The 114,454-nt window shown below is 71.6% G+C and carries 102 protein-coding genes, 7 tRNA genes, 1 other RNA gene and 2 pseudogenes (1 of these 112 only partly in view); 60 read left to right on the top strand and 52 right to left on the bottom strand.

Annotated elements, in window-relative coordinates:
* From IO33_RS0114615 to IO33_RS0114600, 4 genes are all read left to right on the top strand, one after another.
* Positions 1-489: the 3' portion of an ABC transporter permease gene (locus IO33_RS0114615; RefSeq protein ID WP_425347963.1), read on the top strand. 342 nt of this gene lie to the left of the window's left edge; only the last 489 of its 831 coding nucleotides appear in the window; its start codon lies off the left edge, out of view; it ends in the stop codon at positions 487-489.
* A 19-nt stretch (positions 490-508) separates the two neighbouring features.
* Entirely contained in the window at positions 509-1,753 is a 1,245-nt protein-coding gene (locus IO33_RS0114610) for a sensor histidine kinase (protein ID WP_037685411.1), read from the top strand.
* Entirely contained in the window at positions 1,750-2,364 is a 615-nt protein-coding gene (locus tag IO33_RS0114605) for a response regulator transcription factor (RefSeq protein WP_031164624.1), read from the top strand. Before IO33_RS0114610 ends, IO33_RS0114605 begins: the two co-directional genes overlap by 4 nt.
* Positions 2,365-2,387: 23 nt before the next feature.
* Positions 2,388-2,463 (top strand) — tRNA-Gly (locus IO33_RS0114600).
* A 47-nt stretch (positions 2,464-2,510) separates the two neighbouring features.
* On the opposite strand, the gene IO33_RS0114595 is transcribed toward IO33_RS0114600, so the two are convergent.
* The 6 genes from IO33_RS0114595 to ffs all read right to left on the bottom strand — a co-directional run bounded on the left by IO33_RS0114595 (position 2,511) and on the right by ffs (position 11,232).
* A complete protein-coding gene (locus IO33_RS0114595; RefSeq protein WP_031164622.1) occupies positions 2,511-3,410 on the bottom strand; it encodes a phosphoribosylaminoimidazolesuccinocarboxamide synthase in 900 nt (299 codons plus the stop codon).
* A gap of 72 nt (positions 3,411-3,482) precedes the next feature.
* A complete protein-coding gene (locus IO33_RS0114590) occupies positions 3,483-4,979 on the bottom strand; it encodes a N,N-dimethylformamidase beta subunit family domain-containing protein (protein ID WP_031164620.1) in 1,497 nt (498 codons plus the stop codon).
* 216 nt (positions 4,980-5,195) lie between these two features.
* Positions 5,196-7,046 (bottom strand): membrane protein, encoded by a 1,851-nt coding sequence (locus tag IO33_RS0114585; protein WP_031164618.1) that lies wholly within the window; start codon positions 7,044-7,046, stop codon positions 5,196-5,198.
* Between the two features lie 274 nt (positions 7,047-7,320).
* A complete protein-coding gene (purD, locus tag IO33_RS0114580) occupies positions 7,321-8,577 on the bottom strand; it encodes a phosphoribosylamine--glycine ligase (RefSeq protein ID WP_031164616.1) in 1,257 nt (418 codons plus the stop codon).
* A gap of 132 nt (positions 8,578-8,709) precedes the next feature.
* Positions 8,710-11,082, bottom strand: a complete 2,373-nt coding sequence (locus IO33_RS0114575) for a DNA polymerase III subunit gamma and tau (protein WP_031164614.1) — start codon at positions 11,080-11,082, stop codon at positions 8,710-8,712.
* Between the two features lie 55 nt (positions 11,083-11,137).
* Positions 11,138-11,232, bottom strand: an RNA gene (gene ffs, locus IO33_RS46615) — signal recognition particle sRNA small type.
* 97 nt (positions 11,233-11,329) lie between these two features.
* On the opposite strand from ffs, the gene IO33_RS0114570 reads away from it, so the two are divergent.
* Positions 11,330-11,417 (top strand) — tRNA-Ser (locus IO33_RS0114570).
* Between the two features lie 61 nt (positions 11,418-11,478).
* Here IO33_RS0114570 and IO33_RS52395 read toward each other — a convergent pair.
* From IO33_RS52395 to IO33_RS0114550, 5 genes and pseudogenes are all read right to left on the bottom strand, one after another.
* Positions 11,479-11,607: pseudogene (locus IO33_RS52395) on the bottom strand (site-specific integrase); the annotation flags it as partial.
* 278 nt (positions 11,608-11,885) lie between these two features.
* Entirely contained in the window at positions 11,886-13,664 is a 1,779-nt protein-coding gene (locus tag IO33_RS0114565) for a copper resistance CopC/CopD family protein (protein ID WP_245235784.1), read from the bottom strand.
* A gap of 58 nt (positions 13,665-13,722) precedes the next feature.
* Positions 13,723-13,971 (bottom strand): annotated as a pseudogene (locus tag IO33_RS0114560) (SDR family oxidoreductase); the annotation flags it as partial.
* A 30-nt stretch (positions 13,972-14,001) separates the two neighbouring features.
* A complete protein-coding gene (locus IO33_RS0114555; RefSeq protein ID WP_051926716.1) occupies positions 14,002-14,637 on the bottom strand; it encodes a GNAT family N-acetyltransferase in 636 nt (211 codons plus the stop codon).
* Positions 14,630-16,969, bottom strand: coding sequence for a penicillin acylase family protein (locus IO33_RS0114550; protein WP_031164610.1), 2,340 nt, complete (start codon positions 16,967-16,969; stop codon positions 14,630-14,632). Before IO33_RS0114550 ends, IO33_RS0114555 begins: the two co-directional genes overlap by 8 nt.
* A 167-nt stretch (positions 16,970-17,136) precedes the next feature.
* Here IO33_RS0114550 and IO33_RS53535 point away from each other — a divergent pair, with 167 nt between their 5' ends.
* The 7 genes from IO33_RS53535 (at position 17,137) to IO33_RS0114515 (ending at position 21,968) form a co-directional block, all read left to right on the top strand.
* Positions 17,137-18,570: an FG-GAP-like repeat-containing protein gene (locus tag IO33_RS53535; protein WP_031164608.1), complete on the top strand. Its 1,434-nt coding sequence runs from the start codon at positions 17,137-17,139 to the stop codon at positions 18,568-18,570.
* Positions 18,571-18,645: 75 nt separating this feature from the next.
* Positions 18,646-19,248 (top strand): HhH-GPD-type base excision DNA repair protein, encoded by a 603-nt coding sequence (locus IO33_RS0114540; RefSeq protein ID WP_031164606.1) that lies wholly within the window; start codon positions 18,646-18,648, stop codon positions 19,246-19,248.
* An 87-nt stretch (positions 19,249-19,335) separates the two neighbouring features.
* Positions 19,336-20,013 carry an HdeD family acid-resistance protein gene (locus IO33_RS0114535; protein ID WP_031164604.1) on the top strand — a complete coding sequence of 226 codons (678 nt, stop codon included), beginning with the start codon at positions 19,336-19,338 and terminating at the stop codon, positions 20,011-20,013.
* Positions 20,014-20,110: 97 nt separating this feature from the next.
* Positions 20,111-20,431: a hypothetical protein gene (locus tag IO33_RS0114530; RefSeq protein WP_031164602.1), complete on the top strand. Its 321-nt coding sequence runs from the start codon at positions 20,111-20,113 to the stop codon at positions 20,429-20,431.
* Positions 20,432-20,485: 54 nt separating this feature from the next.
* Positions 20,486-20,608 carry a hypothetical protein gene (locus IO33_RS53530; protein ID WP_280921795.1) on the top strand — a complete coding sequence of 41 codons (123 nt, stop codon included), beginning with the start codon at positions 20,486-20,488 and terminating at the stop codon, positions 20,606-20,608.
* Positions 20,609-20,935: 327 nt separating this feature from the next.
* The gene (locus IO33_RS0114520; protein ID WP_004943146.1) at positions 20,936-21,232 is read left to right on the top strand and encodes a type II toxin-antitoxin system VapB family antitoxin; all 297 of its coding nucleotides are present in this window, start codon (positions 20,936-20,938) and stop codon (positions 21,230-21,232) included.
* A gap of 103 nt (positions 21,233-21,335) precedes the next feature.
* A complete protein-coding gene (locus tag IO33_RS0114515; protein WP_078963628.1) occupies positions 21,336-21,968 on the top strand; it encodes a LytR C-terminal domain-containing protein in 633 nt (210 codons plus the stop codon).
* A gap of 118 nt (positions 21,969-22,086) precedes the next feature.
* On the opposite strand, the gene upp is transcribed toward IO33_RS0114515, so the two are convergent.
* Positions 22,087-22,722, bottom strand: coding sequence for a uracil phosphoribosyltransferase (gene upp / locus IO33_RS0114510; protein WP_031164597.1), 636 nt, complete (start codon positions 22,720-22,722; stop codon positions 22,087-22,089).
* 94 nt (positions 22,723-22,816) lie between these two features.
* Here upp and IO33_RS0114505 point away from each other — a divergent pair, with 94 nt between their 5' ends.
* The 9 genes from IO33_RS0114505 (at position 22,817) to IO33_RS0114465 (ending at position 28,422) form a co-directional block, all read left to right on the top strand.
* Positions 22,817-23,032, top strand: a complete 216-nt coding sequence (locus IO33_RS0114505) for a hypothetical protein (RefSeq protein WP_390987542.1) — start codon at positions 22,817-22,819, stop codon at positions 23,030-23,032.
* Between the two features lie 299 nt (positions 23,033-23,331).
* Entirely contained in the window at positions 23,332-23,871 is a 540-nt protein-coding gene (locus IO33_RS0114500; protein ID WP_031164592.1) for a tRNA adenosine deaminase-associated protein, read from the top strand.
* 59 nt (positions 23,872-23,930) lie between these two features.
* On the top strand, positions 23,931-24,362 hold the full coding sequence (tadA, locus tag IO33_RS0114495) for a tRNA adenosine(34) deaminase TadA (protein WP_031164589.1): 432 nt from the start codon (positions 23,931-23,933) through the stop codon (positions 24,360-24,362).
* A 45-nt stretch (positions 24,363-24,407) separates the two neighbouring features.
* Positions 24,408-24,492: transfer RNA gene (locus IO33_RS0114490), tRNA-Ser, on the top strand.
* 314 nt (positions 24,493-24,806) lie between these two features.
* A complete protein-coding gene (locus IO33_RS0114485; protein ID WP_031164587.1) occupies positions 24,807-24,986 on the top strand; it encodes a hypothetical protein in 180 nt (59 codons plus the stop codon).
* 10 nt (positions 24,987-24,996) lie between these two features.
* Positions 24,997-25,290 carry a Dabb family protein gene (locus IO33_RS0114480; protein WP_031164585.1) on the top strand — a complete coding sequence of 98 codons (294 nt, stop codon included), beginning with the start codon at positions 24,997-24,999 and terminating at the stop codon, positions 25,288-25,290.
* A gap of 132 nt (positions 25,291-25,422) precedes the next feature.
* Positions 25,423-26,301, top strand: a complete 879-nt coding sequence (locus IO33_RS0114475; RefSeq protein WP_078963625.1) for an RNA polymerase sigma factor SigF — start codon at positions 25,423-25,425, stop codon at positions 26,299-26,301.
* 325 nt (positions 26,302-26,626) lie between these two features.
* On the top strand, positions 26,627-27,565 hold the full coding sequence (locus IO33_RS0114470) for an RNA polymerase sigma factor SigF (protein ID WP_031164581.1): 939 nt from the start codon (positions 26,627-26,629) through the stop codon (positions 27,563-27,565).
* 104 nt (positions 27,566-27,669) lie between these two features.
* The gene (locus IO33_RS0114465; protein WP_245235783.1) at positions 27,670-28,422 is read left to right on the top strand and encodes a hypothetical protein; all 753 of its coding nucleotides are present in this window, start codon (positions 27,670-27,672) and stop codon (positions 28,420-28,422) included.
* Between the two features lie 16 nt (positions 28,423-28,438).
* On the opposite strand, the gene IO33_RS0114460 is transcribed toward IO33_RS0114465, so the two are convergent.
* Complete coding sequence (locus IO33_RS0114460; protein WP_031164577.1) at positions 28,439-28,636, bottom strand: hypothetical protein; 198 nt, start codon at positions 28,634-28,636, stop codon at positions 28,439-28,441.
* Positions 28,637-28,842: 206 nt separating this feature from the next.
* On the opposite strand from IO33_RS0114460, the gene IO33_RS0114455 reads away from it, so the two are divergent.
* From IO33_RS0114455 to IO33_RS0114440, 4 genes are all read left to right on the top strand, one after another.
* The gene (locus IO33_RS0114455; protein WP_031164575.1) at positions 28,843-29,349 is read left to right on the top strand and encodes a MarR family winged helix-turn-helix transcriptional regulator; all 507 of its coding nucleotides are present in this window, start codon (positions 28,843-28,845) and stop codon (positions 29,347-29,349) included.
* Between the two features lie 85 nt (positions 29,350-29,434).
* The gene (locus IO33_RS0114450) at positions 29,435-31,918 is read left to right on the top strand and encodes an MFS transporter (protein ID WP_031164572.1); all 2,484 of its coding nucleotides are present in this window, start codon (positions 29,435-29,437) and stop codon (positions 31,916-31,918) included.
* Positions 31,919-32,019: 101 nt separating this feature from the next.
* Positions 32,020-32,841: a YceI family protein gene (locus IO33_RS0114445; protein ID WP_031164570.1), complete on the top strand. Its 822-nt coding sequence runs from the start codon at positions 32,020-32,022 to the stop codon at positions 32,839-32,841.
* 49 nt (positions 32,842-32,890) lie between these two features.
* Positions 32,891-33,361: a PPOX class F420-dependent oxidoreductase gene (locus IO33_RS0114440; RefSeq protein ID WP_031164567.1), complete on the top strand. Its 471-nt coding sequence runs from the start codon at positions 32,891-32,893 to the stop codon at positions 33,359-33,361.
* Positions 33,362-33,382: 21 nt separating this feature from the next.
* Here IO33_RS0114440 and IO33_RS0114435 read toward each other — a convergent pair whose 3' ends face one another.
* The 8 genes from IO33_RS0114435 to IO33_RS0114400 all read right to left on the bottom strand — a co-directional run bounded on the left by IO33_RS0114435 (position 33,383) and on the right by IO33_RS0114400 (position 43,338).
* Positions 33,383-34,144 carry a TetR/AcrR family transcriptional regulator gene (locus IO33_RS0114435; protein WP_031164565.1) on the bottom strand — a complete coding sequence of 254 codons (762 nt, stop codon included), beginning with the start codon at positions 34,142-34,144 and terminating at the stop codon, positions 33,383-33,385.
* 119 nt (positions 34,145-34,263) lie between these two features.
* Entirely contained in the window at positions 34,264-35,655 is a 1,392-nt protein-coding gene (locus IO33_RS0114430; RefSeq protein ID WP_209438854.1) for an MFS transporter, read from the bottom strand.
* 49 nt (positions 35,656-35,704) lie between these two features.
* On the bottom strand, positions 35,705-37,951 hold the full coding sequence (locus IO33_RS0114425) for an ArnT family glycosyltransferase (protein WP_031164561.1): 2,247 nt from the start codon (positions 37,949-37,951) through the stop codon (positions 35,705-35,707).
* Positions 37,948-39,459, bottom strand: coding sequence for a bifunctional glycosyltransferase family 2/GtrA family protein (locus tag IO33_RS0114420; RefSeq protein ID WP_031164559.1), 1,512 nt, complete (start codon positions 39,457-39,459; stop codon positions 37,948-37,950). Before IO33_RS0114420 ends, IO33_RS0114425 begins: the two co-directional genes overlap by 4 nt.
* A 14-nt stretch (positions 39,460-39,473) precedes the next feature.
* A complete protein-coding gene (locus IO33_RS0114415) occupies positions 39,474-41,072 on the bottom strand; it encodes a sensor histidine kinase (RefSeq protein ID WP_031164557.1) in 1,599 nt (532 codons plus the stop codon).
* On the bottom strand, positions 41,069-41,809 hold the full coding sequence (locus tag IO33_RS0114410; RefSeq protein ID WP_031164555.1) for a response regulator transcription factor: 741 nt from the start codon (positions 41,807-41,809) through the stop codon (positions 41,069-41,071). Before IO33_RS0114410 ends, IO33_RS0114415 begins: the two co-directional genes overlap by 4 nt.
* Before the next feature lie 154 nt (positions 41,810-41,963).
* Complete coding sequence (locus tag IO33_RS0114405; protein ID WP_031164553.1) at positions 41,964-42,839, bottom strand: DUF2797 domain-containing protein; 876 nt, start codon at positions 42,837-42,839, stop codon at positions 41,964-41,966.
* A gap of 136 nt (positions 42,840-42,975) precedes the next feature.
* Positions 42,976-43,338 (bottom strand): HGxxPAAW family protein, encoded by a 363-nt coding sequence (locus IO33_RS0114400; RefSeq protein ID WP_031164551.1) that lies wholly within the window; start codon positions 43,336-43,338, stop codon positions 42,976-42,978.
* An 81-nt stretch (positions 43,339-43,419) separates the two neighbouring features.
* Between IO33_RS0114400 and IO33_RS0114395 the strand changes: the two genes are divergently transcribed.
* Positions 43,420-43,911, top strand: coding sequence for a MarR family transcriptional regulator (locus IO33_RS0114395; RefSeq protein ID WP_031164548.1), 492 nt, complete (start codon positions 43,420-43,422; stop codon positions 43,909-43,911).
* A 135-nt stretch (positions 43,912-44,046) separates the two neighbouring features.
* Here IO33_RS0114395 and IO33_RS0114390 read toward each other — a convergent pair whose 3' ends face one another.
* Positions 44,047-45,468: a hypothetical protein gene (locus IO33_RS0114390; RefSeq protein WP_031164546.1), complete on the bottom strand. Its 1,422-nt coding sequence runs from the start codon at positions 45,466-45,468 to the stop codon at positions 44,047-44,049.
* Between the two features lie 186 nt (positions 45,469-45,654).
* Between IO33_RS0114390 and IO33_RS0114385 the strand changes: the two genes are divergently transcribed.
* On the top strand, positions 45,655-45,855 hold the full coding sequence (locus IO33_RS0114385) for a hypothetical protein (RefSeq protein WP_031164544.1): 201 nt from the start codon (positions 45,655-45,657) through the stop codon (positions 45,853-45,855).
* 315 nt (positions 45,856-46,170) lie between these two features.
* On the opposite strand, the gene IO33_RS0114380 is transcribed toward IO33_RS0114385, so the two are convergent.
* The 5 genes from IO33_RS0114380 to IO33_RS0114365 form a co-directional block, all read right to left on the bottom strand.
* Positions 46,171-48,096: a sbcc family protein gene (locus tag IO33_RS0114380; RefSeq protein ID WP_031164543.1), complete on the bottom strand. Its 1,926-nt coding sequence runs from the start codon at positions 48,094-48,096 to the stop codon at positions 46,171-46,173.
* Positions 48,093-48,665: a hypothetical protein gene (locus IO33_RS51700; protein WP_078963623.1), complete on the bottom strand. Its 573-nt coding sequence runs from the start codon at positions 48,663-48,665 to the stop codon at positions 48,093-48,095. The genes IO33_RS0114380 and IO33_RS51700 overlap by 4 nt, the downstream gene beginning before the upstream one ends.
* The gene (locus IO33_RS50390) at positions 48,662-49,879 is read right to left on the bottom strand and encodes a hypothetical protein (RefSeq protein ID WP_157857850.1); all 1,218 of its coding nucleotides are present in this window, start codon (positions 49,877-49,879) and stop codon (positions 48,662-48,664) included. The genes IO33_RS51700 and IO33_RS50390 overlap by 4 nt, the downstream gene beginning before the upstream one ends.
* Positions 49,880-50,184: 305 nt before the next feature.
* Positions 50,185-50,655 carry an NUDIX domain-containing protein gene (locus IO33_RS0114370; protein ID WP_031164539.1) on the bottom strand — a complete coding sequence of 157 codons (471 nt, stop codon included), beginning with the start codon at positions 50,653-50,655 and terminating at the stop codon, positions 50,185-50,187.
* A 2-nt stretch (positions 50,656-50,657) separates the two neighbouring features.
* Positions 50,658-51,401 carry a helix-turn-helix domain-containing protein gene (locus IO33_RS0114365; RefSeq protein ID WP_031164537.1) on the bottom strand — a complete coding sequence of 248 codons (744 nt, stop codon included), beginning with the start codon at positions 51,399-51,401 and terminating at the stop codon, positions 50,658-50,660.
* Between the two features lie 119 nt (positions 51,402-51,520).
* Between IO33_RS0114365 and IO33_RS0114360 the strand changes: the two genes are divergently transcribed.
* The 4 genes from IO33_RS0114360 to IO33_RS47275 all read left to right on the top strand — a co-directional run bounded on the left by IO33_RS0114360 (position 51,521) and on the right by IO33_RS47275 (position 53,851).
* Entirely contained in the window at positions 51,521-51,751 is a 231-nt protein-coding gene (locus IO33_RS0114360; protein ID WP_241670651.1) for a hypothetical protein, read from the top strand.
* 247 nt (positions 51,752-51,998) lie between these two features.
* Positions 51,999-52,442, top strand: a complete 444-nt coding sequence (locus tag IO33_RS0114350; protein WP_031164533.1) for a glycine-rich domain-containing protein — start codon at positions 51,999-52,001, stop codon at positions 52,440-52,442.
* A 70-nt stretch (positions 52,443-52,512) separates the two neighbouring features.
* A complete protein-coding gene (locus IO33_RS0114345; RefSeq protein ID WP_031164531.1) occupies positions 52,513-53,349 on the top strand; it encodes a protein kinase family protein in 837 nt (278 codons plus the stop codon).
* Positions 53,350-53,584: 235 nt separating this feature from the next.
* Positions 53,585-53,851, top strand: a complete 267-nt coding sequence (locus tag IO33_RS47275; RefSeq protein WP_051926714.1) for a tyrosine-type recombinase/integrase — start codon at positions 53,585-53,587, stop codon at positions 53,849-53,851.
* A 23-nt stretch (positions 53,852-53,874) separates the two neighbouring features.
* Here the strand turns inward: IO33_RS47275 and IO33_RS0114335 are convergent.
* Positions 53,875-53,947, bottom strand: a tRNA-Arg gene (locus IO33_RS0114335).
* A gap of 215 nt (positions 53,948-54,162) precedes the next feature.
* Positions 54,163-54,253 (bottom strand) — tRNA-Ser (locus tag IO33_RS0114330).
* 171 nt (positions 54,254-54,424) lie between these two features.
* Between IO33_RS0114330 and IO33_RS0114325 the strand changes: the two genes are divergently transcribed.
* Entirely contained in the window at positions 54,425-54,904 is a 480-nt protein-coding gene (locus IO33_RS0114325; RefSeq protein ID WP_051926712.1) for an SSI family serine proteinase inhibitor, read from the top strand.
* Positions 54,905-55,303: 399 nt separating this feature from the next.
* Complete coding sequence (locus tag IO33_RS0114320) at positions 55,304-60,073, top strand: PAS domain-containing protein (RefSeq protein WP_078963622.1); 4,770 nt, start codon at positions 55,304-55,306, stop codon at positions 60,071-60,073.
* 90 nt (positions 60,074-60,163) lie between these two features.
* Here IO33_RS0114320 and IO33_RS0114315 read toward each other — a convergent pair whose 3' ends face one another.
* On the bottom strand, positions 60,164-60,745 hold the full coding sequence (locus IO33_RS0114315; protein ID WP_031164525.1) for a TetR/AcrR family transcriptional regulator: 582 nt from the start codon (positions 60,743-60,745) through the stop codon (positions 60,164-60,166).
* A 135-nt stretch (positions 60,746-60,880) separates the two neighbouring features.
* Between IO33_RS0114315 and IO33_RS0114310 the strand changes: the two genes are divergently transcribed.
* Positions 60,881-62,143: an MFS transporter gene (locus IO33_RS0114310; protein WP_031164523.1), complete on the top strand. Its 1,263-nt coding sequence runs from the start codon at positions 60,881-60,883 to the stop codon at positions 62,141-62,143.
* Between the two features lie 135 nt (positions 62,144-62,278).
* Here IO33_RS0114310 and IO33_RS0114305 read toward each other — a convergent pair whose 3' ends face one another.
* The 6 genes from IO33_RS0114305 to IO33_RS0114280 form a co-directional block, all read right to left on the bottom strand.
* A complete protein-coding gene (locus IO33_RS0114305; protein ID WP_031164521.1) occupies positions 62,279-63,934 on the bottom strand; it encodes a long-chain fatty acid--CoA ligase in 1,656 nt (551 codons plus the stop codon).
* Positions 63,935-64,057: 123 nt separating this feature from the next.
* The gene (locus tag IO33_RS0114300; RefSeq protein WP_031164519.1) at positions 64,058-64,651 is read right to left on the bottom strand and encodes a SigE family RNA polymerase sigma factor; all 594 of its coding nucleotides are present in this window, start codon (positions 64,649-64,651) and stop codon (positions 64,058-64,060) included.
* 233 nt (positions 64,652-64,884) lie between these two features.
* Positions 64,885-66,051 carry a lipid-transfer protein gene (locus IO33_RS0114295; RefSeq protein ID WP_031164516.1) on the bottom strand — a complete coding sequence of 389 codons (1,167 nt, stop codon included), beginning with the start codon at positions 66,049-66,051 and terminating at the stop codon, positions 64,885-64,887.
* Entirely contained in the window at positions 66,048-66,524 is a 477-nt protein-coding gene (locus IO33_RS0114290; protein ID WP_078963620.1) for a hotdog family protein, read from the bottom strand. The genes IO33_RS0114295 and IO33_RS0114290 overlap by 4 nt, the downstream gene beginning before the upstream one ends.
* Positions 66,525-66,527: 3 nt before the next feature.
* Positions 66,528-67,478 (bottom strand): bifunctional MaoC family dehydratase N-terminal/OB-fold nucleic acid binding domain-containing protein, encoded by a 951-nt coding sequence (locus IO33_RS0114285; protein WP_245235782.1) that lies wholly within the window; start codon positions 67,476-67,478, stop codon positions 66,528-66,530.
* Positions 67,479-67,720: 242 nt separating this feature from the next.
* Positions 67,721-68,032: a hypothetical protein gene (locus IO33_RS0114280; RefSeq protein WP_031164509.1), complete on the bottom strand. Its 312-nt coding sequence runs from the start codon at positions 68,030-68,032 to the stop codon at positions 67,721-67,723.
* A gap of 369 nt (positions 68,033-68,401) precedes the next feature.
* Here IO33_RS0114280 and IO33_RS0114275 point away from each other — a divergent pair, with 369 nt between their 5' ends.
* On the top strand, positions 68,402-69,274 hold the full coding sequence (locus IO33_RS0114275) for a bifunctional DNA primase/polymerase (protein ID WP_031164507.1): 873 nt from the start codon (positions 68,402-68,404) through the stop codon (positions 69,272-69,274).
* Positions 69,275-69,405: 131 nt separating this feature from the next.
* Here IO33_RS0114275 and IO33_RS0114270 read toward each other — a convergent pair.
* Positions 69,406-69,492, bottom strand: a tRNA-Ser gene (locus tag IO33_RS0114270).
* 63 nt (positions 69,493-69,555) lie between these two features.
* Positions 69,556-71,088, bottom strand: a complete 1,533-nt coding sequence (locus IO33_RS0114265; RefSeq protein ID WP_031164505.1) for a S1C family serine protease — start codon at positions 71,086-71,088, stop codon at positions 69,556-69,558.
* A gap of 221 nt (positions 71,089-71,309) precedes the next feature.
* On the opposite strand from IO33_RS0114265, the gene IO33_RS0114260 reads away from it, so the two are divergent.
* The 3 genes from IO33_RS0114260 to IO33_RS0114250 all read left to right on the top strand — a co-directional run bounded on the left by IO33_RS0114260 (position 71,310) and on the right by IO33_RS0114250 (position 74,156).
* The gene (locus IO33_RS0114260; protein WP_031164503.1) at positions 71,310-72,140 is read left to right on the top strand and encodes a glycerophosphodiester phosphodiesterase; all 831 of its coding nucleotides are present in this window, start codon (positions 71,310-71,312) and stop codon (positions 72,138-72,140) included.
* 257 nt (positions 72,141-72,397) lie between these two features.
* Positions 72,398-72,949, top strand: a complete 552-nt coding sequence (locus IO33_RS0114255) for an ATP-binding protein (RefSeq protein WP_037685398.1) — start codon at positions 72,398-72,400, stop codon at positions 72,947-72,949.
* Between the two features lie 217 nt (positions 72,950-73,166).
* Positions 73,167-74,156: a DUF5926 family protein gene (locus IO33_RS0114250; RefSeq protein WP_031164498.1), complete on the top strand. Its 990-nt coding sequence runs from the start codon at positions 73,167-73,169 to the stop codon at positions 74,154-74,156.
* 241 nt (positions 74,157-74,397) lie between these two features.
* Here IO33_RS0114250 and IO33_RS0114245 read toward each other — a convergent pair whose 3' ends face one another.
* Positions 74,398-75,042 carry a hypothetical protein gene (locus tag IO33_RS0114245; protein WP_063765761.1) on the bottom strand — a complete coding sequence of 215 codons (645 nt, stop codon included), beginning with the start codon at positions 75,040-75,042 and terminating at the stop codon, positions 74,398-74,400.
* A 144-nt stretch (positions 75,043-75,186) separates the two neighbouring features.
* A complete protein-coding gene (locus IO33_RS0114240; RefSeq protein ID WP_031164493.1) occupies positions 75,187-75,873 on the bottom strand; it encodes a bifunctional DNA primase/polymerase in 687 nt (228 codons plus the stop codon).
* A 605-nt stretch (positions 75,874-76,478) separates the two neighbouring features.
* Here IO33_RS0114240 and IO33_RS0114235 point away from each other — a divergent pair.
* From IO33_RS0114235 to pdxR, 3 genes are all read left to right on the top strand, one after another.
* Positions 76,479-77,879 carry a PP2C family protein-serine/threonine phosphatase gene (locus tag IO33_RS0114235; RefSeq protein WP_078963617.1) on the top strand — a complete coding sequence of 467 codons (1,401 nt, stop codon included), beginning with the start codon at positions 76,479-76,481 and terminating at the stop codon, positions 77,877-77,879.
* 147 nt (positions 77,880-78,026) lie between these two features.
* Positions 78,027-79,511: an aminopeptidase P family protein gene (locus tag IO33_RS0114230; RefSeq protein WP_031164489.1), complete on the top strand. Its 1,485-nt coding sequence runs from the start codon at positions 78,027-78,029 to the stop codon at positions 79,509-79,511.
* A gap of 122 nt (positions 79,512-79,633) precedes the next feature.
* A complete protein-coding gene (gene pdxR / locus IO33_RS0114225; protein ID WP_031164487.1) occupies positions 79,634-81,001 on the top strand; it encodes a MocR-like pyridoxine biosynthesis transcription factor PdxR in 1,368 nt (455 codons plus the stop codon).
* Between the two features lie 8 nt (positions 81,002-81,009).
* Here pdxR and IO33_RS0114220 read toward each other — a convergent pair whose 3' ends face one another.
* Together IO33_RS0114220 and IO33_RS0114215 are read right to left on the bottom strand one after the other, a co-directional pair.
* Positions 81,010-81,573, bottom strand: a complete 564-nt coding sequence (locus IO33_RS0114220) for a GNAT family N-acetyltransferase (RefSeq protein WP_031164485.1) — start codon at positions 81,571-81,573, stop codon at positions 81,010-81,012.
* Between the two features lie 7 nt (positions 81,574-81,580).
* A complete protein-coding gene (locus IO33_RS0114215) occupies positions 81,581-82,027 on the bottom strand; it encodes an ATP-binding protein (protein ID WP_031164483.1) in 447 nt (148 codons plus the stop codon).
* A gap of 186 nt (positions 82,028-82,213) precedes the next feature.
* On the opposite strand from IO33_RS0114215, the gene IO33_RS0114210 reads away from it, so the two are divergent.
* The 9 genes from IO33_RS0114210 to IO33_RS0114170 all read left to right on the top strand — a co-directional run bounded on the left by IO33_RS0114210 (position 82,214) and on the right by IO33_RS0114170 (position 92,085).
* Positions 82,214-83,059, top strand: coding sequence for a membrane protein (locus IO33_RS0114210; protein ID WP_031164481.1), 846 nt, complete (start codon positions 82,214-82,216; stop codon positions 83,057-83,059).
* 145 nt (positions 83,060-83,204) lie between these two features.
* A complete protein-coding gene (locus tag IO33_RS0114205) occupies positions 83,205-83,969 on the top strand; it encodes a YcnI family copper-binding membrane protein (RefSeq protein WP_031164479.1) in 765 nt (254 codons plus the stop codon).
* 109 nt (positions 83,970-84,078) lie between these two features.
* Positions 84,079-84,732 carry an SCO family protein gene (locus tag IO33_RS0114200; RefSeq protein ID WP_031164477.1) on the top strand — a complete coding sequence of 218 codons (654 nt, stop codon included), beginning with the start codon at positions 84,079-84,081 and terminating at the stop codon, positions 84,730-84,732.
* On the top strand, positions 84,729-85,214 hold the full coding sequence (locus tag IO33_RS0114195; protein WP_031164475.1) for a copper chaperone PCu(A)C: 486 nt from the start codon (positions 84,729-84,731) through the stop codon (positions 85,212-85,214). The genes IO33_RS0114200 and IO33_RS0114195 overlap by 4 nt, the downstream gene beginning before the upstream one ends.
* A gap of 16 nt (positions 85,215-85,230) precedes the next feature.
* Complete coding sequence (locus IO33_RS0114190; RefSeq protein ID WP_031164473.1) at positions 85,231-87,159, top strand: copper resistance CopC/CopD family protein; 1,929 nt, start codon at positions 85,231-85,233, stop codon at positions 87,157-87,159.
* 8 nt (positions 87,160-87,167) lie between these two features.
* A complete protein-coding gene (efeB, locus tag IO33_RS0114185; RefSeq protein ID WP_031164471.1) occupies positions 87,168-88,451 on the top strand; it encodes an iron uptake transporter deferrochelatase/peroxidase subunit in 1,284 nt (427 codons plus the stop codon).
* A gap of 82 nt (positions 88,452-88,533) precedes the next feature.
* Entirely contained in the window at positions 88,534-89,466 is a 933-nt protein-coding gene (pheA, locus tag IO33_RS0114180; RefSeq protein WP_031164469.1) for a prephenate dehydratase, read from the top strand.
* Positions 89,467-89,995: 529 nt separating this feature from the next.
* Positions 89,996-91,273, top strand: coding sequence for a serine--tRNA ligase (serS, locus tag IO33_RS0114175; protein ID WP_037685395.1), 1,278 nt, complete (start codon positions 89,996-89,998; stop codon positions 91,271-91,273).
* On the top strand, positions 91,270-92,085 hold the full coding sequence (locus IO33_RS0114170) for an HAD family hydrolase (RefSeq protein WP_031164465.1): 816 nt from the start codon (positions 91,270-91,272) through the stop codon (positions 92,083-92,085). Before serS ends, IO33_RS0114170 begins: the two co-directional genes overlap by 4 nt.
* Before the next feature lie 128 nt (positions 92,086-92,213).
* On the opposite strand, the gene IO33_RS0114165 is transcribed toward IO33_RS0114170, so the two are convergent.
* From IO33_RS0114165 to IO33_RS0114140, 6 genes are all read right to left on the bottom strand, one after another.
* Positions 92,214-92,298 (bottom strand) — tRNA-Ser (locus IO33_RS0114165).
* Between the two features lie 238 nt (positions 92,299-92,536).
* Positions 92,537-92,722 (bottom strand): hypothetical protein, encoded by a 186-nt coding sequence (locus IO33_RS0114160; protein WP_031164462.1) that lies wholly within the window; start codon positions 92,720-92,722, stop codon positions 92,537-92,539.
* A 117-nt stretch (positions 92,723-92,839) separates the two neighbouring features.
* A complete protein-coding gene (locus IO33_RS0114155) occupies positions 92,840-93,559 on the bottom strand; it encodes an ABC transporter permease (RefSeq protein ID WP_031164460.1) in 720 nt (239 codons plus the stop codon).
* Positions 93,560-93,569: 10 nt separating this feature from the next.
* A complete protein-coding gene (locus IO33_RS0114150; protein ID WP_031164458.1) occupies positions 93,570-94,481 on the bottom strand; it encodes an ABC transporter ATP-binding protein in 912 nt (303 codons plus the stop codon).
* A complete protein-coding gene (locus IO33_RS0114145; protein WP_031164455.1) occupies positions 94,478-95,386 on the bottom strand; it encodes an ABC transporter permease subunit in 909 nt (302 codons plus the stop codon). The genes IO33_RS0114150 and IO33_RS0114145 overlap by 4 nt, the downstream gene beginning before the upstream one ends.
* Positions 95,376-96,359 carry an ABC transporter ATP-binding protein gene (locus IO33_RS0114140; protein ID WP_031164453.1) on the bottom strand — a complete coding sequence of 328 codons (984 nt, stop codon included), beginning with the start codon at positions 96,357-96,359 and terminating at the stop codon, positions 95,376-95,378. The genes IO33_RS0114145 and IO33_RS0114140 overlap by 11 nt, the downstream gene beginning before the upstream one ends.
* A gap of 271 nt (positions 96,360-96,630) precedes the next feature.
* Between IO33_RS0114140 and IO33_RS0114135 the strand changes: the two genes are divergently transcribed.
* The 7 genes from IO33_RS0114135 to IO33_RS0114105 all read left to right on the top strand — a co-directional run bounded on the left by IO33_RS0114135 (position 96,631) and on the right by IO33_RS0114105 (position 103,367).
* Entirely contained in the window at positions 96,631-97,473 is an 843-nt protein-coding gene (locus IO33_RS0114135) for a M24 family metallopeptidase (protein WP_031164450.1), read from the top strand.
* Between the two features lie 8 nt (positions 97,474-97,481).
* On the top strand, positions 97,482-99,236 hold the full coding sequence (locus IO33_RS0114130; protein WP_031164448.1) for an SDR family oxidoreductase: 1,755 nt from the start codon (positions 97,482-97,484) through the stop codon (positions 99,234-99,236).
* 1 nt (position 99,237) lies between these two features.
* Entirely contained in the window at positions 99,238-100,185 is a 948-nt protein-coding gene (locus tag IO33_RS0114125) for a MerR family transcriptional regulator (protein ID WP_031164446.1), read from the top strand.
* A 121-nt stretch (positions 100,186-100,306) separates the two neighbouring features.
* Positions 100,307-100,891 carry an RNA 2'-phosphotransferase gene (locus tag IO33_RS0114120; protein ID WP_051926709.1) on the top strand — a complete coding sequence of 195 codons (585 nt, stop codon included), beginning with the start codon at positions 100,307-100,309 and terminating at the stop codon, positions 100,889-100,891.
* A gap of 23 nt (positions 100,892-100,914) precedes the next feature.
* Entirely contained in the window at positions 100,915-101,385 is a 471-nt protein-coding gene (locus tag IO33_RS0114115) for a hypothetical protein (protein WP_031164442.1), read from the top strand.
* 42 nt (positions 101,386-101,427) lie between these two features.
* Positions 101,428-102,339, top strand: a complete 912-nt coding sequence (locus IO33_RS0114110) for an LLM class flavin-dependent oxidoreductase (protein WP_031164440.1) — start codon at positions 101,428-101,430, stop codon at positions 102,337-102,339.
* A gap of 140 nt (positions 102,340-102,479) precedes the next feature.
* On the top strand, positions 102,480-103,367 hold the full coding sequence (locus tag IO33_RS0114105) for a Cof-type HAD-IIB family hydrolase (RefSeq protein WP_031164438.1): 888 nt from the start codon (positions 102,480-102,482) through the stop codon (positions 103,365-103,367).
* A gap of 112 nt (positions 103,368-103,479) precedes the next feature.
* Here IO33_RS0114105 and cydD read toward each other — a convergent pair whose 3' ends face one another.
* Genes cydD through IO33_RS0114090 form a run of 3 tightly spaced genes read right to left on the bottom strand, consistent with a single transcriptional unit; the run spans position 103,480 to position 109,733 of the window.
* The gene (cydD, locus tag IO33_RS0114100) at positions 103,480-107,130 is read right to left on the bottom strand and encodes a thiol reductant ABC exporter subunit CydD (RefSeq protein WP_031164436.1); all 3,651 of its coding nucleotides are present in this window, start codon (positions 107,128-107,130) and stop codon (positions 103,480-103,482) included.
* 59 nt (positions 107,131-107,189) lie between these two features.
* Entirely contained in the window at positions 107,190-108,209 is a 1,020-nt protein-coding gene (gene cydB / locus IO33_RS0114095; RefSeq protein WP_031164434.1) for a cytochrome d ubiquinol oxidase subunit II, read from the bottom strand.
* Between the two features lie 15 nt (positions 108,210-108,224).
* Positions 108,225-109,733, bottom strand: a complete 1,509-nt coding sequence (locus IO33_RS0114090) for a cytochrome ubiquinol oxidase subunit I (RefSeq protein ID WP_031164432.1) — start codon at positions 109,731-109,733, stop codon at positions 108,225-108,227.
* 207 nt (positions 109,734-109,940) lie between these two features.
* Between IO33_RS0114090 and IO33_RS0114085 the strand changes: the two genes are divergently transcribed.
* Positions 109,941-110,318 (top strand): cyclophilin-like fold protein, encoded by a 378-nt coding sequence (locus tag IO33_RS0114085; protein WP_031164430.1) that lies wholly within the window; start codon positions 109,941-109,943, stop codon positions 110,316-110,318.
* A gap of 12 nt (positions 110,319-110,330) precedes the next feature.
* Here IO33_RS0114085 and hisC read toward each other — a convergent pair whose 3' ends face one another.
* The gene (gene hisC / locus IO33_RS0114080; RefSeq protein ID WP_031164428.1) at positions 110,331-111,410 is read right to left on the bottom strand and encodes a histidinol-phosphate transaminase; all 1,080 of its coding nucleotides are present in this window, start codon (positions 111,408-111,410) and stop codon (positions 110,331-110,333) included.
* Positions 111,411-111,839: 429 nt separating this feature from the next.
* On the opposite strand from hisC, the gene IO33_RS0114075 reads away from it, so the two are divergent.
* Together IO33_RS0114075 and IO33_RS0114070 are read left to right on the top strand one after the other, a co-directional pair.
* Complete coding sequence (locus IO33_RS0114075) at positions 111,840-112,952, top strand: LacI family DNA-binding transcriptional regulator (protein WP_078963612.1); 1,113 nt, start codon at positions 111,840-111,842, stop codon at positions 112,950-112,952.
* 281 nt (positions 112,953-113,233) lie between these two features.
* Complete coding sequence (locus IO33_RS0114070; RefSeq protein WP_031164424.1) at positions 113,234-114,313, top strand: metallophosphoesterase; 1,080 nt, start codon at positions 113,234-113,236, stop codon at positions 114,311-114,313.
* Positions 114,314-114,454 lie beyond the last annotated feature (141 nt).

The raw sequence follows: 114,454 nt of genomic DNA, 5'->3' as shown, positions 1-114,454 counted from the left end.
CTGCGCACCGGCGAACTCTCCGACGCCGAGATCCTCACCGGCACCGCCCTGCCCGCCCTCGGCATCGGCCTCGCCCAGGCGCTGGTGCTGTGCGCCGGGTGCGCGGCCCTGCTGCACACCGGCACGCCCAGGGCGCCGTACCTGATCCTGCCCGGGCTGCTGGCCGGATACCTGGTCAGTGCCGCGCTCGCCGCGTTCACCGCGTCCTTCACCCGCACCGTGGAGAGCAGCCAGGTCACCGCGATGCCGCTGATGATCCTGTCGATGCTCGGCTCCGGGATCACCGTCCCGACCGAGTTCCTGCCGGACAAGCTGGCCACCGCGTGCGAACTGCTGCCGCTGTCCCCGGCGGTCCGGCTCTTCCGCGGCGGCTGGACGGGCCAGTTGAGCACGGGCGAGACCCTGACCGCCCTGGCGACCGCGCTGGCCTGGTCGATCCTCGCGGTGTTTGCTGTACGACGGTGGTTCCGATGGGAGCCGCGGCGCTGAGGAACGGGGGGACGCGCGGATGCTGGGGCGGGTACGACGATGGCGGCAACGGCACTGGGGGGAGCTGAGCAAGGCCGAGCGGGTCGAACTGTTCAGCGTCCTCACCTGGTACGGCACGGTCTGGTTCATCATGGCCTGCTGGGTGCTGCTGCCCCTGCCCACCGGGCTCGCCCACCGGCCCGTGGCGATCGTCCTCGGCGCCCTCCTCGCCCTCGTGGCGATCGTGCAGTGCGTGCTCGCCAACCGGCTCACCCGGCCCGCGCTCGACCACTATCTGGGGCGCACGGAACTGCCGGCCGGCGCGCACCGCGCCCCTGCCGTCGTGCTGGGACTGGCGCTGGCGCTGATCGTGGCGCTCACCGGGCTGGACGCGGCGACCCCCATGACGGTCCCGTTCCTGATCGCCGGCTATGTGCTGCCGTTCGCGCTGCTCTACGGACTCACGGTCCCGGTCCCGGTGTTCCTGCGCCGGTCGGCGGTGTGCGCGGTCCTGCTCACGACAGCCGTCGGGCTCGCCGATCACGACGGAGCCGGCCTGGTGGCGACCGCGATGATGACCGCCTTCCAGACGGTCTTCGCGCTGCTCGCCGGCCGCTGCGGCGCCTGGACGCTGGCCGTGCTGTGGGAGGCGGAACGGGCCCGCGAGGTGGAGAGCCGGCTCGCCGTGGCCGAGGAGCGGCTGCGGTTCGGGCGGGACCTGCACGACGTGCTGGGGCGCAACCTCTCCGTGATCTCGCTCAAGAGCGAGCTGGCCGTCCAACTCGCCCGGCGCGGGCGGCCGGAGGCCGTGGAGCAGATGATCGAGGTGCAGCGCATCGCGCAGGAGTCGCAGCGGGAGGTACGGGACGTCGTACGCGGCTACCGGGAGGCCGACCTCGGTGTGGAACTCGCGGGCGCCCAGGGCGTGTTGACGGCCGCCGGGATCGACTGCGAGGTCAGCGCGGAGACGGCGGGGCTGCCCGCCGACGTGCAGTCCGCGCTCGGCTGGGTGGTGCGCGAGGCGACCACCAACGTGCTGCGGCACGGGGACGCGGGCCGCTGCACGCTGCGCCTGCGGATACAGGAGGGGCGCGTGGTGCTGGCGGTGGAGAACGACGGACTGCCCGGAACCCCCGACGGGGGTGGGGGTTCCGGGCTCGCCGGGCTGCGGGAGCGGCTCGCGGCCGTCGGCGGAACCCTGGAGGCCGGCGCGGCCACCGGGGGCCGGTTCCGGGTGGTGGCCGAGGTGCCATTGGGAGAGAAAGTGAGCGAAGTCACGTCATGAGCACTCCGGTACGCCTGTTGCTCGCCGACGACGAGCATCTGATCCGGGGCGCGCTGGCCGCGCTGCTGTCGCTGGAGGAGGACCTGCTCGTCGTCGCGGAGGCCGCCAGCGGACCCGAGGCGCTGGCCATGGCTCGGGCCCATGAACCCGATGTCGCCGTGCTCGATCTCCAGATGCCGGGCGCCGACGGTGTGAAGGTCGCCACATCCCTGCGCACCGAACTGCCCGCCTGCCAGGTGCTGATCGTCACCGGACACGGGCGGCCCGGGCATCTGAAACGGGCGCTCGCGGCCGGTGTGCGCGGGTTCGTCCCGAAGACGGTCAGCGCCCAGCGGCTCGCCGAGATCATCCGGACCGTGCACGCCGGAAGCCGTTACGTCGACCCGGAGTTGGCCGCCGACGCGATCTCCGCCGGGGACTCGCCGCTGACCACGCGGGAGGCCGAGGTGCTGGAGCTGGCGGCCGAGGGAGCGCCGGTCGCGGAGATCGCCGAGCGGGCCGCGCTGTCCCCGGGGACCGTGCGGAACTACCTCTCCTCGGCCGTCACGAAGCTCGGCGCCGAGAACCGACATGCGGCAGTGCGTCTCGCACGGGAGCGAGGTTGGGTATAGTTGCTCTCGCGCCACGGCGCACTGCGGACGTAGCTCAGTTGGTAGAGCGCAACCTTGCCAAGGTTGAGGTCGCGAGTTCGAGCCTCGTCGTCCGCTCCAGTAAGGCCCCCGGTCCCCCGGGGGCCTTTTGCGTCACCGCTCGGGGGTCATGACCAGCTCATGCCCGTGAGGCGCTCGTACGCCTCCACGTACTTCTGCCGGGTGGCGGCCACGACCTGCTGCGGCAGCGGCGGCGGGGGCTGCTCGCTCCTGCGGTCCCAGCCGGACTCCGCCGAGGTCAGCCAGTTCCGCACGAACTGCTTGTCGTACGACGGCTGCGCACGGCCCGGCCGCCACTGGTCGGCCGGCCAGAACCGGGACGAGTCCGGGGTGAGGACCTCGTCGGCGAGCACGAGGGTGTCCCCGTCGAAGCCGAACTCGAACTTGGTGTCGGCCAGGATGATCCCCCGCTCGCGGGCGATGTCCCGGGCGCGGGAGTACACGGCGAGCGTGGCCTGGCGCAGCTGGGCGGCGGTCCCGGCGCCGACCTGGCGGGCCACCTCCTCGTAGGAGACGTTCTCGTCGTGCTCGCCGACCTCGGCCTTGGTGGCCGGGGTGAAGATCGGGGCGGGCAGTTCGGAGCCGTCGACGAGGCCTTCGGGGAGGGCGAGGCCGCAGACCGTACGGGACTCGTTGTACTCCAGCAGGCCCGAGCCGGTGAGATAGCCGCGGGCCACGCACTCGACCGGGACCATCTTCAGGGACTTGCAGACCAGGGTGCGGCCCGCCCAGTCGGCCGGCGCGCCCTCGGGCAGCTCGGTGCTGATCACGTGGTGGGGTGCCAGGTCGCGCAGCTGGTCGAACCACCACAGGGAGAGCTGGGTGAGGACGCGGCCCTTGTCGGGGATCTCCGTGGGCAGCACCCAGTCATAGGCGGACATGCGGTCGCTGGCGACCATCACGAGGTCGCCCGCCTCGTTCTGGTACAGCTCGCGCACCTTTCCGGTGTGGAGATGCACCAGGCCCGGAACCTGGATCGGCTCGGGCTTTTCTACGAATCCGGACACGGTTCCTCCCCGTGGTTCTGTCCAAGTGCCTCGATTCTCCCGTATCCGCTGGTCCACTGCGCCGGGGGGTCGTCAGTCGCGTTTGCAGATGCGGTCCAACAGGTTCGCCGTGGCGCGCTGGATGCGGGGCTCGACATGGCCGGGGCGGTCCAGGGCCGGGGACCAGGCGAAGGTGCCGGAGGCGAAGACCCAGGCGCCGGAGGGGGCGCGGTAGAGGGAGGTCTCCTGGTGGCGCAGGGCGCCCTCGCTGTCGCTGTACGGGGAGTGGGCGAGCAGGATGCGCTCGTCGTGCTCGGGCAGCGGGGTGCGGGGGAAGTACCGGTCGGCCTCGCCGGCGACCAGGCCCTGGATCTCGTCGCCCTCCTGCGCGCCGGTCGCCTCCCACAGCCAGTGACCGGCGTTGCGGACGATCAGCGGATGCGGCTCGGGGACCCGGCCCGCGTACTGGATGCCGACCAGCTGCTGCTCGGGCCGGTCGATCTCGCGCCACAGCACGGGCTTTCCGGGGCCCTTGCGCTTGCGGCAGGTCAGCAGCCGGTCCGGGACGCCGGACGGGGACGGGCCCAGCTCGATCTGCCAGTACATGGTGTTGGCGGAGAGGAACACCAGCGATGTGCCCCGGTCCCGGGCGTCCTCGACGGCCCGGCGCATCGGCACCGACCAGTACTCGTCGTGGCCGGGGAAGACCAGACCCCGGTAGCGGGTGGGGTCGACGCGGCCGGCGTGCAGATCGCGGGCGTCGGCGTAGGCGAGGTCGTAGCCGTAGCGCTCGGCCCAGCGGATGAAGTCGTAGGCGTGCCCGACGTGCAGGGGCAGGCCCGCGCCCGCGTAGGGGCGGTCGAAGGAGACGGTGGTCGCCGCGTCGGCCTCGCCGAGCAGCCGGCCCTTCTCGTCCCAGGCGTGGTAGAGGCTGGCGCCGGTGCGGCCGTCCTCGGGATACAGGTTGTACGCCTGCCAGGTGATGTCCGGCAGCAGCAGGAGCAGATCGGCGGGATGGTCGTCGCGGACCGTGAACGGCACGTGGGAGCGGTAGCCGTCGGCGGTGGTCAGGACGGCCACATAGGCGCCGATCCGCCAGTGGGAGGGCACCTGGAGGCGCCAGGACAGCCACCAGTGGTGGCAGGAGACCGTGCGGTCGGCGGCCAGCGGCGGGGGCTGGACGATGCCGGACAGCCGCGGGCTGGTGGTGATCTTGGAGGCTCCGTCACCGCCGTAGTGGCCGATCCGGTAGACGTCGACGCTGAACTCCTGGGGCGGATCGACCGTGATGTGGAAGTCGATCGCCTGCCCGGGCGTGACCGCTCCGGTGGAGGTGAAGCCCTTGATCTGGCGGTGCACGTCGTCGGCCGAGCGGGGGCCGGTTCCGGCCGCGCGGGGCGCGGGCACCCGGCGCCTGCCGTCGGTGAGCTGCTGCGGGGCCGGGTCGACGTACCAGGGCACGACATGACCGGTGTCGTCGAAGTACGTCTCGCTGCCGCGCAGCCAGGGCACCGGGCCCTGGCCGAAGGGGTCCGTGACGGCGTGCGCGAGCGCTCCGGACTCCCAGCGGCGAATGTGATCCGAGGCCATGGTCGTCCCCTCCCTCATGCCCCCGTGTCGTCCTGTCTCGGTGGTGCTCGCTGTGCTCGGTGCCACGCGCCCGGCTCGGCCGTGCTGTCGTATGTCGCACGCCTTTGCCAGGTGCGTGGTCGCTCCCAGCACATCACATAACGCACGGGCTCGGTCACTAGTCGTTGCGAATTGACCTGAAGTGGAAGACGGGGCTCCCGTTGAACGCGCTTTCCTTCACACCAGCCGTACGGGCTTCTCGGGGCGTATCCCGGACGCGGCCAGCCAGTCGCGCAGCGGGCCCGGGTCTCCCTCCTCGATCAGGCTGAGCACCCTGGGCGCGAGGTCGGCGGCACGCTCGCCGCCCAGCAGCAGCGCGGGGCCGTCCAGCCAGTCCAGGGCGGGGACCGCGCCGGCGGTGTCGACGGCCGCGCAGCACACCATCGCCGTGACGTGGTCGGTGAGCAGGTCACGGGCGGTGCGCGGGGGCTGCAGCGGGAACAGGGGCAGTCCGCCGCCGTCCCACAGGGCGTTCTCGGGGCTCTGGCCGGAAGCGCTCGCTCCCCTGGGCACGGCCGACTCCTCGCGGGCCAGCTGGGCGCTCAGGCCGGCGGCGAGGGTGGCGCTGCGCTCCGTGCCGGGGTGTTCGGCCGCGTGGTCCGCCTCGGCCTCGCCTCCGGCGGGGATCCCGCTCCCGCCCGCAGCATCCGCGCGGCTCGCGTCGTCGGGTGCGGGTGGCTCCTGGGGGGCGTCCGCGCCGTCGACGGCCCGCGGGTGGTTCCGCGGCGGTTGCGGTGCCGCCTGTCCCGCGCCCGCCTCGGTCAGGTGGTCCAGGACCCGGGCCAGGGTGGGGCCGCCCGGGTCGGGGGCCGCGGGGTCGAGGCAGGCGCGGACGCCCAGGGCGTCCAGGACCCGGTGCAGGCGGGCCGCGTCGGCGCGCCAGGTGCGGTCCACGACCTCCTCCGGATACGCCTGCCAGTCCACCGGCGCCCAGTCCGGGCCGGACTCCGCGGGGCCGCCGTGGAAGAGACGCGCGGCGAGCAGCGAGGCGGCCTCGTCCATCGCGCCGGGCTCCTCCAGCAGGTCGCAGGCCGGGCGCTCGCCGAGCCGGGAGGTGAAGCCCTCGGCCAGGCGGTCGCGCCGGGACAGCTCGGTGAGCGCCGCCACCACGCCCGCGTCCAGCCCGGAGGGCCAGCGGCCCATCCGCCAGGCGGGCAGCGCGACCCGGGTCAGCAGCCGGTCCCAGCCGGCGTAGGCGAGGCCGACCTGCTCCTGGGCGACGATCCTCAGGCCGTAGTCGACGGCCTGGGCCCGCTCGGACGCCGCCGCGGCGACCCCGCGCTCCATCTGCGTCGCATGCTCCCGGCAGCCGCGCAGCAGCAGCCGGGCCACCCAGCCGAGGGCCGCGCACATACCGCGGGTGAGGGGACAGCGGCCCGGTGTCGAGGCGACCGCGACCGCCGCGTCCAGGCCGCGCACGAAGCGCCGGGCGGCCGCTATGTCCGGGTGCGCCGAAGGGCCCGTACCGGCGATCACCGGGGCGAGGACCGCGCGCAGCTCGCCGACCCGCATCCACCACAGGAACGGGGAGCCGATGACGAGCACCGGTGCGACGGGGAGCCGGCGGCGGCCCGGGCCCGCTATCTCGTCGGGTCCGGGGCGCGGGGGCGGGCCGTGGGCGGTGTGCGTGCGGTCCTCCAGCCAGCTGTCGCAGTCCGGGGTGAGCGCTATGGCCGAGGGGGCCGGCACGTCCAGGCGCTCGGCGAGGTCGCGCACCATGCGGTACAGATCCGGGGCGGACTTCTCCGGGACCGGGACCGTCGGGCTGACGGCGGGCCGGGCCCGGGCCACGACCAGGGCGATGCCGGCGGCGGCCAGCAGTACCAGCACGGCGAGCGCGCCGAAGACCCAGCGCGCGGCGTCCCAGCCCCGGCCGACGAAGTGGCCGGCGGACGCGCCGGTCAGCAGGATCACCGCGACAGCCGCGGGCAGCAGGGCCACGGCCAGCGCCCGGCCCCGGACCCGCAGTACGGCGAGGGCCCGGGAACGCGCGGCCTGTGCGCCCGCCTCCGCACCGATTCCGGTCACGTGCCGACCTCACCCCCTCGCTGCCGTTGCCGTGCCGACCTGGTGGTGCTCACTCCCCCACTGTGGCATCCGCCACTGACATCGCAATGCCGGTGGGCCAAGTGCCGGAACGCTTGCGCGGCACCCTAGTTGGGGCCCCGGCCCTCGTCAGCCGTATAGGCGATTGCTCACTCGATGGAATGGCTTTGGTCAGAGCTGGGTGACAGACAGCAAAGATCAGGCCCCGGATCGGGAGTCCGGGGCCTGGGTGCCGTCCTGGCGGCGGGAGAACAGGTCAGGCGCCCGCCCGCGCCGCCTTCTCGGCGATGTCGGTGCGGTGCTGGGAGCCGTCCAGACGGATCCGGCCCACCGCCCGGTACGCCCGCTCGCGCGCCTCGGTCAGGTCCGTGCCGGTGGCGGTGACGGACAGCACGCGCCCGCCCGCGCTGACGACCGCGTCACCGTCCCGCTTCGTCCCGGCGTGCAGGACGTACGCGTGCGGGGCGTCCTGCGCGGCCACCTCGTCCAGACCGGTGATCGGGTCGCCGGTACGGGGGGTGTCCGGGTAGTTGTGCGAGGCGACGACGACGGTCACGGCCGCGTCCTCGCTCCAGCGCAGCGGCGGCAGATCGGCGAGGTTGCCGGTGGCGGAGGCCATCAGGAGCCCGGCCAGCGGGGTCCGCAGGCGGGCCAGCACCACCTGCGTCTCGGGGTCGCCGAAGCGGGCGTTGAACTCGATCACCCGCACGCCGCGGCTGGTGATCGCCAGGCCCGCGTAGAGCAGGCCGGAGAACGGGGTGCCGCGGCGGCGCAGCTCGTCCACGGTCGGCTGCAGGACCGTCTCCAGCACCTCCTCGACCAGCTTCGGCTCGGCCCAGGGCAGCGGCGAGTACGCGCCCATGCCGCCGGTGTTCGGGCCCTCGTCGCCGTCCAGGGCGCGCTTGAAGTCCTGGGCGGGCTGGAGCGGTACGACCGTCTCGCCGTCGGTGACGGCGAAGAGGGACACCTCGGGGCCGTCGAGGAACTCCTCGACGACCACGCGCTCGCAGGCGGCGGCGTGGGCCTTGGCGGCGTCCAGGTCATCGGTGACGACCACGCCCTTGCCCGCGGCGAGGCCGTCGTCCTTGACGACGTACGGGGCGCCGAAGGCGTCGAGTGCCTCGGCGGCCTCCTCGGCCGTCGTGCACACGTAGGAGCGGGCGGTCGGCACCCCGGCCGCCGCCATGACGTCCTTGGCGAAGGCCTTGGAGCCCTCCAGCCGCGCGGCCTGCGCGGACGGGCCGAACACCGGGGTGCCCGCGGCGCGGACGGCGTCGGCCACACCGGCGACCAGCGGGGCCTCCGGGCCGACGACGACCAGGTCGGCACCGAGGCGGGCCGCCAGCTCGGCGACCGCACGGCCGTCGAGCGCGTCGACCCGGTGCAGCTCGGCCACCTCGGCGATGCCGGCGTTGCCGGGGGCGCAGTGCAGCGCGGTGACGTCGGGGTCGAGGGACAGGGAGCGGCACAGGGCGTGTTCGCGGGCGCCGCTGCCGATGACGAGGACCTTCACGGGGCCAGCCTACTGGCAAGGTCGCCGAAGACCGGGGGGCGGGTTTGTTGGGCTTTCCTACAAGCCGCCCGCCGCCGGGCCCCGGCCCGCCCGTCCGCGGCCGGCCGCAGGTGACCGCCGCGACCCGGGCGCCTATTCGTTGGAGAACTCCTCCACCACCGTCGCCCCCAGTTCCCGGACGATCAGCTCGTGGCCGGAGAGGGCCGACTCGTCCAGGTCCGGGTCGTCGTCCTCGGGGATGTCGTCCTCGATGGAGACGGCCGGCGGTTCGGGAGCGGCCATGGGCTGCGGGGCGGGGGCGGCAGACGCCGCCGCCCGGCCGGACGGCGTGGGCGCGGACGGCTGCGGGGCCGCCGGGGAAGCCGCGGGACGGGGCGCGGCGGGCGCGCCGTACCCACCGCCCGCGCCGCCACCGGTGGGAGCGCCGCCGTAACCGCCTCCGCCGCCGAAGCCCCCGGCGGGCGTGGGTACGGATCCCCCGCCGGACGGGTCGACGACCGCGTCGATCTTCCACTGCACGTTGAACTGCTCCGCCAGCGCCGCCCGCAGGACGTCCTCGCTGCCGCTGCTCGCGAAGTTGTCCCGGGCACCGGCGTTGACGAAGCCGACCTGCAGGGTCGTGCCGTCGAAGCCGGTCACCTGGGCGTTCTGGCTGAGCAGGATCCAGGTGAAGCGGCGGCGGTTCTTGACCGCCTCCAGGATGTTGTCCCACAGGGCCCGCGGATCGACACCGCCGGCGGGGGCGGCCGCGAGCGGGGCCGGCGCCGCAGCCGCGGGGGCCGTCGGCGCGGGGCCGCCCGCCTGGTGCTGCGGCGGGGCGGGGGCCCGGCCGGGTGCCTGGCCCTGCTGGCCGCCCGCCGGTGCCGCGGCCGTGGGCCAGCCACCGGGCCGCCGGCCGCTTCCGGCAGCGGCGGCGGTGGGCCAGGCGCCGGGAGCGGCGGAGGCGACGGAGGGAGTGCCGGGGGCCGTGGAAGGTGGCGGCGGGGCCGGGGCCTCGGGGGCGGGGGCCGTGGACGCGGCCGGGGTGGCCGCTGCCGGAGCCGGTGCGGGTGCCGTCGGCGGGGCGGGCGCCGGGACGGCCGGAGCCGGACCGCTGACGCCCGGGCCTCCGGCACCGGGACCCCCGACACCCGGATCGCCCGCACCGGGGCCGCCGGCTCCCGGCCCGCCCACGCCCGGACCACCGGCACCACCGGCGCCCGGAGCACCCGGGCCCGGGCCGCTGGACGCTCGCACGGCCGCGCGGGCCGCGGCCGGGCCGCCGGCCGGCACGGGGGCGCCACCTGTGTGGGCCTCGGGTCCGGGGACGTACCCCATGGCGGGCGCGCCGGCCCCGCCCGAGAAGCTGACGCCGCGCTCCAGCCGGTCGAGACGGGCCATGACCGACCGCTCGTCGCCGTAGGCGGCGGGGAGCAGCACGCGCGCGCAGATCAGTTCCAGCTGCAGGCGGGGCGAGGTGGCGCCGCGCATCTCCGTCAGGCCGTCGTTGACTAGGTCGGCGGCGCGGCTCAGCTCGGCGGCGCCGAACGTGGCGGCCTGGGCCTGCATGCGCTCCAGGACGTCGGCCGGGGCGTCGAGGAGCCCCTTGTCCACGGCGTCCGGCACGGCCGCCAGGATCACCAGGTCCCGCAGCCGCTCCAGCAGGTCGGCGACGAACCGCCGCGGGTCGTTGCCGCCCTCGATGACACGGTCTACGACCTCGAAGGCGGCGGCGCCGTCACCGGTGGCGAAGGCCTCGACGACCGAGTCGAGGAGGGAGCCGTCGGTGTAGCCGAGGAGGGAGGTGGCCATGGCATACGTCACACCCTCCGCTCGGGCGCCGGCGAGGAGCTGGTCCATGACGGACATCGAGTCACGCACCGAGCCCGCACCGGCGCGCACGACCAGGGGCAGCACGCCGTCCTCGACCGGGATGGTCTCCTTCTGGCACACCTCGGCGAGGTAGTCCCGCAGGGTGCCGGGCGGCACGAGCCGGAAGGGGTAGTGATGGGTCCGGGACCGGATGGTGCCGATGACCTTCTCGGGCTCGGTGGTGGCGAAGATGAACTTCAGATGCTCCGGCGGCTCCTCGACGACCTTCAGCAGCGCGTTGAAGCCGGCCGACGTGACCATGTGGGCCTCGTCGATGATGTAGATCTTGTACCGGCTGCCGGCGGGACCGAAGAAAGCCTTCTCGCGCAGCTCACGGGCGTCGTCCACACCACCGTGCGAGGCCGCGTCGATCTCGATGACGTCGATCGAGCCCGGGCCGTTGCGCGCCAGGTCCCGGCACGACTGGCACTCCCCGCAGGGGGTCGGCGTGGGGCCCTGCTCGCAGTTCAGGCAGCGGGCGAGGATCCGCGCGCTGGTCGTCTTGCCGCAGCCGCGCGGACCGCTGAACAGGTACGCGTGATTGACCCGGTTGTTCCGCAGCGCCTGCTGCAGCGGGTCGGTGACATGCTCCTGCCCGATGACCTCGGCAAAGGTCTCCGGGCGATAGCGGCGGTACAGCGCGAGAGACGACACGTATACGAGGTTATAGGCGCCCACTGACAACCGGCCCCGGCCGCGGAGCGGGAACGCAAGGGCCCCCCACGCACCCGCCAGAGCCGACCTACCCTTGCTGCCTTCCGGCCCTGGGGGAGTTCAGTCAGATAGCGCCGCGTGAGGGGCTGCGCCCACAGTACCCGATCGCGGCCCGCGGGCCGTAACGGATGCGGGCCTGCGAGAACGGGTTCGCGAGCACTGCCCTCGGTCATGTAATGTTTCCGGCGGAGGATTCGCCTAGAGGCCTAGGGCGCACGCTTGGAAAGCGTGTTGGGGGCAACCCCTCACGAGTTCGAATCTCGTATCCTCCGCCAGTGCCTCACCGGGCACGATGTCGAAGGGCCCCACTGTCCGCAGTGGGGCCCTTCGACGTTGGAGGACGGTCGCGGCGGTGTGGCGAGCGTCACGGAGGCGGCCGTCTCGTACGCCCGCATCCCGGAGAAGCCGCTTCCAGACGTGAAAGCCGGTGCTCGGGCTCAGCGGCCCGCCGATCGGCGAGGCGAAGTCCTCCCGGTGCAGCAGCGCCTCCCCTTGCCGGAGCCCGAGCGCCAGGGCGATGACCCAGGGCGACGCGCCCGCGCCGAACGGCCTCACCGAGGGCGACCCGGATCGTGCGACGGCATTTCCTGTTCGCGGACGCTGGACCTGTTCGCTTTCCCTTCAGCAGCACGCGCGGACTCGTCGCGTGAGCGAGGAGAAAGACCCCCTGCGCTGCCCCGGTAGAAGACGGCCGTTCAGGCGAGACCCCGAGCCGTCCTCACACGCGGGCGGGGACACGGCGCCTACCGCGTCACCCGCACCGGTGCCGACACCGTCACCTGGTCCACGTCCGACGCCCGTACGGTCACCTTCATCGTCCAGGTCCCCGGCAGGGGGAGGTCGAAGGTGTCGGCCGCCCAGTAGCCGCCCCGGTCGGTGACCCGGGTGTCCAGGGGGCCGATCCGCCGGGCGGACAGGGTGAAGGTGACCCGCAGTTCGGGCACCGTGGACAGGCCTCCGTCGGGGCCGTAGACCACTGCCTGGACGGAGCTGCGGCCCACCCGGCCCGGGTCCAGGGTGATCTGGACCTTGCCGTGGCCGCCGGGGGTGCCGAGGTCGAAGGGCACCGTGGTGACGGAGGCCGTCGGGATGCCGCTCGCCGGTGCCGCGGTCCGGGCCGCCTCGGTGGCCGTCCGGCCGGGCACCGTGCTCGTCAGGAGGGTCGTCAGGGCCAGGACCACCACGCCGACGGCCGCCTCCGCCAGCACCGAACGGCGCAGGAGGTGGAAGGACAGCTGCGGGGGCGGTGCGGGGGGTTCCGGCGGCAGCGGGGGTCCCACGGCCGGTTCGGGGACGCGGGCGCTGGGCGTCGTCCGCGTCGCCGGGGCCCGCGTCAGGCGGGTCGTCCAGGTGCGGGAGCAGGCCGCCGCCAGCAGGAGCGCGATGACAGCCGCCAGCTTGGCCAGCAGGGTGCGGCCGTACGTCGTGTCCGTGAGCGCCTGCCAGGAACCGAGGCCCCGCCAGGACTGGTGGACACCGGTCAGGACGAGCACCGTCACCGAGACGGAGGCCAGCCGGGAGAAGCGGGCCGGGACCGAGGCCGGCAGGTCGGGCGTGCGGTGCAGGACCCTCAGCAGCGCGGCCAGTCCGCCGAGCCAGGCCGCCATGGCCAGCAGATGGAGGGTGGCGGAGGTGATCGCCAGCGGGACCTGGAGGCCCGCGGAGGCGTGTTCGGCCGCCGCCCAGGTCAGGGCGAGGGGCAGGGCGACGGCCGCGGCCACGGCGAGGGTGGCCCGGCGCGGGAGCCTTCTGCGGCGGGCTCTCAGCAGCGCCACCGCGGCTGCCGCGAGGAGCAGCAGCGCCAGCCGGGCGAGCAGAAGGGCGCCGGGGCGGCTCTCCGCGGCGTGGGCGAGGGCGCGCGGGGAGAGCGCCCGCACGGGGGAGGTGCCCTCCTCGTAGGGGGTGCGCAGGACGAACAGGGCGGTCGTCGTGGCGAGCAGCGTCCAGGCGGCGGCCAGGGCCGGGGCGCGCAGCGGGGCCGCGGCCGGCGGGCGGCAGTACGCCACGAACGCGGCCGTGCCGAGGAGCAGGGCCAGGCAGAGGTAGGCGAGCCAGCGGGCGATGTTGTACAGGGCCGCCGTGGCGGGGTTCTCCGTGGCGTCGGACACCGGGCGCACGGTCGTCGCCGTGCGCTTGCCGACCGAGAAGGTGAGCGCGCCGGACACCGGGTGGCTGTCCGCCGACACCACGCGCCAGGCGACCGTGTAGGTGCCGGTGGCGAGCTTGGCGGGCAGGGAGACGCGGGCCGTGTCCGAGCGGCCCGGGGCGTGGTCGGCGGGGCCGGTGCGCAGCTGGTGGTTGCGGGGGTCGTAGACCCGGAAGGAGTCGGTGAGCAGGCCGACCGACTCGGTGAAGGTCAGGGTGACGTGCCGGGGAGCCGTGCGCACGACGCTGCCGTCGCCGGGGTCGGTCGTGCGCAGGGCCGCGTGCGCCGACGCGGGGGCCGCCGCGCCGAGCAGCAGGGCCAGGAGGCCCGCGCAGAGCAGGGTCAGCCTCTGCCACCACCGGTGTTCCTCGCGCACCTCGCCCCTCCCTCGCCGCCTGCCCCGCGTAGGAGTACGCAGAGATCGCCCGGAGTGCTCACCACGTCGGGCGGGCCGAGACGCCGCCGTCCACGGTCAGGTCGTGGCCGGTGATCCAGCGGGCGAGCGGCGAGGCCAGGAACACGCACGCGTCGGCCACGTCCTCGGGCCGGCCCAGCCGGCCGGTGGGGGCGACTGCCAGCCAGCGGCGCACGCCCTCCGGCCAGGCCTGCGCCAGGCCCTCCCGGTCGATCAGGCCGGGCGAGACGGTGTGGACGCGGATGCCGTCGGGCCCGTACTCCAGGGCTCTTCGGGCGTCGTCGTCGCCCGGGCAAGGCTAGTCCTCCGGAAGGCCGGCCCGCCGGGAAGGCTGGTCCTCCGGGAAGGCCACCGCCCTTTCCAGGAAGGCGAGTTGGGCGTGCTTCTCGGGCAGGTACACGTCGGGGATGTCCACCTCGGGCAGGACGACGGCGGGGCCGCGCACGAAGCCCTGGCGTTCGAAACGGGCGATCGCCTTGGTGTTGCGCACGTCCGGGTCGACCACGAGCCGGCGCCGGTCCAGGCCGCGCAGCGCGTAGCCCGTCATCGCTCCCAGCAGCGCGGAGGTCCAGCCGGGACGGTGGCCGTCGGGGCCCGCGGGGCCGAGGAGGACGTGGACGCCGAGGTCGCCCGGGAGGACGTCGTAGCACTCGCCGACCCGGTCCGCGGCCGGCTCGTACGTCTGCAGCAGGGCCACCGGTGTGCCGTCCCTGGTGACCAGGTGGGCGTGGTGGGTGTCGAGGCCGGCCATGTGGGCGTAGACGTCGGCGACCTGGTCCCGGGTGAGGCCGTTCATGCCCCAGAAGGCGGCGCGTTCCTCGCTCACCCAGCCGTGCACCACGTCCGCGTCGGACGCCGGGTCGAGGGGGCGGATGCGGACGGTCCCGAAGCCGTCGACGTGCTGTGCGAAGGCTTCCTCGGGGCGGTCAGTCATGGGATTCCTCGGTGGGTTCCAGGGTGCGCTCCTGCAGGGTCAGCAGGGTCCAGTCGGTGACGACGGGGACGAGTTGCCCCGTGAGCCACAAGGGGAGTTGGTCACGGTGGTGGGCGGTGCCGGGGACGCCGTCGGCGCCGAGGGGGACCACCCAGCGGCTGTCCGCGCGGTCGGCGAGGTCCCAGACGTACCGGGCGGCCGGGCCGCGGGCGGCGCGGTCGGTGAGGCCGGGGACGGCGGAGGTGCACAGCACGCAGTCGTGGTCACCGGCGAGTCCGGGTTCCGGGGCCCCGGATGTGTCCGGGAGCGCCCGCCAGGGGGCGAGGCGGTGGGTGTCGGACCAGGTGCCGGCCGGCCGCCCGGCGGCCACCTCCTCCAGGGCCGCGCGGACGACGGCCGGGCGGTCGACGCCGTACGACTCCTCGGCGCGCAGCAGGTGTTCGAGGGCGTGGCCGACGCGCGGGACGAGCGCCAGCCAGGGGAGCAGGACCTCCGGGTAGGCCGGGGGTTCGGCGAGCGGGGCGAACACCGGGTGGGCGGCGAGCCGCCGTACGACCGCGGAGCGTACGGCCGCGTAGTCGGCCGCGTCGGCGCTGTCGGCGTCCATGCGGCGGTTCCAGGCGAGCAGGCGGCTTCGCAGGCGGGCCGCTTGGGGGCCGAGGCCGTCGAGGGCGGCGAGGTGGTCGAGGAGGGGCGCGGCGGAGGCGAGGTGGGTGTCGGTGTGGATGGCGGGCATGCCGTCGGCGGTCCAGGTGCGGCGCGTGTCGAGGAGGGCGCGGATGCGGTCGGCGCGGTGCGGTGGGGCGAACTCGACGCCGAGGGGGGCGGCGGGGCCGCGCTGGTTGGCCATCACCGCGATGCCGTCGGTCACGGGGGCGTACGGCGTCGGGTGCCAGCCGTGCCAGTCGTGGCCGGGTTGCCAGGCGGGGACCGGATGGAGGCGGTTGGCCCGGGCGCGTACGGGGACGCGGCCGGCGACGCGGTGGAGGGTGCCGCCCTGGGTGTCGGCGGCCTGCACGACGTTGACGGGCTCGGCCCAGGCGTCCAGGGCGCGGTCGACGTCCTGGACCGTGCGGGCCCTCAGGAGGGGGAGGAGGGCGCTGAAGCCGAGGTCTTCGGTGACGCGGGGCGGGTAGCGCAGGGCGAGCGCCCCGGCTTCGCCGTCGGCGGCGATTCCGTTCCCACCCGCACCCCCCGTACCGCTTTCGTCGTCGGCTGCGAGTGGCCTCCGCGGGCCGTCCCCGCCGTCGGCGGCCTGCGGGTCGTACGGCCATGCCGAGGTATCCCCCACGCCTGAGCCTTCCGGCTCCCCGTCGATCGCCGGGCCCCGTTCCCCGCCGACGCCCCCCGCCTCCGGCCCCCCGGCCACTGCCGGGCCCCGGGACCCGCCGACAACCCCCGACGCCAGCCCCTCCGGCCCCCCGGCGATCACCGGGCCCCTGGGGGTCTCGATCAGTTCGATCTCGATGGGGGGCTCACCGGCGATCTCCACCGTTTCGGTGTGCCGTGCGGCCCGGTGCCAGCGGCCGTCCGGGCCGAGGGCCTCGACCCCCGCGCCCGCGCGGCGCAGGCGTTCGCGGTACAGGTCCTGGTAGTCGGCCATGGCGTTGGTGATGGCCCAGGCGACCGTGCCGGTGTGGCCGAAGTGGGCGATGCCGGGGACGCCGGGCACCGCCAGGCCGATGACGTCGAACTCGGGGCAGGAGAGGTGGATCTGCTGGTAGACGCCGGGGTCCTCGATGAAGCGGTGCGGGTCGCCGGCGATCAGGGCGTGCCCGGACTCGGTGCGGGCGCCGGACACGAGCCAGCCGTTGCTGCCGGCGGTGCCGGGACCGTCGGTGGCGAACAGGCCCACGGCGTCGGGGCCGAGGTGCCGTATCGCCTGCTCGCGCCAGAGCTTGGCCGGGAAGCCGGCGAAGAGGAGGTGGGTGGCGAGCCAGACGCCGAGCGGGGTCCAGGGCCGCCAGCGGCCGGGGCCGAGGCCGGTGCGGGTGAACTCCGGGGCGCGACGGGCGCCTTCCGGCAGACCCTCGTTGACGCCGTCCACGTACGCGCGCACCCATTCGGCCGTCTCGGCGTCCCGGCGTTCCAGCGCGGCGAAGCAGCGGCGGGCGGTGTCGTCGAGGCGGGCCCGGCGGGCGAGGACGTCCCACGAGAGGGCGTCCGCGCCCAGGAACGAGGCCGAGGTGCCCTGGGAGCGGTGGCGTTCGACCTCCAGTTGCCAGGCGCGGTCGAGCGCGGTCACCCGCCCCTGGGCCCGGGCCAGTTCGCGGGCGCCGGAGGCGCGCAGGTGGGGGATGCCCCAGGTGTCGCGGTAGGTCTCGGTGGTCACCCGGGAACCCCCTCTGTTTTAGGTAAGCCTTGCCTAAGTATTCAGCGGTGGGGGAATCGTACGCGAGCCGTGCGGCACACCGGGCCGGGGGCCGTACCGGCAGACGTACAACCATTCGAGTACGTCGTGGGTCGAGTGGGGCGTCCGTCACCAGTGGGGGAGATTCAGTGCGCAGAGTTCTGACCGCGGGCGCCGTGCTCGCCGCCGTCGCCGCCGTTCCACCGGCGCCGCCGGCATCCGCCGCCGCCCCCTACAAGGGGGCCAACACCGCCACCGTCCAGGACGACTTCAACGGGGACGGGTACCGGGACGTCGTGATCGGCGCCCCGGACGCCAAGTACGGCAGCGTGACGAAGGCCGGCGCCGTCGTCGTGCTGTACGGCTCGGCCTCGGGCGTGAGCACGGCCCACCGCCAGGTCATCACCCAGGCCACGACCGGGATTCCGGGAACCCCGGGGAAGAACGACCGCTTCGGCCAGACCGTCACCACCGCCGACCTGGACCGCGACGGATACGCGGACCTGGTCGTCGGCACGCCGCGCAAGTACTTCGGTCTGCAACAGGGCCTTCGCGGCAGCGTCACGGTGATCTGGGGCGGCCCCGGCGGCCTCAAGGGCGGCGCCGACATCGCCCCGCCCGCCGGATACGGTCAGGGCAGCTCTTACTGCCTCTTCGGGCAGTCGCTCGCCACCGGCGACATGAACGGCGACGGCGCCCCCGAGCTGGCCGTCGGCAGCACCTGCCAGAGCGCCACCTACACCGGCCCCTTCACCCGGAGCGGAAAGCCGGCCTCCCAGTACCTCGGCCAGCGCCTCAAGCGCAGTGTGGTCATGGGTGACGTGGACGGCGACGGCAAGGCCGAGCTGTTCTCGCTGCCCGGTCCCGTCCTGGCCGACAGCGGGCCCCTGAGCGTCGTCCAGGACGACCCGGCCGCCACCCCGGCCTCGCTCCCGCTCGCCCACGGCTGGTACGGGCAGGTCGGCGACGTCAACGGCGACGGCTACGGCGACCTCGTCACGGGCGTCCCGAGCGGCGGCCACACCGGCGGCGAGATCCAGGTCCTGTACGGCAGCGCGCACGGCATCGCCGCCGGCCAGCAGCCGGTGGCCATCCACCAGGACACGCCGGGCGTACCCGGGGTCGGCAAGGACGGCGGCCAGTTCGGCTCGTCGCTCAGCATCGGCGACGTCGACGGCGACAAGTACGCCGACGTGTTCGTCGGCGTGCCGTACAAGACCGTCGGCTCGGCCAAGTGGGCTGGTGAGGCCGTGCTGCTGCGCGGTTCCGCCACCGGGCTGACCGGCGCCAAGGCCACCGGCTACACCCAGAACACGGCGGGCGTTCCCGGCACCGCCGAGTCGGAGGACTACTTCGGCTGGGCCGTCCACCTCGCCGACGTCGACAAGGACGGGAAGGCCGACGCCCTCGTCGGCGCTCCCGGCGAGAACACGGACGGCCTGGTGTGGGCCGCCCGCGGTTCGGCCGGCGGACCGGTGACGAACGGCTCGGTCGCCATCTCCGGCCAGAGCGCCGGCATCACCCCCGGCTCGGCCGCGCTCAGCTTCGGCGCCGCACTGCCCAGCACCTCGGTGACCCGGTAACGCACCTGCACCGCGGCGGGCGGACCCGGGGCCGGCCGGGCGGCGGGCGGGTCCCGGGCGAGGCATGATCGACGCATGGACGTCACCCTGCACCTCGCCCAGGACCCCGAGGCCGACGCGCTGCTCGGGCGCAGTCCGCTCGCCGCGCTGACCGGGATGCTGCTGGATCAGCAGGTCCCGATGGAGTGGGCGTTCAAGGGACCCCGGACCATCGCCGACCGGCTCGGCGTCGCGGCCGGCGGAGATCTCGACGCCCACGACATCGCCGCGCTGGACCCGGAGGCCTTCGCCGCGCTGCTCTCCGAGAAGCCGGCCGTACACCGCTACCCGGGCTCGATGGCCAAGCGCATCCAGCAGCTGTGCCAGTACCTCGTCGAGCACTACGACGGGGACGCGGAGGCGGTCTGGCGGGGCGTCGGCAGCGGCGCCGAGCTGCTGAAGCGGCTGCAGGAACTGCCCGGTTTCGGCAAGCAGAAGGCGCAGATCTTCCTCGCGCTGCTCGGCAAGCAGCTCGGGGTCACCCCCACGGGCTGGCGGGAGGCGGCGGGCGCGTACGGCGAGGCGACGTCCTTCCGGTCCGTCGCCGACATCACCGGGCCCGAGTCGCTGGCGAAGGTCCGCGCCCACAAGCAGGAGCTGAAGGCGGCGGCGAAGGCGGCGAAGGCCTCCCGCGGGTAAAGGCTCCGGACGCGCAGACGCCCCGGGCGTCACCCGATCGGCCCTTCTCTGCTGGCCGCCCCCGCTTTGCCGGTCCAAGCATGGACCATGACCGAGGCACCGAACAGCGGTCCGGACTGGGGCCGTGAGTACGACGACCAGCGCGCCCACGCGACACAGTCGCCCGGCGCGGGGCACGCGCACCACGAGCCCGAGCCACCGTTCGAAGGCCCCCTGCACGCCCTGTCCCGGGCCGCCTGGCAGGTGGTCCTGGGCACCGGGATCGCCTCGCTGATCCTCGGCGTCCTGGTCCTGGTGTGGCCCGGCCCCTCCCTGCTCGCCGCCGGCGTCCTCTTCGGCGTCTACCTCCTGGTCAGCGGCATCTTCCAGCTGGTCTCCGCGTTCGGCACGCACAAGACGACCTCGCTGCGCGTGCTGGCCTTCATCAGCGGCGCCGTGTCCGTCCTGCTCGGCCTGTTCTGCTTCCGCGGGCCCATGCAGTCGATCCTGCTGCTCGCCCTGTGGATCGGCATCGGCTGGCTGATCCGCGGCATCACCCAGACCCTGGCCGCCCTGCACGATCCCCGGATGCCCGCCCGCGGCTGGCAGATCTTCCTCGGGATCGTCACCTTCGTCGCCGGGATCGTGCTGATCGACTCGCCGTTCCGGTCCGTCGCCGTGCTGACCGTCGTCGCCGGCATCTGGCTGGTCGTGGTGGGGATCACCGAGATCGTCACCTCGTTCGGCATCCGCCGCCGGGCCAAGGCCGTCCCGCAGACCGTGTGATCCCGGGCGTCAACCGCGCGCCCCGCTCCTCCGCCGAGCGGGCGAATCTCGCGCCCGGCATGCGGCATTCCGCGTCCGCCCCGGGGAGACACCCACTGTGAGCAGGACCCCGAGCCGTCCCCGCAGCCGCACCTGGCTGCGGGTGCTCGTGCTGCTCCTCGCCCTGTGGGTGCCCGGCGTCCACGCGCAGGCCCAGGCGGCCCCCGCGCTGGGCGTATCCGACGAGGCCTTCGAGCACGACGTCTTCGACGCGCTCGTACGGCCGCCCGCCCGCGTCGTCCACCGGGCCGACGCGCCCGAGCGTCCGGCGCCCCTTCCCGACCCGGGACCCGCCCGGCCGGCGGCCCGGACGTGCCACGCCACGCCACGGGTGCCGTACTCCCCTCCCCTGCTGCGCACGGTGGTCCTGCGCTGCTGACAGACCCGCGTTCCCCCGCGACAGGTCGGTCGGCTCGACGCAAGGAGCACAGCCATGCCCATGGATCCCTACGCCGTCCTGCGCGCCCTGCTGCGCGCGGAGGCCAGACGTGCGGCGGCACCCAGGCCGGAGCAGAAGGAGGAACCGCCGCGGCCGCCCGGACAACAGGGCCGCTGAACCGCTGCCGGCGGGGGCGGGCGACCGCCTCCGCCGGCGGCTCCCGCCCCGCTCGCGGTCCACAGCCTGTGCACAACGGCCGTGCGGCCCGAATTCGCGGACCGCCCCGTCCGGTTCGGCCGGGAGCAGCGACTCGCCCTCGGCCGAACGGAGGAATCCGAGGCCGCCGGCGTCCTGAACGGCGGGGGACGGGGCGGTCCCGCGGTCGCTCACGCCCGGCACCTCCTCCCGATAGCTGCACCTACGCCCGGTTTGCGGCATCTTTTCAAGCGCCGCACTCCGCCGCCATGGCTGCGCCCGGAACGTCTTGACCGGTAGGCTTTCCGTGTGATCTTCAAGCGCATCGGAAACGGCCGGCCGTACCCCGACCACGGCCGGGAAAGCACCCGGCAGTGGGCGGACGTCGCGCCGCGCCCGGTCCGCCTCGATCAGCTCGTGACCACCAAGCAGCAGCTCGACCTGGAGACCCTGCTGGCGGAGGACTCGACGTTCTACGGCGACCTCTTCGCGCACGTCGTGAAGTGGCAGGGCGACCTCTACCTGGAGGACGGGCTGCACCGCGCCGTCCGCGCCGCCCTCCAGCAGCGCCAGGTGCTGCACGCGCGCGTGCTCGAACTGGACTGACCGGCGCGCCACGGCCGTCGTCCTTGACCCTTTCGGGTTCCGCTGAGCGGCATCGACTGATCATCTAATAGGCATCGCCGCCCAGGCGCACTACGCTGCGCCCATGAGCATGCTGACTCCCCCTGGCATGGGCGGCCAGTACCGGATCACGGGGGACAAATACCCTCGGATGCGTCCGCCGCGCCGACGCGGCAGGCTCGTGGCCGCGGTGGTGGCGTCCGTCGCCGTCCTCGGCCTGCTCGGCTGGGGCACCCTGCAGCTCATCGACGTCTTCACCGGCGGCAAGAAGGGCGCGGTGGCCTCCGCCAGGACCGGCTGCCGGACCAAGGCCGCACCGGCGGCCCAGGTCAGGACCCTGCCCAGGCCCGGCGACATCACCGTGAACGTCTACAACGCCACCCAGCGCACCGGGCTCGCCAAGGAGACCGCGGACGCGCTGGGGAAACGCGGCTTCAAGATCGGCGACGTGGGCAACGCGAGCGGGGAGTTCGACAAGAAGGTCAAGGGCACCGGGATACTCCTCGGCCCGCCCGACGCCCGGAACACCTCACTGGCGGTGCTCGCGACGGAGGTCTCCGGCGCCGAACAGCGCACCGCCGCCGGCCGCAAGGGCGCCGCCGTGGACCTGATCATCGGCGACGCCTTCAAGGGCCTGACCCCGCCTGCGGCCGCTCAGCAGGCACTGACCGCGTTGAGCGCACCGAAGCCGACGGCATCTCCCGAAAAGAGCTGCTGACGAGCGCCCCCGAAGGGGCACAAGGCTGCGTCGACGTACGGCTCCGCCGCGTGGGCGCGACACGTCACGACGCACCCGCACCCGCGAACGGCGATCCAGCGGCACCCCGCCGGACGGACTACTCAGCCGCGCCGTACAGGCGGTCCCCCGCGTCCCCCAGCCCCGGCACGATGTACCCGTGCTCGTTGAGGTGGTCGTCCACCGCCGCCGTCACGACCGTCACCGGCGTCCCCGCCAGCTCCCGCTCCATGACCTCGACGCCCTCGGGAGCCGCAAGCAGGACGACCGCGGTCACGTCGTCGGCGCCCCGCTTGATCAGCTCCTGGATCGCCGCGACCAGCGTGCCCCCCGTGGCCAGCATCGGGTCCAGGACGTACACCTGGCGGCCCGAGAGGTCCTCCGGCATGCGCGAGGCGTACGTGGAGGCCTGCAGCGTCTCCTCGTTGCGGATCATGCCCAGGAAGCCCACCTCCGCGGTCGGCAGCAGCCGGACCATGCCGTCGAGCATGCCGAGGCCGGCGCGCAGGATCGGCACGACCAGCGGGCGCGGGCGGGCGAGCTTGACGCCGGTGGTCTGCGCGACCGGCGTCCGGATGTCGACGGCCTCGGTGCGCACGTCCCGTGTGGCCTCGTAGGCGAGCAGGGTGACCAGCTCGTCGGCCAGCCGGCGGAAGGTCGCGGAGTCGGTGCGCTGGTCGCGCAGCGTGGTGAGCTTGTGGGCGACCAGGGGGTGGTCGACGACGTGGAGACGCATGCCCCTAACGGTACCCGCGCCCGACACCCCGCCGACCCTGGCGTCGGACCCGCCGTCCGGGGGAAAGTGGGAGGGAGGACTGGGGTGGTGCGACGTGCCTGAACTGCCTGAGCTGCCCGACGACACGGGCGGCGATCCCGAGATAACCGAACCACCGGCACCGGAGACGGACGCCGAGCGGCGGCGCCGCCGGGCCCGGTTCCTGCGCGACCTCGCCGAGGCCCGCGCGCTGCGCGCCCGGGTCCAGCCGCGACGCGCCAAGGCCGCACGGTTGCGCCACGCGATGCGCATGCGGACGTTCCGCTGGTAGGGAGGAACCCCTGTGAGCCTTGTGAGCACGACACTGTAGGGAAGTTCTCGGTGAGGAAGTTCCGCGCGCGCCCCGTCGTTTGCGAGGTGGGGGTGCGTGGGTGCGCGGAAAAGCCGCGTACGATCCGCAGGTGGCGGCAACGAACGCTCAACACACAGGGAGCCGAAGACGTCCCCTGAAAGCCATGTTTCTGCCACGATTCCGAGTGGGTGGGGCTCGGAGCCCAGGCTCTCTCCGCCCAAGTACCTCCGCCGGGGGGACCCCCAACCGGCACGCCTATGACCAGTGGGAGAGTCACGGTGTACTTCGCCGCACTGCTCGCGCGCACCGAAGACGGGTGGGAAGCGAGCGACACAGAGCTCGACGATGTGGAGACCCTGTCGGATCTGGCCGACCTGGCCCGGGAAGCCTCTCCCGACGACGACACGGTGCTCGTCCTGATCGAGCAGGAGGACGCCTGGTTCGGCGTCGTCCGCGTGGACGGCGAGGACGACCCTCGCATCTACGTCTCGGACGCCGCCGCCGCCCAGCGCAGCGCGTACGGCGAGCTGCTGCTCACCGACGAGCTGCTCGGCCGGGAGCCGGGTGCCGACGACGGCCCCGACCTGGACTCCCTGGACCTCGACGGCACGGAGGACGGCGAGTCCGAGTCCGACGAGGACGACGAGGAGGAGGAGGGCGGCGCCGACGCGGTCCCGCACAGCCCCGTGGGCGACAGCCAGATCCTCGACGACCTGGGCATCGGCGAGAAGGAACTGCGCGCCCTGGACGCCGATGACGCGCTCAGCTCGATCGCCGAGGCCCTGGGCGCCTCGGAGGTGCTGGAGACCGTCCGCTGACCGCACCACAGGACACGCAGGGCCCCGTGGACCCGGTACGCGACCGCTGGCGGGCCGCGATGCGGCTCGCCCTGGACGAGGCCGAACGGGCCGTCCAGGGCGGGGACGTCCCCGTCGGCGCCGTCATGCTGTCCCCGGACGGTACGACGGTGCTGGCCACCGGGCACAACGAGCGCGAGGCCACCGGTGATCCCACGGCCCACGCGGAGGTCCTCGCGATCCGGCGGGCCGCCGCCCGGCTCGGGGAGTGGCGGCTGGCCGGCTGCACCCTCGTGGTCACCCTGGAGCCGTGCACGATGTGCGCCGGCGCGATCGTCCAGTCCCGGATCGACCGGGTGGTCTACGGCGCCCGGGACGACAAGGCGGGCGCGGCGGGCTCGCTCTGGGACGTGATCCGCGACCGGCGGCTCAATCACCGTCCGGAAGTCGTGGAGGGCGTTCTCGCGACGGAGTGCGCACGGCTTCTCACCGGGTTTTTCCGGGACCGCTGAATTCCGATTTCAAACCACGCCCCACCTTGCTGTAAGGTCTCCCTCGGTAGCGTGTCCGAGCGGCCGAAGGAGCTCGCCTCGAAAGCGAGTGTGGCGCAAGTCACCGAGGGTTCAAATCCCTCCGCTACCGCTCGAAGAAGGGCCCCGTCGAAAGACGGGGCCCTTCGTGCGTCCTGAGGAGGCGACGCAGAGGGAGCGAGGTCCTCAAGTGCGCGCCGTCTTCGGGGGGATGCGGCGGCCCGCGCCCTCGTGGTGGGGGCCTGCCCGCCCCCGGACTCCTGCCGGATCCGCCGGGTGCCGGCTCCGCCCTGCCCGGCGCCGCGGCCGTGGGGGCCCGGCAAAGGACTTTCGGCGGCGGGCCGTTGGTTCCCAAAAGGGGCGTGAAGGTTACACTCGCCGCCGGCAGCAGGGGGCCCGCAGGGCACAAGTACAGGGGAGGCCGCGGTGGCGGTGAACGCCAAGAAGATCGCCGTGTACGTGCTCGTGGTCTTCGCGCTGTACGTGATCATCACGGACCCGGCCAAGGCGGCCGACTACGTCCAGATAGGCTTCGAGGGCATATCGGACGCGGCCAAGGCCATCGGCGACTTCATGACGTGGGTCGCCAACGGAGGAAAGAGCTGAGGTACACCCCATGATCCGCCACCTGGTCCTCTTCAAGCTCAACGAGGGCGTCGAGCGCGACGATCCGCGAGTCGTGGCGGGCGTGGAGGCCTTCCGGGCGCTCGGCGGCCAGATCGAGGAGCTGCGCTTCTGGGAGTGCGGCTGGAACACCAGCGACCGGCCGATCGCCTACGACTTCGCGATCAATTCGGCGGTCGAGGACACCACCGCCCTCCAGCGCTACCTGGAGCACCCGGCCCATCAGGCGGGCGTCGCGCTGTGGCGCGAGTTCGCCACGTGGGTGATCGCCGACTACGAATTCTGAGTCCCCCGCACCCCCAGCCCTCCGCCGGTACGGCGGGGGGCTTTCCTGCGTTTTACGCCCCAACTTGTCATTGTTTGAGCACAACACGGTGTTATGCGGTGCTTGCACACAGTGCACATCTCTTGTGATGCTATGACCACTTTTGACGGATGCTTGATCGATGAAGAGGTGGCGTTGACCGTGTCGGCCAGTACTGCGCCGCCCCAGGAGGAGGGGGCCGCCCCCGCGCCCGCGGCCCCCGAGAAGCGGCGCGGCGCCGACACCCGAGCCCTCACCCAGGTGCTCTTCGCCGAGCTGAAGGAGCTCACGCCGGGCACGCCGGAGCACAACCGGGTACGGGGGACGCTGATCGAGGCCAACCTCCCGCTCGTGCGCTACGCGGCCGCCCGCTTCCGCTCCCGCAACGAGCCGATGGAGGACGTCATCCAGGTCGGCACCATCGGCCTGATCAACGCCATCGACCGCTTCGACCCGGACCGGGGCGTGCAGTTCCCCACCTTCGCGATGCCGACCGTGGTCGGCGAGATCAAGCGCTACTTCCGGGACAACGTCCGCACGGTCCACGTGCCGCGCCGGCTGCACGAGCTGTGGGTGCAGGTCAACAGCGCCACCGAGGACCTCACCACGCTCTTCGGCCGCTCGCCGAGCACGGCCGAGATCGCCGAACGGCTGCGGATCAGCGAGGAGGAGGTCCTGGGCTGCATCGAGGCGGGACGCTCCTACCACGCCACCTCGCTGGAGGCCGCCCAGGAGGGCGACGGGCTGCCCGGCCTGCTGGACCGGATCGGCTACGAGGACCCGGCCCTGGACGGCGTGGAACACCGCGACCTGGTCCGGCACCTGCTCGTCCAACTCCCCGAGCGCGAACAGAGAATCCTTCTCCTGCGCTACTACAGCAATCTCACCCAGTCACAGATCAGCGCCGAACTCGGCGTGTCCCAGATGCATGTCTCCCGGCTCCTCGCCCGAAGCTTCCAGCGGTTGCGCTCCGCGAATCGCATCGACGCATAGAAGGACGCAGGGGAAGCACAGCAGGCGCACGGGAGCACAGCCGGGAACACCCCCTGCATCGCAAACCCGCTCGATCCATCACCGCCACGAGCGAATCGCTCACCTGCGAAGATGCCGACAGTTGAGCCCCGAAAAAGCGTCAGACCCCTTCTTTCCAGGGCGGATTCGCATCTTGCATGTCGACATGTCACTACAGCGTGTTGCCGACATGTGACATTCTGCCGGAGACGCGTTTGCCGGGCCTTCGGCTCCGGTATTCAGGTGAAGGCTGCGTTGCTCGAAAGATGACGCCGCCCCGACCGTCCCGCGACCCAAAGGGGGTGGCATGTCCGCAGACCAGGGCAGCTCGAAGGTGCTGACGCCCGCGAAGAGCGAGGCTGCACCCAAGGAGCTCGACGCTTTCGACGTCCTCGACGGCATCGAGGGCGTCACGGCCCTCGACGCCGTGCCGGCCCCGCCCGCCCAGGCGGCCGCCGACGCTCCGGCCCCGCCGGCCTCGGGAGACATCGACACCCGTACCCTGTCCCGCTCCCTGTTCCTGCGGCTCGCCGCACTCGACGAGGACAGCCCCGAGCGGGCCTACGTCCGGGACACGCTGATCGAGCTGAACCTGCCGCTGGTCCGCTACGCGGCCGCGCGCTTCCGCTCTCGCAACGAACCGATGGAGGACATCGTCCAGGTCGGCACCATCGGCCTGATCAAGGCGATCGACCGCTTCGACTGCGAACGGGGCGTGGAGTTCCCCACGTTCGCGATGCCGACGGTCGTGGGCGAGATCAAGCGCTTCTTCCGGGACACCTCCTGGTCGGTCCGCGTCCCGCGCCGCCTGCAGGAGCTGCGCCTGGCCCTCACCAAGGCCAGCGACGAGCTGTCCCAGAAGCTGGACCGCTCCCCGACGGTGACGGAGCTGGCCGCGGTGCTCGGCGTCTCCGAGGAGGACGTGGTCGACGGCCTCGCGGTCGGCAACGCCTACACCGCCTCCTCGCTGGACTCCCCCGCCCCCGAGGACGACGGCGGCGAGGGCTCCCTGGCCGACCGGCTCGGCTACGAGGACACGGCCCTGGAGGGCGTGGAGTACCGCGAGTCCCTGAAGCCCCTGCTGGCCAAGCTCCCGCCCCGGGAGCGCCGGATCATCATGCTGCGCTTCTTCGCCAACATGACCCAGTCGCAGATCGGCGAGGAGGTCGGCATCTCCCAGATGCACGTCTCCCGGCTGCTGACCCGGACCCTGGCCCAGCTGCGGGAGGGCCTGATCTCCGACTGACCCTTCATTTCTGATGCCCCGTCATCCACACTTGCCCGATGCTGCGAGCGACAGGGTCGGGCGGGGCGGCGGGCACGACATGGACACGTGGCCGCCGAGGCGCCGTGACGGCAGCGTCGGCGGCCGTCGTCGTCCTGGGCGGGGTACTGGCCGCGTGCGCGGGCCACGGCCCGGGCGGCGGTTATGTCGCGGTCGGCTCGGCGGGCGGTCCCCAGAAGCAGGGTGCGGCGAGCGCGCCGACAGGCTCGGTGTCGCTGGTGCCGCTCGACGGCGCAAGCGGAAAGGGTCCCGGCGGAGCGGGCAGCCCCCCGGCGCTCACGCCCGGTTCCGCACCCGGGCCGAGCGGCGGGCCACCCCCACCCGACGGCCCGGCGCGGTCCACACCGTCACCGGACGCGCCGAATCCGTCCACGCCGAATCCGTCCATGACGGGCCCGTCCACGCCGGACCCGTCCGGCCGCACCGGCGGCGAGCGCGGCGGCACCGGCGGCCGTACGACCCCTCCCGGCCCCTCGCCCGCCCCAACTCCCGGCCGCAGCAGGGCTCCCGCGCCCGCCGACCTCTCCTGGGGCAAGCCGGTGACCGAGGCCACGGATCGGCGCTGGTGCCAGAAGGTGACCGTGGCCTTCCACAACTCCGGCGGTGCGGCGGTGCGTTCGGGCTCGGTGAGTTTCGGGACGCACATCATCGGCGCGCTCGGTATCGACTGGGGGACGGTCACCTCGACGGTGGACCTCCCGTCGCCGATCGCTCCGGGCGCGCGCGAGCACCCCGCCTGGACGGTGTGCGTCGACGCCTGGCGCGTGCCGCTCGGCATGCACATCGAGACGCGGGACGTGTCCGTCCGGTGGAGCTGACCGCCGAGGGCGCGTGCTACTTCAGCGCCAGCCAGGCGACGCCGGCCACCACGGCCAGGGCCACGATGACGCCGATGATCACGCCGATGCGGGGGCCGGAGGGAGCGGCCGCCTGCGGCTGGCGTCCCTGCGGAGCCTCGTCGACGAACGCGCGGAACATCTGGGTGCTGCCGGCGGGGTCGTAATTGCCCTGGGGGCCCTGGGTGTTAGCCATGGCCCGAGACACTAGCGAATCCACGTGAGCGACCCAAGTGCGGGGCCACCGGGACAGACGGGGGCAGCTCACACGCACCGACCTGCGTATTTACAGTAGCAATACTTGCCTTTGCCAAGTTTTTGCGTCGCGGGCACCCCGATTTGTTTGCCTGCAGCAACCAAACGTCGTTATGGTTGCCCCAAGCAACGAATACGGGAGGTGTGATGGCCGAGCAGACGCAGTTCGAAGAGCTGGCGCGTCAGCTCAGTGCCGTCGGAGCCGTGAAACGGGACATGGGGCGGATCCTGCCGCCCGACTGCCCGGCCGGCTCGGCCGCCGTGCTGACCCTGCTCGGCCGCCACGGGGACATGCGCATGAGCAAGCTCGCCGAGCTGCTGGCCGTGGACATGTCGGTCACCAGCCGGCATGTCGCGCACGTCGCCGCGCGCGGCTGGATCGAGCGGCACCCGGACCCGGCGGACAAGCGCTCGCGCATCCTGCGCCTGACGCCCGCCGGCCTGGAGCAGCTGGACGAGCTGTCCCGGCGGACCACGCGTCTGCTCGCCGAGCGGCTCGCCGACTGGACCGACGACGAGGTGGCCCAGCTGATCCGGCTGATGACCCGCCTGCGCGAGTCGTTCGGCGACTGCCGGTCCACCGCGTTCCGGCTCCCGGTCCCCGTGACCGCTCCCGTAGTCGAAGAGACCACCCGTACACCCGCAAGCACGTAGGAAAAGGAAGCCCATGGCAACGACCACACCAGCCGGTGTGCGGGCTCACGCCAAGCACGGGGGAGGCTCCGCGGAGCACGCCCCCATGACGCACCGGCAGATCATGGAGGCGCTGTCCGGCCTGCTCCTGGGCCTGTTCGCCGCCATCCTCTCCTCGACGATCGTCACCAACGCACTGCCGACGATCATCAAGGACCTGGGCGGCGGCCAGTCCGCCTACACCTGGGTCGTCACCGCGGCCCTGCTCGCCATGACGGCCTCCGTGCCGCTGTGGGGCAAGCTCGCCGACCTGGTCAGCAAGAAGGCGCTCGTCCAGATATCCCTGGTCATCTATGTCGCGGGCTCGGTCATCGCCGGCCTCGCGCAGAACCCGGCGATGCTGATCAGCGCCCGTGTGGTGCAGGGCCTCGGCGCCGGCGGTCTGTCCGCCCTGGTGCAGGTCATCATGGCCGCGATGATCTCCCCGCGCGAACGCGGCCGTTACTCCGGCTACACCGGTGCCACCTTCGCCGTGGCCACCGTCGGCGGTCCGCTGCTCGGCGGTGTCATCACCGACACCGACTGGCTCGGCTGGCGCTACTGCCTGTTCGTCGGTATCCCCTTCGCGCTGATCGCGCTCGTCGTGCTGCAGAAGACCCTGCACCTGCCGGTCGCCAAGCGCCAGGTCAAGGTGGACTGGCTCGGCGCGTTCTTCATCACCGCCGCCGCCTCGCTGCTGCTGATCTGGGTGACCTTCGCCAACGACAAGTACGACTGGCTGTCCTGGCAGACGTACACGATGGTGGGCGGCACGCTCGTGCTGACGCTGCTGTTCGTGTTCACCGAGACCAAGGCCTCCGAGCCGATCATCCCGCTGCGCCTGTTCCGCAACCGCACCATCTCGCTGGCCTCGCTGGCCTCGCTGTTCGTCGGTGTGGGCATGTACTCGGGCACCGTCTTCTTCTCGCAGTACTTCCAGCTGGCCCGCGACAAGTCGCCGACGATGTCCGGCGTCATGACCATTCCGATGATCGGCGGCCTGTTCGTCGCGTCCATGGTCTCCGGCCGGTTCATCACCAGCACCGGACGCTGGAAGGGCTGGCTCGTCGCCGGCGGTGTCTCCCTCACGGCGGGCCTGGCTCTGCTCGGCCTGATGCGCTACGACACCCCGTACTGGGAGCTGTCCATCTACATGGCGCTGCTGGGCATCGGGGTCGGCATGATGATGCAGAACCTGGTGCTGTCCACGCAGAACCAGGTCGCCCCGGCGGACCTGGGCGCCGCCTCCTCCGTGGTGAGCTTCTTCCGCTCCCTCGGCGGTGCGGTCGGCGTCGGTGTGCTCGGCTCGGTGATGTCGGAGCGCATCACGCACTACGCCAAGGACTCCATCACGGACCTGAGCCCGAAGGCGCGGATGGCCGCGGCGAAGGCCGTGGGCGGCGGCGACCTGCCCGACATGAACGCGCTGCCCAAGCCGGTCCGCATCTGGCTGGAGGGCGCCTATGGCCACGGCATCGCGGACGTCTTCCTCTACGCCGCCCCCTTCGCCCTGATCGCGTTCTTCACGGTGCTGTTCATCAAGGAGGTCCCGCTGCGGACGACCGGCGCGCTGGCCCAGGCCGCGCAGGAGAAGGCCGGAGCCGTCGCGGAAGCCGCCACCCCTGTCGAGACCATGCTGGAGACCGCCGTGCAGGAGCCCGTCCAGGAGAACGTGCCCAGCTGGGCCGAGCCCGTCGTCGCGGCGGACCGTTTCCAGGAGACGCCGGCCGGCGCTGCCGCCGCCCGGCAGCTGACCGCCCTCGCCACGCTCGCCGAGCCCGGCACCGGTGGCGGCACCCCGGTGCACGGCTTCGTCCGCGGCGCCGAGAGCGCCCCGGTCCCGCGGGCCGCGGTCACCCTGATCTCGCTGTCCGGCCGCCAGCTGGGCCGCGCGGTCGCCCAGGCCGACGGCGCCTACGCCGTCGACGCCCCGGGCACCGGCAGTTACGTCCTGATCGCCTCCGCCGACGGCTACCAGCCGCAGGCCTCCACCATCGTGGTCGGCGAGGAGCCGCTGCCGTACGACATCCTGCTCAGCGGCACCAGCGGGCTGACCGGTGTGGTCCGGGCCGCCGGGAGCGCGCTGCCGGTGAAGGACGCCATGGTGATCGTCACCGACGTCCGCGGTGACCTGCTGGCCACCGCCGCCACCGGCGAGCAGGGCGACTTCGCCTTCGGCGACCTGGTGCCGGGCGCGGTGACCGTCGCCGTCAACGCGAACGGGTTCCGGCCGCGCGCGCTGCCGGTCGAGGTCGGTGCCACCGGGGTCACCCGGATCGAGGTCGACCTGGACGCCGGCGCCCGTCTCCAGGGGGTCGTCAAGGCCCCGCACGGTCCGCTGGCCGACGCCCGCGTGACGCTCGTCGACCAGGCGGGCAACGTGGTCGGCACCGCCACCACCGGCACGGACGGCGCATACGCCTTCACCGACCTGGACAGCGGCGAGTACACCGTCATCGCGACCGGCTACCCGCCGGTGGCGACGGCCCTGACGGTCGTGGGCGCCGGAGCCGACGGCCACGACATCCAGCTCGCCCACCCCGGCGAGTAGTTCCACCCGGCCCGTGGCGGGGCACGCTCCGAGCGGAGGTGCCCTGGCCACGGGCCGGTCTCATACGACCATTTTGTAAGGCTTTGCAGGGAGAAAACGGGATGGGACTGACCGCGAAGATCCGTACGCGGGACGGGTGGGCCGTGTCGCACGCGGTCGTCACGGTGACCGACATGACCGGTACGCAGGTGCTGCGGGCCGAGGCGGACACCGAGGGAGCCGTACGGGATGCCACCGAGCTGGCGCCGGGCGCCTACACGGTGATCGTGACGGCCGTCGGTTACGCGCCCGCCGCGTCCAGCGCCATCGTCACCGCGAGCGGCCGGGCCGAGGTCGGCGCGGTCACGCTGGCCCGGCAGGGCGGCACCGAACTGCCGCCGCCCGGGCCCTGGACCATCGACCCGGTGCACTCCTCCGTCGCCGCGGTCGCCCAGCACCTGGGGATCTCCAGCGTGCACGGCCGGTTCGCGGAGTTCGGCGGCACGATCGAGATCGCGCCCGACGACGTCACCAAGTCCCGTGTGGAGGCGGTGATCAGGGCCGCGTCCGTCGACACGGGCAACGGCATGCGCGACGGGCATCTGAAGTCCGCGGACTTCCTCGATGTCGAGCAGCATCCGGAGATCACCTACCGCTCGACGGGCCTGACCCAGGCGGGCTCCGACCGCTGGACGGTCCACGGGGAGCTGTCCATGCACGGGGTCGTACGGCCGGTGGACCTGGACCTGGCCTACCTCGGCACCGGCGCCGACCCGTGGGGCGGCACGCGCGCCGCGTTCCGGGCCACGGCCGAACTGCACCGCGAGGACTTCGCGATGAACTACAACCAGGTTCTGCAGGCGGGTATCGCGGCGATCGGTACGACGCTGAAGATCGAGCTGGACATCCAGGCGGTGCAGGGCGACACGCTGCCCCAGGCGTAGGCACAGCAGGGTCAGCCACCGGGGCAGGCGCTGCCCCTAGGCTGCCCCCATGGCACCGAACATCGCGACCAACACACGCGTATCGCTGGACGAGTTGCTGGACTTCGTACGCCCCCGCCACCGTGCCCTGCTGATCACCCGCCGGGCCGACGGTGGCCCCCAGGCCTCACCGCTGACCTGCGGCGTCGACGACTCGGGCCGGATCGTCGTGTCGACCTACCCCGAGCGCGCCAAGACCCGCAACGCCAAGCGCGACCCCCGGGTCAGCCTGGTCGTCCTGAGCGACGACTGGAACGGCCCCTGGGTCCAGATCGACGGCACCGCCGAGGTCGTCGACACCCCCGACGCGGTGGAACCGCTGGTCGAGTACTACCGCAACATCGCCGGCGAACACCCCGACTGGGACGAGTACCGCCAGGCGATGGCCAGGCAGGGCAAGTCGATCATCCGGGTGACCCCGCAGCGGTGGGGGCCGGTGGCCACCGGGGGATTCCCGGCCCGGCTGGCCCCACAGGACTGACCGGGGGCCGGCGGAAAGCGGTCAGCCGCGTTCGACCATCGCCTCGATACCGGCGATCAGCAGGTCCAGGGCGTAGGTGAAGTCCCGGTCCAGCATCTCGTCGACCGTGTCCCCGCCACGGGCCGCCAGCAGGTCCTTCGACTCCTCGATGACCTCGGCGGTCCCCGGTGCCTCGGCCACCAGGGCCATGGCCTGCCGGTGGTACTCGTCGGCGCTCAGTCCGGTGTCCGCTATCCGGGCGGTGAAGTGGGCCTCGATCGTGCCGAAGCCGTACACGAACTGGAAGACGGCCGAGATCGCCCCCGTCACCCCGCGCACGGGCAGTCCGGCCCGGCGGACGACCTGCTGGACCGCGCGGGAGAAGGCCAGCGAGTTCGGACCGATGTTGAGATAGCGCCCGGCCAGCGGCGACAGCCAGGGGTGGCGCACGAGCAGCGCCCGGTACTCGGTGGCCAGCCCGCGCAGTTGCTCGCGCCAGTCCTCGCCGCCGGCATCCGGATCGGGCAGCCCCAGCTCGCCGAACGCCACGTCCAGAGCGAGTTCCAGCAGGTCGTCCTTGGTGTCGACGTACCAGTACAGGGACATCGCGGTGACGTTCAGCTCGCCGGCCAGCCGCCGCATGGAGAACTTGGCGAGTCCTTCGGCGTCCAGCAGCCGTACGGACACGGAGGTGATCCGCTCACGGTCGAGCCCGGAGGGCTGACCGCCGCTGCGGCCGCCCCGGCGGGTCTTCTCCTCCAGCCACACGCTGGTCCGCGGAGACCGACCTGCTTCCTTCACCACCGGCCCACCTTTCTGATGTCCGCCCACTGGTCCAACTTAAGGGGCACGGGGCGGTATCCCTACGCGGCCACCGCCGTCCGGGCGCGACCAGCCGCACCCCTGCCCATGCCCCCGGGCTCTCAGGCGGCCACCCGCTCCGCCCGACGCAGCAACACCGCCGCCAGGAGCCCCCCGAGCAGCACGGCGACGGCCCCCACCAACTGACCGGCGCCCAACCCGGCGGACAGCGACCGCCCCGACGCCACGGAAGAGCTGAGCACGGCGCCCAGCACGGCGACACCGAGACCGTTGCCGAACTCGGCCAGCGTTCCGTTGAGCCCGGCCCCCACGCCCGCCTTCTCGGGAGGGATCGCGCTCATGATGGCGTGGGCCATCGCCGGGTTGGCGACGGCGCACCCCGCGCCGATCAGCAGCAGCCCCAGCAGGGTCCCCGCATAGCCCCCGGCGTCCACCTCGGCGATCGCCACCAGCCCCGCCGACATCAGCGCCATCCCGAGCGCGATGGAAGCCGGTGTACCCAGTCGGCCGGAGCACTTCGCCGACAGGCCGGTGAAGTTCAGCAGCACCACCGTCAGGGCCAGCGGAGCGGTCCGCAGGCCCGCCTCCAGCGGCCCGTACCCGAGCACGAACTGCAGGTGCTGGGTCAGCAGGAACAGCGCCCCGCCCATGCCGAACATGAGGAGCACGACCCCGGCGACCGCCCCGGTGAACCGCCGGTCCCGGAAGAAGTGCAGGTCGAGCATCGGCTCGGCGACCCTGCTCTCCCACCAGGCGAACAGGGACAGCACCAGGACCGCCACGGCCGCCAGACCGAGCACGCGCGGCGAGGTCCAGCCGTGGACGGGCCCGGAGATGATCGCGTACACGAGCGAGGCCATGCCGAGGGTGGACAGCAGCGCGCCGAGCAGGTCGGGCCGGTCGCCGCGCGGGTTCTTCGACTCCGGGACCAGGGCCACCACCGCGACGGTGCCCAGCACCGCCACCGGGATGTTGATCAGGAAGATCGCGCCCCACCAGAAGTGGTTGAGCACGAATCCGCCGATGAGAGGGCCACCCGCGAAACCGAGGGCGTTGACCGCGCTCCAGATGGCGATCGACTTCGGCTGCTCCTCGGGTGTGAAGATCTGCATCGCCACGGCGAGCGTGGTGGTCATCAGCAGGGCGCCGCCGATGCCCATGCCGGCCCGCGCGGCGATCAACTGGCCGGTGGATCCGGCGAGTCCGGCCACCAGGGAGCCGGTGCCGAACAGGGCGAGGCCCGCGACCAGCATCTTCTTCCGGCCGTAGCGGTCGGCCGCGCTGCCCGCGGCGAGCAGCAGACCGGACTGCACCAGGGAGTAGGCGTTGATCATCCACTGGATGTCGGACGTGGCCGCGTGCAGCTCGCGGGTGAGCGAGGGGATGGCCACGTTCAGGACGGTGTTGTCGAGCAGCACGGTGAGCTGGGCGAGGCAGATGACGCCGAGGATCAGCCAGCGCTGGGGATGACCTGAGGACGTGGACGCAGACATGTTGTACACCGTATAGCCGTAGCTATACGGTGTACAACACGGTTTTCCGTCAGCTCTTCTTCCGCGTGAGGTCGTAGAAGGTGGCCGAACCGGCCGTCACCTTCTTGAAGGTGCTCTGGACCCACGAGGTGATCTGCGAGGCCGTACCGCTGTCGCCTCCGCCCGCCCCGCCGAAGCCGCCGCCCGCGATGAAGTAGTGGATCCTGCCCTCGGCCACGTACTTCTTGAACTGCGCCAGGGTCGGGGACGGGTCGGTGCCGTTGAAGCCGCCGATCGCCATCACCGGGTCACCGGTGGCGAGCTGGTAGCCGGCCGCGTTCTGGGAACCGATGGACGCGGCGGCCCAGGTGTACCGCGAGGCGTCCTTCGCCAGCAGTTTCTCTGCGGCCGACGACACCTTCGCGCCGTTCAGCAGGCCGCCGGCGCCACCGCCCATGCCGCCCTTGCCCATCCGGCCGCCGCCGGGGAAGCCGTTGCCGTTCTGCGGGCTCCGGCCCGGCGCGTTCCCGGTGCCGTTCTGCTGGTTCCGGCCCGGCAGGCCGCCGCCGAAGCCGCCGCCCGGGAAGCCGTTGCCGTTCTGCCCGCCCGGGAAGCCGTTGCCGTTCTGCCCGCCCGGCATCCCCTGCCCGCCGTTCCGGCCCTGCCGGCCCTGACCGTGCTGGCCCTGCCGGCCCGGCATGCCGCCGCCGAAGCCGCCGCGGGTACCGCCGCCGGGTCCCCCGCCGCCGAAGCCCATCATGCTCGCGCCCGCCGGACCCGCCGTCGGGATGGAGCCGGTGTGCGCGGAGCCGACCGTGCTGAGGGTGTACGCCGTCGGTCCGGCGAGCGCGGCCACCAGGCCCGCGGCCGCCGCCCCGAGGGCCAGCCGGCGGGACACCCGGCCGGCGAAGACCAGGCCCAGCGCGGCCGCCAGACCGCCGACCAGCACCAGCCACCTCAGCCAGGGGAGATAGCCGGAGGTGCGGTCGAGCAGTACGTACCCCCAGGCCGCCGCGGCCACGGTGGACGCGGCGAGGGTGATCGACGCCCAGGTCTCCTTGCGCTTCTCCCACAGCAGCCCGGAGCCCATGCCGACGACGGCCGCCACGTAGGGCGCGAGGGCCACCGTGTAGTACTGGTGGAAGATGCCCGCCATGTAGCTGAAGACCACCATCGTGATCAGCAGCGAGCCGCCCCACACCAGGAACGAGGCCCGGGTGACCGACGTCCGCCTCAGCTTCCGGGTGGCCACCAGGCCCGCGGCCAGCAGGATCAGCGCGGCCGGCAGCAGCCAGGAGATCTGGCTGCCGATCTCGGAGTTGAACATCCTGTCCCAGCCGGTCGCGCCCCAGCGCCCCGAGCCGCCTCCGCCTCCGCCGCCGCCGACGCTGCCGGTCTCGTCACCGCTGATGCGGCCGAGGCCGTTGTAGCCGAAGGTCAGCTCAAGGAAGCTGTTGTTCTGCGAACCGCCGACGTAGGGGCGGGAGGAGGCCGGCCACAGCTCGACGACCGCCACCCACCAGCCGCCGGAGACGACCAGCGCGACGGTCGCCAGCCCCAGCTGGGCCAGCCGCCTGCGCAGCCTCACCGGACCGCAGACGGCGTAGACGAGCGCCAGCGGCGGCAGGATCAGGAACGCCTGCAGGGTCTTGGCGAGGAACGCGAAACCGATCGCGGCCCCGGCCCACACGAGCCACCCGGTCCGGCCGTCCTCCACGGCCCGCACGACGAAGTAGCAGGCCAGCGCCATCAGCAGGGCCAGCATCGCGTCCGGGTTGTTGAACCGGAACATCAGCGCGGCGACCGGGGTGAGCGCGAGCACCGCACCCGCGACCAGACCCGCCCCCGGGCTGAACCGGCGCCGGACGGCCGCGTACACGACCGCCACCGTGCCGGCGCCCATGAGGACTTCGGGCGTGAGGATCGCCCAGGAGTTCAGGCCGAAGACCCGCACCGACAGCTCCATCGGCCACAGGAAGGCCGAGGGCTTGTCGACGGTGATGGCGTTGCCCGCGTCCAGCGAGCCGAAGAAGAACGCCTTCCAGGACCTGCTGCCCGCCTGCACGGCCGCCGAGTAGAAGGAGTTGGCGTAACCGGAGGCGCTGAGGTCGTACAGGTAGAGCAGGAGGGTGGCGGCCAGCAGGCCGAGGAGGGCCGGGCGCGCCCAGCGCGGGTCCTCGGGCCGGCCGCGCCACAGTCTGCGCGGGAAGGGCCGCCCGGGCTCGCCGGCCCCTCTGGAGGGCGGGGGAGCGGTCGGTGACGGCCCCCGCACGGTGGAGTCGTCCTGCTGCGCCGGCCGGTCGTAGTGGGTGGTCATCGGGGGTCCCCCGGGTCGGTGTCGTGAGGGCGCACCGGCTGCAGTCGCACGGTGGCGTCCCTCCAGCTGCCGTCCGCGGCTTCACCGGCGCGGACCTGGGTGGTCGGGTGCGGCTGGTACGGCTGCTGGTACGGCACCGGCCGCTGCGGCAGCGGTGCGTACGGAGCCGTCGTGGGGTGCGCGGCGGTCGTGCCGTGCGGCGGGGTCGTGCCGTAGGCCGGGGAGGGCGGGAGGCGGGTGGCGGACACCGTCGGGGCGGCGTCGGTCTCCTCCCGGGCCGGGAAGACCCAGGCGCGGAAGAGCAGGAACCGCAGCACGGTCGCGGCCAGGTTGGCGGCGATGAGCACCGCCAGCTCGGTGGAGTGCGCCGGGCTGTCGCTGGCCGCGTCGAGGGCGGCCAGCGAGCCGCTGGTCAGCGCGAGACCGATGCCGAACACGACCAGGCCCTGTGCCTGGTGCCGTACGGCCCCGCCCCGTCCGCGCACCCCGAAGGTGAGCCGGCGGTTGGCGGCCGTGTTGGCGACCGCGGAGACCAGCAGCGCGAGGGCGTTGGCGACCTGGGAGCCGGAGAACTGCCGGAAGACGCCGTAGAGGAGGAGGTAGAACAGGGTCGACAGGCCGCCCACGACACAGAACCCGACGAGCTGCCGGGCCAGCCCCTTGGGGACGTCGGTCAGTTCGCGGTCACGCGGGTCGTCACCGAAGGGCCGGGTGAGCCGGTCCAGCGGCAGCGAGCCGCCGGCCAGGGCCCTGCCGACCCGCCAGACGCCCCTGAGGTCGTCGGTCGCGGTCTTCACGATGTGCACGGTGGAGTCGGGGTCGTCGACCCAGTCGACCGGCACCTCGTGGATCCTCAGGCCCGCCCGTTCGGCGAGCACCAGCATCTCGGTGTCGAAGAACCAGCCGGTGTCCTCCACCAGCGGCAGCAGCACTTGCGCCACGTCCCGCCGAATGGCCTTGAAGCCGCACTGCGCGTCGGAGAAGCGGGCCTGCAGGGAGCCGCGCAGGATGAGGTTGTAGGCCCGGCTGATGAACTCCCGCTTCGGGCCGCGTACGACCCGGGAGGCGCGGGCGAGCCGGGAGCCGATCGCGAGGTCCGAGTGGCCGGAGATCAGCGGTGCCACCAGCGGCAGCAGGGCGTTGAGGTCGGTGGACAGGTCGACGTCCATGTAGGCGAGGATCGGCGCCTCGGACGCGGACCACACGGTCCGCAGCGCCCGCCCCCGCCCCTTCTGTTCCAGGCGGAAGTTGACGACCTCGGGGATCTCCGCCTCCAGCCGCGCCGCCACCAGCGGGGTGGTGTCCGTGGACGCGTTGTCCGCGATCGTGATGCGGAAGGCGTACGGGAAGGTGCGCGTGAGGTGTGCGTGCAGTCTGCGGACGCACGGCTGGAGGTCCTTCTCCTCGTTGTAGACGGGGATCACTACGTCCAGGACAGGCGTACCGGCGTCTCCGGCCGGGAGGTGCTCCCGCGCCGGCAGGGTGCCGGGAGAAGAGTCGGTTCGCATGGGACCGACTCTCGTCAGACCCCCTGTCGCACCGATGTGGTGGCACTGTGCTGTGCCTGTGAGTACGACTGCCAGCCGGCCTCGGGCGCCGGGTGCGGGACGGCCGGGGCGAGGGCGGGCAGATGGACGGTGAACACCGTCCGCCCCGGGACGCTGTCGACGGTCACGGCACCGCCGTGGGCGGTCGCGACGGCCTGCACGATGGCGAGGCCGAGGCCCGTGGACCCCGTCGCCCTGGACCGCGCGGAGTCGCCCCGGGCGAACCGCTCGAAGACGTGCGGCAGCAGCTCCGGCGGGATGCCCTGCCCGCTGTCCTCGACGTCCACGCACATCCACGGTCCGCGCCGCTGCACGCGCGCGGTGACGGTCGTCCCGGGCGGGGTGTGTTTGCGCGCGTTGCCCAGCAGATTGACCAGCACCTGCTGGACGCGCGCGGCGTCCGCCGAGACCAGGGCGGGCTCGTCGGGCAGGTCGAGCCGCCAGTTGTGGTCCATGCCGGCCGCGCGGGAGTCGCTGACGGTGTCCACGACGAGCGGGATGAGGTCGGTCTGCTCGAACTGCAGCGGCCGGCCGGCGTCCAGCCGGGCGAGCAGCAGCAGGTCCTCGACCAGCAGCGTCATCCGCCCGGCCTCGGACTCGATCCGCCCGAGCGCGTGCCGGGTGTCGGGCCCGACCTGCTCGCGCCCGCGCCGGGTCAGCTCGGCGTACCCCCGGATGGAGGCGAGGGGGGTACGCAGCTCATGGCTGGCGTCCGCGACGAACCGCCGTACCCGCGTCTCGCTCTGCTGCCGGGCGTGCAGCGCACCGTGCACATGGTCGAGCATCCGGTTGAGCGCGGCGCCGACCTGGCCGACCTCGGTGTGCGGGTCGCACTCGGACTGCGGGACCCGCTCGCTGAGGTTCACCTCGCCGGTGTGCAGGGGGAGTTCGGAGACACGGGTGGCGGTGGCGGCCACCCTGCGCAGGGGGCGGGTGGCGACGCCGACGAGTACGTAGCCGGCGATACCGGCGGCGACGAGACCGGCTGCGGTGACGCTCACCTCGACGAGGATCAGGGTGTTGATCGTGTTGTCGACCGTCTCGGTCGGCAGGGCGACGTAGTAGGTGCCGTCGGCCCCGGGGACGTACCGCACGAGGTAGGTACCGAGCCCCGGGACGTCGACGGTGTGCGTGCCCGTGGTGGGCACCTTGTCCAGGGCGGCCTTCTGCTCGTCGTCGAGGGGGACGGCATGGTTGCGCTGGAAGGGACCGTTGTCGCTGGAGGATCGCCGGGCGATGACCGCCCGGGTGACCGTGCCGTCGGTGCCGACCTCGGCGGCGATGGTCTTCGGCTGCGTCGGCCCCTCGACGAAGCCTGTGAGCCTGTCCCTCGGCCCGGAGTCGTTCACGCCCCCGCCGGGTCTCATGGGCCCCGACAGGCGCTTGCCCACCTCCCCCACCTGCCCGTCCAGCTGCTCGTACAGATGCGACCGCAGCGCCACGGTCGTCACCGTCCCGATCACCGAACACACGACGGCGATCAGCACCACGGAAGCGACGACGAGCCGCGCCCGCAGGGTCCGCGGCTGTCCCGCTCGGCGTGTGCGCGGACCCGGCCGTCGTCGCCTGCTCATGACACGGCGGGCTTGATCAGGTAACCCGCCCCACGCCGGGTGTGGATCATCGGCTCACGGCCCGCGTCTATCTTCCGGCGCAGGTAGGAGATGTAGAGCTCGACGACATTGGCCTGGCCGCCGAAGTCGTACGACCAGACCCGGTCCAGGATCTGTGCCTTGCTGAGCACACGCCGCGGGTTGCGCATGAGAAAGCGCAGCAGCTCGAACTCGGTGGCCGTCAGATGGATGGACTCCCCGGCCCGCGCGACCTCGTGGCTGTCCTCGTCCAGCGTGAGGTCCCCTACGACGAGCACGGAGTCCGACCGCCGGTCGGCGGCCCCGGACCGCCGGATGAGCCCGCGCAGCCGCGCCACGACCTCCTCCAGGCTGAACGGCTTGGTGACATAGTCGTCGCCGCCGGCGGTGAGCCCGGCGATACGGTCCTCGACGGCGTCCTTCGCGGTCAGGAACAGCACGGGCACGTCCGGCAGCTCGCGCCGCAGCCGCCCCAGCACGGTGAGCCCGTCCATGTCGGGCAGCATCATGTCCAGCACGACGGCGTCGGGCCGGAACTCACGGGCGGTCTGGACGGCTCCCTGCCCGTCCCCCGCACTCCTGATCTGCCAGCCCTCGTAACGAAGAGCCATGCTCAGCAGTTCGGTGATCGACAGCTCGTCGTCCACCACAAGCACTCGGACGGGGCTCCCGTCCGGCCTCAGCAGTTCGGTGCGCCCCTGGGGCGAGGTCGTGGTCATGGTGCACACCCTCTCGGTGGCCTCTGAGAAGACGCTTTCCCCAGTCTGTGATTTCCCTGAGAAACACACAGGTGCCTCTCAGGAAGCTCCTGGGAAGCGCACCGGGATCAGACCGCGCGGCCGGGGACGGGGCATCCGGCTCCTTGCCCTCGCCTCAGAACAACCCCTCCTGCTCCTGTCTGAACTCCCGGAACGGGAAGGTGAGTCCGGCCGCCCCCGTGGCGGCCGGCGACACCAGCTCCCAGCCCCTCATCAGCCGGGTGTCGAGAACGACGACTCCGCGCCCGCCCACCGCCAGATGCAGGTCGGGCCCGGCAGCCGCGACCAACTCCCCGCCCACACCGCCGCCCGGCACGAGCTCCACCACCTCCCCGAGCGCCGCCGGAACACCGGCGAGCCCGAACACGCCGACGTGGTCGGTCACTTCACACGGCGCTGGGCACAGCGAGTCCGGCCAGCCGCTGAGCGCCACGGCCCGCGCGTGCAGCTCCCGCACCTCCGCGGCGCGCTCCGCCGGCGTCCCCGGCAGCGCCGACCGCACCGCCCGCTTGGCGGCGTACGGAATCCGGTCCGGCACCTGGAGCGCGGCCCGCAGCAGCTCCTCGGTGCGCCGGGCGGCCATCAGCGGACCGGTGCCGAGCCAGCTGAAACAGACGGCCCCCTGCTCCAGCAGCCGGGCCGGGCCGCGCTCGGCCGCGGTGATCCCCACCTTGACCATCCCGGGCCCGAACCACGCCAGATACACCCGGTACGGCCGCGGATCATCGGCGATCGTGTCGGCGGCGACGGAGTGCGCCCGGTCCAGCCGCGTGCACTCCTCGCACCGGGCCCCCGTACTCCGCCCCGGCACCACGGCCCGCACCGGACAGGCATGACCCCGCGCCCCCACACACGTCCGCACGCCCCCTTCCGGCACCGCGAACCCGATCCGCTTCCCCCGGGGCAGCGCACTGCGCCGCCCGCCGTCCCACTCCCACACGGGACCACCGGGCGCCCAGCGCAGCCCCGAGCACTTCCATCCGTGTTCCATCACCGGTGAGCGTAGGGTGCGGGTCCGACAACGGGTGGCGGACAGCGGACGCGGCGGGCCCGGCGCGCGGCGGCCCGAAGCCGCCCCCGTCGATCGCGGCTTCGGGCCTGTCCGCGGGGATCAGGTCACAGCACGTTCACTCGGCAGGCGAAAGCGCCGCCGCCTCGGCGGCCGTCGCCGCGGCGGCCGCCACCGCCCCGCGCGCCCGCCCCCGCCCCGCCAGCCGGCAGCCGACGCACCCGGTGTGCCCCTCCCGGGCCTGTGTGTCCCGGACCCGCATCCGCCACTGCCCCCGCGGCCGCACCCCGGGCGGCTTGCCCCAGCCCGCCAGATGCAGGAACCAGGTCACCAGGACACTCGCGCCCGTGACGGCGAGCCCGCCCGCGACCACCGGCAGCGAGGCCGTGCACACCCCCACCCCGGCCACCCCGCCTCCCACCGTCGCGACGCCGAAGCCGGTCCAGCCGGCGATCGTGTGACCCTCGTCGTACAGACTCATAGCCGCCTCCGGGACAACTTTCTCTCACGAGCTAAGAAGTTCGCCACCCCGAATATCTCACGAGCTAAGGGATTCCGAAAGATGCACGGCACGCCGCGACCGTCCGCCACTCCGGCCCAGGCGCTGTCGGCGATGGACCACCTCATCGCCGCCCACCTGATCGGACAGCAGGAGCTGGCCCGGCGGCTGGGGCTGAACGTCACCGACCTGACCTGCTTCGCCTTCGTCCTGGAGGCCGGCGACGAGCTGCTGACGGCGGGCGACCTCGCCGCCCGCGCCCACGTCACGACCGGCGCGGTGACCGGCATCCTCAACCGCCTCGAACGCGCCGGCTACGTCACCCGCCGCCCCGATCCCGCGGACCGCCGCCGCGTCCGCGTGGCCGCCGTACCCGCCGCCGTCACCCGCGTCGAGGCCGTGTACGCGGGGCACTACCAGCGCCTGACGGCCCTGTTCGGCGATTACTCCCCCGAGGAACTGGCCGTCATCACCGACTGGTTCACCCGGGCCACGGCCCTGGCGCACGAGTACCTGGAGAAACTGAACCGGAACGACCCCGCCGAGGAGTGCTGACCCGCGGCAGCCGGCCCCGCCCCGCCGACCGCCAGGACGCGCCGGCCGGCGTGCCGGAGGCCCTCTCCGGCACGCCGGTCACCGCTCCGTACACTGCCTGCACTTGTCGGCGGCAGGCCCTGGGCCGGACGTGCCTCAGTTCTTCAGGTCAAGGACGATCAGGTGCATGCTGTCCGTGCCGGCGTACGTGACGAACACGCCCGCTCCCTCGGTGACGGCGTCCGGGGTGACGGTCGCTTCCGGCAGGGGCTTGGCGGCACCCGTGGCGACGGACACGGAGACCGGAGTCCTCGGCGTGTCCTCGCCGGCCAGGCCGTAGGCGGTGCCGTCGTCGCCGACGGCCGCGAGGGTGATCTTCTTGGCGTCATTCCCGCTGTCGGTGCACCTGCCGTTGCCCGTCTTCAGGTCGAAGACGCTGCCGCCCTTGACCAGATAGCGGCCGTCGGGGGACAGGGCCGGCCGCACGTCCGCGAGGTTCTTCGGGTCCGGGACGTCCGCGCCGTACTCGGTCTCCTTGGTCCGGCACGGGGCGGTGGCCTGGACGGCGCCGGTCGCCAGGTCGTGGACGGCGGAGACGTCGTCCGACCCCTTGAGCCAGTCGGCGATCACGTGGTTGCCGACGGCACCGACGATGCGGCCGTTCGGCGTCTCCTCCGTGCCGAAGCCCACGTTCTCCTCCTTGCGGACGGCTTCGACGCCGGGCGGGGCCACCTTCGTACTCCCCCAGCCGCCGTCGGCGCCGAAACCGCCGTCACCCCCGGCGCCTTCTTCACCGTTGGTCACGAGCCCCGCCGGGCCCTGGAACGACATCAGATAGTCGGGGTCGGCCGCCTTCCCGTTGAGCGTCACCTTCGCGTCGCTGGTGTCGGTGACCTTGCCGTCGGGAGCCACCAGGATGCTGTCGCCACCGTAGGAGGTGACGACCAGGCCGCCCGGTCCGGGGAACACGCTGGGCCGGTCGAACTCACCGTCCGGCGCCTCGGCGTTGCCCGCGCCGACCGGGGAGACGTCCTTGCCGGAGGCGTCGGCCGGGTAGAAGGCCACGGAGACGACCTCCTTGTACTCGTGGAGCCCGTCCTTGCGGGCCTCGCCACGCGCCCACACCGCGAAGTAGTCGCGCTGCGCGCCGGGGATCAGGGCGATCTGCGGGACCGCCAGCGCGCCGGACTGCTCGTCGCTCTGCTCCTTGGTGAGCTTGGGGCCCCGCCACGGCTTGCTCGCGGACAGCAGCCTGCCGGACGACGCGTCCCGGACGTCGAGGACATAGCCCTGCGCGGTCTTGTCGAGGTACGCGACCGCATCGCCCTTGGCCGAGACCGCGTACGGCAAGGGCTGCCCCTGAGGAAGCCAGCCTGCCTCGACCTCCCAGCCCTTGGCGTTGTCGAAGGCGGCCGGCGCGGTGATCCGGCTCTTCAGCGGGACGCCGCCGGCACCCCCGGCACCGCCCCCGTGCGCCCCCTGGCCGCCATCGGCGCCGCCGCCGGATTCGCAGCCCGACACCATGCCCGCGAGCGCACCCGCCAGCAGCACGGACGCCGCCCCCTTGCCGATCCTCATCCTCGGTCCCTACTGACGTCATGGGGCGATGAGGCGAAGTGCCATCTCCCCCGGTGGATGGTCCTCGAACGATCAAACAGAGACGGAGGCTAGCAGCCGTGCGCGGGGCGGGCCGATCCGTAGGCCGACCCCACCGACCGGACGGACGAGGACGGCGAGCCCATCAAGGGCGAGAGAACCGCCTTCGTGATCAACAACAAGCCGGCCGGTACCGCGATCACCGATGCCCACGGCGATGCCGTACTCCACACCGAGCAGTACGCCGGGAATCCTCAGGCATGGGTACAGGCACTCGGCGGCGGCTACGAGGCCGAGTACAAGGGATCCACGAATGACAAGCCGTCAAAGGCCTACGACGGCGCCGGAGGCCAGGCGGGACGGGGTTGATCACTTGGACGGGTCCGCCGGTGGCGCGTAGCACTCGCCGTTGCTGCACTTCGCTGCTGTACGACCCGAAACGCAAGAGTCCCCGGATCTCTCCGGGGCCTCTAACCTGTGTGCACTCGGCAGGATTCGAACCTGCAACCTTCTGATCCGTAGGATCGGGCGGGTTGCTGAGCGGGGGCTCCGCCTTCCTCCCGGCTGAGCGTTGAGGGTCGTGATCAACGGTCTTTCTGTGCCGTCGTTGCCGTCAGGGTTGCCGTCACCCTTTGGCCGGCATCCGTGCCGCGCTCCAGGCTCTCAGCCACCTGGCTGCTAGCGTCACTCGTCAGCAGAAGCGATCACGTCCACATTCCCCTGCCCCGGGTGACGGACCGTAGAGACTGTGGGGTGGCCGTAGTCGAACCCGACTCGCGAAAAATCACCATGATAATCGTTCGGGATCTCATTGTCCGCAACGATAAATTGCACGGCGCGGGGAGCCTCACTCACACCACGGACGAGCCGGTGGTAGATGGCCTTACACGTCACACTTCCCGGGTCCAGCGCCAACCTAGGCCCATCGATAATCAGGATTGACGGATACGGAACACCCGTTTTCTCCGCCACCGTCATCAACGAAGTCCAGTAGGCGATTTGCATCGCCGTCATGGACCCTCCGCCACTCATCATGGCCTTCGTGAAGGCTTTTCCATTAATTAGCGGAAGATAGTTATCTCTATCAAATCCAGACGTTTCAACAGAAGCAATCTTGAGACCCTTGATCGCATTCATGAATTCCTTCTCGATCTCATCGAGAATAATACTCTTATGCGACTCCAGCGCTGCTTTGCGGGCAGCTATATTTGTCTTGAGCCGCTCTTGCTCTGAACGAAGGTTCTTGACTTCCTGTTCGATGTCCGATACACGATCCCACTGCTGCAAGACTGCCTCAAGGTACTCTTGCTGAGTTCGGGCAGTTGCCCTTCGATCTGATGCATCACTGAAGGCTTGCAAGCGAGGAGTAACGCGCTGAGCGGTCCGCTCTTCAAGCGTCGCGGTCAGCTTCGCGACCAAAGACTCTCGCTCAACCATCAATCTTTGGGATCTTGCTAGCTGTTGCTCAGTTACCTCATTCTGAGCCTCCATTTCTTCCAATTGGAGTTGGAGTTGCTGAAGCTCGTAACTGTCAGATGCCTGGTCAGGTGAGACCGGATCCGGCTGAAGGCAGAGTCGACACTGATCATCCGCTACTTCTCGGTTCTTCAGTGACTGCATACAGCGCGGGCACACGGAGAATTCGATATTCGCCAACCTGGCCCCCGCGTCACGCATTCGCTCGAGACGAGCGTGGTCGGCCAACACACGTCGCCGCTCAGCCGCGGTCGCGTCACGCTCTCGCTCGAACTCGTGCACTGAGGCCCGCGCTTCCGCCAAAGTCCTCTCTGCGTCAATAAGTAGGTCCCGATAGGCTTGCGTTTGCCGGTCGATCACAGGATCCAACTCTTCCCTCAGTGCGGTCAGCTCCTCCGAGGCCCGCTCTTGCTCCTCCACTGCTGCGTTGAGTTTTTCCATCACCTCCTCCCGCCCGCTAGTATTACTGTCACGGAGAAAACCTAGGACAGTTTCGAGCTGACCAGCAGCAACGTCAATTTTCCCATTCAGAACGTTCACTTGTGACTGCATGGAGAGGATCTCTGGATCCGTGAACCTGAAAAGGAGCTCGAATACAGCCTTCCGCTTCGGCTCGTAGTAACTGTCCCGACTGTCCGCGATATCTCTATTGATGGCATACTGCGGAATATATACAAACTTGAAAATGTCGCCAAAGGTAACACGACTTCCAGGCTTACTGCTTCTACTTTTCTGAGCAGCGGCACGAACGTCGTCGGGGAACCCAAGCTTTTCGAGGAGGAAGCTATTGAAGCTAGACTCTCCGTCCCCTACGGAGTGATCGGGGAGCCTCTCCCCGGTAGTCAAATCAGTTACTCGTACGTTCTTGCTCTTCTTTGCGTCCAGGCTGCGCACGATGAGGAACTGCTCTTTGCCGATACTGACGTCGATAGCAACATCGTGAACGGCCTCTGTTGCTACCGGTGCGAGCCGTGCCTCCCCTGCCGCGAACCCATACTTGATGAGTTCAAGTAGAGTGGTTTTCCCCACTCCTGTGGGCCCCTCAAGTACCGTCAGGTCGGATCCGAACTCGTATCGAACCTGCCCCTCAGTGGTGTACAGAGAGAGTTCATTGATTCGAAAGCTCAGGGTCATTTGATTACCTGCCGATGCGGACGATCCATCAGGGTTTCGAGGCGCTGGTAGATGAGATCTTTGAGGCCATTCCCGGTCTTGCCTGCTGACGCCGAAGCGATTGCTTCACTACGCTCGCTCAGCGCCCTCCAGTCACGGGTCCTACTCATCTGCTCTGCGAGGCGCCGACCCTCCTTGGTCGGAGCCAGAGCAACACTCCCTTTTCTCCCCTTGGTATACCGTAAAAGGCCACGACCCACCAACGCGCCAATCACGGCATAATATCGATCATCCCACGGCCCGTACTTATAGCGCATCATCGGCGCTTCGACATCTGTGGGGGCAGCTAATTCCTCAGGGGAGAGATTAAGGCGACGATCAGACGCTGAGAGATCGTCAAGGACCTGCACCGCCAAGGCTGGGTACCGAAGCAGAAAGTCCAACTTGGCAAGCTTCGTCAGACCATCAAGTTTCCCCGCATGACCGGCCGCTTTCGAAACTGCGTCTACGAGAAGAAGAACTCGCGCCTGGTGATAGGCCAGGTCTTCTCTAAGTAATGCGAGCTTCAGATCATCGTAAGCAGAAATCATGCCGCGCTCCCGCGGTTCTCTTCGCGGAGCCTGTCGAATTCCTCTGCCACATCGAATCGATCGCTGAACCATACCTGGCAAGCATTAGCGAGCTCACTGATTCCTCCGAGGAGGAGATCAGGGTCCATCCCAGCAGGAATCCTCTCGGCGGGAATGGAATCAAGCTCATCTTGCAGAAGGCGCCAGAACTCAAATCCCCAGATAGCTTGTGCGCGCAGCGATGGAGTGTCAACCTTGTCACTCACTCGCAAGAGCAACCGCCGCAGTCTCTCGCGGTCGGCGAGCGCTGTAGGATCACCGGTTAGGCGGTCCCGCCAATAACGTTGGTAGTCCTTCCTCAGTTGCTCGCCGCGCTCAATGCTGTTATCTGAGCATCGCCCCCTTTTCATTTTGATGGCCGCTCGGCTCAACCTCACAGGAGACCCAAGGGACTCGTACGCGGCAGGATTCGCGACGGCAGTCATGACGACGAGGTCGATATCCTGCATCGTGACTATGCGACCCGATAGCTCCCTCTCCTTGTCAGCCGTCGTAGGCGGCCCCCCTCCGTTCACGAATGCGAGGACTGGCGAAATGACTGCGTTGACGCGCGGTCCAGCGGCACGCATACGCGTGTGGAAAATTCCGTAAACGGCGTTCCATACGGATTCACAGGGCACGTCGTAACCCAGATAATCCACGACAGGTTTCGCAAATTTACTCGGCGCAAGAAAACCTATGTCCGCTCGCCTCGTCAAGCCATGACGGATGTCCAACATGGAGAGGAAGCGCGTAACTTCCTCCTTTTGGGCTTCAGCGGATATCTCCTCCACATCCCCCTCCTTCCATTCAGGTGGGAGATGCTTCTGGCCATGTGTGTGAATAGCCGTGCATAGTTTCGCAACCAACGCGGCCTGTTCACTATTGACAGTGATTTGCTCGTCAGACAGTCGCATCTCGCGAAGAGATTTAGTTACCGCCTCAAGGTCCTGAGGGTCGCCGCTTAGGAGACCACCGCTAGTTGCCAACCTGCAGGTCGGCTTCTCCTTCAGCGCCCGCCAACGCAGGAACAGGTGCGCCAGGCCGCCGTCATCGGCGAGCTGGTTCACGGTTCTGTACGCATCCATGGATGCGTCTCTGTGTTTGGCGGAGACCAGCTCTGCGGCACCGCCTCGCATCGCAACCCAATCCTCGTGATACTCACAGAGGATTCGTATGTCCTCGTCGTCGCTCAAGCGCTTGTTCGGCCTAAGGGCATCAAGATAGAGTTGCAGGCCATCCGCGGCAGCCATTGCAGCCTGCCAGTCATAACGGTCATGAGTGTTGGCCCCCGAGTCATCAGGCTGGGGTTCCGTAACCACCAGTTCTGCGGCCGTCGCCTCGGAGTGATCTGACGACTCTGACAACGCGCCCCCACACTGTCTCGGAGTAACAGTGGGTAGATCTTGGCATGCGAGGTAGCACATGCGCAGCAGTGCGTGCAAAGACGACCTTGGATCATTCTCGGTGACCGAGCATCAAGCGGGTACTGCGGATGCGATCAGCCGAGGTAGGGCTGCTTACGGTGCTCCAGGAAGTGACGGATCCGGAGCCGCTGCGTGTGGTGCATCGGCAGGCGATCAATCTCTTCCGGTTGGACGAACCGCAGCTCCGTGGACTCGTCCGAGATCGCAAGCCGGCCCCCGACCACGCGGGCGGTGAAACAGACGTTGAACTGCCTGCGCACCTCGCCGTCCGAGTAGGCGATGATGTGGCGAGGGTCGGTGTACGTGCCCACGAGCCCGGTGATTTCTACGTCCAGGCCCGTTTCTTCCTTCACCTCCCGGACGGCTGTTCCTGGGAGTGAGTCGGTCATCTCCATGCCGCCGCCAGGTAGCGCCCAAAGATCGTTGTCCCGCCGGCGCTGCAGGAGCACGCGCCCTTCGTCGTCGGTGACCACGGCGGACGCGGCGACCACCATGCTGTTCGGCTCTGGTGCCGCTGGGTCGTCGTAGTACTCGGTCCGTGCCATGGTCAGCCTTCTCCTACCGGTGTCGCGGTCTCCCACACCGCATCGAAGCTGCTGGTGTAGGTATCGAACATGCCGCCCTTTCCGCTGCGCCGAAGGTGCCACACAGGAGCACCGTAGGCGTTCACGCCCCAGACATGCGCGTTGACCAGTGTCTGGTCATCCGCACGATAGATCGAGTTGTAGAGCGTGGTGGCGTGGGTCCGCACCTCGATGCCGGATACCCCGGCAAGGGGTCGATAGTGCATGAGGGCAAGTCGGCAGCGGGACTCGATCCCGTGACCGAACCTTTCTTCGGCGCCACGCTGTTGGACATTCGTACTGTGCGGATCGCCGATCGCGATGCGGACCGCACAACCGTCGGCAGCTCGCTCCTGCAAGAGGTCATTGAGCCGCGGGTACGCCTCGTGCAGGAAAACGGCGGCGTACACCAACACGTCGATGTGCTCACGAGCCTGGGTCAGCATGTCCACGAAGGTGGACACGGGGAGGTCCGCCCGCTGGTCGTAGAGGGCCACAAGTTCGGGACTGACGGCGCGGGCCGGGCGTGCCTGCCGGAGCGCGGGCCATAGAGCGTGCACATCTTCTCCTAGTATTTCCGCTGTCAGCATGGCCGTGGCACGGCGCGGCGTACGCCCCAGATTGACCCATCTCTCAACGGACTTGGGATCGACCTCGACCTTGTTCGCAAGGGCGGCGTACGTCCAGCCGCCGGCGGCCATGGCAGCACGTAGCCTCTCGTTCGGCATCCCAATCTCTCCCAACAGTCGGGGACGGCACCAGGGACGTTCTACACGACGCGGGACGTCCCGAAGTGGGGTTTGTCGGAGGTTCCAACGTCCTGATGAGCGGCGGAATGCTCGTCCTCATGGCGAGCAACCAGCAGACCAGACCAGGCATCGGTGCACTGGCGAAGGACACTGCCAGTGGACGTATCGGCGTCGTCATGGGTGAGGTCGGTGCCCGAGTGCAGATACGGCCCATCGGTGGCGGCGTCGAGTGGGATGCCATGCCGGACAACGTGGTGGCGCCGACAGCGCGGGAGGAACTGAGCGCGCGTCTTGCCATCAGGAACGGCAACAGTCGGGACGGCCTGTGATGCGCGCCATCGGCCGGTACGCGGGGGTTTTGTTCATCGTCTTGATCAGTGGGTCCTGTGGCCTGGTGATCGGCATGGCCCTCGGTATCAGCCAGTAGACCGGCCGCCCCGTACGGGGTGCCACCTTCCTTGGCTCCCCCTTCCCCGTTCGGGGCCGGCCTTCCATCCCCCGGTCGCCGCAGGCCGTGCCTCGTCGACCGGTGGGGGGGCAAGTGCCAGAGCACAGCGACACTCAAGGAGTATTCGCATGACGGCAACGGCCAACGATCAGAGGACCGGTCGCGCAGTGGCTGGTGAGGAGCTGTTCGACAGCCTCACCCACTTCGTGATCGTCCACAACGGGCAGTCCCGCGAGCGGGCCGAACGGATCGCGGACCAGGCGGTGGCCTTCGTGGTCACCGCTGCGACCGCCACCGTGGCCATGGTCCCGTCGGACGACGTGGACCTCGGTCTGCACGCGCTCATCCTGCACACGAAGGAGTACGCCGCTCTCTGCGACCGGTACGTCGGCCGCTTCCTCCATCACAACCCCATGCCGGGCGGCGGACCCCGTGACCCGAAGAAGGTCGCCGCCTCCGCGCACGCGATGAAGGCTGCCGGGTTCATGGTCTTCGACGACCTGTGGACCGTGGACGGCACGAATCTCGCGCAGTGTGACTCGGACTGCGGTCGGCCGTACGGCCAGGCATAGCGACACGACATCAGCGACGCGGCCGGCCTCGACTCTGGGTCGGCCGCGTCGCCCGGAAGGAGAACAGACGTTGTCCGGGACAACCCCCGAACTGCCGATCGTCGTGCTCGACGCACTCATGCCCACGGCTCAGCGCCTGGTTCTCAATCGCCGGGGCTCCATGGTCTGGGAGGTCGAGAGCCATCGAGGCCACTACGCCGTGAAGGTCGGGTATCCGATCGAGGAAACGGCCGACTGGCCTGCCCAGCCCTGGACGGCGCTCGCACCCGCACGCGAAGGCGCCGTGCTGCACCGACTGGGCTTCCACGACTTCGCATACGGCGAATGGGAAGGCGGTACCTGGAACTTCCAGCCTTGGAGGGAAGGACCGGACCTCCACCAGCTGTGGGAGCCGTGCCGTGCGCCGGACTCGCGCATCGAACCACACACCAGCGTGGCCCTGGGCTGCGCGGAGGCGCTGGCCGAACTGCACGCCCAGGGTTGGGCCCACGGCGATGTGCAGCCCGCACACTTCATCATCGGCCCGGATCGCACGCACCTCCTCGACCTGGCCTTGGCGCACGGCGGCCACGTGCCCGAGGGGTACGACTTCCCGTTCCGCGGCTGCCTCGTCCACTACGAGGCGCCGGAGATCGCGCGCAGTGTGCTCGCGACCGGAGAAGCTGAGCCCACGCAGGAAGCCGACATCTACGCGCTGGGCGCGTCACTGCTCATCTCCGCCACGGGCTGGCGGGCGGTCGAGTACCCGGACGACGCACCGCGTCCCGTGCAGCGAAGGGCCGTGGCAGATGGCAAGCGTCGGGCCGTCCAGGCGCGTGGCGAGCTGGGTGAGCTGATCGAGGCCATGCTCAGCCATGCTCCCGAGGACAGGCCCACGATCTACGAAGTCGGTAAGACCCTGAGCTGAGTCCTATACGCCGGCGCTCCCCCGACGGCGCATCCCACAGCGAAGACCCATCGCACAAAGACCGGACCACCCCTCAGCCTGGACAGCATTCCGGGTGGTCCGGTCGCGGAAGTCCTGATCAGGACCTCGGTGCCGATTGGTACCGGGACCGAATTGGCAGCCGACCGGGACAGCCGGATGGGCTGATCTTCACCATGACGACGGGTCGCGTCACGACCCTCGCAGCCTGAACCGGATGCTGACCATCCTGTGTCGGGACGCCGGCGTACGACGGGTGCGGGTGCACGACCTCCGGCACACGTGCGCGTCGCTTCTGCTTGCACAGGGTGTGGATGCCCGCACGATCATGGAGACGCTCGGACACAGCACCATCACGATGACGCTGGACACGTACGCGCACGTGATGAGCACGACGCTCAAGGCCGCCGCCGACCGGATGGATGATGCCCTCGGACTGGCCGCGTTGATGTCAGCCGTTGATGTCAAAGGCCCCTCAGGATGAACCTGAAGGGCCTTTGATCTGTGTGCACTCGGCAGGATTCGAACCTGCAACCTTCTGATCCGTAGTCAGATGCTCTATCCGTTAAGCTACGAGTGCTTGTTCTTTTGTTTTGTCCCCGCTCTCGGCCCTTTCGGCCCGCTCCCGGCGACAGGAAGAACATTACATGACTGCCGCCGCCATGTGAAATCCGATTCGCACACCCCTTGTGACCTGCGGAAACGTCGGCGGAGGCCGATGGGAGGGTCCGGAGGGACAGCCGGGGCGGGAACGCCGAAGCCCCGGTCCTGGGGACCGGGGCTTCGGGATCGGTGCGGAGGCGGAGGGATTTGAACCCTCGATGGGCTTTAAGGCCCAAACCGCATTAGCAGTGCGGCGCCATAGACCGGACTAGGCGACGCCTCCAGCACAACCGCTCACGCGAGCGCGCGAGTGGTGCGTGCAGATGATGACACAGCCAAGCGGCTTGTCACCAATCGCCCCCCACGGTACTAGGCACTCGGGCCACAGAGCAAAGGGCATCGGTCCGGCGAGGCGCGGCGCAACGTCCGGGGCGGCGGACGCGTTGGTCCGGGCATGGTCTTTCTTCTTCAGCGGGGCCCGGTGCGCGGTGGCGTCGGGCCGGTCCTCGCCGCCGTTTCCGGTCTCCTCGCCGTGTCCGCCGTACCCGCCGTCGCCGCGTCCGCCGTGCCGCCGCCCGTACGGCCCGAGGACCGGGCCGGTGATCACCTCACCGTCGTCGTGCGGCAGGCCGGGGCCGGGCGGGACGGGACGTACGAGCTGTCCTGTCATCCGGCCGGCGGGAGCCATCCGGACGCGGCGGAGGCCTGCCGGGTGCTGGACGAGCACACGCGCTGGGGGCGGGACCTCTTCGCCCCGGTGGCGCCCGGGACGACCTGCACCATGCTCTACGGCGGACCGGCCACCGCCCGGGTGACCGGCACCTGGGCCGGCCGCAGGGTCGCCGCGGGCTACGACCGCAGCAACGGGTGCGAGATCGGGCGGTGGGACGGGCTGGTGCCGCTGCTGCCGAGGCTGGGCTCGCTGCCGGCCTAGGGGCCCCGCCCGCCCACGGGCCCCGCCCGCCCACGGGCGACTCACGCGGGAGGGAGAAGCGGGACGGAGACGTGGGAGGGCACGTGGGACGGAGGGGGCAGGGCGGGCGGGTCGGCGGGCAGGGCCGAGGGGGCGGGGCGGAGGGGGGCAGGTGGTTCATGGGGGGCTCTTGGCGGAATCGCCTCTCCGGTAAAGGTCCCGCGAAGGTCTCGCGCAGCCGGAGGCCCTGGTCGGCGTGCGAGCACGCGTTCGGTGTCACTTCGTCGTGGGACCTCCCTCTCATCCGGCGTCGCGAGCGCAACGTGTGCGCTTAGACTCCCTCGCGTGACACGTCGCGGGCCGGTTGGCAAGATGGCCCGAGCGGTCGGCAAGGTGCGGTAACAGGGAGGAAGGCGTCTCGTGAGCAGCAGGCCATCCCGAGGCGCTGCTCGCCTCGCAGCCATACTCGACGCGCTGCCGGACGCGTTGGTCCTGGTCAACGCCAACGGAACCGTCGTCAACGCGAACACCATCGCGCTGGAGGCCTTCGAGGCGCCGGGCACGGCTCTCGTCGGGCGCGGGTTGCTCGATCTTCTGCCGGAGTTCGACTCGCGGCTCATCCCCGGCTCGATGCGGCGGCCCGATCACATGGACCCGCACGGGCGCACGAAGCCGACGCGGATGATCGCGCGGCGGACCGACGGGACCGAGTTCCCGGTCGAGGTCACGAGCGCGAATCTGGAGAACGGCCAGCAGGCGTACGACGGTTACGGCTACACCGGCGACGAGCTGCTGATGGTCGTCGTACGGGACCTGTCCGGGACCGTCGACACCGAGGCCGAGCTGGCGCGCTCGCAGCGGCAGACCGAGATGATCCTGCGGGCCGCGTCCGAGGGCGTGGTGGGCACCGACACCGAGGGCCGGATCGTCCTCGTCAATCCGGCCGCCGCCCAGATACTGGGCTACCGGGCCGGTGAGCTGGGCGGCAAGGAGCTGCACACGCTCGTGCTGCACTCGCGCGCCGACGGCTCCCCCTTCCCGTACGACGAGTCCCCGCTCGCCGACACCCTGCGCTCCGGGCGCAAGCACCGGGTGCGCGGGCAGGTCCTGTGGTCCAAGGGCGACGAGAGGGTCTCCGTCGACCTCACCACCGCGCCGGTGCGCGACGGGGACCAGCTCGTCGGCGCCGTGATGACCTTCACCGACCGGCGGGCGCTCGAATCCATGGCCGAGGAGAAGGCGGCGCTGGAGAAGGCGTACGCGCAGGAGGTGGACCGGCTCTCCGAGGAGCACGCCTCCGACCTGACCGCGCTGCGCCAGCAGCATGTCACCGAGCTTGAGGAACTGCGCGAGAAGCACGCGGAGGAGCAGGCGGCCGGCGAGGAGCGGTACGCCGCGCTCGCCGAGCGGGAGAAGGACCGGTACGAGGCGCTGGCCGGGCGCCACGAGCAGCTGCTGACCCTGCTCGGGCAGTCGCTGCGCGGGCCCCTGGAGGAGCTGCGGCGCGAGCTGGCCGCGCTGGCCGCGGACGACGCCGGGCAGCTGTGGCCCGAGGCCAATCAGGTGCTCCATCACCTTTCCGCCGGGTACGCGCGGATCACGACGCTCATCGACAACGTCCTCGGGTACCAGCGGCTGGACGCCGGCGCCGAGGACATCACCCGCACGAAGGTGATGCTGGACGCCGTCGTCGCCGCCGGTGTGGACGGGGCCGTCGAGCTGATCGGACCCGGGCGGGTGCAGTTCGCCGTGCACGCGCCGCCCATCGAGGCCGAGGTCGACCCGCAGCGGCTCGCCACCGCGCTCGCGCACCTCGTGGCGGACGTGGCCGGCGTCGACGCGACCGGCAACTCTCCCGTCTCCGCGGGCGGTTACCTGGACAACACCGTCGTGGTCGCCGCCGCGCAGCGCGGTGAGGTCGCGCGGATCGAGGTGCGCGGGCCGTACACCGGGGGAGACGCGGTGCACGAGCCGATCGTGCGCGGGATCGTGCGGGCCCACGGCGGGGTGCTCCAGACGCACGAGGTGCCGGGCATGAGCGGCAGCGCGTATGTGCTGGAGGTGCCGCTCGGGGGTGGCGCGGGGACGGTCGACGGACAGCCGCCGGTCGCGGCGCTCCCGGCGGGGCCGGGTCCCGTCGGGCAGGAGCCTGGCGGGCAGGAGCCGGGCGGACTGGTGCTTGCCGGACAGGAGCCGGGCGGACAGGAGCCGAGTGGGCTGGTGCCGGCCGGGCCGGTCGCGCCGGTCTCGGCTGAGCAGGTCTCGGGCGAGCAGGTCTCCGGCCCCGGTGAGGGGGCCGGTGAGGGGGCCGCTGAGGAAGCGGCCGGTGGCGGACGGCGGCGGGCCCGGCGTGCCTCCACGGACGCCTTCCTGGAGAGTGACGTGTCCGGCGCGGGCCAGGCCGGTGAGGCGGAGGCGCCCGCACCGACCGGTCGGCGCCGCAGGCGGGCGGGTGCGCCCGCCGGGGAGACCGCCGTGGTTCCGGCCGAGGGCCCGGAAGCCGCGTCCGGCGGTACCGGGCGACGCCGTGGCCGGCCCGCCGAGAACACCGCAGGTGACGGCGGGGCCGTGAGCGAGGGGGCGGTGGTGACGGCTGCCGAGCACGCCGCCGGGGCCGCCGCCGCCGGTACGGGCCTCGGCGGCGCCGTTCCGCCCCAGGGCGTGCCCGTCCCCTCGGGCCGGCGCGCTCCCCACGACTCCGGTGCCCCGCAGGCCGCCCTGCCGCCCGCCCTGCCCGCCGCGGGCAGTCGGCCGGCACCGGGCGCGCAGGCCGTTCCGGATGCTCAGGCTGCGCCGGGGGTTCCGGCCGCGGAGGTCGTCCCGGCCGAGGGCGGGCAGCCGACCGGGCGGCGCCGGCGTGCGCTGGCCGCCGCGGCGGAGCGTGCCGCCGCCCAGGAGGCGGGTGCGCGTACGGTCTTCGCCCTGCCGCCGGCCGAGGCCGACCGCTCACCGCAGTCCGCGGGCGCGCCGGACGGGGCGGGTACGGTTCCGGCGCCCGGCGGCGTTCCGGGCGCGGGCACGCCTGTGGGCCCAGGGGGCGCCGTAGCGGTGGGGCCGGGGGCGGTCGCGCCTGCCGGTCCTGGGACGGGTACGCCTGCCGGATCGGGTACGGGCGCCGGGGTGGGTGCCGTTCCGGGTGCCGCCGGGCAGCCGCAGCCGCAGCCGCCGGGGCAGGAACCGGCTCAGCTGCCGCTGTCCGTCGCGGGGGTGCCCGGTGACGACGGCCGGCACGACGCCGTACCGCTCGACCAGGCCTCGGACCACACCCCGCCGCAGCCGCATCCGACCAGCGCGCCGACCGGCCGGCGCCGCCGTGCCGTGGCCCAGTCGGCGGAGCCCGCCCAGTCGACGGCACCTCAGGCCCCGGAGGGCGCTCACCCGGCCTCCCTGCCGATGCCTCCCGCCCAGGCCGTTCCCGGCCAGGCGGCCCCGGCGCAGGCGGTCCCGGCGCAGGTGACTCCCCCGCACGGCGTGCCGGTCGCGCCCGGGCAGGCCGGACCGCAGCCTGCGGGGACGCCGACTCCCGGTCAGGGCACGCCCGTTCACGGCGTTCCGGCGCCGGGTACGGCCGGGCAGGGCATCACCGTCCAGGCCGGTCCCGCACCGGCCGCGGGGCAGACGCCCGCTCCCGCACAGGCGCTGCCGGGTCAGCAACCAGGCGTACCGCACCCCGCCACGCCCACGCACGACGCCGCCGCCGGCCGGCCCGTACCGGCGGCTCCCGGCTCCCCCGCGGCTGCGGGTCCGACGCCGCCGGGTGGTACCCCGAACGGCCTGCCGCTGCCCGCGGAGGCCGGCGCCGGGAAGATGCCGACGGCCGTCCAGACGCCCGGTGTGCCCCAGCAGTGGCCCGGCGCCGGTGACACCTCCGGCGCGGGCACGCCCGTACCGCAGACCGGCACGCCGGCCCCGGGCACCCCGCTCTCCGCGGAGCGTGCCGGTGTCCAGGCGCCGCGGGCCGCACAGCCGTTGCCCGCCGAGGAGGGCGACGTCGACCCGAACTCGACGCAGGGGCGGGCGATCAGCGTCCGTACGCTCGGACAGGGCGTGCCGTTCTCACGGCAGGCCGCGCAGGTGCAGCAGCCCACGGCGACCCCGCCGCCGCACGCGCCGGGCGGGTCCGGCCGACGGCGCAAGCTGGGCACGCCGCCCGACCCGGCCCAGCGCGCGGACCAGCAGCCGGAGCAGACGGCCCGGCCGCACCCACCGGCCGAACCGGCGCCCGCGCAACCGTCGCTCGGCGGACAGCCGTCCGTCGGCGGACATCCGGTCCCCGCGCAGGCACAGCCGTCGCTCGCCGGGCAGCCCCGGCTCGCCCCGGGCACCGAGGGCGCCGGACGCTCGTACGCCATAGGCGCGCCGGACGCCGACGCGGCCGAGGGGCCCGAGCCGCTGGACGGTCCCGGTGGGGCGGTCGAGGTCGCGGACGCGCCCCTGCCGCAGCCGCTCGACGACGAGCTGCCCCCGGAGCCGCTGGACAACCCGCGCCGGCTGCTGGTGTGGCCCGCGCCGGACGCGACGACCCAGCAGGCGCTGAGCGACCGTGGCTACCGGCCGGTGATCGTGCACTCCCGTGAGGAGGTCGACGCGCAGATCGCGGCGTTCCCGGCCGCGCTGTTCGTGGATCCGCTGACCGGGCCCATCACGCGTACAGCCCTGCAGTCGCTGCGGCAGGCCGCCGTCGCCGCCGAGGTGCCGGTGCTGGTGACGGCCGGACTCGGGCAGGCGACGCGCGAGGCGGCGTACGGCGCCGATCCCGCCGTGCTGCTCAAGGCGCTGGCACCGCGCGACAGCGAGCAGCATCCGCCGCGGGTGCTGCTCATCGAGGAGCACGCGGAGATCGCGCTGGCGCTGACCTCGACACTGGAGCGGCGCGGGATGCAGGTGGCGCGGGCCGCGAACGACAACGACGCGGTGACGCTCGCCGGGCAGTTCCGGCCGAACCTCGTGGTGATGGACCTGATGCAGGTGCAGCGGCGGCAGGCCGGCTTCACCGGGATCATCGACTGGCTCCGGGCGAACGGGCAGCTCAACCGCACCCCGCTGGTCGTCTACACGGCGGCCGTCGACCCGGCCGACCTGCCCCGGCTGGCGTCGGGCGAGACGGTGCTGTTCCTCGCGGAGCGCTCCACCAGCGCCGAGGTGCAGAGCCGGATCGTGGACCTGCTGGCCAGCATCGGCACGAACTAGTCGCCTTCGGGGCCGCCGGTCCTGCCTTCGGGGCCGCCGGTCCCGTGGAGCTCAGGGAGCTGCTGTGCCGTCGGCCGCGTAGTGCTGCGGCTAGCGCGCGACCAGGCGGCGGGCCGCCTCCTTGACGGAGGCTCGCAGCCGGTCGCGGTCGGTGTCCTGCGCCCCGGTGAGGATGCGCCGCATCTGCGGGACCACGGCCATCCAGTTGGCCAGCGCGGTCAGCAGCAGCAGGAGGTCGCCGGGCGGGAACGCGTCGGTGATCACCCCTCGGGCCTGGCCGTCGGCGAGGGCGGCCACCTTCCGGGCGTAGTGGTCCTGGCGGGTCGGTTCGTCGGGCAGCTCGGCCGTGCCGTACTCGATGCCCTCCCAGAACAGCAGGCGCAGCAGCTCGGGGTGGGTGGCGTGGTAGTCGAGCAGGCGGTCGACCCAGCCCTCGATGTCGTCGGGGTCGACGGGGACGGCGGCGGCCAGGTCGACCATGCAGGTGCCGAGCACCTGGGTGAACAGCTCCGCCTTGTTGCCGAAGTAGGCGTAGATGAGCTGCTTGTTGGCCTTGGCCTCGGTGGCGATGCGGTCGATGCGGGCGCCCGCGATGCCGTGCCGGGCGAACTCGGCGACCGCCGCCTCGAAGATGCGGGCCTTGGTGGCCTCGGGGTCCCTGACTGCTGCCATGGGGACAGGGTAGGGGCCGGGCAGGCAAGTAACCAACTATTTGGTTGACGGGGAATGCGAGCACCCTGCACCCTGTTGACTGCTACCAACCAACGAGTTAGTTACTAGAGCCGGCTCCAAGGAGTGTCCCCGCTCATGCCGTCAGGCACCAGCACCCGCCCGGCCCACCGGACCCGGCTCCGGATCCGCGACCGTGTCCCCGCGCCCGATCGGTCCGCGGCGTCCACCGCGCCCGGCGAGTCCGGGGCCCCCGGAGCATCCGGCAGTCTGTTCCTCCTGCTCATCGCCGTCTGTACGGCCGTCACCGCCGCCAACATCTACCTCGCGGCCCCGCTGCTCCCCCTGATCGCCCACGACTTCGGCACGGTCCCCTCGGCGGTGACCTGGATCGCGTCCGTCGCCCAGTTCGGCTACGCGGCCGGCCTGCTCTTCTTCGCCCCGCTCGGCGACCGCGTCAACCGCCGCCCGCTCGTCGCCGGCCTGTCCGTGGCCACCACGGTGGCGCTGGTCGCCGCCGCCGCGGCCCCGGGCACCGCCGCGCTCGCCGCCGCCGTGTTCCTCGCCGCCGCCGCGACCGTCATACCGCAGCTGCTGGTCCCGCTGGTCGCCGAGCGCGCCCCCGCGAACCGGCGCGCCCGGCATGTCGCGGCCGTCATCGCCGGACTGTTCACCGGCATCGTGGCCGCCCGCGTCGTCGGCGGCCTGGCCGGGCAGGTCTTCGGCTGGCGCTGGGTGTTCGCCGGGTCCGCCGTACTGACCCTGGCGCTGGGCCTGGCCACCGCCGTGGCCCTGCCGTCGGAGCGGCGGGCACGGCAGGGCGGGCTGTTCTCGGGTCTGGCCGAGCTGCCGGGACTGCTGCGCCGCTCGCCCGACCTGTGCCGGGCGTGCCTCCGGCAGGCGGGCATGTTCGGCGCCTGGAGCGCATTGTGGACGTCCCTGGCGCTGCTGCTGACCGGCCCCTCCTACGGTCTGTCGACCGCGACCGCCGGGCTCTTCGGTCTCTTCGGACTGACCTCCAGCGCGGTGGCGCCGCTGGCCGGCGGCCTGGTGGACCGTTTCGGCGCGCCACGGGTCGTCGGCACCGCGTATCTGCTCGCGGCCGTGGCCGTACCGCTGTTCTGGCTGGGCGGGCATGTCCTGGTGGCGCTGTTCGCCGCCGCGATCGCCCTCCATGCCGCACTGGTCGCCTCGCACGTCGCCAACCAGACCCTCGCCCTGACCACGACGTCCACCCCGGCCACCGCCAACACCGCCTACGTCGTCTCCGGCTTCGCCGGCGGCGCCCTCGCCTCGGCCGCGGCAGGACCGGCCTTCGGCCACTGGGGCTGGGCCGGGGTGTGCGCGGTGGCGGCGGTATGGCTGCTGCTGGGCTGGACGAGCACGCTGCGGCGGAGGTGAACAGGGGGCGTGAGCAGCGCCGGCCGGCGGCCTCGGGCGAGCGGCCCAGGGGCGCAGCCCGGGTCAGCCGCCCCGGTGCGCGGCGCGGGGCAGCGGCCCGGGGCAGCAGCGCACCGCGGGCCGCCCCCGGGGCGGTCAGAGCCGTGTGACGTCCAGGTGGCCGTCCGCGTACTGCCTGCGCAGCACCTTCTTGTCGAACTTGCCCACACTCGTCTTCGGCACCGAGGCGACGACCGTCCAGCGCTCGGGCAGCTGCCACCTGGCGATGCGGCCCTCCTCGGCGAGGAACGTGCGCAGGGTCTCGAAGTCGGCGGTGGCGCCCTCCTTGAGGACCACCGTGGCCAGCGGGCGCTCGCCCCACTTCTCGTCGGGCACGGCGACCACCGCGGCCTCGGCCACGTCCGGGTGGGACATCAGCGCGTTCTCCAGCTCCACCGAGGAGATCCACTCGCCGCCGGACTTGATGACGTCCTTGGCGCGGTCGGTGAGGGTGAGGAAGCCGTCGGGGGAGATGGTTCCGACGTCGCCGGTCTTCAGCCAGCCGTCGTCGCTGAACTTGTCGGCGGGGCGGAGGGGTTCGGCGTCGGGGCCGTTGTAGTACGCGCCCGCGATCCAGTTGCCGCGCACCTCCAGCTCGCCCGCGGACTCGCCGTCCCAGGGGAGGCGCTCGCCGCCGGGGCCGGTGAGGCGGGCCTCGACGCCGGCCGGGAAGCGGCCCTGGGTCAGGCGGTACGCGAACTCCTCCTCCGTACCGACCGCATGGGCCGGCGGGCGGGCCACCGTGCCCAGCGGCGAGGTCTCCGTCATGCCCCAGGCGTGGCAGACGCGCATGCCGAGCGTGTCGAAGGCCTCCATGAGGGAGGGCGGACAGGCGGAGCCGCCGATGGTGACCTGGGTGAGGGAGGAGACGTCGCGCGGCTTGGCGGTCAGCTCGGCGAGCAGGCCCTGCCAGATGGTCGGGACGGCCGCAGCGTGGGTGGGCTTCTCGCGTTCGATCATCTCGGCGAGCGGCGCGGGCTGCAGGAAACGGTCCGGCATCAGCATGTTCACGCCGGTCATGAAGGTGGCGTGCGGCAGCCCCCAGGCGTTGACGTGGAACTGGGGCACCACGACCAGTGAGGTGTCCTGGTCGGTCAGGCCCATCGACTCGGTCATGTTGACCTGCATGGAGTGCAGGTAGATCGAACGGTGGCTGTACACCACGCCCTTGGGGTCCCCGGTCGTGCCGGAGGTGTAGCACATGGCGGCGGCCTGGCGTTCGTCGATCTCCGGCCAGTCGTACCGGGTCGGCCGGCCCGCGAGCAGTTCCTCGTACTCGTGCACCCGCGCCGTGGCACCCGCGAGCGGCGTACGGTCGCCGGGGCCGGACACGACGATGTGCTCCACCGACGGCAGCTTGGGCAGCAGCGGGGCGAGCAGCGGGATCAGCGAGCCGTTGACGATGATGACCTTGTCGGCCGCGTGGTTGACGATCCACACCAGCTGTTCGGCGGGCAGCCGCAGATTGAGCGTGTGCAGCACGGCGCCCATGGACGGGATCGCGAAGTACGCCTCGACGTGTTCGGCGTTGTTCCACATCAGGGTCGCCACCCGGTCGTCGCCCCGGACGCCGAGTTCGTCGCGCAGGGCGTTCGCCAGCTGTACGGCACGCAGGCCCGCGTCGGCGAAACTGCGCCGCTGCGGCTCGGCCTCGCCGGTCCAGGTGATGATCTGGGACCGTCCGTGCACCAGCGCCCCGTGCACGAGGATGCGGGTGACGGTCAGTGGTACGTCCTGCATGGTGCTCAGCACGGGGTCCTCCCGGGGCGGCGTTGCCTACGCGGTGGTAGAGGTCGCGCTGATTCTGCTCACATACCGCGCGGTATGTCACTAGGGGCGGGACACCGGGGGAGGAAATCTGGGGGAAATTCGCGACTAGCGGACCAGTCCCAGCTCAGGGTCCTCACGCAGCTTGCCGAGCGCACGGGACACCGCCGACTTCACCGTCCCCACCGACACGCCCAGCACCTCGGCGGTCTGGGCCTCGCTGAGGTCCTCGTAGTAGCGCAGGACGACCATCGCCCGCTGGCGCGCCGGCAGCTTCATGACCGCCTGCCACATGGCGTCGTGCAGCGCCTGCCGCTCGGCCGGGTCGTCGCCGCCGGGCGCCGGCTCGGGCTCGGGCAGCTCGTCGCAGCTGAACTCGTCCACCCTGCGCTTGCGCCACTGCGAGGTCCGGGTGTTCAGCAGCGCCCGGCGCACATAGCCGTCGAGCGCCCGCTGGTCCTCGATCCGCTCCCAGGCCACGTAGGTCTTGGCGAGCGCGGTCTGCAGCAGGTCCTCGGCGTCGCTCAGGTTCGCGGTCAGCGAGCGCGCGGTGCGCAGCAGGACCGGCTGGCGGGCGCGCACGTACGACGCGAACGACGGGTAGGCAGGCGCCTCTCCGCTCGGCCTGTGCCGTGCGTGGGGGAGGGTCTGCCGCCTTGGTGCGGCGGCGGCCGAGGCGCTGGTGCAGACGGGTGTGGTCATGGCTCCACGCTAGGAGCGGGCCCCCTGCCGGCGGATCGCCCGCAGGTCCCGAAGCGGAGTCCCCCTCAGGTTGTACGGGTGGGGCCGGCTCCACCTCCTGAAGGTGGACGGCGCGTGCGGTCCCTCTGCGGGTACGACCCTGACGTCCGCCCGTCCGCCAGGGCTCCGCCGGCCGCCCCGCCCCCCCGGCTCCGGGGCCGGTCGAGGCGCCGGATGCGGGTGCGGCCCCCGGATCATCCGGGCGCCGTCAGGACCAGACCCGACGTGGGTACGCCCGTGCCGGCCGTCACCAGGGTCCGGGTCGCTCCCGGTATCTGGTTCACCGCCGTGCCCCGCAGCTGGCGCACCGCCTCCGCTATGCCGTTCATCCCGTGCAGATACGCCTCCCCGAGCTGACCCCCGTGGGTGTTCAGCGGCAGCCGCTCCTCGGCCACGAAGCCCGCCCCCTCCCCCTTCCCGCAGAACCCGAACTCCTCCAGCTGCATCAGCACGAACGGCGTGAAGTGGTCGTACAGGATCCCCACGTCGATGTCGCCCGGGCGCAGGCCCGAGTCGCGCCACAGCCGACGGGCCACCGCGCCCATCTCCGGCAGGCCCGTCAGGTCATCCCGGTAGAAGCTGGTCATCTGCTCCTGCGCCCGGCCCGCGCCCTGGGCCGCAGCCGCGATCACGGCAGGGGGACGCGGCAGATCCCGGGCGCGCTCCAGGGACGTGACGACGATCGCCTGCCCCCCGTCGGTCTCCTGGCAGCAGTCCAGCAGCCGCAGCGGCTCCACGATCCAGCGGGACGCCGCGTGTTCGGCCAGGGTGATCGGACGGCCGTGGAAGTACGCCGCCGGGTTCGTCGCCGCGTACCTGCGGTCCACCACGGCCACGTGCCCGAACACCTCCGGCGTCAGCCCGTACGCGTGCAGATACCGCTGGGCCGCCATCGCCACCCAGGAGGCCGGGGTGAGCAGCCCGAACGGCAGCACCCAGCCGAGCGCCACGCCCTCCGCCGAGGGCTCCCGGTGCTGCACGCCCGCGCCGAACCTGCGGCCCGACCGCTCGTTGAAGGCGCGGTAGCAGACCACTACCTCCGCCACGCCCGTCGCCACCGCGAGCGCCGCCTGCAGGACCGTCGCACAGGCCGCGCCGCCGCCGTAGTGGACCCGCGAGAAGAAGGACAGCTCACCCACCCCGCAGGCCTGGGCCACCGTGATCTCCGGGTTGGTGTCCATCGTGAACGTCACCATGCCGTCCACGTCCGCCGGTGCCAGCCCGGCGTCGTCCAGCGCGGCACGTACGGCCTCCACGGCCAGCCGCAGCTCACTGCGCCCGGAGTCCTTGGAGAACTCGGTGGCCCCGATGCCGGCGATCGCGGCCCGTCCGGCCAGGGTGTCGCGGGTGCGCACGCTCATGAGCGGTCCTCCGGGTCCGGGGCCGCCGCGACGGCCTCCCGCGTCCGGGCCGGGGCCGGCGAAGCCGGATCCGCCGGGACCGTGACCGTCACCGTCCCCGTCACATGACGGCCGAGCGCGTTGGCGCCGACGACCCGTACGGTGGCGGTGTCGCCGTCGACCGCCTCGATCCTGCCGGTCAGCACCATGGTGTCGCCGGGGTGGTTGGGCGCCCCCAGCCGGATGGCGACCTTGCGGAGCACGGCCGTCGGGCCGAAGTGGTCCGTGACGTACCTGCCGACCAGGCCGTTCGTCGTCAGGATGTTCATGAAGACGTCCGGTGAGCCCTTCTGCCGGGCCAGTTCCGCGTCGTGGTGGACGTCCTGGTAGTCCCGTGAGGCGATCGCCCCCGCCACGATCAGCGTCCGCGTGACCGGGATCTCCAGCGGGGGCAGCTGGGCGCCCGCCGCCAGTGCCCTCGTCGATGCCGTCATCTCTCACTCCCCGCCCTCGACGCCCCGGAAGACCGGCAGGACCAGCGCGCCCTCCGCGTCCTCGTAGGTGCGGAACTCCGCCCGGACCGGCAGACCGATGCGCACCTTGTCGTACGGCACCCCGACCACGTTGCTCACCATCCGCACGCCCTCGGCGAGTTCGACGAGGGCGACCGCGTAGGGACCGGCCGCGTCGGCGGCGTGTCCGGAGTCGGTGAAGGCGGGGAAGGGCGGGTGGTGCATCACCACGTACGAGTAGACGGTCCCCGCGCCGCTCGCCTCGACCGTGTCCCAGTCGAGGCAGCCGCACGCGTTGCAGCCCGGCAGCCAGGGGTGGCGCACCGCGCCGCAGTCCGCGCAGCGCTGGATGAGGAGCCGGTGCTCGGACACGCCCTGCCAGAAGCCGGCGTTGTCCCCGTTGACCACCGGGCGCGGACGTGCGGCCTTGGGCGGGCGGCGGGCGGGGGCGTACTTGAGGATGCGGAAGCGGTGCGTGCCCACGAGCTCGCCCTCGGCCCGGACGTCCGTGCGGGTCGTGACGAAGTACCCGGTGCCCAGCTTGGTCGTCTTGCGGCCGGAGACCGACTCGATCACGGAGTCGAACGTGACCCGGTCGCCCGGGCGCAGGGGCCGCAGGTACTCCTGTTCGCAGTCGGTGGCGACCACCGCCGTGCAGCCCGAGGTGTCGAGGAGGGCCAGCAGCTCGTCGTAGGCGCCGGTGCGGCCCTCGTGTCCGGACAGGCCGCCCATCGTCCAGGCCTGGAGCATGGTGGGCGGGGCGATGGCGTCCGGGCCGGAGTAGGCCGGGTTGGTGTCGCCCATGGCCTCGCACCAGTGCCGGATCATCGGGGCGTTCACCGGGTCCTTGCCCACCCCGGCGACCGCGGCCGGCGCGCCCTCGTACGCCTTGAGCCGCGCGCCGAGCGGGTCGGACACCACGTCTGCCGTGCTCACCGCAGCCCCCTCGTCATCCCGAGTCAGCCGGACAGTTTCTGACTGTCCGTCAGATACGGTCGGCTGTCAAGGACGACCGCCGGCATCCCGGTTCGGTCACGGCGGCGGCCACGCGCGGACGCCGCGCACGGCGCCGTGGGAAAACGCCTGCGCGGCGGCACCGAAGTACCGCCGCGCAGACGTGTCACGACCCCGAAGCACACCCCACGAGGACCCTCACCGGGAGGGGCCTCGTCCGAGGCTCACCACAGCTGGGCGAAGTGGACGGTGACGTTCTCGTTGCCCTGCCGGATGGCTGTGAACGGGGAATGATCGACCTGGGCGGTATTGCTCTGGTTCGACGCGCCGGTACCGACCGCGTTCTGCTGCGTGGTGGACGAGTTGCCGTTGTTGTTGTGACCGACGCCGCTGCCGATGATGGACGACACACCCGCGTTCGATCCGTTGTCCGCGAAGGCGCCGTTGTCCGCTGCCGCGACGCCGCCGAAGAGGGCGGCTGCGAGCGGGAGCGCGGCGACGGTGGCGAGAACGCGGGCGGTACGGATGCTTGCCATGTTGTTCCTCCAGAACCAAGCACTCGGCGGCCCTAGGGCCGGCAGTACGTGAATTACGGCTTGTGTCAGTGCGGTTGGCCGATCGCTCTGACGTTCGTGGACGACGTCGCGAGACCAGAGTTGCCCACCGAATCCCCGGCGAACCACCCCGGAAGCCGCTATTCGCACGCAAGCGTGATGACAAGTCGATAAACCCCTAACGTCACCTTTCGCCCTCACCTTCCCCAGGAGGGCTCAGAAGGCATCGCCCGTTCTCAAGCGGCACAAGGAACGAATCGTTCCTTCGCACATCCGGCCAATTTCTCCTCATCCGGCGCGTCGAGGCGGCCTCCCCTTTCCTTTTTCGAACATACGTACGAACATAGAAGTATGGCCACCACCGACCGGCAGGCCACGACGCTGGCCCTCGCACACGCCCTGTCAGCCGCCGAACGCGGCCTGGCCGTCATCCCCCTGTCCCGGACGAAGCTCCCGGCCCTGCGCTCCCCCCACCGCGACGACCCCACCCCCGCCGGAGCGCGCTGCCACGGCGCGTGCGGACGCTTCGGCCACGGTGTGTACGACGCCTCGACCGACCCGGTCCGCATCCGCGAGCTGTTCGCCGCCGCCCCCTGGGCCACCGGCTACGGCATCGCCTGCGGGCTGCCGCCGTACCACCTGATCGGCGTCGACCTGGACACCAAGACCGGCACCGACTCATCGGCGGCCCTGCGCGAACTGGCCCTGCGCCACCTGTTCACGATCCCCGAGACGGTCGTCGTCCTCACCCCGAGCGGCGGCCGCCACGTGTGGCTGACCGGCCCGCCGGACACCGTCGTGCCCAACTCGGCCGGACGCCTCGCCCCCGGCATCGACATCCGCGGGGCCGGCGGTTACCTCGTCGGCCCCGGCTCCCGTACCGACCACGGCCTCTACACCGCCGCCCCCGGCACCGCCCACCTGGCCCCCGCCCCCTGCCCGCCGGCCCTGCTACGGCTCCTCCTGCCGCCGCCCCGCACGGCCCATCCGGCGCCCGCACCCCCCGGCGACCACGGTCGCGGCCTGGTCCACTTCGTCCTGACCGCCCACGAGGGCCAGCGCAACACCCGCCTCTTCTGGGCGGCCTGCCGCGCCTACGAGAACGGCATCGGCCCCGCCCTGCTCGCGCCGCTGGTCGAGGCGGCCCTCAGCACCGGCCTGACCGAACATGAGGCCCGCGCGACGATCGCGTCGGCGGCCCGGATGACGGGCCACCGGCCGTGAGGACCACCTCCGCACACCGAACGCCCGTGAGCCCGGGACGAGTACGTTCCGGCCGCAGCTCCGCTTTTCCGGACACGGCAACGGCCCCTGACCAAGTACCGGGTCAGGGGCCGTGCTCAGCGCTGTCAGCGCGGAGGCGGTGGGATTTGAACCCACGGTGACATCGCTGCCACGACGGTTTTCAAGACCGTTCCCTTCGGCCGCTCGGGCACGCCTCCCCGCGCCGGCCGAGATCGGCGGCGCGGGGACAAGGGTAACGGGTCGGCGCGCGCGAGTGCCGGTCAGTTGTCGCCGACGCGGGAGCCCAGGGTGAGTTCGGCGGTGTGTTCCTTGCCTGAGCGCTCGTAGGTCAGGGTGACCTTGTCGCCGGGCTTGTGGGTCCAGATCTCGCCGATCAGGGTGGGACCGCTGTCGATCACCATGTCGTCCAGCTTGGTGATCACGTCGCCGGGCTTGAGGCCCGCCTTGTCGGCCGGGCCGCCCGACTCGACCGGGGCGGAACCGCCCGTGCCCTGGTCGGTGATCTTCGCGCCGTCGGAGGAGTCCTCCAGCGAGACGGACGCACCGATCTTGGCGTACACCGGCTTGCCGTTCTTGATCAGCTGCTGGGCCACGTACTTGGCCTGGTTGATCGGGATGGCGAAGCCCAGGCCGATCGAGCCGGACTGGCCGGAGCCGCCGAAACCACCGCTGCTGCTGGACTGGATCGCGGAGTTGATGCCGATCACCGCGCCCGAGGCGTCCAGCAGCGGGCCGCCGGAGTTGCCCGGGTTGATGGACGCGTCGGTCTGCAGGGCGCTCATGTAGGACGCCTTGCTGGTGGAGCTGCCGTCGCTGGAGGCCACCGGGCGGTCCTTGGCGCTGATGATGCCCGTGGTGACCGTGTTGGACAGGCCGAAGGGGGCGCCGATGGCGATCGTCTCGTCGCCGACGGCCACCTTGTCGGAGTCGCCGAGCGCGAGCGGGTTGAGGTCCGACGGGGCGTTCTTGAGCTTGATGACGGCGACGTCGTAGCCCTGCGCGTGGCCGACGATCTCCGCGTCGTACTTCTTGCCGTTCGGGAAGGTGGCCGTGAGCTTGCCCCCGTCCACCGCGTCCGCCACCACGTGGTTGTTGGTGACGATGTGCCCCTGCTTGTCGAAGACGAAGCCGGTGCCGGTGCCGCCCTCGCCGCTGGTGCTCTCCGCCTCGATGGTGACCGTGCTGGGCAGCGCCCGGGCGGCCACGTTGGCGATCGTGCCGGGGGCGCGCTTGACCTGCGCCGCGCTGCTGTCGGAGGCGGAGACGGTGGTGGAGCCGGTGCTGTCGTTGTCCTTGGCCAGGGTGTAGCCGAGACCGCCGCCCAGGCCGCCCGCCACCAGCGCGGCCACCAGGACCGCGGCGACCAGGCCGCCGCGCCCGCTGCGGGGCCTGGGGGCGGGCTGCTGGTACGACGCTCCCCAGCCGCCCCCGCCTCCGGCGCCACCGAAGCCGCCCGCGCCGCCCGCGCCGCCCGCTCCACCGAAGCCGCCCGCACCGCCCGCTCCGAAGCCGGCCGCACCGCCGTCGCCGTAGGCCGGGCCGTCGCCGTACGGCGGGGTGGCCGGCGGCGGGGGCGGCCAGGAGCCGTCGGGGGCCGGGCCCGAGGCGTGCGGTGCGCCGGCCGGGCCGGCCTGCACGGCGGAGGCCGGAGCGTCCTGGGGAACCGGCGGGAGGGGCGCCGTCGGCGCGTTCCCCTCGGGCGCGGGGCCCTGTGGGGAGGTGGGAGAGGCCACCGGCACGGGAGGTGCGGACGGGGCCGGGGGTACCTCGTTGCCCTCGTTCTCGGTGCTCACAGCTCTTCTCCTCGATCCACGGCTGTTGTCCCGTTGTATGCAGTCAGCTTTTCCCACGGGCCGTCAGAGCACGATAAGCGGTGGCTGTGGGTCCGGGGGTTCTCTTTATATAAGACTTTTCAGGCAAAAGTTATATAAATGGACAGCGCGCACGCTGCCGTTCGCCGCACGGACGCATCCGCGCCGCCACGCCCGCCCCGCGACGGTGGCACCATGACGCGGTGACCCACGCACCACAGCGCTCCGTCCAGGTCGTAGCCCACCGAGGCGCGTCCGAGGACGCACCCGAGCACACTCTGGCCGCCTACAAGAAGGCGATCGAGGACGGCGCCGACGCCCTCGAGTGCGACGTACGGCTGACCGCCGACGGCCATCTGGTCTGCGTCCACGACCGGCGGGTGAACCGTACCTCCAACGGCCGCGGCGCCGTCTCCGCGCTGGAACTGGCCGATCTCGCCGCCCTCGACTTCGGCTCCTGGAAGACGCGCGACGCCTGGCGCGGACGGGACGAGGAGCCCGACTGGGTGCACCGTCCGGAGGACCCCGCGGACACCTCGGTGCTCACCCTGGAGCGGCTGCTGGAGCTGGTCGCGGACGCCGGGCGGCGGGTGGAGCTGGCCATCGAGACCAAGCACCCCACGCGCTGGGCGGGCCAGGTCGAGGAGCGGCTGCTGACGCTGCTGAAGCGCTTCGGCCTGGACGCACCGGCCTCCGCCGCCGAGTCCCCGGTCCGGATCATGAGCTTCTCGGCGCGTTCGCTGCACCGCGTGCGCGCCGCCGCGCCCACGCTGCCGACGGTCTACCTGGTGCAGTTCCTCACCCCGCGGCTGCGCGACGGACGGCTGCCCGCGGGCGTGCGCATCGCGGGACCCTCGATCCGCATCCTGCGCAACCACCCCGGCTATGTGGAACGGCTGAAAGCCGCCGGCCATCAGGTGCACGTGTGGACCGTGAACGAGCCCGAGGACGTCGATCTCTGCGTGGAACTGGGCATCGACGCCATCATCACCAACCGGCCGGGCGCCGTCCTGCGCCAGTTGGGGCGCATGTGACCTCAAGAGACCGGTAAAGAGCTGTGCGCATCCCTTGACCCGGCTGTACGGCTGCTGAATCCTCCCTTCTCGGCCACACCATTGAAATCCAGCCAGGCGACGACCACAGGAACAGCGCCTCCGTCACGGGGAGTGCTCCCGCGCGTTCGCTCCGTACCGACCTGTTGCGAACGCGTCAGCGGAAGGGGACTGGCCGGTTTCCGGTACAGGCCAATGGGGCATCCACACCGTGGCGTGGGGCAAAGGAGGTCTCGGGGGTGGCGTTGGTGGTGGCACAGGAGGTGCCGACGTCGTCGAGCATGGCCGTACCCCATGGCCCTGCGGGCGTGGGGAAGGCAAGGCACCGGATGCGTTCACAGTTGCGCAGCGGGGGCGTGGCCGAATCGGTCGTCGACGATGCCGTACTGATCCTTTCCGAATTGTTGAGCAACGCCTGCAAACACGGGCGGCCCCTGGGCGACGCGCTGTCGGGTGACGGGGACGTGCGCGCCGCGTGGCGGGTCGACCTGCGCGGCCGGCTCATCGTCGAGGTGACGGACGGCGGTGGTCCGACCCGCCCGGCGCCGGCCACCCCGTCGGTGACCGCGCACGGCGGCCGTGGGCTGAACATCGTCACGGCCCTCGCCGACGACTGGGGCGTGCGGGACGGGGTGCACGGCGAGGTGACGGTCTGGGTGGTGGTCCACGAGGACGTCCACGATCCCGATGCCGGGGGACGACCGGACGGTTTCGCTACGCGCGTCACCTCCCCCGCGCTGCCGGACATGGCCCACCTGGACTTCGCGGACGCCTTCGAGGACCTGGACTGAACGGGCCGGTACCGGCCGCGCGTCCGGCCGGGCCCGGACCGACAGGCCCGAGGGCCGGGAGGCCCGGAGCGGGCCGCGACGGCACCCCGGGGTTGTCCACAGGTTCACTCCCCTGGCGTCCAACAGGCTTGCGTTGTCCACAGGTTCCCGCCGGTCATGGCCCGAACGGCTAGGCTCCCGACCGTACGAGAAGAGCCGCAACCGGGAGACACCCACGATGGCCAAGAAGCGACCCCAGACGAAGGCCGGGCGGTCACAGCAGAGCGGCGGCGCCCCCGCCGCAGGCGCTGATGGACAGATTCCGGTGGTCGGCGCCCGCGAGCCCTGCCCCTGCGGCAGCGGCCGGCGCTACAAGGCGTGCCACGGCCGGGCCGCGGCACATGCGGCGACGGAGCTGGTGCAGCGCCCGTTCGAGGGGCTGCCCGGCGAGTGCGACTGGGTGGCGCTGCGCGAGCTGGTGCCGGCCGCGACGGTCGAGCTGACCCTCAAGGACGGCCTGCCCGAGGACGTTCCGTCCGTCACGCTCGCCACGGTGCTGCCGATGGCCTGGCCCGCGCTGCGGCGCGACGACGGCTCGGTCCTGCTCGGCCTGCAGAACGACACGGCGTCCGGTGATCTCAGCCGCGACCTCGCCGACACCCTCCAGCGCGCGCTCCGGACCGAACCCGGCACCCCGGTGCAGGGCCGCCGCGCCCCGGCCGGCGGTCCGCGGCTGCAGGACCTGCTCGCGCCCGAGGCGCCGTTCGCTCCGGTCGTGCACAGCGGCTTCGAGTTCTGGGTGCCGGACGCGGAGAACGCCGCGCCGGAGGTGACCGCCTCCCTGGAGCGGGCCAACGCCGCCGCCATCCCGACGGCGAAGCTCACCGGCGTGGACGCCGCGTACTGGTGCCAGACCCCGGAGAAGAACCACCTGCGCTGGGTGATGCCGCATCCCGAGGAGCAGCTTCTGGACGCTCTCGCGCGGCTGCACGCTGCGGGCCGCTCCAGTCTGGGCGAGGGCACCCGGCTCGTGGGCTCCTTCCGTGCTCACGGCCTCACCGTGCCGGTCTGGGACCTGCCGAGCGGGGTCACGGCGGACGACGTGGAGAAGCCGGCCGCCGAGTTCGCCGAGCGTCTGGCCGCGGCCCTGGCCGCCACCGGGCCGCTCACGGCGGACGAGCGCCGGGCGCGCGGCGGACTGACCAACCGGCAGGTCACGCTCAGCTGACGGCACGCGCGCGGGTCGCAACTGAACGGTCGGTAAGGCCTGGTCGCGACCCGCGCAGCAGGTGACTCCTGTCACAACTCCCCGTGGAGACGGGGAAATCGGTGGCCGAATGACCGAGGCGGAATTTGCGAACCGCCAATCTCTTGTTACCGTTCCAGTAGCCCGGTTGCTGGTGCATCCCCCGTCGCCAGCAACCGGGTCTTTCCATCTCCGCGTGCGGTGTACAGCGCGCCGCGGGCCGTCAACTGCCCTTCTGCGTGACGGAGTTGCCGTCGAAGTGCGTCGAGTCGCTGCCCGAGCGCAGCAGCAGGGTGCCGTCGGCTCCGCGTGAGGCGAACTCGGTGACGGCCGTGTAGGCGTCCGGTCCGCCCTTGGTGTGCTCGCGCGGTGTCTCGCAGGTGGCGGGCTCGTCGTCGGTGCTCGTGACACAGCGCATCTGCAGCGTGTGGCCGCCCGGACCCATCAGGCTCAGCACGGAGTCCAGCGGCTTGCCGGTGGCGTTGCGGTAGTAGGTGCGGGCCCAGGTGTCCTTGCCCTGGGTCAGCACACAGGTCTGCGCCTCGATGCCCTCCGGGGACGTGAGCTGGGGACCGCACCGCGCGGCCGTCGCCAGGCCGAGCCCGAGCAGCCGGGGCGCCTCGCCGGGCAGCGGAAGCTTGCCGTCCGCGGACCCGTCGCCGTCCCCCCGGGAGCCGGGGCCGCCCCCGTGGGAGCCGGGCTCGTCGTGGCGAGAGCCGGCGCCGTCCTTGCTCCCCGCGGTCGGGGTGCCGTGCGGCTTGCCGGCCATCGCGTGCCGGGCCGCCTCGCCCACCTGCCCCGCGGACGCCACGGCCAGCGGCAGCACGACCGCGGCCGTCACGACACCGAGGAGCGCGAGCAGCCGCAACCTTGGGGATTCCGGTCCGCCGCGCTGTGGCGATCTACGGCCGTGCCGCCCGGAGTGTCGACGGGCATGTCCCCCAGAAATTCGCAGCATGTGCGGAACATAACGATCCAGGGGGATTTGCCCCCTGGGCCGCGCCCGACACTCCTACAACTCGGGCGCGCTCACACCCGTACGAGTGAGGGCGTCGATCACGGCGTCGACGACTGCCTCCACATCGGGCACCCAGGGCGCCGCCGAACCGGCCAGCGGAGCGCGCTCCCAGCGGACGGCGCCCTGGCCCGTCTCGGACGGGGGCAGGGCGAGATAGCCGCCCTCGCCGTGGAAGCGCAGGGAGCCGGGGACGAAGTCCTTGGCGTAGAGCAGTTCGCCCAACTGCTCCATGGAGTACGGCTTGACGAGCAGCGACCAGCGGTTCGGCGCGGCGACCACCGGGCCGAGGCGCATGCCCCGCCGGTCGAGCAGGGCGAGGGCGCGCGCGGCGGCGAGCGCCGGCAGACTGACCGCGCACGGCGCCCCGCCGCCGGTGGCCAGGACGATCGGCGCGTTCGGCCGATTGGTCCACCACCAGCGCACCATCCGCGCGTCGGTCGTGGCCGCGAGCAGGCCGGGATCGAAGGGGTGCGCACCGGGCACCGTGCACTCCGGGTCGGGGCAGGCGCAGCGGGTCCGTCCCTGCGGGTCCGGGGCCACCCCCGGGAGTACGGGCCAGTGCCACTCGCTCGCGAAGGTCAGGGCCGAGCCGATCAGCTCAGGCCTTTTGTCGTCCCGCCTGCGCCTCCCGTCGTTCCACCTGGACAGGAGCCTGCGTCGCCTTCCGAGGATCTCGCGCATGAGCGCTCGTTCCTTTCCGTTGCACCGCTGGCAACACCGTGGTCCACATCACGTCATGTGTCGATCACTTCACTGTGCGTACCTGTTGGCGCATCACACCCCTGCGCACGGCAGGGGGAACCCCAGGGGGTCGAGCACGGGCCGCGTCCCTAGTGCGTCTGTCAAAAGCACGGTTGCGGCGTGGGGGTGGCGAAGTATGGCGTTTTGCCGTCGCGCGTGGTTCTCTCCGCCTCCGCCAGGGAGGATGGGGCTCGGCCGTCGGTGGCTATGACGCCCGGGTCCGTCGCCAGGTTCCGGGTGGCCCCCAACCACCCCTGGCTTTCTCCGAGTACGTACCCATCACGACCGCTGTGACGCTCCGTGGAGCAAGGCCAGTCGACCGCAATGAACCGTTACCCGAGGCAGTTTTCAGCCAACTTGGCAGTAAGGCAAGGGGTTCGGAAGAAACCCTCACCAACCCCATGGACACCAGGAATCCCTGCAGGACAATGCTGGACATCCCCTCACGAGTGCGTGTACATGTGGAGACACTGCTAGCGGCGCAGAATGACATGGGGGTTTGCGATGCTTTTCAGCAATACGCACCGGTCTGAAGGCCGGACGCCATGAACGCCCCGCACCCTCCGAAAGTGGCCGGAATCGATTCAGCGGTTCCCACGCCCGCACACACTGTCGCGCCCGCGTCTCCCGCCCCCGGCGCCGGCCCGTCCCCGGACGCGCCCGCCGTCCCCGCCCCGCACGGCCCCGCGCCCAGTGCCCTGCTCCAGGACCGGCTGGCCGGCTGGGTCTCGGACCTCACCACCCTCCACGAACTCACCGAGCGCCTGTCCCGCACCAGCGCCCTGGAGCCCGCCCTCCACGAGCTGCTGCGCGGCGGAGCCGCCCTCGTCGGCGCCCGCCGCGGCCTCGTCGCCCTGGAGCCCGGCGACGGACTCGGCCCCCGCACCACGCTCGGCCTCGGCCTCGGCCGCGCCGACCTCGGCCACATCGAGACCGTCCCGCGCGGCGCGCTGCCGTACGACACCGGCACGGCCACCGAGATCGTCCACCCCGACCTGCTCGCCGAGGACGGCCTCGACCCCCGGCACCGCGAGGTCGCCGCCAGCCTCGGCTACGCCGCCAGCTACGCCCTGCTCCTGGCCACCGAATCCGCCGGCCGCCTCGGCGCCGTGGTCTGGCTCTACGACGAACCGGCCGAGCCCGACGAGCGCCGGCGCCACCTCGTCGGCCTCTACGTCCGCCACGCCACCGAACACCTGGCCCGCCTGCTGGAAGTGGCACGCGCACGCGCACGCGTGGCGACCATCACCGAGGAGCTGCTGCCCACCCGGCTGCCCCGCGTCCCCGGCGTCCAGCTGGCCGCCCGGCACCGCACCGGCCCGCGCGGCGGCGGCGACTGGTACGACGCGCTGCCGCTGCCGGACGCCGCACTCGGCCTCTCCGTCGGCTCGGTCACCGGCTCGGGGCCGAGCGCCGTGGCCGCCATGGGCCGGCTGCGCGCCTCGCTGCGCGCCTACGCCGTGATGGAGGGCGAGGATCCGGTCGCGGTCCTGTCCGACCTGGAACTGCTGCTGCGGCTGACCGAGCCCGCCCGCTCGGCCACCGCCCTGTTCGCCTACTGCGAGCCCGCCCTGCGCAAGATCACCCTGGCCGGCGCCGGTCACAGCCCGCCGCTGCTGATCGGCGAGCGGCGCACCGAGTTCGCCGAGACCTCCGTCTCCGCGCCGCTCGGCATGCTCGCCTGCTGGGAGGCGCCCAGCGTGGAGATCCAGGCCGAGGCAGGGGAGACGGTTCTGCTGTACACCGACGGGCTGCTGCACCGTACCGGCGACTCGACGGACCGTGCCTTCGCCCGGCTGCACTCGGCCGCCGCGAGCATCCCGCGCACGGTGCGCCACGACCCCGGTGCCGTCGCCGACCACGTCCTGCGCGTCGTCCTGCCGGACGGCGTGGACGCGGCCGACAGCGAGGAGGACGTGGTGCTGCTGGCGGCCCGCTTCGACTGAGCCCGCCTGTAATGACCGGGCATAACAGGGCATCCGCCCCTGACCCGCCCACGGTACGACCGTACGATGATGGAGGTCCCCGCTCGGCCACAAGCAGGAGCGTCGCGGGCCCCGGGGGAGATCACAAGGCGTATCGAGGAGGATCACGTGTCCGACGAGCTCAACCCGGCTGTGCCCGACTCCGCTACCGCGGAGGGCCCCGAGACCGAGTCCGAGGAGCCCATCAAGCAGCGGAAGAACGGCCTGTACCCGGGCGTCTCCGACGAGCTGGCCGAGAACATGAAGTCCGGCTGGGCCGACACGGAACTGCGTGACCTGAAGCCCGTCCCGCAGGCCGCCGAGACCGCGCGCCGCCGTGCCGCGCTCTCCGCCCGCTTCCCGGGTGAGCGGCTGGTCGTCCCCGCGGGCAACCTGAAGACCCGCTCGAACGACACCGAGTACCCCTTCCGGTCCTCCGTCGAGTACGCGTACCTCACCGGCGACCAGACCGAGGACGGCGTCCTGGTCCTGGAGCCCACCGGCGACGGCCACCAGGAGACGATCTACCTCCTGCCCCGCTCCGACCGCGAGAACGGCGAGTTCTGGCTCTCCGGCCAGGGTGAGCTGTGGGTCGGCCGCCGGCATTCGCTCACCGAGTCCGAGGCGCTGTACGGCATCCCGGCCGCCGATGTGCGCGAGCTGGCGGACAAGCTGCGCGAGGCCACCGGCCCGGTGCGCGTGGTCCGCGGCTACGACGCCGGCATCGAGGCCGCCCTGACCGACAAGGTCACCGCCGAGCGCGACGAGGAGCTGCGTGTCTTCCTCTCCGAGGCCCGGCTGGTCAAGGACGCGTTCGAGATCGGCGAGCTGCAGAAGGCCGTCGACTCCACGGTCCGCGGCTTCGAGGACGTCGTGAAGGTCCTCGACAGGGCCGAGGCGACCAGCGAGCGCTACATCGAGGGCACCTTCTTCCTCCGCGCGCGTGTGGAGGGCAACGACGTCGGCTACGGCTCCATCTGCGCGGCCGGCCCGCACGCCTGCACGCTGCACTGGGTGCGCAACGACGGCCCGGTCCGCTCCGGCGACCTGCTCCTGCTCGACGCCGGGGTGGAGACCCACACCCTCTACACCGCCGACGTCACGCGCACGCTGCCGGTCAACGGCACGTACAGCGAGCTGCAGAAGAAGATCTACGACGCCGTGTACGAGGCCCAGGAGGCCGGCATCGCGGCGGTCAAGCCGGGCGCCAAGTACCGCGACTTCCACGACGCCGCCCAGCGCGTGCTCACCGAGAAGCTCGTCGAGTGGGGCCTGGTCGAGGGCCCGGTCGAGCGCGTCCTGGAGCTGGGCCTGCAGCGCCGCTGGACCCTGCACGGCACCGGCCACATGCTCGGCATGGACGTCCACGACTGCGCCGCCGCGCGGACCGAGACGTACGTGGAGGGTGTCCTGGAGCCCGGGATGGTGCTGACCGTCGAGCCGGGGCTGTACTTCCAGGCCGACGACCTGACCGTGCCCGAGGAGTACCGGGGCATCGGCGTCCGCATCGAGGACGACATCCTCGTCACGGAGGACGGCAACCGGAACCTTTCGGCCGGTCTGCCGCGTCGTTCCGACGAGGTCGAGACCTGGATGGCGTCGCTGAAGGGCTGATCTGAGATTCAATGGCCGGGTACCGAGGGAGGTGCCCGGCCGTTGTCGTCCGCGGGTCTGTCCGTGGCTGGCCGCGCAGTTCCCCGCGCCCCTGGCGGCGCTGCACTCACGGGGGTGGACACGTGGACGAGTTCTGGGCCGGATTCGGTGTGGACCTGCATCTTGAACCCGATGCGGCGGACGGGCGCCGGATCGGGCTGGAGCGGGCCCTGCGGGACGCCGTGCGGGACGGGCGGCTCGTGCCCGGGACCCGGCTGCCGGCCACCCGGCGGCTCGCCGCCGAACTCGGCATCTCCCGCGGCACCGCCAAGGCCGCCTACGACCAGCTCGTCGCCGAGGGGTACCTGACCGCACGCCAGGGCTCGGGTACCCGGGTCGCCGCGCTGCCGACCGTCGAGTCCGCCGAACCCGGCACGGCGACACGCACGCGTGCCCCGCGTTTCGATCTGCGCCCCGGCAGCCCGGACGTCGGCGCGTTCCCGGCGGCCGCCTGGCTGCGCGCACTGCGCCGGGCCATAGCGACGGCACCCTCACTGGCCTACGACTACGGCGACCCGCGCGGCCGGATCGAGCTGCGCACGGCGCTCTCCGGCTATCTGGGGCGGGCACGCGGAGTGCTCGCGCCGCCGGAGCGGATCGTCGTCACCTCCGGGTACGTCCAGGGCCTCGCGCTCCTCACGCGCGTACTGGACGGCGCCGTCGTCGCCATGGAGGACCCCGGGCTGCCGTTCCACCGGGAGGTCGTGCGGCGCAACGGAGGAACGGTCCTGCCGGTGCCGGTCGACGCGCGCGGGGTGCGCCCCGAGGAGCTGGGCCAGGCGGCGGCTGTGGTGGTCACCCCGGCGCACCAGTACCCGACCGGGGTGACGCTGCATCCCGAGCGGCGGCGGGCGCTCGGCGACTGGGCACGCGCGCGGGGCGGGCTGATCGTCGAGGACGACTACGACGGGGAGTTCCGCTACGACCGCCAGCCGGTGGGCGCGCTGCAGGGCATGGCGCCCGGCCAGGTGGTGTACCTCGGTACGGCCTCCAAGACGCTCGGCCCGGCGCTGCGGCTCGGCTGGATGGTGCTGCCGCCGCAGCTGGTCGACGCGGTCGCCGACGCCAAGCTGCACAGCGACCACCACACCGAGACCATCGGCCAGCTGGCCCTCGCCGAACTGATCGACAGCCACGCCTACGACCGGCATGTGCGCGCGTGCCGGCTGCGCTACCGGCGCCGCCGCGACCAGCTGCTGGACCGCCTGGGCGCGGGCCGCAGCGTGCACGGCATCGCCGCCGGTCTGCACGCGCTGATCGACGTGCCCGACGAGGCCGGGGTGCTGGCCCGCGCGGAGGCGGAGGGTCTCGCCCTCGGCGCCCTCGGCGACCACTGGCACACCCCCGGCCCCGGCCGCCCCCAGGGCCTGGTCGTCGGCTACGGCACGCCCCGCGAGCGGGCGTACGGCGAGGCGCTGGAGGTGCTGGCGAAGGTGCTGGAGAGGGGCTGAGTGTGCCCTCACAGGGCCGGATCGCGGTCGTGCAGGATCCGCTGGAAGAGCCTGCAGTCCCGCCACTGCCCGTCGATGTGCAGGTATTTCGGGGCCAGTCCGATCGCCTCGAAGCCGCTCTTCGTCAGCACCCGCTGTGAGCCGGTGTTCGCGAGCAGCGTGGACGCCTCGATCCGGTGCAGCCCCACCGTGTCCCGCGCGATCCGGCAGACCCGCTCCACCGCGGCCGTGGCCAGGCCGCGGTTCTGCTGGTCGGCGGCCACCCAGTAGCCGAGGGAGGAGCTGCGGAAGGGCCCTCGGACGATCCCGGTCAGGGTGACGGCCCCGGCGATCCGCCCGTCCGCGGCCTGGAGCACCAGGGGCACCGCGGCGCCCTCGGAGTACAGCCGCAGCAGCCCGGTGATCCGCTCGCGCTGCCCGGCCACGGTGAAGAACGACTCCGGCCGGCGCGGCTCCCACGGCCGCAGATGCTCGCGGTTGTCCAGGTAGGCCGCGCACAGCGCGTCCGCGTCGGCGGGCGTCGGAAGCCGCAGGGTCACACCGGGCGCTATGTCGCCGCTCTCGATCTCCATGGCCTCACTATGCCGTCAGCAATGAGGGATCCTTCTTCCACTTGAGGATCTTGTCGAAACTGACCACCGTGCCCCCCCGGCCGGGCTTGGGGCCGATGTGGACGTGGTCGGCGAGTTCGCGGATGAGACAGAGCCCGCGGCCGTGCTCGGCGTCCGGGCGGGCAGGCCGGATCTCCTGGGCGCGGGACAGTCCCGGTCCCGAATCGGCCACTTCGATGCGGCACTTCTCCCCGTCGAGGTACGCCGTCACCCGGTACGCCTCCGAGGAGCTGCCGTTCGGGGTGTCCCCGCCGTGCTCGACGGCGTTCGCGCAGGCCTCGCTCAGGGCGACGGAGAGGTCGTAGGAGATCTCGGGGTCGACACCCGCCGTCTCCATGGTGCCGATCAGCAGCCGCCGGGCGAGCGGCACGCTCGCGGCCTCGCGGCGCAGATGGAGTGACCACCAGATGCTCATGCTCCAGCCTCCTGGCCGCGGCTCGACATACCGTTACGTATTGCCGCCCGTAGGGGGTCGTAAGCACACAGTTGACGTGACTCCGCCCATACAGCCGATGCGCCGCGGGAGGAATCGGTGTATGAGGGGCGTTCCCGCGGCCCTGCGGTGGGACGGCGACAAGCGCAGTGCGATGATGAGGCCGCCATGACTGCCCCCCACCCGCGCACGGCGCGTCCCGGAGCGGGCCTCCGGATCCTGCGGGCCGCGGTGTTCGCCGCGGTCTGCGTCGCGCTGGCCGCGTGCGGGCACACCCTCGCCTCCTGCGCGGGCGTGCCGCTGTGGGCGCTGGGGGCGGGCTTTCTCGGCTGTCTGCTGCTCGTGGTACCGCTCGCCGGGCGGGCCCGCTCGCTGCCGGGCATCGCGGTGCTCCTCGCCCTCGGCCAGACCGCGCTGCACACGCTGTTCGGGCTGGGCCAGCACGGGGCCGCCATGGCCTCGGGCGGGATGGCGACGGGAGTACCGGGCGGGCGCGGCTCCGCGCTGAACGACGCCGCGTTGGTCGAGCAGGCCACGCGCTTCCTGTGCGGGGCGAGCCCCACCGCCCTGACCCCCGGGCGCGCCTTCCACGTCCTGCTCGCCGCGCACCTCATCGACCGCTCGGGCCGTCCCGCGACCGTCATGGGGGACATGGACCCCGCGCAGGACGCCACCGGCGCCTCGGCGGGCCTGCTGCCCTCGCTGCCGATGCTGCTGGGGCACGTCCTCGCCGCCGTCGCCGCCGGCTGGCTGCTCCGCCGCGGCGATCTGGCCCTGCTGCGGCTGATCGAGCTGTCGGCGCATGGAGTCGCGGAGGGGGCGCTCGTACGGTCCCTGCGCTCAGCGCTCGCCCTGGCGCGCGTCCTGTGCGCCGGTCTGCTACCCGCCTCCGCGCCCGGCCCGCGCGGCCGTCGTACCGACCGGGGCGGCGCGCCCGGCCCGCACACCACCGCACTCCAGCACACGGTGATCCGGCGCGGCCCGCCCGCCGCCGACTTCCTCCTCGCCGCCTGACGCGACGCGCGCACCACTCCACGGGAGAGGCTGCCGCCGTCGCGCGGCACGCGCGCGTGCGCACCCGTGCCCCACCGAGTGGCACGGCCGAGCACCCGCGTACCTCTCTTCGCCACCGGAACTCTCAGAGTGGAGTGCTCCTGCCATGCAGGTTTCCCGTACCGCGACCCGTCGCGCCGTCTCCCGCCGTGTCGCCGCCCGTGTCGCCGCCGCCGGCGCCGCCACGGGCACGGCCGTACTGGCCCTGTCCGCCCCCGCCTTCGCGCACGTCACCGTGCAGCCGGAGACCCCCGCGGCCAAGGGCGGCTACGCGGTCGTCGACTTCAAGGTCCCCAACGAGCGCGACAACGCCTCGACCACCAAGGTCGAGGTCAGCCTCCCGGCCGACCACCCCATCGCCTCGGTCATGGCCCAGCCCGTCCCCGGCTGGAACGTCCAGGTCACCAAGTCCAAGCTGGCCAAGCCGCTGACCGTGCACGACGAGAAGATCGACGAGGCCGTCACCAAGGTCACCTGGACCGCCGCCGACGGCAAGGGCATCCAGCCCGGCTACTTCCAGAAGTTCCCGCTCTCCCTCGGCGCCCTGCCCGAGAACACCGATGAACTCGCGTTCAAGGCGATCCAGACGTACTCCGACAAGGAGGTCGTGCGCTGGATCGAGGTCCCGAAGGCGGGCCAGGACGAGCCGGAGAACCCGGCGCCGGTGCTGGAACTGTCCGCCGCGACCGACGACCACCACGGCACCGCGAGCGCCAAGGACGCCTCCGACCAGAACGAGAACGCGGCCGCCGCCACCGACTCCGGCTCCCACACCGACACCACCGCCCGTGTGCTCGGCGTGGTCGGCATCGTCGTCGGCGTCGCGGGCGTCGCCTACGGCGTCCTCGCCGGCCGCCGCCGCACCGCCTGAGCCGCACCGCTTCCGGACCGCGCAGGGGTCGTACGGCGCATGCGACGCTGTCATGGCTGTCGTACGACCCCGGTGCGCACCGGAGTACTCACATCTGGGACATTTTTCTATGCGCAAGAAGACGTTCGCCGCGGCCGCGCTGCTCGCCGCCGCCACCCTGACCCTCTCCGCCTGCGGCAGCGGGAACGACGGCAAGTCGCCGATCGCCGTGGTCTCGGAGGAGTCCGACTCGGGCAAGGCCGCCACCGTCCTCGACAAGCCCTTCGAGAAGCCGGACCTGGTCCTCACCGACACGCACGGCAAGAAGTACGACCTCCGCGAACAGACCAAGGGCCATCCGACCCTGGTCTACTTCGGCTACACCCACTGCCCCGACATCTGCCCGACGACGATGAGCAACATCGCCGTCGCCAAGAAGGCGCTGCCCAAGGCCGAACAGAACGACCTGCGGGTCGTCTTCGTCACCACCGACCCAGGCCGTGACACCCCCGCCGGGCTGGGCAGGTGGCTGAAGGGCATCGACCCGCAGTTCATCGGCCTGACCGGGGACTTCGCCACCATCCAGGCCGGCGCCCATTCCCTCGGCATCTCCGTGGAGCCGACCACGAAGGACAAGAACGGCAAGCTCGTCTCCGTCCACGGCACCCAGGTCATGGCCTTCTCGCCGAAGACGGACAGCGGTTACGTCCTCTACGACGACACGGCCACGGTCGACGACTACACCAGGGACCTGCCCAAGCTCGTCAAGGGGGAGAACCCGTGAGGCGCCGCCCCGCCGTCCTGACCACCGCCGCCGCGCTCGCCGGCGCGCTGGCCCTCGCCGGCTGCTCGGGCTCGGACTCCGGGTCGGGCTCCGGCTCGGGCTCCACGCGGGCCGAGCTGTCGGTGAACGGGCCGTACATGCCGCAGCCGGTCTCCTCCGACATGGCCGCCGGCTTTCTGACGATCACCAACAAGGGCGGCGCCGAGGACGAGCTGACCGCGGTGAGCAGCGACGTCGCCGGCCAGGTCACCATGCACAGCACCATGGGCGGCGCCATGCGGGAGAAGACCTCCTTCGCGATACCCGCCCACGGTCAACTCGTGTTCAAAAGCGGCGGCAGCCATCTGATGTTCGAGAAGCTGAGGCGCACGCCGAAGCAGGGCCAGACGGTCACCGTGAAGCTCACCTTCGCCAAGTCCGGGCCCCTCACCGTCGAGATGCCGGTGAAGTCCGCCACGTACAACCCGTCGACCGGCCACTAGGGAGGGACCCACCACCGTGACACGGACCATCACCCCCCAGGCACGAAGGGGCGGCCTGCGCACCCTGGTGCTGCTGCTTCTCGCCGTCACCGGCGCACTGCTCGCGGGTGCCGGACCGGCCTCCGCCCACGCGGCGCTGACCGGCAGCGACCCCGCGCAGGGGGTGGTGGTCAAGCAGGCACCCAGCCAGGTGGCACTCACCTTCTCCGAGAAGGTGGCGATGAACGACGACTCCCTGCGCGTCCTCGACCCCAAGGGCAAGCCGGTCCAGACCGGCAAACCCGCCAACCTGAGCGGCACGACATACGCCGTACGGCTCAAGGGCGGCCTGGGCAAGGGCACCTACACGGTCACCTACCAGGTCGTCTCGGCCGACAGCCATCCCGTCTCCGGCGCCTACACGTTCTCCATCGGAGCGCCCTCGCTGACCGTGGTCTCCGGCACCGGACCGGCCGCGGGCGGCGGAGTCGTCGGCGGCCTCTACGCGTTCGGACGGTACGCGTCGTACGCCGGCTTCATCGTGCTCGCCGGCGGTGCGGCCTTCGTGCTCGCCTGCTGGCAGCGCGGCGCGAGCGTACGGGCCCTGCAGCGGCTGGTGGTCGGCGGCTGGCTCACGCTCACCGCGGCCACCCTGTGGCTGCTGCTCCTGCGCGGCGCGTACACCACCTCCGGGAAGGTCGCCGACGTCTTCGACCTCGGCCTGCTCGGCCAGGTGCTGCAGACCAAGACCGGTGCGGCGCTCGTCTCCCGGCTGCTGCTGCTCGCCGCCGCCGCGCTGTTCATCGCCGTCCTCTTCGGCGCCTACACCAAGCGGGAGGAGGGCGAGGACAAGCGCGATCTGACGTTCGGGCTCGCGGTCGGTGGTGTGGTCGTCGCGGCGGGGCTCGCGACCAGCTGGGCCATGGCCGAGCACGCCTCGGTCGGGCTCCAGCCGGCCATCGCCATGCCCGTCGACGTCGTCCATCTGCTCGCGGTCGCCGCCTGGCTGGGCGGGCTCACCGCCCTGCTGGTCGCCCTCTACCGGGCGCCCGCCGAGACACCGGTGGAGGCCGCTGCGGTCCGCCGGTTCTCCCGTGTGGCCTTCGGCTCCGTCATCGCGCTCGTCGCGACCGGCACTTACCAGGCCTGGCGCCAGCTCGGCTCCTGGACCGCGTTCACCGACACCCGGTACGGACAGCTGCTGCTGGTCAAGATCGCTCTGGTGGCGCTGCTGGTCGGCATCGCGTCGGTGTCGCGGCGGTGGACGGGGCGGCTGGCCGGCGGCGCCGACACGGTCGCCGTCTCGGCCGAGAACCCCGAGCGGGAGCGGGTCGCCTCCGGTGCGGCCAAGCAGTCCGGCAAGGGCAGGACCAGCGGAGATCCCCGGCGTGCGGAGCAGCTCGCCCGGCAGCGGGCCGCCATGGACGCCGCCCGGCAGAAGCGGCTGCGGGACGGCGACCCGAACCGCTTCGGGCTGCGCCGCTCGGTGCTGGCCGAGGCGGGAGTCGCGGTCGTCCTGCTCGCCGTCACCACCTGGCTGACCCAGACCGAGCCGGGCCGCACCGAGCTGGACGCGAAGGCCGCTTCCTCGTCCTCCTCCGGTTCGGCCACCGCGCCCTCGAACGGCGCGCTGACCCTGGACATGCCCTTCGACACCGGCGGCGCCGACGGCAAGGGCGTCGTCAGCATCGACCTCGACCCCGCGCGGGTGGGCGGCAACGAGATGCATGTGTACGTCCAGCGGCCCAACGGGCGGGCCTTCGACATCCCGGAGGTGAAGGTCTCCTTCACCCTTGAGGCGAAGAAGATCGGCCCGCTTCCCGTGAACCCCGACCACATCACCACCGGCCACTGGTCGGCGAACGGAGTGCAGATCCCCCTGGCCGGCGACTGGAAGATCGCCGTCACCGTGCGGACCTCCGACATCGACCAGGTGACCGTCTCCAAGAACGCGCAGATCGGCTGAACGACACCATGCCCGACCAGTCCATCCCCGAGGCCCGTACGCCCGAGTCCGCGGTACCGGAGCACGCAGCCGGCAGCGGCGCGGGCATCTCCCGTCGCGCGCTGCTCGGCACCGCGGGCGCCACCGGTCTCGTGCTCGGCGCGGCCGGCGGGGCCGTGGGGTACGCCGCCGCCCCCGCCCAGACCACCCCGCTGGCCTCGGTGGGTTCCGGCCGGGCGATGTTTCACGGGAAACATCAGCCCGGCATCACCGAGGGACTCCAGGCGCGCGGCCATCTCGTCGCCTTCGACCTCGTGCCGGGCGCGGGCCGCAAGGAGGCGGCGGCCCTGCTGCGCCGCTGGTCGACGACGGCCGAGCGGCTGATGGCGGGCGAGCCCGCGCCGCACGACGACACCGACGTGGCCCGCGACGCCGGTCCCTCCTCGCTGACGATCACCTTCGGCTTCGGGCACGGCTTCTTCGGCAGGACCGGCCTGGACAAGCAGCGGCCGGCCGCGCTGGACCCGCTGCCGGACTTCTCCTCCGACCATCTCGACAAGGCGCGCAGCGACGGTGACCTGTGGGTGCAGATCGGCGCGAACGACGCCCTGGTCGCCTTCCACGCCCTGCGCGCGATCCAGAAGGAGGCGGGCGGTGCGGCCCGGCTGCGCTGGCAGATGAACGGCTTCAACCGCACCCCGGGCGCCACCGCGCATCCCCTGACGGCCCGCAACCTCATGGGGCAGCTCGACGGCACCCGCAACCCGAAGCCGGCCGACTCCGACTTCGACCGGCGGATCTTCGTGCCCGCCACGGGTGAGCCCGCCTGGATGGCGAACGGCTCCTACGCCGTCGTACGCCGCATCCGCATGCTCCTGGACGACTGGGAGAAGCTGTCGGTGCCGGCGCAGGAGGCGGTCATCGGGCGCCGCAAGTCCAACGGGGCGCCGCTGTCCGGCGGCGATGAGACGACCCCGATGGACCTGGAGAAGGCCGACGCCAAGGGCGAGTACGTCGTGCCGCTCAACGCGCACGCACGGATCACCCGGCCCGACAAGAACGGCGGCGCGGCCATGCTGCGGCGCCCCTTCTCCTACCACGACGGCTTCGACGCGGACGGCACACCGGACGCCGGTCTGCTGTTCGTCTGCTGGCAGGCGGATCCGCTGCGCGGTTTCGTACCGGTGCAGCGCAAGCTCGACCGAGGCGACGCGCTCTCGCAGTACATCCGGCACGAGGCGAGCGGGCTGTTCGCGGTGCCGGGCGGGGCGGCGAAGGGCGATTATGTGGGGCAGCAGCTGCTGGAAGGGTGAATTTCCGGTTCCAAACCACCCGGTCGTGTGGTGTTCCTGAGATGCGCAAGCCGCTTGGCCCTGCGCCCATTAGGGTGAGGACATGCCAGCGAGCTATGCGTATCTCGGCCCCGAGGGCACCTTCACCGAGGTGGCCCTGCGCACGCTCCCGGAAGCGGCCACCCGGGAACTCGTCCCGTATGTCTCGGTGCAGTCCGCGCTGGACGCGGTGCGGACCGGCGAGGCGGAGGCGGCGTTCGTGCCGATCGAGAACTCCGTCGAGGGCGGCATCACCACCACCCTGGACGAGCTGGTCGCGGGCGAACCGCTGACGATCTACCGCGAGGTGCTGCTGTCGATCACCTTCGCGCTGCTGGTCCGCCCCGGCACGAACCTCGCGGACATCAAGACGGTCTCCGCCCACCCGGCGGCCCAGCCGCAGGTGCGCAACTGGCTGCGCACACATCTCCCGGACGCGATCTGGGAGTCGGCAGCCTCCAACGCGGACGCCGCCCGTCTGGTCCAGGAGGGCCGCTACGACGCCGCCTTCGCGGGCGAGTTCGCCGCGGCCCGCTACGGCCTTGAGGCCCTGGAGACCGGGATCCACGACGCGGAGAACGCGCAGACCCGGTTCGTCCTGGTCGGCCGCCCGGCCCGGCCCGCCGCACCGACCGGCGCCGACAAGACCTCGGTGGTCCTGTGGCAGCGCGACGACCACCCCGGTGCCCTGCGCGACCTGCTGGGCGAGTTCGCCTCGCGCGGGATCAACCTGATGCTGCTGCAGTCCCGGCCGACCGGTGCCGGCATCGGCAACTACTGCTTCTGCATCGACGCCGAGGGCCATATCTCCGACCGGCGGATGGCGGAGGCGCTGATGGGGCTGAAGCGGATCTGTCTGCAGGTGCGTTTCCTCGGCTCCTATCCGCGCGCGGACATCGCGCCGGGCGAGGCTCCGGCGACCCGGCCGGGAACCTCGGACGAGGAGTTCATGGCGGCCGCGGACTGGGTGGCCCGCTGCCAGGACGGCCGCTTCTAGCCAGTCCTACCTGCATCTCATCGTTATCCACAGAGGTTATCCACAGGTGCCCTTCTCGACCTGGGGACAAGTCGACAAGCAAAGGCGACCAGGTCGACAAATCACCCTGTGACCCCCAGATCGGGTCACGGTCGCCTGGTTCACCCTTCGCCCACCCGTTTCCTTTGGTTCATCTTTCAGGGGGACCGTTTTCCACCCGAAAGCAGGTGTCGAGGCGGTTTGACCCGGGAATTCTTCCCTCCGTTCCTCACTTCCGGAGTGATCAATTCCGAAGTCCACAGACCTTCCACACAGCCTGTGGATAACTCTTCGGGGGTGTGGATTTCTGTGGACAACCAGTCCGCCAAGTCCCGTTCCCCACAAGGGAATCCAGTCAACCCGACGCCCGGGACGTGCCCCGTCCCAGGGAGTGAGACACTTTTCCTTGACACGGTCGGCAATTACCCCATAACGGAACGTAAGTCGCGAATCTGAACACGTCGGAATAGAGATTCGTGAGCGGCAACCCGGCACCGGTAGCCTTGGGCTCGTGATTGACCTTCGCCTGCTTCGTGAGGACCCCGACCGTGTGCGCGCGTCCCAGCGCGCCCGTGGAGAGGACGTCGCGCTCGTCGACGCTCTCCTGTCTGCCGACGAGCGGCGCAGGTCCTCCGGCGTCCGCTTCGACGAGCTGCGAGCCGAGCAGAAGCAGCTCGGCAAGCTGATCCCCAAGGCCACCGGCGACGAGAAGGCCGAGCTGCTCAAGCGCGCCGAACAGCTCAAGGCCGACGTCAAGGCCGCCGACGCCGAGCGCGACGCGGCCGACGCCGAGACCCAGGAGCTGCTGCTCCGGCTCGGCAACCTCGTCCACCCCGACGTACCGGTCGGCGGCGAGGAGGACTTCGTCACGCTGGAGACGCACGGCACGATCCGCGACTTCGGCGCCGAGGGCTTCGCGCCCAAGGACCACCTGGAGCTCGGCCAGCTCCTCGGCGCCATCGACGTCGAGCGCGGCGCCAAGGTCTCCGGCTCCCGCTTCTACTTCCTCACCGGTGTCGGCGCCCTGCTGGAGCTGGCCCTGGTGAACGCCGCGATCGCCCAGGCCACCGCGGCCGGCTTCACCCCGATGCTCACCCCGGCGCTGGTCCGCCCGCAGTCCATGGGCGGCACCGGCTTCCTCGGCCAGGCGGCCCAGGACGTCTACCACCTCGACAAGGACGACCTGTACCTGGTCGGCACCTCCGAGGTCCCGCTGGCGGCCTACCACATGGACGAGATCATCGACGCCGACAAGCTGCCGCTGCGGTACGCGGGCTTCTCGCCCTGCTTCCGCCGCGAGGCCGGCTCGCACGGCAAGGACACCCGGGGCATCTTCCGTGTGCACCAGTTCGACAAGGTCGAGATGTTCTCCTACGTCGCGCCGGAGGACTCCCGGGCGGAGCACCAGCGGCTGCTGGAGTGGGAGAAGCAGTGGCTGACGTCGCTGGAGCTGCCGTTCCGCGTCATCGACGTGGCCAGCGCCGACCTCGGCTCCTCGGCCGCCCGTAAGTACGACTGCGAGGCGTGGATCCCGACCCAGGGCAAGTACCGCGAGCTGACCTCGACCTCGGACTGCACGGAGTTCCAGTCCCGGCGCCTGTCGATCCGCGTCCGCGACGGCAAGCAGGTCAAGCCGCTCGCCACGCTCAACGGCACGCTGTGCGCCGTCCCGCGCACCATCGTGGCGATCCTGGAGAACCACCAGCTGGCCGACGGCTCCGTCCGGGTTCCCGAGGTTCTGCGCCCGTACCTGGGCGGCCGGGAGGTCCTGGAGCCGGTCGCCAGGTGACCGGCTTCCCCTACCGACTGATCGCCACCGACCTCGACGGGACGCTCCTGCGCTCCGACGAGTCGGTGTCCGGGCGCACCCGTGACGCGCTCGCCGCGGCCACCGCGGCGGGCGCCGCCCACATCGTCGTCACCGGCCGCTCGGTCCCCTGGACCCGGCACATCCTGGACGACCTCGGCTACGACGGCCTCGCCGTCTGCGGCCAGGGCGCACAGGTCTACGACGCCGGTGCGCACCGCCTGCTGACGTCCGTGACCCTGGACCGGCAGCTGGCGGGCGTGGCCCTGGCCAAGATAGAGGCCGAGGTGGGTCCGCTGTATCTGGCGGCCAGCCGCGACGGCCTGGACGGCGAGGTGCTGGTGGGCCCCGGTTACGCGGTCACCGGCACGCTCCCGGCGACCCCCTTCACGGATGCCTCCGACCTCTGGTCGGCTCCGCTCAACAAGATCTACGTCCAGCACCCGACGATGGGCGACGACGAGTTGGCCCAGGCCGCCCGGCAGGCCGCCGGAGGCTTCGTCACGGTCGCCATGGCGGGCGCGGGCATCGTGGAACTGCTCCCGCTGGGCTTGTCCAAGGCCACGGGCCTGTCCCTCGCGGCCCGCCGTCTCGGCCTGAAGGCCGCGGACACGATCGCCTTCGGCGACATGCCCAACGACATCCCGATGTTCGCCTGGGCCGCCCACGGGGTGGCCATGGGGGACGCGCACGAGGAACTGAAGGCCGTGGCCGACGAGGTGACCTCCTCCCACGAGGAGGACGGCATCGCGGTGGTGCTGGAGCGGTTGCTGGCTCAGGGGCTGCGCCCTTAGGGGTTGTGCCCTTAGGGATTGCGGTACCGTCGGCCGTCGAGGCGTTCCCCACCGCCGTGCGTGCGCTTCGCGCCGACTGCACGCCCGGCAGGCCGAAAGCCCGGCCAGGACCCGGTGACAACGTCTTGCGGAGGATGCACGAATCGAACGTGCGCGGGGTCGCCCCCGACCATGGCTTAGCAAGCCAGTGCCTTACCACTCGGCCAATCCTCCGGGTGGGCGGCCCACGCGAGAGCGACATCGCGTGCTCGAAGCGGCCGCCCCGGGCAGCTCCTGGAGCTCCTCGGTGGGGTAACTACACCGGAGCCGGCCTCGGGCTGCCCTGTCGGGAGCTGGGCGTACTGCCGTGCATGGACATCGCCCACCTCCTCTCCCAGAGCGTGGCGCCGGGACACTCCCGGCGGATGGGGTAGAACCACTCTGCCCTGCCGCCGGGTCGGGTGCCACCGAATTACCGGCGGCGCCACCTGCGGCGCCGTGCCTTGCTGAAGAACCAGCCCGCCGGCGGCTCGTCGGAGCGCCACGGCCGGGGTTCGGGATCCGCGCTTCGTATGAAGGCCTCGTCCAGGACTAGTTCGTCCCAGACGCCGCCCTCGGAGCGCCCGTACCCGTCGTTCCCCGGTATCTCCCCTGTCATCAGCGGCCTCCTAGCCGTTACATCCGCTTTGCCCAGTCTGCCCGCGCCGGGGTGAAGTCCCCGTCAAGGCCGCCGGGCCGGATGCGGGCCGATGGAGCCCGGGAGGCGCGGAGGAGGCTACTCCTCGCCCGCCAGCTTCAGCGTCCGCAGCTTCTGCCCCGCGTACCAGGTGGCCAGCACGGTGACCGCCACCAGCAGCACGGTGGCCGTCGTCAGACCGACCTCGGAGGTCACCAGGTCACCGCCGGCGATCTTGTGGGCGACGGCCAGCGACCACTGCTGGACGCTCAGCGTGCGCGCCCCGGGCACCAGGGAGCCGAACAGGGCCTCCCAGACGAGGGCGTAGACCAGCCCGAAGACCACCGCGTGCCGGGACACCGTGCCGAGGAGCAGGAAGAGCGCGGAGTACGCGATGGAGGACACCAGCGCGGCCACGGTGTAGGCGACGGCGATCTGCTGGCCGTTGCCGTTGAGGATCAGCCCCGCGATCAGGGTCGGCACCGCCGAGAAGACCATGGTCACGGCGATGGCGACGATCAGCTTGGTGAAGATGATCGCGGGCCGCTTCAGTGGCTTGGACAGCAGGTAGACCACGGAGCCGTCGTCGATCTCCGGGCCGATCGCGCCGGTGCCCGCGATGACACCGATGATCGGCACCATCGTGGCGATCGCGAAGCCGCCGAGCACGTCCGCGGCGGTCTGGTCGTCGGCTCCCGTCAGGCCGCGCACGGCGATGGAGAGCACGATCAGCAGCAGCGGCAGCGCGCCCAGGATGAGGGCCCGGCGACGGCCGAGCAGGGCCCGGTAGGTGAGCCGGGCGACGGTGGGGTCGTACATCTTCGGCCTCCTACGCCGCGACCAGATACGAGAAGACGGACTCCAGGGACTCGTCGGACGGCGAGACCGTGAGAAGCCGGATGCCGTGGTCCCGGGCGACCTTCGGCAGCAGGGTGGTGAACCGGCCGAAGTCGACGGCCTGGATGCGCAGCGCTCCCTCGGTCACGTCGACCTCGATGCCGGCCGTCGAGGGGTCGGCGATCAGCGCGGCCGCGAGGGCACGGTCGTCGCTGGAGCGGACCAGGTAGCGGTGCGGGCGGTCGGTCATCAGCCGGCGGATCTTGCGGAAGTCGCCGCTGGCCGCGTGCCGTCCGGCGACGACGACCTCGATGTGCCGGGCGAGTTGCTCGACCTCCTCCAGGATGTGGGAGGAGAACAGCACGGTGCGGCCCTCGTCGCCCATCCTGCGCAGCAGGTCCATCAGTTGCATGCGCTGGCGCGGGTCCATGCCGTTGAACGGCTCGTCGAGCAGCAGCAGCGACGGGTCGTGGACCAGCGCGCTCGCCATCTTCACGCGCTGCCGCATGCCCTTGGAGTACGTGGAGATCTTCCGGTCCTGCGCGTACTCCATCTCGACCGTGGCGAGCGCCCGTTGGGCCGCCTTGGCGCCCAGGCCGTGCAGCTCGGCGTTGGCGAGGACGAACTCGCGGCCGGTGAGGAAGTCGTACATCGCCTCGCGTTCGGGGACGATGCCGATGTGGCGGTAGATCTGCTCGTTGCGCCACACGGGCTGTCCGTCGAGGGTGACGGTGCCGGTGGACGGGGCGAGGAAGCCACCCATCATGTTGATCAGGGTGGACTTTCCGGCGCCGTTGGGGCCGAGCAGGCCGGTGACGCCGGGGCCGATGGTCATGGTGATGTCGTTGACGGCGACCACGTTGCCGAACCAGCGGGAGACGTGGTCGATGCTGAGGGTCGTCACAGGCCCACCTTCTTGTAGCGGCGCATCAGCAGGCCGTAGCTGCCGGCGATCAGGGCGAGCACGACCAGGACGTACACCACGCCCTGCGCGGTCGACGGGTCGACCGCTCCGGGGTTGCGGGCGGTCGCGCCCAGGAAGGCGGACTGGACGCCGTCGATGAGCGTGACGGGCGAGAACAGGCCGATCCACGGGATGACGCCGGAGTGGTTCTGCACATCGGCGATGGCCTGGAGCGTACTGACCGCGCCGTAGGAAATGATCATCACGGCGATCACCGCGGCGATGCCGAAGCCCCGGCGCGGGGTGACGGCGGCGATGACCAGGCCGATGCCGGCGAAGAGCAGGGAGAGCAGGGCCACGGAGACCAGTCCCTCGGCGAATTGCTTCGTCTGGTGGGCGAAGCCCAGCTTGGACAGCAGCGCGCCCACGTACATCACGAGCAGGGGGGCGGCGGTCAGGATGAAGATCGCCGAGGCGAGCGAGGCGAACTTGGCGCGCACGTAGTCGGCGGTCTCGATGGGCCGCGAGAAGTACAGCGGTACGGTCTTGAAGCGCAGGTCGCGGGAGACGGACTGGGGTGCCTGCGCGGCGACGTACAGACTGATCACGGCCTGCATCATGATCGCGTAGCGGGTGTAGGCCACCGGCAGTTCGTGTGCCTTGGTGGCGACCGCGACGGCCACCATGATGGCGGCGGGCACGCACATCACCGCGAACAGCAGCATCGGCAGCACCTTGGACTTGGCCGAGCGGCCCAGGCCGTAGGCGCCGCGCAGGGACTGCGAGTACAGCGAGCGGCGGGCGTAGGCGCGGCCGAGGCGGGGGCCGTCGTAGCCGCGGTAGCCGATGTCGTGGATGCGGGTCTGGTCGCCCGCGGGCGAGGTCAGGGGCTGCTCAACCGCCATGGCCGACGGCCTCCTTCCGCTGCTCGTCGTTGCTGTTCTGCTCGTCTGCGCCGGTGAACACCTCGGAGATGTGGTGCCGGCGCTGCTCCATGCGCACCAGGCCGAGCCCGAGGTCGGCGACGACGTCCCGGACGAGGTCGTAGGTCTCCTCGCCCTGGGCGGTCAGCAGCAGGATGTGTCCGGCGCCCGGCAGACCCGCGCCCTCGGCGTGGGTGTCCACCCCGCGCGCGTGGAGCGCGTCGCGGACGGCGCGGGTGCCGTCGGGGTGGGCGTCGCTGTCGGTGACCTCGATCGCGAGCGTGGTCGTGGTCTGCGTGAAGTCGGTGGTGGAGCTGGAGCGCAGCAGCTTGCCGCCGTCGATGACGACGACGTGGTCGCACGTGCGTTCCAGTTCGCCCAGGAGGTGGGAGGTGACCAGGACCGAGATGCCGAACTCGGTGTGGATACGGCGGATCAGGCCCAGCATCTCGTCGCGGCCGACCGGGTCGAGGCCGTTGGTCGGCTCGTCCAGGAACACCAGCTGCGGGTCGTGCACCAGCGCCTGGGCGAGCTTCACCCGCTGCTTCATGCCGGTCGAGTAGCCGCCGATGGGGCGGTAGCGCTCCTCGTACAGGCCGACGTGGCGCAGGGTGTCCGCGGTGCGCTCGCGCGCGGCGGTGGGCGGCAGGCCGGACATCCGTGCCATGTGGACGACGAACTCGGTGGCCGAGACGTCGGGCGGCAGGCAGTCGTGCTCCGGCATGTAGCCGACGCGCTCGCGGATGGCGCCGCCCTTGGTGGCGACGTCGAGGCCGAGCACCTCGGCGCGGCCCTCGCTGGCGGGGGACAGACCCAGCAGGATCTTGATCAGGGTGGACTTGCCGGCGCCGTTGGCTCCGACGAGTCCGGTCACACCGGGCCCGATGTCCACGGACAGCCGGTCGAGCGCGGTCACCCGGGGGAACCGCTTGCTCAGGCTTTCGGTCGCGATCACAGTCACGTCTACGAAGGTAGTGATCCGGGCCACGGCGGTCGTCAGACCTCAGAGCCGTCTTCGCGTCAGCCCCAGGTATTACGGGGCCCTAGGGGACACCCTGCCCAAGGGTTACCCCGCGTTGTCCACAGGCTGCGGACCCTCCTATTGACGCCGCCTCTAACAACTGTCACATTCACCAGTGTCAAGTTACGGACACGTACCGCGGTCGACGCGACCCGGCGACGAGTGGACGCGTGGGCGAGTCGGCGGCACGACGGGACGGGGCGGCATGACGACGGCAGTGAGCGGCGAACTCTCCGTGGAACTGGAAGGGTTCAGGCGGGTGCAGCGCCTCGCCTACGAGTGCGCGGAGGCGGTCGCGGCGCGATTGCAGCCGGGTGTGACCGAGCGTGAGGCGGCGCGGATGCAGCGGGAGTGGCTGCGCGAGCGAGGGGTGCGGGACTGGTTCCATCTGCCCTTCGCCTGGTTCGGCGACCGCACGGCGTTCGCGGACTTCCGCATACCCCTGCAGTTCTTCCCCACCGACCGCGCCCTGGCGCCCGGGATGCCCTTCATCCTGGACATGGCCCCGGTCTACGAGGGATACACGGCGGACATCGGCTACTCGGGCTCGCTCGGCGTGAACCCGGTGCAGGACCGGCTGATGGCCGACCTGGAGGCGCACCGGGAGCTGATCCTGCGCGAGGTGCGCGAGCGGCGCCCGCTGCGCGAGATCTACGAGGACGTGGACCGGCTGATGGTCCGCCAGGGCTACGCCAACCGGCATCGCGCATACCCCTTCGGGGTGATCGCCCACAAGGTGGACCGGGTGAAGCAGCGCCGCTTCTCCCCCCACCTGTTCGGCTTCGGCACGCAGTCCCTGAAGGGGCTGGCCGCCGACGCGCTGCACGGCCACCGCGAGGGCTGGTCCCCGCTGTGGTCGCCGTACCGGTTCTCGGACCACCCGCCGCAGCCGGGCCTGTGGGCGGTCGAACCGCACCTCGGCTTCCGGGGCACGGGCGCGAAGTTCGAGGAGATCCTCGTGGTCACCGACTCGAAGGACCCCGGGGAGAGCGCCTTCTGGCTGGACGACGATCTGCCGCACGTGCGGCGCTGGGCGGAGGAGAAGTGACGGCGGACGTGACGCTGAAGGGTGCGCGGGAGCGCCGGGTGGCGACCGGCGGGGTGGAGCTGTGCGTGGCCGAGCTGGGCGACCCCGGGCAGCCGACGGTGGTGCTGGTGCACGGCTACCCGGACAGCAAGGAGGTCTGGTCGGAGGTCGCCGTCCGCCTGGCCGACCGTTTCCACGTGGTCCTGTACGACGTCCGGGGCCACGGCCGCTCCACGGCGCCCGAGCCGCTGCGCGGCGGCTTCACCCTCGCCAAGCTCACGGACGATTTCCTCGCCGTCGTGGACGCGGTCAGCCCGGACCGCCCGGTGCACCTGGTGGGGCACGACTGGGGCTCGGTGCAGTCCTGGGAGTTCGTGACGGTCGGCCGGACCGAGGGCCGTGTCGCCTCCTTCACGTCGATGTCCGGGCCGTCCCTGGACCACTTCGGGCACTGGATCAACGCGCGCGTGAGGCGTCCGACACCCCGCCGGGTGGGCCAGCTCCTCGGCCAGGGCGCCAAGTCCTGGTACGTGTACCTGCTGCACACACCGGCCCTGCCCGAGCTGGCCTGGCGGGGCCCGCTCGGCAGGCGTTGGCCGAAGATCCTCCAGCGGGTGGAGAAGGTCCCCGTCGGCGGCTATCCCACCGCCTCGCTGCCCTCCGACGCGGCGCACGGCGCCTGGCTGTACCGCGACAACGTCCGCGCCCGGCTGAGGCGGCCGCGTCCCGACGCGTACGCGCACGCGCCCGTGCAGCTCATCACGCCCCAGGGCGACGCGTTCCTCTCCGAGCGTCTCTACGACGACCTGGAGCAGTGGGTGCCGCAGCTGACCCGGCGCACGCTTCCGGCCAAGCACTGGATCCCGCGCACCCGGCCCGATCAGCTGGCCTCCTGGATCGAGGAGTTCGTCATGTCCGTGGAGGGCGGCCGTCCCGAACCGAAGGCCACCGGCCGCCACGCCGACCGGTTCGGCGGCCAGTTGGTGCTGATCACCGGCGCGGGCAGCGGCATCGGCCGGGCCACGGCGTTCGCGTTCGCGGAGGCCGGCGCGCGCGTGGTGGCCGTCGACCGCGACGCCGAGGCCGCGGTCCGCACCGCCGAGCTGTCCCGCCTGGTCGGTGCGCCCGAGGCATGGGCGGAGACGGCCGACGTCTCCGACGAGCAGGCGATGGAGAAGCTCGCAGAGAAGGTGCACCGCGCGTACGGCGTGCTGGACGTGCTGGTCAACAACGCGGGCATCGGTCTGTCGGGCTCGTTCTTCGCCACCACGTCCGACGACTGGCGCAAGGTCCTCGACGTGAACCTGTGGGGCGTGATCCACGGCTGCCGGCTCTTCGGCGGGCGGATGGCCGACCGCGGCCAGGGCGGCCACATCGTCAACATCGCCTCGGCGGCGGCCTTCCAGCCGTCCCGGGCCCTGCCCGCCTACAGCACGTCCAAGGCGGCGGTGCTGATGCTCTCCGAGTGCCTGCGCGCGGAACTCGCCGGACAGGGCATCGGTGTGACGGCGATCTGTCCCGGTGTCGTCAACACCAGCATCACCTCCACGGCCCGATTCGCCGGTGTGGACGAGGCGGAGGAGCGCCGCCGCCAGAAGAGCTCGGCCCGCCTGTACGGCATGCGCAACTACCCGCCGGAGAAGGTGGCCGAGGCGATCCTGGACGCCGTGGCCCGCAACCGGGCGGTCGTCCCGGTGACCCCCGAGGCGCGCGGCGCACACCTCATGTCCCGTTTCCTGCCGGGGGCATTGCGACGGATCGCGCGGGTGGAGCCGAGGCTGTGACATGACCGACCCGCCGGCACCGCGGACCTACCGCATCGAGGACCTCGCCCACCAGACCGCCACCACGGTCCGGACCATCCGCGCCTACCAGGACCGCGGTCTGCTGCCCCGGCCCGAACGCCGGGGGCGGGCCAACGTCTACTCCGAGGCACATGTCACCCGGCTCCACCACATCGCCCATCTCCTCGACCGCGGCTACACGCTGGCCTCGATCAAGGAGCTGCTGGACGCCTGGGACACCGGCCGTGGCCTGGGCGGGGTGCTCGGTCTGGTCACCGAGGTGGACGGGCCGTGGACGGACGAGCGCCCCGACCGCGTCACCCGTGCCGAACTGGACGCACGCTTCGGCGGCACGTCCGACGACGACGCGGTGGGCGAGGCGGTCGAACTCGGCGTGCTGGAGCGGGTCGACGGTGACCCCGACACGTTCCTCGTGCCGAGTCCCCAAGAACTCTCGGTGGCCGTGGAGTTGCACGCCGCCGGGGTTCCGCTGGCCGCGATCTCGTCCCACCTGCGGGAGTTGAGGAGCCAGGTCGAGCACATCGCCGCCCGCTTCCTGGAGTTCACCACCGAGTACGTCTTCGGGCGCTACCTGGACGATCCCGAACGCCGCACGGACGCGCACGCGGCGGAGGCGGCCTCGCTCGTGCGCCGGCTGCGTCCGCTGGCCCGGCAGACGGTGGACGCCGAACTGGCGCGTGCCATGCGCTCCTTGGCCACCCGGCAGCTGCGCACGCATCTCGGTGCGGAGCGGTCCGTGGAAGCACGCTCCGGCGTACGTTCCGTCTCGCTGCCCGCCGGGACGATCGACGCCGTGGAAGGGATCGTTGGGCGCGCACATGTTTCCGAGTTCGTTGCACTGGCGGCCGAACGGGAGGTCATGGCCCGCAAGTTGACCGAGCTGGCTGCAGACGCCATAGGAAGGAAAGAAGTTAGCGAATCACCTTAAACCGCACACTACTTGTCCACAGATTCGCCAATTCGCCTGTGGATAACTGTCGTTGGTTGTGGATCAAACCTACGAACAAAAACAACCTGCGTGAGCCGCGTCTCTCCCGCACGCTGGACCTATGGACGGACGATACGACAGACGGCACGACGGACGATACGACGAAAGACGCACCGTGAAGGTGTCGAAGTACCTCTCCAAACACCTGCGTCACCAGCCGGAACGGATCGGTCTCCGCCTGGACCCGGGCGGCTGGGTGGAGATCGACACGCTGATCGCCGCGGCCGCCGCCCATGGCTTCCGGTTCACCCGCGAGGAACTCGACCACGTGGTGGCCACCAACGACAAGCAGCGCTTCGCGATCGAGGGCACCAGGATCCGGGCCAGCCAGGGCCACAGCATCGAGGTCGACCTCGGCCTGCCCCCGGCGACGCCGCCGCCATGCCTCTACCACGGGACCGTCGCCCGGAACCTGGACGCGATCCGAGCGGACGGCCTCAGACCCATGAGCCGGCACGACGTCCACCTCTCGGCCGACCGGGAGACCGCCGGCCGGGTCGGCGCCCGCCGCGGCCGCCCCGTGGTGCTCGCCGTCGACGCCGGCGCCATGCACCGCGACGGCCATGTCTTCCACGTCACCGCCAACGGGGTCTGGCTGACGAAAGCCGTACCACCGCGCTACCTGCGCTTCCCAGGGCCCCGCTGAGACGGGGAGCCGGTCCGCGGGTCATGATCAGTGGTATGGACCACTGGGACGAGCACCTGCCGACCACCGAGGCCGCCGTCACCGCGCTGCGCGCCCTCGCCGCCCACTACGCGCGCGAGATCGAGGTGACCCATGACATCGGCGCCGACCAGACCTCCCGCCGCAGCTCCGCGGCCATCGGCGCGACCACGGACCCCGACGGCTCCCTGCCCCATGAGGCGTACGTCGAGTTCGGCGGCGTACCCCGGGTGAGCGTGCGGCTCTACCCGGAGGACGACGCGCTGATCACGGTCGAGGGCGTCGAGTGCCCCGATATCCCGCGCGACGACGTGCCCGCCTTCCTCCGCTCCGTCTTCGGGGACCTCGCCCATGTCAGGGCACGCCGCTTCCCGCCCGGCTACCGCCTCGTCGTCCCGCTGCCCGGCGACCGCACACACAAGGAGCACGTCCCGATGATCCTGCTCAGTCCGTGGCTGAGCAGCCGCGTTCGGTGACCGTTTGCTCCGTTCCCGACGGGGCCGCTTACCCTCGAACGCATGAGTCTGCGCCTGAGCACCGTGATCCTGCCCTACCGCCGCTGGAACGAAGGCGGTCGTTCGGCCTGGGTGCGGGCCGAGCAGCTCGGCTTCCACACCGCGTACACCTACGACCACCTGTCCTGGCGCAGCTTCCGTGACGGGCCCTGGTTCGGCGCGGTCCCGACGCTGACCGCCGCCGCCGGTGTGACCGAGCGGCTGCGCCTCGGCACGCTGGTGACCTCACCGAACTTCCGGCACCCGGTGACCCTCGCCAAGGAGCTGATCTCCCTCGACGACATCTCCGGCGGCCGGATCACCCTGGGCATCGGCGCCGGCGGCACCGGTTTCGACGCGACGGCCCTGTTGAACAGCGGCGAGGAGCCGTGGAGTGCACGTGAGCGCGCGGACCGGCTCGCCGAGTTCGTGCCGCTGCTGGACCGGTTGCTCACCGAGGACGCGGTGACCCAGGAGGGACGCTTCTACTCGGCGCACGAGGCGCGGAACATCCCCGGCTGTGTGCAGCGGCCCCGGCTGCCGTTCGCGGTGGCGGCCACCGGCCCGCGCGGCCTCCGGCTCGCCGCACGGCACGGGCAGGCCTGGGTGACCACCGGCGACCCCAAGCTGTACGAGTCCGGCACCCCGGAGCAGTCGGTGGCGGCCCTGCGCGGGCAGATCGCCAAGCTGTCCGACGCCTGCGCGGACGCCGGGCGGGACATGGCCGGCCTGGAGAAGATCCTGCTCACGGGCTTCACCCCGGACCGTGCCCGGCCGCTTCAGTCCCTGGACGCCTTCGTGGACTTCGCCGGCCGCCACCAGGAGCTGGGTTTCACCGAACTCGTGATCCACTGGCCCATCCCGGACTCCGACTTCGCCGCGGACGAGAAGGTCTTCGAGCAGATCGCGATGGAAGTCCTGGCCCAGCTGGGCTGACGCCGCGCCCGAGCTGACGGACGAGGGAGCTGCCGGGTGCCTCGGCTGAGGGTTCCTCCGCTGAGCAGCGCCCGCGACGGCGGGCGTTGAGCGTCATCTGTGTCTCATCTGTGCGCAGTCCCGCACGACCGTGCTGGCATATGCGCGAGAATGGCCGGGTGACCTCAGCGACCAGACAGCCCGGGACCCCGTCCGCCGCCGTACGGCCGCGGCTGATCGCCACCGACCTCGACGGAACGCTGCTGCGGGACGACAAGTCCGTCTCACCGCGCACGGTCGCCGCGTTGGCCGCCGCGGAGGAGGCGGGCATCGAGGTCTTCTTCGTCACCGGCCGCCCCGCCCGCTGGATGAACGTCGTCAGCGACCACGTTCACGGCCACGGCCTGGCGATCTGCGGCAACGGCGCCGCCGTGGTCGACCTGCACGGCGGTCCCGGCGCCCACCGCTTCGTGAAGGTGCGTGAACTGGCCCGCGAGAACGCCCTGGACGCCGTACGGCTGCTGCGCGAGGCGGCACCCGGCACGGTGTTCGCGGTCGAGCAGACGTACGGCTTCCACCAGGAGCCGAACTACCCCAAGCTGCACCTGGAGATACCGGACAACCTCCTGCCGGCCGAGCAACTCCTCGCCCCCGACGGCCCGGACGCCGACCAGCCCGTCCTCAAGATCCTGGCCTACCACCCGGACCTCGACCCGGACGCCTTCCTCACCCTCGCCCGGCTCGCGATCGGGGACCGTGCCAACGTCACCCGGTCCAGCCCCAGCGCCCTGCTGGAACTGAGCGGCCCCGACGTCTCCAAGGCCAGCACGCTCGCGCTGTGCTGCGCCGAGCGCGGTATCTCGCACGAGGAGGTCGTCGCCTTCGGTGACATGCCCAACGACGTCGAGATGCTGACCTGGGCCGGCCACTCCTACGCGATGGGCAACGCCCACCCGGACGTCATCGCCGCCGCGTCGGGCCGTACGGTCGCCAACAACGAGGACGGCGTCGCGATCGTCATCGAGCAACTGCTGGCAGAAGGCTCCTGACCGCACCGGCCACCGGCACGGCGGGAGCGGCGGTGCGCCCGAACCTGAGGGGCCGGGCGAGCGGCCACGCGCCGGTACCGGGCCGGGGTGCCGGTCACCCCACCGGAGCCGGTCACCTCGCCCCGACCAGCGACTCCGCCTCCCTCTCCCGCCGGGCCAGCTCCCGCAGCGGCCCGTCCGCCGCGAGAAGCTCCGTGTACGTACCCCGCTGCACCACCCGGCCCGCGTCGAGGACGATCACCTCGTCCACGGCCTCCAGACCGGCGAGCCGGTGCGTGATCAGCAGCGTCGTACGGCCCTGTGTGACGGCCAGCAGATCGGCGGTCAGCGCGTCGGCCGTCGGCAGGTCCAGATGCTCGGCGGGCTCGTCGAGGACCAGCACGGGGAAGTCGGCCAGCAGGACGCGGGCCAGCGCCAGCCGCTGCCGCTGACCACCGGACAGCCGCGCTCCGTGCTCGCCGACGAGCGTGTCCATTCCGTCGGGCAGCCCGTCCACCCAGTCCAGCAGCCGGGCCCGGTCCAGCGCCTGGCGCAGGTCGGCCTCGGTGGCGTCCTTCCTGGCCAGCAGCAGGTTCTCGCGTACCGAGCTGTCGAAGAGATGCGCGTCCTGCGCACACAGTCCGACGAACCGCCGTACGTCGTCGCCGGCCAGCGCGTAGGCGTCCACACCGGCGAGCGTGTACGAACCCTCCCGCGGGTCGAGGAAGCGCAGCAGCGCCTGGGCGAGAGTCGTCTTGCCGGAACCGGACGCCCCGACCACCGCGATCCGCCGCCCCCTTTCGAGGGTGAGGTCGAAGCCGTCCAGCGCCTCTTGCCGCTGCCCCTCGTACCGCGCGACCAGTCCCTTGACCACCAGCGGGAACGGCGACGCGGGCGCCTGCCGGGGCCGCTCGGGCTCGCACACGGGCTCGGGGGCATCGAGCACCTCGTGCACACGCTCCGCGCTCCGGCACACCCGCTGTCGGTGGCGCACGGCGAGCGGCAGCCCCTGTACGGCCTCGAAGGCGGCCAGCGGAGTGAGGACGAGCACGGCCATCGCCACGCCGTGGAGCCGGTCCGCGGCCACCGCCTGGGCGCCGAGCAGCGCGGTCGCCGTGACCGTCAGGCCGGAGACCAGCGCGGTGAGCCCGTCGCCGAGCGCCGTCACCGCGGCGGCGCGCGAGGCGATCCGGGTGAGGGTGCCGTCGGCTCGCCGGGCCGCGTCCGTACGAGCGGGCAGCGCACCGGCGACGGTCAGCTCCGCGGTGCCGGTGAGCAGGTCGGTGACGCGGGTGGCGAGGGCGCCCCGGGCGGGGGCCAGTCGCCGCTCGCTCCGCCGGGCCACGGTCGCGGTGACGAGCGGGACGCCGACTCCGGCCGCCACGAGGCCCGCCGCGAGGGCGGCACCGGCCTCGGGCAGCAGCCAGGCAGTGAAGCCGACGGAAGCGGCGGAGACGGCCACGGCCACCGACGCGGGCAGCAGCCAGCGCAGCCAGTAGTCCTGGAGCTCGTCCACGTCCGCGACCAGCCGGGTGAGCAGATCGCCCCGCCGGGCGGTGCGCAGGCCCGCGGGTGCGAGCCGCTCCAGCCGCCGGTACACGGCGACCCGGGTGTCGGCCAGCATCCGCAGCACGGCGTCGTGCGACACCAGCCGCTCGGCGTACCGGAACACGGCCCGCCCGATCCCGAACGCCCGCGTAGCCGTCACGGCCACCATCAGATACAGCACCGGCGGCTGCTGCGAGGCCCTCGAGATGAGCCACCCGGAGGTCGCCATCAGCCCCACCGCGCTGCCGAGGGCCAGGCTCCCCAGCACCAGGGCGAGCCCCAGCCGCCCCCGCTGGGGCCCGGCAAGCCCCCGCACCCGCGCAAGCACGCGCCGGGACCGCTCCACTGAGCTGTCCGCCACCCGACCGGCCCGGGACCCGGAAAACCCACTTCCCAGCCCGCCACCGAGTCCGGAGACCGAGGGCTCACTTTCCATCCCGCCGAGCCCGGAGACCGAAGGCTCACTTTCCATCCCGCCGAGCCGTGTTCCAGCCGATTGCTCTCCCACCGGGCTCAGCCCCGTGCCGCCACCGTCCAGCTCAGCGCGGGGGTCCAGGGGGCGAAGGTCCATGGAATCCTCAGCGCCGCACGGGTGCGTCACAGCCTCCGCACCCTCCAGCCGCACCACCCGATCCGCCACCGACAGCAACGCCGGCCGATGCACGACAAGCAGCACCGTCCGCCCAGCGGCCAGCCTCCGCACCGCCGCCACGACGTCCGCCTCGGTCCGCCCGTCCAGCGCGGCCGTCGGCTCGTCCAGCAACAGCACAGGCCGGTCCGTGAGAAAGGCCCGCGCAAGGGCCAACCGCTGCCGCTGCCCCGCCGAAAGCCCGGCCCCGTCCTCCCCGAGCACGGTCTCGACCCCGTCGGGCAGCGCGTCCACGAACTCCAGCGCGCCCGCGTCCCGCAGCGCCCGGCGCACGGCACGATCGTCCGCGTCGGGCCGGGCCAACCGCACGTTCTCCGCGATGCTCCCGGCATACAGATGCGGCCGCTGCGGCACCCACGCGATCCGCGACCGCCACTCCTCCAGGTCGAGGTCCGCGAGATCCGCCTGCCCGACCCGCACCCGCCCCTCGCTGGGCTGGACGAACCCGAGCAGCACATTCAGCAACGTCGACTTGCCCGCTCCGCTCGGCCCCACCAACGCGACCGTCTCACCGGGCTCGACGGAGAACGACACGTCCGTCACCGCGTCCACGGAACGACCTGGGTAGCGCACGGTGACCCCCTCGAAGGCCATCGCACCCGCAGGCACCGCGCCGGTACCCGACGCCGGCACCGGTGTCTCCAGCACGCTGAAGATCTCCTCTGCCGCGGCAAGTCCCTCGGCCGCCGCGTGGTACTGCGCGCCGACCTGACGCAACGGAAGGTACGCCTCGGGCGCCAGCACCAGGATCACCAGGCCGATGTACAGATCCATGTCGCCGTGCACGAGCCGCATCCCGATCGTCACCGCGACCAGTGCCACCGACAGCGTGGCGAGCAACTCCAGCGCGAAGGAGGAGAGAAAGGCGATCCGCAGCGTCCGCAGGGTGGCCTGGCGGTACTCGCCGGTGATCCGCCGGATGGACTCGGCCTGCGCCTTGGCCCGCCCGAAGACCTTCAGCGTAGGCAGCCCGGCGACCACATCCAGGAAGTGCCCGGACAGCCGCGACAGCAGCCGCCACTGGCGGTCCATCCGGGACTGGGTGGCCCAGCCGATCAGCATCATGAAGAGCGGGATGAGCGGCAGGGTGCCGACGATGATCGCCGCCGACACCCAGTCCTCGGTGACGATCCGCGCCAGCACCGCCACCGGCACGACCACGGCGAGCCCCAACTGAGGCAGATAGCGCGAGAAATAGTCGTCAAGGGCGTCGGCCCCGCGCGTGGCCAGCGTGACCAGCGAACCGGTGCGCTGCCCGGCCAGCCACCCGGGACCGAGTGCCGCCGCCCGGTCGAGAAGCCGTCCCCGCAGTTCGGACTTCACCGCCGCGCTCGCCCGGTGGGCGGCGAGTTCGGTGAGCCACGCGACCATCGACCGCCCCACAGCCACGGCCGCCAACAGGAGCAGGGGAGTACGCAGTCCGGCGACGGACTCCCCCTGCTGGAACGCTCCGACGACGACCTCGGCGATGAGCATCGCCTGGGCGATGACCAGCCCCGCGCCGACGGCTCCCAGGCCGACGACTGCCACCAGGAAGAGCCGGGTGGCGCGGGCGTAGCGCAGGAGACGGGGATCGATTGGTTTCACGTGAAACGTGCCCTTCGGTCCAGAGGGTGTGTTTCACGTGAAACACACCCTCGGCGGACTCAGTGTGCGGCGCCGGCCGCAGCGTCGGGAGCGAGGTGCTGCGTGCCGATCCGCTTGCGGAACACCCAGTACGTCCAGCTCTGGTAGAGCAGCACCAGGGGGGTGGCGATGGCTGCCAGCCACGTCATGATCTTCAGGGTGTACCGGCTCGACGAGGCGTTGGTGACCGTCAGGCTCCAGTCCCCGTTGAGCGTGGACGGCATGACATTCGGGAAGAGCGACAGGAACAGCATCGCCACGGCAGCCACGATGGTGACGCCGGACAGCGCGAACGCCCATCCCTCGCGCCCGAACTGGTTGGCCACCAGCGCGGCCATGAGCGCGGCGACGGCCACGACGAGGGCCACCAGGCTCTTGTCGTTCCCGCTGTGGTCCTGTGTCCACAGCAGGAAGCCGAGTGCCACGACGGTCGTGACGAGGCCGACCCACAGGGCCAGCTTCCGTGCCCGCCCACGGATGTCCCCGACGGTCTTGAGCGCGGTGAAGACCGCTCCGTGGAAGGTGAACAGCGTGAGCGTCACCAGACCGCCGAGCAGAGCGTAGGGGGTGAACAGGTCCCAGACGCTGCCGACGTACTCGAAGCGCTGGTCGATCTTCACGCCCCACACGATGTTCCCGAAGGCCACGCCCCACAGGAACGCCGGGATCAGCGAAGTCCAGAAGATCGCGGTCTCCCAGTTGCGCTGCCAGTTCTCCTCGGGGCGCTTCGCCCGGTACTCGAAGGCGACACCTCGGACGATGAGGCAGACGAGGATGACCAGCAACGGCAGGTAGAAGCCGGAGAAGAGGGTGGCGTACCACTCCGGGAACGCGGCAAAGGTGGCACCGCCGGCCGTGAGCAGCCACACCTCGTTGCCGTCCCAGACGGGCCCGATGGTGTTGATCAGCACCCGGCGCTCGGGCCGGTTGCGGGCCAGCAGTTTGGTGAGGATGCCGACCCCGAAGTCGAAGCCCTCCAGGAAGAAGTAGCCGGTCCACAGGACGGCGATCAGGACGAACCAGACGTCGTGAAGTTCCATGACGGTTCCCTCCGCCTAGTACGAGAAGGCCATCGGCTTGTCGGCGTCACGGGTGTCGCCGCCGATCTTCGTGGGCGGGTTGAGGTCGGCCTCGGTCAGCTCGGGCGGGCCGGCCTTGACGTACTTCGCGAGCAGTTTGACCTCGACCACGGCGAGGATCGCGTACAGCGTCGTGAAGACGATCATCGAGGTGAGGACCTCGCCCTGGGAGACACCGGGGGAGACCGCGTGCCGGGTCTGCAGGACGCCGTAGACGACCCACGGTTGGCGGCCCATCTCGGTGAAGATCCAGCCCCAGGAGTTGGCGATCAGCGGGAAGGCCAGGGTCCAGGTCGCGATGCGCCAGTACCAGGGCGTCAGTTTCGGGCTGAGTGCCTGGTTCTTGAACAGCACCAGATGCGGCACCTCGTCCTCGCCGACCCGCAGATGCTGCGGCAGCATGAACTTCTTGCGGGTCAGCCACAGCCCGGCCAGGCCGATGGCGAAGGACGCCATGCCGAAGCCGATCATCCAGCGGAAGCCCCAGAAGGCGACCGGGATGTTGGGCCGGTAGTCGCCGGGGCCGAACTTTTGCTGCTCGGCCTTGTTGACGTCGTTGATGCCGGGGACGTACGAGGTGAAGTCGTCGTTGGCGAGGAAGGACAGCAGGCCCGGGATCTCGATCGCGACGGTGTTGTGGCTCTTCTCCACATCGCCGTAGGCGAAGATCGAGAACGGCGCCGGCTTCTGACCGTCCCACAGCGCCTCAGCAGCCGCCATCTTCATCGGCTGCTGCTTGAACATGACCTTGCCGAGGGTGTCCCCGCTGATCGCGGTGAGCAGACCGGCGATGACCACCGTGATCAGGCCCAGCCGCAGCGAGGTCTTCATCTCACGGATGTGCTTCTTGCGGGCCAGGTGGTAGGCGGCGATACCCACCATGAAGGCGCCACCGGTCAGGAAGGCCGCGGACAGGGTGTGGAAGGCCTGGCTGAGTGCGGTGTTCTGGGTCAGTACGGCCCAGAAGTCGGTCAGCTCGGCGCGCCCCTTCACCTTGTCGATCTTGTAGCCGACCGGGTGCTGCATCCAGGAGTTGGCGGCGAGGATGAAGTACGCCGACAGGATCGTGCCGATCGAGACCATCCATATGCAGGCCAGATGGATCTTCTTGGGGAGCTTGTCCCAGCCGAAGATCCACAGGCCGATGAAGGTGGACTCGAAGAAGAACGCGATCAGCGCCTCGAAGGCGAGCGGCGCTCCGAAGATGTCCCCGACGAAGCGCGAGTAGTCGGACCAGTTCATGCCGAACTGGAACTCCTGCACGATGCCGGTGACCACGCCCATGGCGATGTTGATCAGGAAGAGCTTGCCCCAGAACTTCGTCGCCCTGAGGTACTTCTCCTTCTCCGTGCGCACCCAGGCCGTCTGCAGCCCGGCCGTGAGGGCGGCCAGGGAGATGGTCAGCGGGACGAACAGGAAGTGGTAGACGGTGGTGATGCCGAACTGCCAGCGCGCCAGTGTCTCCGGCGCCAGAGCCAGGTCCACGTCGTCACTCTCCTTACTACGCCGTGGTAAGCGGCGGTTTGCCCTGCTTGTCGCGCACATACAGGGCAATCGGGACGCGCTTGTGAACGCGTTCACATTCACAAGCCATTATGACGCACTGATTTTCGGCAACCGACGGGGGGTCCCCCCTTCGCCTTCACGTCAAGCCCTTGGCAGCGACTTCAACATCTTGTTGAATTGCGCGCCATGCAGATACGTATTTCATGGCCCGCAGGGAACGTCACCGCGAGCCTCGACGTAGACTCGCCCACCGCACAGGCCCTCGCCAAGGCACTGCCGCTCACCTCCAGCGCCTGCACATGGGGCGAGGAGGTCTATTTCGACACAGGAATCTCTGTTTCACGTGAAACGGACGCCCGGCAGGTCGTGGAGCCGGGAACCGTGGCCTTCTGGACCGACGGCGACGCGCTCGCCCTCCCGTACGGGCCCACGCCGATCTCGCGAGGCGACGAGTGCCGCCTCGCGAGCCCGTGCAATGTCCTCGGCAGCCTGGACGGGGACGCCGGCGTTCTGGCGACCGTACGAGACGGCGACCCCGTCCGTGTGGAACTGATCAACGACTGAGCCGGCGCCGGCCTACAGCTCCTTGCGGAACCCTTCCGCCGCCTTCAGGAAGATGTCGTTCGCCTCGGTCTCTCCGATCGTCACCCGCACACCCTCGCCGGGGAACGGCCGGATGACCACACCGTGCTGCTCACAAGCCTGCGCGAACGCGACCGTACGCTCCCCCAGCCGCAGCCAGACGAAGTTCGCCTGCGTCTCCGGCACCGTCCAGCCCTGGGCACGCAGCCCGTCGACCACGCGCGTGCGCTCGCACACCAGCGAGCCGACCCGGCCGAGCAACTCGTCCTCGGCCCGCAGCGAGGCGATCGCCGCCTCCTGTGCGAGCTGGCTGACACCGAAGGGCACCGCCGTCTTGCGCAGTGCCGCTGCCACCGGCTCATGGGCGATCGCGAAACCGACGCGCAGCCCGGCGAGCCCATAGGCCTTGGAGAAGGTGCGCAGCACACAGACGTTGGGACGGTTCCGGTACAGCTCGACCCCGTCAGGCACCTCGGGGTCCCGGATGAACTCGCGGTAGGCCTCGTCCAGCACCACCAGGACATCGCTGGGCACCCGGTCGAGGAACCGCTCCAGCTCGGCCCGCCGCACCACCGTGCCGGTCGGATTGTTGGGGTTGCAGACGAAGATCAGACGCGTCCGGTCGGTGATGGCGTCCGCCATCGCGTCCAGGTCGTGCACCTCGTCGGGCGTGAGCGGCACCCGCACCGATCGGGCACCGCTGATCTGCGTGATGATCGGGTACGCCTCGAAGGAGCGCCAGGCGTAGATCACCTCGTCGCCGGGACCACTGGTGGCCTGGATGAGTTGCTGGGCGACGCCCACCGAACCGGTGCCGGTGGCCAGGTGGGAGAGCGGGACACCGAACCGGTCCGACAGCTCGTCCATCAGCCCCGTGCACGCCATGTCCGGATAGCGGTTGAAGTTGCAGGCGGCCGCCGTCACGCTCTCCATCACACCCGGCAGCGGCGGATAGGGGTTCTCGTTGGAGGACAGCTTGTAGGCGACCTGCCCGCCGGCCGCGGCGGGCTTGCCCGGCTTGTAGGTGGGAATCCCCTCCAGCTCGGCGCGCAGCTTGGGGCTCGTCTCGCTCACCGCAGTCCTCCTCGCGATCACCAGCGGACCGTCGACGCCGCCGGCTTCCAATACTCCTCACCTTATGAGGATTCGGCCTCGGTGCGTACAGGTGCGGGCCGCCAATACGCGAACCACATCCGCCCCGCGGCCCTCACCGGCATCACCGTACGAAGGCGTACGTTCCAGGGGGCGCGCCATACATATATCTATGCGCCGGTGGCTCGCGCCGTGGCGCGCATCCCCCGTGCAGGTGAGTTGAGACCTCTTCGAGACATCGGGCACTTGGCAGGCCCATGCGCGTCAACAAGTCACGTCCTACCGCTGTATCGTTTAACTACCTTTGCTTTCAAGGTAGTTGAGTACTGTCGACCATGCAGAAACGTGCCTGTCAACGCGTGCATATGCGTCCGCACTACCCCACCGTATGAGCCCTACTATCGGCTCGCCATGACAGCAGCAGGGAAGCACCAGGTGAGCCGCGCGGAAACCTCACGTCGAGGCAGTCGGCCGGGCCGGGCGGGCATCAGAGACGTGGCCGCCGCCGCCGGCGTCTCCATCACGACCGTGTCCGACGCCCTCAACGGCAAGGGGCGGCTCCCGGATGCCACCCGGCGCCATGTCCGCGAGGTCGCAGACCGGCTGGGATACCGGCCCTCGGCCGCCGCCCGCACCCTCCGTACCGGCAAGTCGGGTCTGATCGGCCTGACCGTGACGACGTACGGGGATGAACCTTTCACCTTCACCGAGTTCGCGTACTTCGCCGAGATGGCCCGGGCCGCCACCTCGGCCGCGCTCGCCCGCGGCTACGCCCTCGTCATCCTGCCCGCGACCTCCCGCCACGACGTGTGGTCCAACGTCGCTCTGGACGGCACGGTCGTCATCGACCCCTCCGACCAGGATCCGGTGGTCAGCGAGCTGGTCCGGCAGGGCCTGCCCGTCGTCTCCGACGGGCGCCCGGCCGGATCGCTCCCGGTCACGGCCTGGGTGGACAACGACCACGAGGCCGCCGTCCTCGGCATCCTCGACCACCTCGCCGACGCCGGCGCCCGCCGCATCGGCCTGCTCACCGGCACGACGACGGACACGTACACCCACCTGTCGACCACCGCGTACCTGCACTGGTGCGAGCGCGTCGGCCAGGACCCGGTCTACGAGGCCTACCCGGCCCACGACCCGTGCGCGGGTGCCGTCGCCGCCGACCGGCTGCTCGCCCGCCCCGACCGGCCCGACGCGGTCTACGGACTGTTCGACCCCAACGGCACGGACCTGCTGGCCGCCGCCCGCCGCTACGGGCTCCGCGTCCCCGACGACCTGCTCCTCGTGTGCTGCAGCGAGTCCATGGGGTACGCCGGCACCGAGCCGCCCATCACCACACTCTCCCTGAAACCCCGCCGCATCGGCACCGCGGTGGTCCAGCTCCTCATCGACGCCATCGAGGGCGTGGACTCCAACCAGCCGGTCGAGCAGGTCATACCGACCGAGCTGATCGTGCGCACCTCCTCCCAGCGGCGCCCACCGCGCACGACGGTCAGCCCGCCGCGGTCACCGGACGGCAAATAACCCCGGAAAGCGGGGTGCTCACCCCGCACAAACCTCAGCCGGTGGAGGGGGCAGGACGGCTCGGCGACCGGCGAGCCGCGGGTTCGGTCGGCGCGGAGTCGGCCGAACACCTGCCCAAACGGGGCGAAAGCCGCAGTGAACTGGAGTCTTGTTCCGATTCACCACCCCTGGGTCATCACACGGCGCGACGCGCATTCCTATGATGGGCCCACGACACCGTGGACCGCTGCGACCAGGCAGTCCGAAGCGGTGCAGATGCGGCGCGATGGTGGAGGGGTCTGATGACTCAGGGGGCCGGTCAGGGACCCGAAGTGGAGCGGACGGCGACGCTGCGCGACTTCCGGGTGCCGGCGTACGTCCACGAGACCGGTCCGTACGTCCGCACCGCCCATCCGGGCGACACCGTGCCCCCCGCCGACGAGGCGTACCCCGACGGCTACACGCCCACGCAGCGCGACCTTCCCGTCATCAAGCGGTCGGAGACGCTCCAGGTCCCCGTCGAGCCGGCACCCGCGGCCCCCGCACCACAGTCCGCGACCGGGCCCGGACCGCTGTTCGTCGTCGGAGACGTCCACGGGTACCTCGACGAACTGGTGACCGCCCTGCAGGAGCAGGGACTGATCGACGCCTCGGGCCAGTGGTGCGCCGGCACCGCCCGGCTGTGGTTCCTCGGCGACTTCACCGACCGCGGGCCCGACGGCATCGGCGTCATCGACCTCGTGATGCGGCTGTCCGCCGAGGCCGCGGCGGCCGGCGGCTACTGCAAGGCGCTCATGGGCAACCACGAGCTGCTGCTGCTCGGCGCCAAGCGGTTCGGCGACACGCCCGTCAACTCGGGCGCGGGCACCGCCACCTTCCAGGCGGCCTGGCTGCTCAACGGTGGCCAGAAGACCGACATGGACCGCCTCCAGGACCACCATCTGCAGTGGATGGCCCGCCTCGACGCCGTCGAGGAGGTCGACGGCTATCTGCTCGTCCACTCGGACACCACCGCCTACCTCGACTACGGCGACTCCATCGAGGCGGTCAACGACACCGTCCGCGAGACCCTCACCCGTAATGACGCGGACGAGTGCTGGGACCTGTTCCGCAAGTTCACCAAGCGCTTCTCCTTCCGCGACGAGGGGGGCGCCGACGCCGTGCGCTCCCTCCTCGATACGTACGGCGGCACCCGCATCGTTCACGGCCACAGTCCGATTCCCTACCTCCTCGGCGAGGTCGGCTCCGAGGACGACGACGAGGGCACCGGCCCGGCAGTGGAGGGACCGCACGTCTACGCCGACGGGCTCGCCATCGCGATGGACGGCGGCGTGACCATGGCCGGAAAGCTACTGGTCCGGCAACTCCCCCTGACTACCTGACCCTTCCACGGGCAGGCGTGACCCGGCGGAGTACGCGCCCGAAGGGCAATTTCTGGCAACCCCCTGTCACCGTGCGCCGTCACGGCTCTACCATCGGCTTATCCGTAGCAGGCTCCCCTCCGTTTCTGCCCGACGGCTCGC

This window comes from Streptomyces durhamensis, from assembly GCF_000725475.1.
In the GTDB taxonomy this organism is placed as follows: domain Bacteria; phylum Actinomycetota; class Actinomycetes; order Streptomycetales; family Streptomycetaceae; genus Streptomyces; species Streptomyces filipinensis.
This window is presented reverse-complemented; position numbering and strand designations above follow the sequence as displayed.

Bases quoted from the DNA above. Each gene is read 5' to 3' on its own strand.
- IO33_RS0114610 (WP_037685411.1), top strand. From the start codon at position 509: ATGCTGGGGCGGGTACGACGATGGCGGCAACGGCACTGGGGGGAGCTG.
- IO33_RS0114605 (WP_031164624.1), top strand. From the start codon at position 1,750: ATGAGCACTCCGGTACGCCTGTTGCTCGCCGACGACGAGCATCTGATC.
- IO33_RS0114590 (WP_031164620.1), bottom strand. From the start codon at position 4,979: ATGGCCTCGGATCACATTCGCCGCTGGGAGTCCGGAGCGCTCGCGCAC.
- IO33_RS0114555 (WP_051926716.1), bottom strand. From the start codon at position 14,637: ATGACTGACCGCCCCGAGGAAGCCTTCGCACAGCACGTCGACGGCTTC.
- IO33_RS0114540 (WP_031164606.1), top strand. From the start codon at position 18,646: ATGGACGTCACCCTGCACCTCGCCCAGGACCCCGAGGCCGACGCGCTG.
- IO33_RS0114535 (WP_031164604.1), top strand. From the start codon at position 19,336: ATGACCGAGGCACCGAACAGCGGTCCGGACTGGGGCCGTGAGTACGAC.
- IO33_RS53530 (WP_280921795.1), top strand. From the start codon at position 20,486: ATGCCCATGGATCCCTACGCCGTCCTGCGCGCCCTGCTGCGCGCGGAG.
- IO33_RS0114515 (WP_078963628.1), top strand. From the start codon at position 21,336: ATGAGCATGCTGACTCCCCCTGGCATGGGCGGCCAGTACCGGATCACG.
- upp (WP_031164597.1), bottom strand. From the start codon at position 22,722: ATGCGTCTCCACGTCGTCGACCACCCCCTGGTCGCCCACAAGCTCACC.
- tadA (WP_031164589.1), top strand. From the start codon at position 23,931: ATGCGGCTCGCCCTGGACGAGGCCGAACGGGCCGTCCAGGGCGGGGAC.
- IO33_RS0114480 (WP_031164585.1), top strand. From the start codon at position 24,997: ATGATCCGCCACCTGGTCCTCTTCAAGCTCAACGAGGGCGTCGAGCGC.
- IO33_RS0114475 (WP_078963625.1), top strand. From the start codon at position 25,423: ATGACCACTTTTGACGGATGCTTGATCGATGAAGAGGTGGCGTTGACC.
- IO33_RS0114470 (WP_031164581.1), top strand. From the start codon at position 26,627: ATGTCCGCAGACCAGGGCAGCTCGAAGGTGCTGACGCCCGCGAAGAGC.
- IO33_RS0114460 (WP_031164577.1), bottom strand. From the start codon at position 28,636: ATGGCTAACACCCAGGGCCCCCAGGGCAATTACGACCCCGCCGGCAGC.
- IO33_RS0114455 (WP_031164575.1), top strand. From the start codon at position 28,843: ATGGCCGAGCAGACGCAGTTCGAAGAGCTGGCGCGTCAGCTCAGTGCC.
- IO33_RS0114450 (WP_031164572.1), top strand. From the start codon at position 29,435: ATGACGCACCGGCAGATCATGGAGGCGCTGTCCGGCCTGCTCCTGGGC.
- IO33_RS0114445 (WP_031164570.1), top strand. From the start codon at position 32,020: ATGGGACTGACCGCGAAGATCCGTACGCGGGACGGGTGGGCCGTGTCG.
- IO33_RS0114440 (WP_031164567.1), top strand. From the start codon at position 32,891: ATGGCACCGAACATCGCGACCAACACACGCGTATCGCTGGACGAGTTG.
- IO33_RS0114430 (WP_209438854.1), bottom strand. From the start codon at position 35,655: ATGTCTGCGTCCACGTCCTCAGGTCATCCCCAGCGCTGGCTGATCCTC.
- IO33_RS0114425 (WP_031164561.1), bottom strand. From the start codon at position 37,951: ATGACCACCCACTACGACCGGCCGGCGCAGCAGGACGACTCCACCGTG.
- IO33_RS0114420 (WP_031164559.1), bottom strand. From the start codon at position 39,459: ATGCGAACCGACTCTTCTCCCGGCACCCTGCCGGCGCGGGAGCACCTC.
- IO33_RS0114415 (WP_031164557.1), bottom strand. From the start codon at position 41,072: ATGAGCAGGCGACGACGGCCGGGTCCGCGCACACGCCGAGCGGGACAG.
- IO33_RS0114410 (WP_031164555.1), bottom strand. From the start codon at position 41,809: ATGACCACGACCTCGCCCCAGGGGCGCACCGAACTGCTGAGGCCGGAC.
- IO33_RS0114405 (WP_031164553.1), bottom strand. From the start codon at position 42,839: ATGGAACACGGATGGAAGTGCTCGGGGCTGCGCTGGGCGCCCGGTGGT.
- IO33_RS0114400 (WP_031164551.1), bottom strand. From the start codon at position 43,338: ATGAGTCTGTACGACGAGGGTCACACGATCGCCGGCTGGACCGGCTTC.
- IO33_RS0114395 (WP_031164548.1), top strand. From the start codon at position 43,420: ATGCACGGCACGCCGCGACCGTCCGCCACTCCGGCCCAGGCGCTGTCG.
- IO33_RS0114390 (WP_031164546.1), bottom strand. From the start codon at position 45,468: ATGAGGATCGGCAAGGGGGCGGCGTCCGTGCTGCTGGCGGGTGCGCTC.
- IO33_RS0114380 (WP_031164543.1), bottom strand. From the start codon at position 48,096: ATGACCCTGAGCTTTCGAATCAATGAACTCTCTCTGTACACCACTGAG.
- IO33_RS51700 (WP_078963623.1), bottom strand. From the start codon at position 48,665: ATGATTTCTGCTTACGATGATCTGAAGCTCGCATTACTTAGAGAAGAC.
- IO33_RS0114370 (WP_031164539.1), bottom strand. From the start codon at position 50,655: ATGGCACGGACCGAGTACTACGACGACCCAGCGGCACCAGAGCCGAAC.
- IO33_RS0114365 (WP_031164537.1), bottom strand. From the start codon at position 51,401: ATGCCGAACGAGAGGCTACGTGCTGCCATGGCCGCCGGCGGCTGGACG.
- IO33_RS0114360 (WP_241670651.1), top strand. From the start codon at position 51,521: ATGGCGAGCAACCAGCAGACCAGACCAGGCATCGGTGCACTGGCGAAG.
- IO33_RS0114350 (WP_031164533.1), top strand. From the start codon at position 51,999: ATGACGGCAACGGCCAACGATCAGAGGACCGGTCGCGCAGTGGCTGGT.
- IO33_RS47275 (WP_051926714.1), top strand. From the start codon at position 53,585: ATGCTGACCATCCTGTGTCGGGACGCCGGCGTACGACGGGTGCGGGTG.
- IO33_RS0114325 (WP_051926712.1), top strand. From the start codon at position 54,425: ATGGTCTTTCTTCTTCAGCGGGGCCCGGTGCGCGGTGGCGTCGGGCCG.
- IO33_RS0114315 (WP_031164525.1), bottom strand. From the start codon at position 60,745: ATGGCAGCAGTCAGGGACCCCGAGGCCACCAAGGCCCGCATCTTCGAG.
- IO33_RS0114310 (WP_031164523.1), top strand. From the start codon at position 60,881: ATGCCGTCAGGCACCAGCACCCGCCCGGCCCACCGGACCCGGCTCCGG.
- IO33_RS0114300 (WP_031164519.1), bottom strand. From the start codon at position 64,651: ATGACCACACCCGTCTGCACCAGCGCCTCGGCCGCCGCCGCACCAAGG.
- IO33_RS0114295 (WP_031164516.1), bottom strand. From the start codon at position 66,051: ATGAGCGTGCGCACCCGCGACACCCTGGCCGGACGGGCCGCGATCGCC.
- IO33_RS0114290 (WP_078963620.1), bottom strand. From the start codon at position 66,524: ATGACGGCATCGACGAGGGCACTGGCGGCGGGCGCCCAGCTGCCCCCG.
- IO33_RS0114280 (WP_031164509.1), bottom strand. From the start codon at position 68,032: ATGGCAAGCATCCGTACCGCCCGCGTTCTCGCCACCGTCGCCGCGCTC.
- IO33_RS0114275 (WP_031164507.1), top strand. From the start codon at position 68,402: ATGGCCACCACCGACCGGCAGGCCACGACGCTGGCCCTCGCACACGCC.
- IO33_RS0114250 (WP_031164498.1), top strand. From the start codon at position 73,167: ATGGCCAAGAAGCGACCCCAGACGAAGGCCGGGCGGTCACAGCAGAGC.
- IO33_RS0114240 (WP_031164493.1), bottom strand. From the start codon at position 75,873: ATGCGCGAGATCCTCGGAAGGCGACGCAGGCTCCTGTCCAGGTGGAAC.
- IO33_RS0114235 (WP_078963617.1), top strand. From the start codon at position 76,479: ATGAACGCCCCGCACCCTCCGAAAGTGGCCGGAATCGATTCAGCGGTT.
- IO33_RS0114220 (WP_031164485.1), bottom strand. From the start codon at position 81,573: ATGGAGATCGAGAGCGGCGACATAGCGCCCGGTGTGACCCTGCGGCTT.
- IO33_RS0114215 (WP_031164483.1), bottom strand. From the start codon at position 82,027: ATGAGCATCTGGTGGTCACTCCATCTGCGCCGCGAGGCCGCGAGCGTG.
- IO33_RS0114210 (WP_031164481.1), top strand. From the start codon at position 82,214: ATGACTGCCCCCCACCCGCGCACGGCGCGTCCCGGAGCGGGCCTCCGG.
- IO33_RS0114205 (WP_031164479.1), top strand. From the start codon at position 83,205: ATGCAGGTTTCCCGTACCGCGACCCGTCGCGCCGTCTCCCGCCGTGTC.
- IO33_RS0114200 (WP_031164477.1), top strand. From the start codon at position 84,079: ATGCGCAAGAAGACGTTCGCCGCGGCCGCGCTGCTCGCCGCCGCCACC.
- efeB (WP_031164471.1), top strand. From the start codon at position 87,168: ATGCCCGACCAGTCCATCCCCGAGGCCCGTACGCCCGAGTCCGCGGTA.
- pheA (WP_031164469.1), top strand. From the start codon at position 88,534: ATGCCAGCGAGCTATGCGTATCTCGGCCCCGAGGGCACCTTCACCGAG.
- IO33_RS0114160 (WP_031164462.1), bottom strand. From the start codon at position 92,722: ATGACAGGGGAGATACCGGGGAACGACGGGTACGGGCGCTCCGAGGGC.
- IO33_RS0114155 (WP_031164460.1), bottom strand. From the start codon at position 93,559: ATGTACGACCCCACCGTCGCCCGGCTCACCTACCGGGCCCTGCTCGGC.
- IO33_RS0114145 (WP_031164455.1), bottom strand. From the start codon at position 95,386: ATGGCGGTTGAGCAGCCCCTGACCTCGCCCGCGGGCGACCAGACCCGC.
- IO33_RS0114135 (WP_031164450.1), top strand. From the start codon at position 96,631: ATGACGACGGCAGTGAGCGGCGAACTCTCCGTGGAACTGGAAGGGTTC.
- IO33_RS0114125 (WP_031164446.1), top strand. From the start codon at position 99,238: ATGACCGACCCGCCGGCACCGCGGACCTACCGCATCGAGGACCTCGCC.
- IO33_RS0114120 (WP_051926709.1), top strand. From the start codon at position 100,307: ATGGACGGACGATACGACAGACGGCACGACGGACGATACGACGAAAGA.
- IO33_RS0114115 (WP_031164442.1), top strand. From the start codon at position 100,915: ATGATCAGTGGTATGGACCACTGGGACGAGCACCTGCCGACCACCGAG.
- IO33_RS0114110 (WP_031164440.1), top strand. From the start codon at position 101,428: ATGAGTCTGCGCCTGAGCACCGTGATCCTGCCCTACCGCCGCTGGAAC.
- IO33_RS0114105 (WP_031164438.1), top strand. From the start codon at position 102,480: ATGCGCGAGAATGGCCGGGTGACCTCAGCGACCAGACAGCCCGGGACC.
- cydB (WP_031164434.1), bottom strand. From the start codon at position 108,209: ATGGAACTTCACGACGTCTGGTTCGTCCTGATCGCCGTCCTGTGGACC.
- IO33_RS0114085 (WP_031164430.1), top strand. From the start codon at position 109,941: ATGCAGATACGTATTTCATGGCCCGCAGGGAACGTCACCGCGAGCCTC.
- IO33_RS0114075 (WP_078963612.1), top strand. From the start codon at position 111,840: ATGACAGCAGCAGGGAAGCACCAGGTGAGCCGCGCGGAAACCTCACGT.
- IO33_RS0114070 (WP_031164424.1), top strand. From the start codon at position 113,234: ATGACTCAGGGGGCCGGTCAGGGACCCGAAGTGGAGCGGACGGCGACG.